The 115343-nt window shown below is 42.2% G+C and carries 106 protein-coding genes, 1 tRNA gene and 7 pseudogenes; 44 read left to right on the forward strand and 70 right to left on the reverse strand.

From position 1 onward, the window contains the following. Positions 1-479: 479 nt before the first annotated feature. From LC653_RS00010 to LC653_RS00040, 7 genes are all read right to left on the reverse strand, one after another. Positions 480-2621, reverse strand: a complete 2142-nt coding sequence (locus tag LC653_RS00010; protein ID WP_229492023.1) for a single-stranded-DNA-specific exonuclease RecJ — start codon at positions 2619-2621, stop codon at positions 480-482. 110 nt (positions 2622-2731) lie between these two features. After that, positions 2732-3157 (reverse strand): hypothetical protein, encoded by a 426-nt coding sequence (locus LC653_RS00015; RefSeq protein WP_229492024.1) that lies wholly within the window; start codon positions 3155-3157, stop codon positions 2732-2734. A 387-nt stretch (positions 3158-3544) separates the two neighbouring features. Then, on the reverse strand, positions 3545-4372 hold the full coding sequence (gene pstB, locus LC653_RS00020) for a phosphate ABC transporter ATP-binding protein PstB (RefSeq protein WP_229492025.1): 828 nt from the start codon (positions 4370-4372) through the stop codon (positions 3545-3547). A 52-nt stretch (positions 4373-4424) separates the two neighbouring features. Further along, the gene (pstA, locus tag LC653_RS00025) at positions 4425-5324 is read right to left on the reverse strand and encodes a phosphate ABC transporter permease PstA (RefSeq protein ID WP_229492026.1); all 900 of its coding nucleotides are present in this window, start codon (positions 5322-5324) and stop codon (positions 4425-4427) included. 5 nt (positions 5325-5329) lie between these two features. Next, positions 5330-6271, reverse strand: coding sequence for a phosphate ABC transporter permease subunit PstC (gene pstC, locus LC653_RS00030; RefSeq protein WP_229492027.1), 942 nt, complete (start codon positions 6269-6271; stop codon positions 5330-5332). Between the two features lie 49 nt (positions 6272-6320). Then, positions 6321-7322: a PstS family phosphate ABC transporter substrate-binding protein gene (locus tag LC653_RS00035; protein ID WP_229492028.1), complete on the reverse strand. Its 1002-nt coding sequence runs from the start codon at positions 7320-7322 to the stop codon at positions 6321-6323. 84 nt (positions 7323-7406) lie between these two features. Then, entirely contained in the window at positions 7407-8564 is a 1158-nt protein-coding gene (locus tag LC653_RS00040; protein WP_229492029.1) for a sulfate ABC transporter substrate-binding protein, read from the reverse strand. Between the two features lie 924 nt (positions 8565-9488). Between LC653_RS00040 and LC653_RS00045 the strand changes: the two genes are divergently transcribed. The 5 genes from LC653_RS00045 (at position 9489) to LC653_RS00065 (ending at position 12752) form a co-directional block, all read left to right on the forward strand. Then, positions 9489-9704 carry a hypothetical protein gene (locus LC653_RS00045; RefSeq protein WP_229492030.1) on the forward strand — a complete coding sequence of 72 codons (216 nt, stop codon included), beginning with the start codon at positions 9489-9491 and terminating at the stop codon, positions 9702-9704. Between the two features lie 7 nt (positions 9705-9711). Continuing rightward, positions 9712-10137, forward strand: coding sequence for a type II toxin-antitoxin system VapC family toxin (locus LC653_RS00050; RefSeq protein WP_229492031.1), 426 nt, complete (start codon positions 9712-9714; stop codon positions 10135-10137). Positions 10138-10652: 515 nt separating this feature from the next. Then, positions 10653-10829 carry an RRXRR domain-containing protein gene (locus LC653_RS00055; RefSeq protein WP_229492315.1) on the forward strand — a complete coding sequence of 59 codons (177 nt, stop codon included), beginning with the start codon at positions 10653-10655 and terminating at the stop codon, positions 10827-10829. Continuing rightward, entirely contained in the window at positions 10820-11281 is a 462-nt protein-coding gene (locus LC653_RS00060; protein ID WP_229492032.1) for a hypothetical protein, read from the forward strand. The genes LC653_RS00055 and LC653_RS00060 overlap by 10 nt, the downstream gene beginning before the upstream one ends. Further along, positions 11184-12752, forward strand: coding sequence for a metallophosphoesterase family protein (locus LC653_RS00065; protein ID WP_229492033.1), 1569 nt, complete (start codon positions 11184-11186; stop codon positions 12750-12752). The genes LC653_RS00060 and LC653_RS00065 overlap by 98 nt, the downstream gene beginning before the upstream one ends. 601 nt (positions 12753-13353) lie before the next feature. Here the strand turns inward: LC653_RS00065 and LC653_RS00070 are convergent. Then, a pseudogene (locus LC653_RS00070) lies at positions 13354-13524 on the reverse strand (ABC transporter substrate-binding protein); the annotation flags it as partial. Between the two features lie 106 nt (positions 13525-13630). On the opposite strand from LC653_RS00070, the gene LC653_RS00075 reads away from it, so the two are divergent. Together LC653_RS00075 and LC653_RS00080 are read left to right on the forward strand one after the other, a co-directional pair. Continuing rightward, positions 13631-14389 (forward strand): YebC/PmpR family DNA-binding transcriptional regulator, encoded by a 759-nt coding sequence (locus tag LC653_RS00075; RefSeq protein WP_229492034.1) that lies wholly within the window; start codon positions 13631-13633, stop codon positions 14387-14389. A 135-nt stretch (positions 14390-14524) separates the two neighbouring features. After that, entirely contained in the window at positions 14525-15778 is a 1254-nt protein-coding gene (locus LC653_RS00080) for an FAD-dependent hydroxylase (protein ID WP_229492035.1), read from the forward strand. 167 nt (positions 15779-15945) lie between these two features. On the opposite strand, the gene LC653_RS00085 is transcribed toward LC653_RS00080, so the two are convergent. Together LC653_RS00085 and LC653_RS00090 are read right to left on the reverse strand one after the other, a co-directional pair. Beyond that, on the reverse strand, positions 15946-16590 hold the full coding sequence (locus LC653_RS00085; protein ID WP_229492036.1) for a Uma2 family endonuclease: 645 nt from the start codon (positions 16588-16590) through the stop codon (positions 15946-15948). A 320-nt stretch (positions 16591-16910) separates the two neighbouring features. Further along, on the reverse strand, positions 16911-17390 hold the full coding sequence (locus LC653_RS00090; protein WP_229492037.1) for a hypothetical protein: 480 nt from the start codon (positions 17388-17390) through the stop codon (positions 16911-16913). Positions 17391-17520: 130 nt separating this feature from the next. Between LC653_RS00090 and LC653_RS00095 the strand changes: the two genes are divergently transcribed. Then, a complete protein-coding gene (locus tag LC653_RS00095) occupies positions 17521-17898 on the forward strand; it encodes a DUF433 domain-containing protein (RefSeq protein ID WP_229492038.1) in 378 nt (125 codons plus the stop codon). A gap of 257 nt (positions 17899-18155) precedes the next feature. Continuing rightward, positions 18156-20351, forward strand: coding sequence for a lytic transglycosylase domain-containing protein (locus tag LC653_RS00100; RefSeq protein WP_229492039.1), 2196 nt, complete (start codon positions 18156-18158; stop codon positions 20349-20351). A 596-nt stretch (positions 20352-20947) separates the two neighbouring features. Here LC653_RS00100 and LC653_RS00105 read toward each other — a convergent pair. Next, a complete protein-coding gene (locus LC653_RS00105; protein WP_229492040.1) occupies positions 20948-21352 on the reverse strand; it encodes a hypothetical protein in 405 nt (134 codons plus the stop codon). Positions 21353-21562: 210 nt separating this feature from the next. Beyond that, positions 21563-21781 carry a hypothetical protein gene (locus LC653_RS00110; RefSeq protein WP_229492041.1) on the reverse strand — a complete coding sequence of 73 codons (219 nt, stop codon included), beginning with the start codon at positions 21779-21781 and terminating at the stop codon, positions 21563-21565. A gap of 541 nt (positions 21782-22322) precedes the next feature. On the opposite strand from LC653_RS00110, the gene LC653_RS00115 reads away from it, so the two are divergent. Next, complete coding sequence (locus LC653_RS00115; protein WP_229492042.1) at positions 22323-22607, forward strand: DUF427 domain-containing protein; 285 nt, start codon at positions 22323-22325, stop codon at positions 22605-22607. Positions 22608-22891: 284 nt separating this feature from the next. On the opposite strand, the gene LC653_RS00120 is transcribed toward LC653_RS00115, so the two are convergent. Continuing rightward, positions 22892-23971 (reverse strand): PEP-CTERM sorting domain-containing protein, encoded by a 1080-nt coding sequence (locus LC653_RS00120; RefSeq protein WP_229492043.1) that lies wholly within the window; start codon positions 23969-23971, stop codon positions 22892-22894. A gap of 172 nt (positions 23972-24143) precedes the next feature. Continuing rightward, the gene (locus tag LC653_RS00125) at positions 24144-26135 is read right to left on the reverse strand and encodes a zinc metalloprotease HtpX (RefSeq protein ID WP_229492044.1); all 1992 of its coding nucleotides are present in this window, start codon (positions 26133-26135) and stop codon (positions 24144-24146) included. 411 nt (positions 26136-26546) lie between these two features. Here LC653_RS00125 and LC653_RS00130 point away from each other — a divergent pair, with 411 nt between their 5' ends. Next, complete coding sequence (locus tag LC653_RS00130) at positions 26547-27854, forward strand: glutamate-5-semialdehyde dehydrogenase (RefSeq protein WP_229492045.1); 1308 nt, start codon at positions 26547-26549, stop codon at positions 27852-27854. A gap of 63 nt (positions 27855-27917) precedes the next feature. Here the strand turns inward: LC653_RS00130 and LC653_RS00135 are convergent, their stop codons facing one another. Continuing rightward, on the reverse strand, positions 27918-28427 hold the full coding sequence (locus LC653_RS00135) for a GNAT family N-acetyltransferase (RefSeq protein ID WP_229492046.1): 510 nt from the start codon (positions 28425-28427) through the stop codon (positions 27918-27920). A gap of 95 nt (positions 28428-28522) precedes the next feature. Here LC653_RS00135 and LC653_RS00140 point away from each other — a divergent pair, with 95 nt between their 5' ends. Then, complete coding sequence (locus tag LC653_RS00140; RefSeq protein ID WP_229492047.1) at positions 28523-28816, forward strand: hypothetical protein; 294 nt, start codon at positions 28523-28525, stop codon at positions 28814-28816. After that, the gene (locus LC653_RS00145) at positions 28813-29763 is read left to right on the forward strand and encodes an L-lactate dehydrogenase (protein WP_229492048.1); all 951 of its coding nucleotides are present in this window, start codon (positions 28813-28815) and stop codon (positions 29761-29763) included. The genes LC653_RS00140 and LC653_RS00145 overlap by 4 nt, the downstream gene beginning before the upstream one ends. A gap of 43 nt (positions 29764-29806) precedes the next feature. Here LC653_RS00145 and LC653_RS47160 read toward each other — a convergent pair. Continuing rightward, positions 29807-29920, reverse strand: a pseudogene (locus LC653_RS47160) (chorismate-binding protein); the annotation flags it as partial. 265 nt (positions 29921-30185) lie between these two features. After that, positions 30186-31598 carry an isochorismate synthase gene (locus LC653_RS00155; protein ID WP_229492049.1) on the reverse strand — a complete coding sequence of 471 codons (1413 nt, stop codon included), beginning with the start codon at positions 31596-31598 and terminating at the stop codon, positions 30186-30188. 307 nt (positions 31599-31905) lie between these two features. Here LC653_RS00155 and menA point away from each other — a divergent pair, with 307 nt between their 5' ends. Genes menA through LC653_RS00175 form a run of 4 tightly spaced genes read left to right on the forward strand, consistent with a single transcriptional unit; the run spans position 31906 to position 35465 of the window. Next, entirely contained in the window at positions 31906-32802 is an 897-nt protein-coding gene (menA, locus tag LC653_RS00160; RefSeq protein ID WP_229492050.1) for a 2-carboxy-1,4-naphthoquinone phytyltransferase, read from the forward strand. A gap of 31 nt (positions 32803-32833) precedes the next feature. Then, on the forward strand, positions 32834-32995 hold the full coding sequence (locus tag LC653_RS00165) for a hypothetical protein (RefSeq protein WP_229492051.1): 162 nt from the start codon (positions 32834-32836) through the stop codon (positions 32993-32995). After that, on the forward strand, positions 32995-34023 hold the full coding sequence (locus LC653_RS00170; protein WP_229492052.1) for an o-succinylbenzoate synthase: 1029 nt from the start codon (positions 32995-32997) through the stop codon (positions 34021-34023). The genes LC653_RS00165 and LC653_RS00170 overlap by 1 nt, the downstream gene beginning before the upstream one ends. Continuing rightward, positions 34008-35465, forward strand: coding sequence for a 2-succinylbenzoate--CoA ligase (locus LC653_RS00175; protein WP_229492053.1), 1458 nt, complete (start codon positions 34008-34010; stop codon positions 35463-35465). The genes LC653_RS00170 and LC653_RS00175 overlap by 16 nt, the downstream gene beginning before the upstream one ends. A 92-nt stretch (positions 35466-35557) precedes the next feature. Here LC653_RS00175 and LC653_RS00180 read toward each other — a convergent pair whose 3' ends face one another. Continuing rightward, on the reverse strand, positions 35558-36034 hold the full coding sequence (locus LC653_RS00180) for an acyl-CoA thioesterase (RefSeq protein ID WP_229492054.1): 477 nt from the start codon (positions 36032-36034) through the stop codon (positions 35558-35560). Positions 36035-36528: 494 nt separating this feature from the next. On the opposite strand from LC653_RS00180, the gene LC653_RS00185 reads away from it, so the two are divergent. After that, on the forward strand, positions 36529-37329 hold the full coding sequence (locus LC653_RS00185) for an EndoU domain-containing protein (protein WP_229492055.1): 801 nt from the start codon (positions 36529-36531) through the stop codon (positions 37327-37329). Positions 37330-37369: 40 nt separating this feature from the next. Beyond that, a complete protein-coding gene (locus LC653_RS00190) occupies positions 37370-37897 on the forward strand; it encodes a GNAT family N-acetyltransferase (protein WP_229492056.1) in 528 nt (175 codons plus the stop codon). A gap of 98 nt (positions 37898-37995) precedes the next feature. On the opposite strand, the gene LC653_RS00195 is transcribed toward LC653_RS00190, so the two are convergent. Together LC653_RS00195 and LC653_RS00200 are read right to left on the reverse strand one after the other, a co-directional pair. Beyond that, positions 37996-38673 (reverse strand): Crp/Fnr family transcriptional regulator, encoded by a 678-nt coding sequence (locus LC653_RS00195; protein WP_229492057.1) that lies wholly within the window; start codon positions 38671-38673, stop codon positions 37996-37998. A 120-nt stretch (positions 38674-38793) separates the two neighbouring features. After that, positions 38794-40191, reverse strand: coding sequence for an amidase (locus LC653_RS00200; RefSeq protein WP_229492058.1), 1398 nt, complete (start codon positions 40189-40191; stop codon positions 38794-38796). 330 nt (positions 40192-40521) lie between these two features. Here LC653_RS00200 and LC653_RS00205 point away from each other — a divergent pair, with 330 nt between their 5' ends. Then, positions 40522-42003: a hypothetical protein gene (locus tag LC653_RS00205; protein ID WP_229492059.1), complete on the forward strand. Its 1482-nt coding sequence runs from the start codon at positions 40522-40524 to the stop codon at positions 42001-42003. A gap of 495 nt (positions 42004-42498) precedes the next feature. Here LC653_RS00205 and map read toward each other — a convergent pair whose 3' ends face one another. From map to LC653_RS00230, 5 genes are all read right to left on the reverse strand, one after another. Continuing rightward, positions 42499-43326: a type I methionyl aminopeptidase gene (gene map / locus LC653_RS00210; protein ID WP_229492060.1), complete on the reverse strand. Its 828-nt coding sequence runs from the start codon at positions 43324-43326 to the stop codon at positions 42499-42501. Positions 43327-43606: 280 nt separating this feature from the next. Then, entirely contained in the window at positions 43607-44131 is a 525-nt protein-coding gene (locus tag LC653_RS00215) for a plastocyanin/azurin family copper-binding protein (RefSeq protein ID WP_229492061.1), read from the reverse strand. Positions 44132-44536: 405 nt separating this feature from the next. Continuing rightward, positions 44537-47467 (reverse strand): M16 family metallopeptidase, encoded by a 2931-nt coding sequence (locus LC653_RS00220; RefSeq protein WP_229492062.1) that lies wholly within the window; start codon positions 47465-47467, stop codon positions 44537-44539. A gap of 142 nt (positions 47468-47609) precedes the next feature. Continuing rightward, a complete protein-coding gene (locus LC653_RS00225; protein WP_229484992.1) occupies positions 47610-48053 on the reverse strand; it encodes a VOC family protein in 444 nt (147 codons plus the stop codon). A 78-nt stretch (positions 48054-48131) separates the two neighbouring features. Continuing rightward, a complete protein-coding gene (locus tag LC653_RS00230; protein WP_443689706.1) occupies positions 48132-48641 on the reverse strand; it encodes a TIGR02652 family protein in 510 nt (169 codons plus the stop codon). Between the two features lie 242 nt (positions 48642-48883). Between LC653_RS00230 and LC653_RS00235 the strand changes: the two genes are divergently transcribed. From LC653_RS00235 to LC653_RS46710, 8 genes and pseudogenes are all read left to right on the forward strand, one after another. Then, positions 48884-49411, forward strand: a complete 528-nt coding sequence (locus LC653_RS00235) for a gamma carbonic anhydrase family protein (RefSeq protein ID WP_229492064.1) — start codon at positions 48884-48886, stop codon at positions 49409-49411. Between the two features lie 222 nt (positions 49412-49633). Further along, entirely contained in the window at positions 49634-49759 is a 126-nt protein-coding gene (locus LC653_RS00240; RefSeq protein WP_229492065.1) for a photosystem II protein Y, read from the forward strand. A 415-nt stretch (positions 49760-50174) separates the two neighbouring features. Continuing rightward, a complete protein-coding gene (locus tag LC653_RS00245) occupies positions 50175-51482 on the forward strand; it encodes a bifunctional folylpolyglutamate synthase/dihydrofolate synthase (RefSeq protein ID WP_229492066.1) in 1308 nt (435 codons plus the stop codon). Between the two features lie 223 nt (positions 51483-51705). Further along, a pseudogene (locus LC653_RS47825) lies at positions 51706-52849 on the forward strand (transposase). 830 nt (positions 52850-53679) lie between these two features. Beyond that, positions 53680-54087: a hypothetical protein gene (locus tag LC653_RS00250; RefSeq protein WP_229492067.1), complete on the forward strand. Its 408-nt coding sequence runs from the start codon at positions 53680-53682 to the stop codon at positions 54085-54087. Beyond that, positions 54078-55073, forward strand: a complete 996-nt coding sequence (locus LC653_RS00255) for an iron-containing redox enzyme family protein (protein ID WP_229492068.1) — start codon at positions 54078-54080, stop codon at positions 55071-55073. Before LC653_RS00250 ends, LC653_RS00255 begins: the two co-directional genes overlap by 10 nt. Positions 55074-55461: 388 nt before the next feature. Continuing rightward, on the forward strand, positions 55462-56349 hold the full coding sequence (locus tag LC653_RS00260; RefSeq protein WP_229492069.1) for a DMT family transporter: 888 nt from the start codon (positions 55462-55464) through the stop codon (positions 56347-56349). A gap of 193 nt (positions 56350-56542) precedes the next feature. Further along, positions 56543-57385 carry a helix-turn-helix domain-containing protein gene (locus tag LC653_RS46710; RefSeq protein ID WP_308188978.1) on the forward strand — a complete coding sequence of 281 codons (843 nt, stop codon included), beginning with the start codon at positions 56543-56545 and terminating at the stop codon, positions 57383-57385. A gap of 244 nt (positions 57386-57629) precedes the next feature. Here LC653_RS46710 and LC653_RS00275 read toward each other — a convergent pair. Beyond that, a tRNA-Thr gene (locus tag LC653_RS00275) sits at positions 57630-57701 on the reverse strand. 33 nt (positions 57702-57734) lie between these two features. Between LC653_RS00275 and LC653_RS00280 the strand changes: the two genes are divergently transcribed. Further along, positions 57735-58028: a DUF3493 domain-containing protein gene (locus LC653_RS00280; RefSeq protein WP_229492070.1), complete on the forward strand. Its 294-nt coding sequence runs from the start codon at positions 57735-57737 to the stop codon at positions 58026-58028. 458 nt (positions 58029-58486) lie between these two features. Here the strand turns inward: LC653_RS00280 and LC653_RS00285 are convergent, their stop codons facing one another. Further along, positions 58487-60181, reverse strand: coding sequence for a DUF1565 domain-containing protein (locus LC653_RS00285; RefSeq protein ID WP_229492071.1), 1695 nt, complete (start codon positions 60179-60181; stop codon positions 58487-58489). 886 nt (positions 60182-61067) lie between these two features. Here LC653_RS00285 and LC653_RS00290 point away from each other — a divergent pair. Further along, positions 61068-61604: an alpha/beta hydrolase gene (locus LC653_RS00290; RefSeq protein ID WP_229492316.1), complete on the forward strand. Its 537-nt coding sequence runs from the start codon at positions 61068-61070 to the stop codon at positions 61602-61604. On the opposite strand, the gene LC653_RS00295 is transcribed toward LC653_RS00290, so the two are convergent. The 7 genes from LC653_RS00295 to LC653_RS00325 all read right to left on the reverse strand — a co-directional run bounded on the left by LC653_RS00295 (position 61601) and on the right by LC653_RS00325 (position 70363). Next, positions 61601-61798 (reverse strand): hypothetical protein, encoded by a 198-nt coding sequence (locus tag LC653_RS00295; RefSeq protein ID WP_229492072.1) that lies wholly within the window; start codon positions 61796-61798, stop codon positions 61601-61603. The genes LC653_RS00290 and LC653_RS00295 overlap by 4 nt on opposite strands. Positions 61799-61959: 161 nt before the next feature. Further along, positions 61960-62580, reverse strand: a complete 621-nt coding sequence (locus LC653_RS00300) for a low-complexity tail membrane protein (protein WP_229492073.1) — start codon at positions 62578-62580, stop codon at positions 61960-61962. Positions 62581-62684: 104 nt separating this feature from the next. After that, a complete protein-coding gene (gene infB / locus LC653_RS00305) occupies positions 62685-65843 on the reverse strand; it encodes a translation initiation factor IF-2 (protein ID WP_229492074.1) in 3159 nt (1052 codons plus the stop codon). A gap of 482 nt (positions 65844-66325) precedes the next feature. Beyond that, positions 66326-66595, reverse strand: a complete 270-nt coding sequence (locus tag LC653_RS00310) for a YlxR family protein (protein WP_229482756.1) — start codon at positions 66593-66595, stop codon at positions 66326-66328. Between the two features lie 148 nt (positions 66596-66743). Beyond that, positions 66744-68018, reverse strand: a complete 1275-nt coding sequence (nusA, locus tag LC653_RS00315) for a transcription termination factor NusA (RefSeq protein WP_229492075.1) — start codon at positions 68016-68018, stop codon at positions 66744-66746. A gap of 182 nt (positions 68019-68200) precedes the next feature. Beyond that, positions 68201-68662 carry a ribosome maturation factor RimP gene (gene rimP, locus LC653_RS00320; RefSeq protein ID WP_229492076.1) on the reverse strand — a complete coding sequence of 154 codons (462 nt, stop codon included), beginning with the start codon at positions 68660-68662 and terminating at the stop codon, positions 68201-68203. Between the two features lie 282 nt (positions 68663-68944). After that, positions 68945-70363: a hypothetical protein gene (locus LC653_RS00325; protein ID WP_229492077.1), complete on the reverse strand. Its 1419-nt coding sequence runs from the start codon at positions 70361-70363 to the stop codon at positions 68945-68947. A gap of 629 nt (positions 70364-70992) precedes the next feature. Here LC653_RS00325 and LC653_RS00330 point away from each other — a divergent pair. Next, complete coding sequence (locus tag LC653_RS00330; protein ID WP_229492078.1) at positions 70993-71694, forward strand: peptidoglycan-binding domain-containing protein; 702 nt, start codon at positions 70993-70995, stop codon at positions 71692-71694. Positions 71695-71725: 31 nt separating this feature from the next. Here LC653_RS00330 and LC653_RS00335 read toward each other — a convergent pair whose 3' ends face one another. After that, positions 71726-72619, reverse strand: a complete 894-nt coding sequence (locus LC653_RS00335) for an SDH family Clp fold serine proteinase (RefSeq protein WP_229492317.1) — start codon at positions 72617-72619, stop codon at positions 71726-71728. Between the two features lie 177 nt (positions 72620-72796). Next, positions 72797-74686 (reverse strand): serine/threonine-protein kinase, encoded by a 1890-nt coding sequence (locus tag LC653_RS00340; protein WP_229492079.1) that lies wholly within the window; start codon positions 74684-74686, stop codon positions 72797-72799. Between the two features lie 288 nt (positions 74687-74974). Between LC653_RS00340 and LC653_RS00345 the strand changes: the two genes are divergently transcribed. Beyond that, entirely contained in the window at positions 74975-75883 is a 909-nt protein-coding gene (locus LC653_RS00345) for a c-type heme family protein (RefSeq protein WP_229492080.1), read from the forward strand. A gap of 92 nt (positions 75884-75975) precedes the next feature. Here the strand turns inward: LC653_RS00345 and LC653_RS00350 are convergent, their stop codons facing one another. After that, entirely contained in the window at positions 75976-77226 is a 1251-nt protein-coding gene (locus LC653_RS00350) for a serine/threonine-protein kinase (protein ID WP_229492081.1), read from the reverse strand. A gap of 609 nt (positions 77227-77835) precedes the next feature. Beyond that, positions 77836-78690, reverse strand: coding sequence for a Uma2 family endonuclease (locus LC653_RS00355; RefSeq protein WP_229492082.1), 855 nt, complete (start codon positions 78688-78690; stop codon positions 77836-77838). Positions 78691-79130: 440 nt separating this feature from the next. On the opposite strand from LC653_RS00355, the gene LC653_RS00360 reads away from it, so the two are divergent. Further along, positions 79131-79598: a hypothetical protein gene (locus tag LC653_RS00360; protein ID WP_229492083.1), complete on the forward strand. Its 468-nt coding sequence runs from the start codon at positions 79131-79133 to the stop codon at positions 79596-79598. A gap of 341 nt (positions 79599-79939) precedes the next feature. On the opposite strand, the gene LC653_RS00365 is transcribed toward LC653_RS00360, so the two are convergent. The 9 genes and pseudogenes from LC653_RS00365 to LC653_RS00400 form a co-directional block, all read right to left on the reverse strand. Then, on the reverse strand, positions 79940-80077 hold the full coding sequence (locus tag LC653_RS00365) for a hypothetical protein (RefSeq protein ID WP_229492084.1): 138 nt from the start codon (positions 80075-80077) through the stop codon (positions 79940-79942). 106 nt (positions 80078-80183) lie between these two features. Then, positions 80184-80567: an HNH endonuclease gene (locus LC653_RS00370; RefSeq protein ID WP_308188997.1), complete on the reverse strand. Its 384-nt coding sequence runs from the start codon at positions 80565-80567 to the stop codon at positions 80184-80186. A 265-nt stretch (positions 80568-80832) separates the two neighbouring features. Next, a complete protein-coding gene (locus LC653_RS00375; protein ID WP_229492330.1) occupies positions 80833-81000 on the reverse strand; it encodes a hypothetical protein in 168 nt (55 codons plus the stop codon). Next, the gene (locus LC653_RS47830) at positions 80987-81076 is read right to left on the reverse strand and encodes a RelB antitoxin-like protein (protein ID WP_443689648.1); all 90 of its coding nucleotides are present in this window, start codon (positions 81074-81076) and stop codon (positions 80987-80989) included. Before LC653_RS47830 ends, LC653_RS00375 begins: the two co-directional genes overlap by 14 nt. A gap of 54 nt (positions 81077-81130) precedes the next feature. Next, on the reverse strand, positions 81131-81370 hold the full coding sequence (locus tag LC653_RS00380) for a DUF2283 domain-containing protein (protein WP_229492085.1): 240 nt from the start codon (positions 81368-81370) through the stop codon (positions 81131-81133). A 13-nt stretch (positions 81371-81383) separates the two neighbouring features. Further along, positions 81384-81635, reverse strand: coding sequence for a DUF4258 domain-containing protein (locus tag LC653_RS00385; protein WP_229492086.1), 252 nt, complete (start codon positions 81633-81635; stop codon positions 81384-81386). A 172-nt stretch (positions 81636-81807) separates the two neighbouring features. Then, positions 81808-82533, reverse strand: a pseudogene (locus LC653_RS00390) (serine/threonine protein kinase); the annotation flags it as partial. Positions 82534-82892: 359 nt separating this feature from the next. After that, positions 82893-83138 carry a hypothetical protein gene (locus tag LC653_RS00395; protein ID WP_229492087.1) on the reverse strand — a complete coding sequence of 82 codons (246 nt, stop codon included), beginning with the start codon at positions 83136-83138 and terminating at the stop codon, positions 82893-82895. Continuing rightward, a complete protein-coding gene (locus tag LC653_RS00400; protein WP_099102209.1) occupies positions 83122-83397 on the reverse strand; it encodes a BrnT family toxin in 276 nt (91 codons plus the stop codon). The genes LC653_RS00395 and LC653_RS00400 overlap by 17 nt, the downstream gene beginning before the upstream one ends. Before the next feature lie 52 nt (positions 83398-83449). On the opposite strand from LC653_RS00400, the gene LC653_RS00405 reads away from it, so the two are divergent. Beyond that, complete coding sequence (locus LC653_RS00405; RefSeq protein ID WP_308188980.1) at positions 83450-83776, forward strand: hypothetical protein; 327 nt, start codon at positions 83450-83452, stop codon at positions 83774-83776. Positions 83777-83809: 33 nt separating this feature from the next. Here the strand turns inward: LC653_RS00405 and LC653_RS00410 are convergent, their stop codons facing one another. The 3 genes and pseudogenes from LC653_RS00410 to radA form a co-directional block, all read right to left on the reverse strand. Further along, positions 83810-84085, reverse strand: a complete 276-nt coding sequence (locus tag LC653_RS00410) for a hypothetical protein (RefSeq protein ID WP_229492088.1) — start codon at positions 84083-84085, stop codon at positions 83810-83812. A gap of 272 nt (positions 84086-84357) precedes the next feature. Next, positions 84358-85103 (reverse strand): annotated as a pseudogene (locus LC653_RS00415) (Uma2 family endonuclease). Positions 85104-85240: 137 nt separating this feature from the next. Continuing rightward, a complete protein-coding gene (gene radA, locus LC653_RS00420) occupies positions 85241-86767 on the reverse strand; it encodes a DNA repair protein RadA (RefSeq protein ID WP_229492089.1) in 1527 nt (508 codons plus the stop codon). Between the two features lie 170 nt (positions 86768-86937). Here radA and rpaB point away from each other — a divergent pair, with 170 nt between their 5' ends. Beyond that, the gene (gene rpaB / locus LC653_RS00425) at positions 86938-87666 is read left to right on the forward strand and encodes a response regulator transcription factor RpaB (protein ID WP_100898636.1); all 729 of its coding nucleotides are present in this window, start codon (positions 86938-86940) and stop codon (positions 87664-87666) included. Between the two features lie 202 nt (positions 87667-87868). After that, the gene (locus LC653_RS00430; protein WP_229492090.1) at positions 87869-88501 is read left to right on the forward strand and encodes a cofactor assembly of complex C subunit B; all 633 of its coding nucleotides are present in this window, start codon (positions 87869-87871) and stop codon (positions 88499-88501) included. 100 nt (positions 88502-88601) lie between these two features. Here the strand turns inward: LC653_RS00430 and LC653_RS00435 are convergent, their stop codons facing one another. Then, positions 88602-89516 carry a M48 family metallopeptidase gene (locus LC653_RS00435; RefSeq protein WP_229492091.1) on the reverse strand — a complete coding sequence of 305 codons (915 nt, stop codon included), beginning with the start codon at positions 89514-89516 and terminating at the stop codon, positions 88602-88604. 375 nt (positions 89517-89891) lie between these two features. On the opposite strand from LC653_RS00435, the gene LC653_RS00440 reads away from it, so the two are divergent. Both LC653_RS00440 and LC653_RS00445 read left to right on the forward strand, forming a co-directional pair. After that, the gene (locus tag LC653_RS00440) at positions 89892-90410 is read left to right on the forward strand and encodes a DUF456 domain-containing protein (protein ID WP_229492092.1); all 519 of its coding nucleotides are present in this window, start codon (positions 89892-89894) and stop codon (positions 90408-90410) included. A 747-nt stretch (positions 90411-91157) separates the two neighbouring features. Further along, positions 91158-91817 (forward strand): PEP-CTERM sorting domain-containing protein, encoded by a 660-nt coding sequence (locus tag LC653_RS00445; RefSeq protein ID WP_229492093.1) that lies wholly within the window; start codon positions 91158-91160, stop codon positions 91815-91817. Positions 91818-91976: 159 nt separating this feature from the next. On the opposite strand, the gene nblB is transcribed toward LC653_RS00445, so the two are convergent. From nblB to LC653_RS00485, 8 genes are all read right to left on the reverse strand, one after another. After that, positions 91977-92642, reverse strand: a complete 666-nt coding sequence (gene nblB / locus LC653_RS00450) for a phycobilisome degradation protein NblB (protein ID WP_229492094.1) — start codon at positions 92640-92642, stop codon at positions 91977-91979. Between the two features lie 93 nt (positions 92643-92735). Next, complete coding sequence (locus tag LC653_RS00455) at positions 92736-93200, reverse strand: CBS domain-containing protein (protein ID WP_229492095.1); 465 nt, start codon at positions 93198-93200, stop codon at positions 92736-92738. Between the two features lie 184 nt (positions 93201-93384). Continuing rightward, on the reverse strand, positions 93385-93807 hold the full coding sequence (mutT, locus tag LC653_RS00460) for an 8-oxo-dGTP diphosphatase MutT (protein WP_229492096.1): 423 nt from the start codon (positions 93805-93807) through the stop codon (positions 93385-93387). Positions 93808-94317: 510 nt separating this feature from the next. Beyond that, positions 94318-94662 (reverse strand): DUF760 domain-containing protein, encoded by a 345-nt coding sequence (locus tag LC653_RS00465; protein ID WP_229492097.1) that lies wholly within the window; start codon positions 94660-94662, stop codon positions 94318-94320. A gap of 235 nt (positions 94663-94897) precedes the next feature. Beyond that, complete coding sequence (locus LC653_RS00470) at positions 94898-95854, reverse strand: RNA polymerase sigma factor, RpoD/SigA family (RefSeq protein ID WP_109009939.1); 957 nt, start codon at positions 95852-95854, stop codon at positions 94898-94900. 570 nt (positions 95855-96424) lie between these two features. Further along, positions 96425-99760, reverse strand: coding sequence for a carbamoyl-phosphate synthase large subunit (gene carB / locus LC653_RS00475; protein ID WP_229492098.1), 3336 nt, complete (start codon positions 99758-99760; stop codon positions 96425-96427). 583 nt (positions 99761-100343) lie between these two features. Continuing rightward, positions 100344-100898, reverse strand: a complete 555-nt coding sequence (dpsA, locus tag LC653_RS00480; RefSeq protein WP_100898647.1) for a DNA starvation/stress protection protein DpsA — start codon at positions 100896-100898, stop codon at positions 100344-100346. A 61-nt stretch (positions 100899-100959) separates the two neighbouring features. After that, positions 100960-101277: a hypothetical protein gene (locus LC653_RS00485; protein ID WP_229492099.1), complete on the reverse strand. Its 318-nt coding sequence runs from the start codon at positions 101275-101277 to the stop codon at positions 100960-100962. A gap of 106 nt (positions 101278-101383) precedes the next feature. Here LC653_RS00485 and LC653_RS00490 point away from each other — a divergent pair, with 106 nt between their 5' ends. Together LC653_RS00490 and LC653_RS00495 are read left to right on the forward strand one after the other, a co-directional pair. Beyond that, positions 101384-101641: an Asr1405/Asl0597 family protein gene (locus tag LC653_RS00490; RefSeq protein WP_229484698.1), complete on the forward strand. Its 258-nt coding sequence runs from the start codon at positions 101384-101386 to the stop codon at positions 101639-101641. 60 nt (positions 101642-101701) lie between these two features. Further along, positions 101702-102358 carry a (2Fe-2S) ferredoxin domain-containing protein gene (locus LC653_RS00495; RefSeq protein ID WP_229492100.1) on the forward strand — a complete coding sequence of 219 codons (657 nt, stop codon included), beginning with the start codon at positions 101702-101704 and terminating at the stop codon, positions 102356-102358. Between the two features lie 86 nt (positions 102359-102444). Here the strand turns inward: LC653_RS00495 and LC653_RS46075 are convergent, their stop codons facing one another. From LC653_RS46075 to LC653_RS00505, 3 genes are all read right to left on the reverse strand, one after another. Then, positions 102445-102576 carry a hypothetical protein gene (locus tag LC653_RS46075; protein ID WP_267922892.1) on the reverse strand — a complete coding sequence of 44 codons (132 nt, stop codon included), beginning with the start codon at positions 102574-102576 and terminating at the stop codon, positions 102445-102447. Next, positions 102576-102773 carry a hypothetical protein gene (locus LC653_RS00500; protein ID WP_229492101.1) on the reverse strand — a complete coding sequence of 66 codons (198 nt, stop codon included), beginning with the start codon at positions 102771-102773 and terminating at the stop codon, positions 102576-102578. The genes LC653_RS46075 and LC653_RS00500 overlap by 1 nt, the downstream gene beginning before the upstream one ends. Before the next feature lie 518 nt (positions 102774-103291). Continuing rightward, complete coding sequence (locus LC653_RS00505; protein WP_229492102.1) at positions 103292-103456, reverse strand: hypothetical protein; 165 nt, start codon at positions 103454-103456, stop codon at positions 103292-103294. Between the two features lie 27 nt (positions 103457-103483). Here LC653_RS00505 and LC653_RS00510 point away from each other — a divergent pair, with 27 nt between their 5' ends. Beyond that, entirely contained in the window at positions 103484-104122 is a 639-nt protein-coding gene (locus LC653_RS00510) for a DUF2959 domain-containing protein (RefSeq protein ID WP_229492103.1), read from the forward strand. 297 nt (positions 104123-104419) lie between these two features. Here the strand turns inward: LC653_RS00510 and LC653_RS00515 are convergent, their stop codons facing one another. From LC653_RS00515 to LC653_RS00545, 7 genes and pseudogenes are all read right to left on the reverse strand, one after another. Then, positions 104420-107209, reverse strand: coding sequence for an ATP-binding protein (locus LC653_RS00515; RefSeq protein ID WP_229492104.1), 2790 nt, complete (start codon positions 107207-107209; stop codon positions 104420-104422). Between the two features lie 714 nt (positions 107210-107923). Further along, positions 107924-108397: a hypothetical protein gene (locus tag LC653_RS00520; protein WP_229492105.1), complete on the reverse strand. Its 474-nt coding sequence runs from the start codon at positions 108395-108397 to the stop codon at positions 107924-107926. A gap of 102 nt (positions 108398-108499) precedes the next feature. Further along, positions 108500-109294 carry a phosphonate ABC transporter, permease protein PhnE gene (gene phnE / locus LC653_RS00525; protein WP_229492106.1) on the reverse strand — a complete coding sequence of 265 codons (795 nt, stop codon included), beginning with the start codon at positions 109292-109294 and terminating at the stop codon, positions 108500-108502. A 59-nt stretch (positions 109295-109353) separates the two neighbouring features. Next, positions 109354-110088, reverse strand: coding sequence for a phosphonate ABC transporter ATP-binding protein (locus LC653_RS00530; protein ID WP_229492107.1), 735 nt, complete (start codon positions 110086-110088; stop codon positions 109354-109356). Between the two features lie 226 nt (positions 110089-110314). Further along, positions 110315-111289 carry a phosphate/phosphite/phosphonate ABC transporter substrate-binding protein gene (locus LC653_RS00535; protein WP_229492108.1) on the reverse strand — a complete coding sequence of 325 codons (975 nt, stop codon included), beginning with the start codon at positions 111287-111289 and terminating at the stop codon, positions 110315-110317. Between the two features lie 149 nt (positions 111290-111438). Further along, positions 111439-111960 (reverse strand): annotated as a pseudogene (locus LC653_RS00540) (RidA family protein); the annotation flags it as partial. Positions 111961-112044: 84 nt separating this feature from the next. Beyond that, a pseudogene (locus LC653_RS00545) lies at positions 112045-112179 on the reverse strand (NUDIX hydrolase); the annotation flags it as partial. A gap of 85 nt (positions 112180-112264) precedes the next feature. Between LC653_RS00545 and LC653_RS00550 the strand changes: the two are divergent. Further along, positions 112265-112489 carry a hypothetical protein gene (locus LC653_RS00550; RefSeq protein WP_229492110.1) on the forward strand — a complete coding sequence of 75 codons (225 nt, stop codon included), beginning with the start codon at positions 112265-112267 and terminating at the stop codon, positions 112487-112489. Further along, positions 112486-112713: a DUF2281 domain-containing protein gene (locus LC653_RS00555; RefSeq protein WP_229492111.1), complete on the forward strand. Its 228-nt coding sequence runs from the start codon at positions 112486-112488 to the stop codon at positions 112711-112713. The genes LC653_RS00550 and LC653_RS00555 overlap by 4 nt, the downstream gene beginning before the upstream one ends. A gap of 359 nt (positions 112714-113072) precedes the next feature. Here LC653_RS00555 and LC653_RS00560 read toward each other — a convergent pair whose 3' ends face one another. Further along, complete coding sequence (locus LC653_RS00560; RefSeq protein WP_229492112.1) at positions 113073-113504, reverse strand: NUDIX domain-containing protein; 432 nt, start codon at positions 113502-113504, stop codon at positions 113073-113075. A gap of 224 nt (positions 113505-113728) precedes the next feature. Here LC653_RS00560 and malQ point away from each other — a divergent pair, with 224 nt between their 5' ends. After that, positions 113729-115237: a 4-alpha-glucanotransferase gene (malQ, locus tag LC653_RS00565; protein ID WP_229492113.1), complete on the forward strand. Its 1509-nt coding sequence runs from the start codon at positions 113729-113731 to the stop codon at positions 115235-115237. Positions 115238-115343 lie beyond the last annotated feature (106 nt).

Below are 115343 nucleotides of genomic sequence, written 5' to 3' on the forward strand. Positions count from 1 at the left end.
AGATTGAGCGATGCTGGTCTTGGCTCAAAAGTCGCATTCGCAAGCAACTTGACCAATATGAGTGTCTACGGGATGCAATGGAGTATATCTTACATCTAGCGTCCTAACCGATGTGGCGGTTGCTATAAATGTAAATGTAGAGGGCTTAAACGAGAGCATCTCAAATGTGTAAAAACATATTTTGTCATTGCGAGCGTAATGAAATGAAGCGTTCGCGGAGCGTCTTGTAGAGAAGCAATCGCAACATCTAGACTTTGTGATTGCTACCCTTCGGGAACGCCAAGGGCGAACATTCCGCTTTGCTTCATTCGCAATGACAATCTATCATCTTGGTAAATTTGCTTGCATTGGGATGCTCCCTCTTAAACCCTTTAATTTACGATAAGTTAATTAAGAACTCCAAACTCCTAACTCCTGTACAGATGCGATTAATCGCGTCTCTAATTTTTGTACAGACGCGATTAATCGCGTCTCTACTCCTAACTCTTAACTAATAACGCCTGAAGGGCAGCTTGGATAATACTGTCATACTGTGGCTGAGAGATATCAACTTCTTTGGCGTTCTGACGATTAGTGCCTAGTAAACCGATTATATGTCCTGGCTGCATCGCTAAGACTTTGCCTTCAGAGTTTTTAATTCTTAATTCTGCTTCAATACCGTTTTTATAGAAACCACAAGTATACTGTCGCTGGTTGTATTCAAAAGTGGTGCTCGACGGGGTAGGTGGCGAAGCAAAAAATTGTTGAAGCTGAATTGGCAGTCTGACTCCTATTAATTCTAGCTCGATAGTGGTGTTACCGTTAAAGTAATTTTCTCGCAGTTTGTAAGCGACATCTACTCGCGGCGGTAAGCGGAAATAGTCGCCCCAACGCCAAGCGATCGCTTTAATTTTATACTCCTGATTATCAATAGTTTGAGCGATTGTCAGTTTAATATGACCTTTCCCGACGATTTTTTGCTCAACCACTTGAACATTAGGTGTCCAGAAAACCGGATCGGGGTTGTCCATACCGCAGGGGTGCAGAGCATTAAGCTGTTGATAAAGCTGCTGATTAATGTGATTGAGGTTGACTTCGGCATCAATTTTGAGCAGAGGCTTGAGATGCTGTGGTTCAAGACACTGGTTAGCAAACTCAATCAAACGCGATCGCAACATCTGTAAATTCTCTGCTGCTAAAGAGAACCCCCCGGCTGCTTTGTGTCCGCCAAATTTGCCTAGTAAATCGTGACAATATTCCAAAGCTTCAAACACATGAAACTCTGGAATTGAGCGTGCAGAACCGCGTATATGTCCCTCATCCTCATAAGTACCGATGAACACGGGAACGCCGTAGCGTTCTACCAAGCGGGAGGCGACAATCCCAATAACGCCATGATGCCAATTGGGTTGAACAACAATTAATACACGGTCTTGCTGTAGAGATGCAACAAATTCTGTTTCTACATAAGCGATCGCTTCTTGTTCAATTTGCTCACACATTAGCTGGCGAGAGGCGTTGATTTGTTCGCACTGCATTGCTCTTTCCAGCGCCACCCCCATATCATCTGTAGTCAGCAATTCAATCACAGTTTGAGGATTACCAATCCGACCAATAGCATTAATTCGTGGCCCCAGGCGAAAACCGATATCTTCAGGCTTGAGGGATTTGGGGGTGGGGGATGAGGGGGATGAGGGAGATGAGGGGGATGAGGGGGATGAGGGAGCAGTAAGTCTTTCCCCTGTGCCCCTGTGCCCCTGTGCCCCTGTGCCATCTCCCCTCGCTTGTACCCCAGCTACCTGGATTAATGCCTGGATTCCAGCCAAGTTGGATTTGGGTAAATGCTGTAAACCGCGTTTCACCCAGCGGCGATTCACACCAGTTAACGGAGCTAAATCTGCGATCGTTCCCAGCGTAAATAGTGCTAGCATCGGCTGGATCAAGCCCTTAGTCTCCCCTAGCTGTTGTGCTAGAGAGACTGCCAAAATGTAGGCAACACCAACACCAGCAACACCTCGATAAGGTGAAGATTCAGCTATTAGTTTGGGGTTGAGGATAGCGTTAGCTGGTGGTAATTTTTGGGGGATGTCGTGATGGTCGGTAATAATCACTGCAAGACCAAGTTCTCTAGCTCTAGCAACAGGTTCAAACGCAGAGATGCCATTATCTACAGTCAGAATTAGCCCCACACCTTCGCTGTGGAATTCTTCAACTATGCGTTTATTGATACCGTAACCTTCATGCATTCGACTAGGAATAGCATAATCTACTTGTGCGCCTAAAGTGCGGAGACTACGTAAAAGTAGAGCAGTGCTGGTCATCCCATCAGCATCGTAGTCACCACAAATAGCAATTTTTGTTTGAGAAGCGATCGCATTTTGCAACAACTCCAAACTAATCGCCAAATCTGGGAAATCTTCTAACGGCGAAGGTAAGACTAAAGACTCTGGATTTAAAAATGCTTGTACCTGTTCTGGTGTTTCCATACCCCGATTAATCAACAACTGGCTAACAATGGGTGAAATGTTTGTCAAAGCTGCCAGATTTTGGGCAAATTCTGGTTTTTGTGGATAAATTTGCCAGCGCTGATCGGGTAAACGCTTGCGAGGCTTTGATAGTTCAGATACAGGTCGGTCTAGCACAATATAAAGTTAGAAGTTAGGAGTAGAGACGCGATTAATCGCGTCTGTACAGGAGTTAGGAGTTTTTAATTAAAAAGTTATTTATTAACTCCTAACTCCTAACATTTCTGTTAAAACACGTTAATCCTACCATCATCCATAATATATAACGAGCGATCGCCAGGAGAGCGCCAAGTCGGATGGAGTTCCAGCCGCAATGTGCCAAAGTTAGGTTTGGAAACAATTGCTTGTAGCGACAAACCCTTTTCGCTCCAAAATATCAAAGATGTATTTGGCTCTGTACCCTCTATTTGTTCTAGATTTAATTTCTGTCCTGGACTCAAGGATATTGCATCAGTCCCAGAGGGTTTTTGGATTTTAATCAGGTTGGGTGTGCTATTTATAACTTCAACCCGGATGTGTTGCCCAGGTGTAAACTGAATTGGATGCGACCCACACTTAGAGGCACAAGTTCTAGCTAAAGTAGCACTGGGATTATTGATTGATGCAACTAGAACGGTAGCTGCAACTAAAGCAAATGACAGTGGTTTAAACATAATACACAGTATAAGTACTAAACTGAAATATTACTTCAATTTAGTACTATTAAGCCTCAGCATATTTTCCAGAATTAACGTAAGTTCGACGGCTTATATAGCAATACAGTTCAGTTAAGCCCCAAATCCAATGCAAGAGACGTTGCAATTGCTAGTCTCTACATACCTAAAATCAATGCCAAAAATCCTTAACCCAAGCGTATTGGCTTATATAGTAATCAAAAGACCTCTCCCTGGTTTTACTACGCAAAACCATCCCTCTCCGAGTCGGAGAGGGACAGGCTTGAACTTTAGTTCAAGGCAGGGAGAGGTTTATGGAACTCACGTCAGAATTAGCACTGTAACGCATTCCCCACCGTCATTACGAATTACGAATTACGAATTATTTTAACCAAACCGTCCACTAATATAATCCTCAGCTTCTTTGGTTTGAGGAGAACTGAACATTTGGGCTGTAGGATTAAACTCAACTAATTTTCCGCGACGTTTACCATGCTCGTCAATTTCTGTATTGAAGAAAGCCGTGAAATCTGCAACTCTAGAAGCTTGCTGCATATTGTGTGTCACCATGATGATGGTGTATTGCTGCTTCAGTTCTAAGCAGAGTTCTTCTACTTGGCGGCTAGAAATTGGGTCAAGAGCAGAACATGGTTCATCCATTAATAATACATCTGGCTTCATGGCGATCGCTCTTGCTATGCAAAGTCGTTGCTGTTGTCCGCCAGATAATGCAGTACCCTTCTCTTTAAGTTTATCCTTGACTTCATCCCAGATAGCAGCGCGTCTGAGGGAATCTTCCACCAATTCATCAACGTTACCTTTATAACCGTTAGCACGCGGCCCAAAGGAAATATTTTCGTATATTGACTTGGGGAAAGGATTCGGTCTTTGAAAAACCATGCCGACTTGGCGGCGTAATTTTACAGAGTTTATCTTAGGATCGTAAATATTGCGATCGCGGTAATTAAGTCTACCCTCAACCTTAGCGCCAGGGATTAAATCATTCATCCGGTTGAAGCAACGCAGTAAGGTACTTTTCCCACATCCTGAAGGGCCAATAAAAGCAATAATTTGTTTATCAGGAATCTTTAGATAGACATCTAAAAGTGCCAAAAATCCCCCATAAAATACCTTCACACCTTCAACATTGAAGACGCTATTCTCCTGGTCTATTGTGGCACCATCTAACTTACTTCTGCTGTTGCTATAACTCATGAAAGCGTATCTCCTAATATCTGTGAAAGTATCCAATTAGATATTTAATTACCTAACGTATTGAGAAGCGTTGGCGGATATAAATTGCTACACCATTTAAAATTAAAATCAAGAGTAACAACGCAATAATTGTCGCTGCTGCTGCATTAGCAAAACCTGGTTCAGGACGAGTAATGTAACTGTAAATTTGAATGGGTAATGCCATAAATCTCTGGAACAAACCAGGGTTAAAGGTAAGAAAACCCACAGCACCGACAACAATTAGAGATGCTGCATCACCGATTGCACGGGATACAGAGATAATTACCCCTGTCAAAATACCGGGAATAGCATAAGGTAAAACGTGACTGCTGATAGTTCGCCATTTGGTGACACCTAAGCCATAGGAAGCATTTCTCAAGGAATCTGGGACGGCGCGAATTGCTTCTCTAGCTGTCACAATAATTACTGGCAAAGACAACAAAGATAAAGTCAATGCACCAGAAATCAAAGCGGGGCCAAACCCAAGCAAATAATTGAAAACTCCTAAACCCAGTAATCCGTAGACAATAGAAGGTACACCCGCCAGATTACTGATATTAATCTCAATAATCGCTGTCCACCAAGCTTTCGGTGCATACTCTTCTAAATATAAAGCTGCTCCCACACCAATAGGTACAGTAACTAAAATTACAAGAGTTCCCAAAAGAACACTGCTGATAATTGCAGGACGGATGCCACCTTGGTCAGGAAAACGAGAAGGAGTTTCTGTGAGAAAACCGGGTGTTAAAAATCTGCCTAATCCGTCTTTAAAAATATCAAAAAGTAGCAATGCTAGGATAAATAAACCAATCAGTAATCCTAACAAAAAAAGTACTTCAAATACTTTTCCTAATGTCTCCCTACTTTCAACATTCTCGGTAAATTCTGCCGCAGAATCTAGAGAATCATCTTGTTGGTAACTTGTAACCATACTTATTAATCGTATTTTTCTTTAAAGCGATTTGCAACCCAGTAACTAACAATATTTAAAGCTAGGGTAATTATAAACAAAACAGCACCTACAGCATATAATGTCTTGAAATTGAGACTACCACGCGGACTATCTCCACCAGAAATTTGTGCCATGTAAGCTGTCATTGTTTCTATTGATTCCGCAAAATTAACAGTCAGTTTTGGCTGTAATCCGGCGGCGATTAGGACGGTCATTGTTTCACCCACAGCGCGAGAAATACCTAATATAATTGAGGCGATGATTCCAGAAAGCGCGGCTGGTAGAACTACTTTAAAAATAGTTTCCAGTTTAGTAATCCCTATAGCGTAAGCTCCTTCTCGCAAAGAGCGTGGAACTGCTTTAATAGCATCTAAGCTGATAGAACCAACAGTAGGAGTAATCATTACCCCCATCATTAACCCTGCACTCAAAGCATTGAATATTTCCAGAGGGATAATATTCCGCAACAGTGGTGTGACGAATAATAGTGCAAAGTAACCATACACGACTGTTGGTATTCCCGCTAAAAGTTCCACTGCTGGACGTAAAACTGCTGCTACTTTTGGTTGAGCATACTCACTTAAATAAATAGCAGAAGATAAACCCAAAGGAATAGCAACTGCCATTGCAATAGCTGTAGTCAAAAAAGTGCCATTAATCAAGGGCCAAACGCCAAAATGTCTCTCTGCAAATAGAGGCGTCCACTTAGTATCAAGGAAGAATTCGGCAAAAGAAACTTCTTGGAAAAAACCGAATGTCTCCTGAAAGATAATTAGGACAATACCAAAGGTAGTCAAAACCGAAACTAAAGCACAAGCAAATAAAATTATCGCAACAATCTTTTCAGAGATATCTTCAGATGCATTTTTATCCAGTGACTGTCTGGATAATAGATAAGGATCGTCTTGAGAATTGAGATTTTGCATAAACAGTTAAGTTTTAACTCCACTCAGACTACAATAACTGCGGCTTTATTTAAATAAAGTTTGTGATTGGTTCACCGGGTTTTGCTTTTTTGAATTTTGTCCCAGTTTCACCAGTAGCAAATTTTTGTTTGACTTTGACGTAAGCTTCATCTGGTAATGCCACATAACCAACACTATCTACCCACTTCCAAGAATTTTCTAAATAAAAATCTACAAATTCTTTGACTGCTGGCTTGCTATCTAAGGATTTTTTACTGACATAGATGAATAGAGGACGAGACAAAGGTGTGTAGATATTTTTGATGACATTATCTACAGGAACTGGCTTTTCGCACTTTCCGGTAGGACTTTCTACAGCAACCAAATTGAGTTTTTCTTGGTTTTGAATGTAGTAAGATATCCCGACATAACCCAAAGCTGATACATCACCTGACACACCTTGTACCAGAAGATTTTGATTATGACTGGGAGTGTAATCTGTACGGCCATTCTTGGCTTTACCAGTAACAGCTTGAGTCATATAATCAAATGTTCCAGTATCAGAAGCTGGAGCATAAAGCTTCAGCTTCTCGTTAGGGAATTTGGGATTAACTTGATTCCAAGTCAAGATTTTACCATCTGATTTTGCACTCCAAATTTTGTCTAGCTCCTTAATAGTTAGACATTTGGCGAAGTTATTTTGACGGTTAGCAATCACAGCGATGCCATCTAAAGCTATAGGCAACTCGACAAATTCAATATTCTTACTTTTACATTTTTTGATTTCTTCATCTCTAATGGTACGAGAAGCACCAGCTATATCAATATCGCCATTACAAAATTTACTGAAACCACCACCCGTACCACTTGAGGCAACACTAACTTTAGCTTCAGGTTTGCCTCTGCCGTATTCTTCTGCAACTGCTAAAGAAACAGGAAAACCTACAGCAGCACCATCAATACTTACCTGACTTTTCAATTCTTGTCCGCCGTTACAAGCGGTAATACTGCTGGCAATAAACATTAAAGATGTTAGGAAAAAGCGATCCTTAAATCTGCTATGAAAGCTCATAAATTATCAATTGAGATAAAGTAACTCAGAATTTATTATGCTTGGCTATCTGTAAGTAGATAATGCTGCATGAAAAAAGAGATATTATGCTTTGCTTGCAGCTTGAACTTTATCAAAAATTGCCCCATCTCCAAAAAACTTGTTCTGAATAATATCCCAACCACCTAAATCTTGAGATGTGAATAAAGTTTTAATTGGCGGATGTTGTGATGCTACTTCCTGGGTAACGGTGGGATTAACAGGACGATATTGTAACTTTGCAAATTCCCGTTGAGCTTCTGTTGAGTAAAGAAAATCAACAAATGCTTGTGCAATTTCTCTAGTACCGTGCTTATCAACGTTTTTATCGACTACTGCTACAGGATTATCAATGGAAATATTCACTTGGGGTACAACATAAGGCAACTTCGTACCAGTTCTCTCTGCCAAAATTACCTCGTTTTCGTAATTAATTAAAACATCTCCCTCACCTTTTTGGAAAAATAAATCGCTAGCCTCACGGGCATCTTTCGTTAAAATAGAGGTATTTTTATAAACTTTGGTGACATAATCTAGCGCTGTCGCCTCATCACCGCCTGTTAGAGTTACCGAACCCCAAAAAGCCAAGAATTCCCAAATAGCAATACCAGAAGTTTTTGGGTTAGCCGCAATCACTTTCACGCCATCTTTTGCCAAGTCTGCCCAAGTATTGATACCTTTGGGGTTGCCTTGGCGGGTGACGATCGCAGCAACCGATCTACTAACAATACCACTTCTGGGAGCTTTGATTTCCCAACCTGATTTAATCAAACCCGCTTGCTGAATTTTGTTGACATCTAGGGGAAGTGCTAAATGTACTATGTCTGCTTCTTGCGAACCGGCAATGATAGCAGCAGTTTGAGTGCCAGAACCTCCATAACTTTGCTCAAATGTGACGTTCTGGTTATGTTCTTGCTTCCATTTTTCGACAAATTTGGGGATTATCTGGTCATGAGCTGCTTTGGTGACAGAGAAAGAAACGAGTTTTAGCTTAACATCATTTTTGCTAGCTGAACTGCTTCCAGAGCAGGAGGCAACTGCTATACTCAAAAAAGCACCTATGAGAAACAGACTCACAAAGCTTTGCACAGTGTGTCTATTGAACCAACTTCTAATTGTGTGTTGATACGAGAGTTGTATAGTTTGTAAAGCTTTCATGGCATAAGCCTGCATCGCCTCACTTAGAAATTTACTTAATTGTGTCAGTTGTTGCGACTTACTCATCAGAATCACCCCTAAATTTACGGTATTTCTAGGCAGATACCGTAATTAAAAGAATTATAGGATATATAGAACAATAGTTCTCATCTAGCTTTAATTATTTTTACTAAGTGAGGAGTTTCTGATCAAAGTAGTAAAATTATGATCTATAGGATCTAAGCTCTGCCCACCTCCAAAAAGCTGATTTATTTACAGCCTACATACGTTATTTCTGTATAAAACAGGAGTCAGAATACAGAATTCAGAATTCAGAATACTCTACCCATAAAGGGATAGAGTTTTAATTAGGAATAATATTTTAATTTTTTTTGCCCACAAGGGGCAAGGTTTTAAACCAATATTCATTACCCAGTCGTCCAGAATTCAATTCTGAATTCTGACTCCTGAGTTCTGAATTCTTCTTATAAATATATTGAATTCGGGTGGTCGTTTATTAAATTCGGGTGGTCATTTATTGAATTCGGGTGGTCGTTTATTAAATTCGGGTGGTCGTTTATTGATTTCGGGTGGTCGTTTATTGAATTCGGGTGGTCATTTATTGAATTCGGGTGGTCGTTTATTGAATTGGAGGTATCGTTCATTGAATTCAAGCAGTGGTTAGGGTGGAGTAAAACCCAGATTCTTGAACAACTTCAGACTTGTGTGTACACCGTAGTTACTAAGGAGAGGGGTGTCCGATATGACAGGGTGAGGGTTTTCTTTTGTTTTGGGTAATTCGATGACTTGTGTGTAGACGGTAGCTGAGTCGGAGAGGGAGAGGTTCATCGAACTCACTTAACATTAGTTCAGTCGGTGGCTTAGGCAATTTTGAAAAATCGATAGAATTTGTAAGATCAGTATAAGTATCTTCACTAGTTATTGCGTCGCTTACTCTACTCGTATTGCTACAACCAGCTTAGGATAGACTAAAAGCATTTTTTGCAAACAATGGTAGAAAAAATCACAGCTGTCTTTAATGGCAAAGTGTTCTATCCGGCTGAACCGATCGCACTGCCAATCAATACCCGCGTGCGAATCAGTATTGAAATTTTACCGCCAAGTGAACATGAAACAATATCATTTCTGCAAACGGCGCGATCGCTCAACTTAGATGGGCCACCTGATTGGTCTACCAATATAGATAAATATTTATACAGTAAGTAAACTTTCCATGCATTCTGAAGTCTTTCTTGATACATCATTTGCCATTGCCTTATCTGCACCGAGCGATCGCTTGCATGAGCGAGCCTTACATCTGGCTAAAATGTTACAAGCGGCAGAAACTCGTTTGGTGACAACACAGGCGGTGATGTTGGAAATTGGCAATGCCTTATTCCAACAACCTTATCGTCAAGCGGCAATCATATTATTAAATTCTCTAGTAGCAGACTCCAAAGTAGAAATTGTCCCCCTCTCCCAGGAACTTTACGAACGTGCTTTCGAGCTATATCGGGAACAAACAGAGAAAGAATGGGGATTTGGGGATTGCGTATCTTTTATAGTGATGCAATATAGCGGCATCACTGAAGCGCTGACTGCTGATGAGCATTTTCAACAAGCAGGCTTTCGAGCATTACTGCGAGAAAATTTGCCTTAAAGATTTGGCATGGGGGATGGGGCATCCCTTCGGCTTCGCTCAGGGCAAGTGGGCATTGGGCATTGGGCATTGGTTATTAATTCTTCTCCCTCACTCCCTCACTCCCTCACTCCCTCATCTCAAGAACTGCTCCCCACTCCCGTTCGGCTACGCCCTTCGACTACGCTCAGGACAAGCTCACGGCAAGCCCACTCCCCACTCCTTATTATTTCGTTACAATCAGCATATGCGTTAGGAATTCAAGAGTTATCAGCCGTCACAAACCCTGCTCTTAAGAGACAGGGCTTGCAATCTGAAAGACTGACCACCTTTTCAATGCAAGACTAAAAAAGTGTCTAGCTTACAGGTAAGAAGCCTAAACTGAATTGCCTGGGCGTGGTAGCCCACAAAACGTTAAGAATGCTTCCCAAGTTTTTAACCTCTTAGGCAAAAAGTAGCGATGGGATATACATACCTAGCAATAGGATTTATCGTAAATGTTTGTACCAGTAGTTGATCAAAACAACCGTCCCCTGATGCCAACAACGCCTAGCAGAGCTAAACGTTGGATTAAATCAGGCAAAGCCACAGGATTTTTTAAAAAAGGAGTATTTTGTGTTCGACTAAATCAGGAGCCAAGTAATAAAAACACTCAACCAATAGCAGTTGGAATTGACCCAGGCAGCAAAAGAGAGGGATTTACGTGCCATTAGAATTTCATCGTCGCCAGCTTCACAGATTACAGCACTCTGTAGGGCATATTCGTTCTAGATATGGTGGGACAATTAGCGCTGGTTTTAAGCGCGGTTCAGTAATCAAGTATCCAAAATTTGGATTTTGTTATGTCGGGGGCTTCAAGGAATCTCCAACTAAAAAAGATCCAGGCAGAAAAACAATCAGCTTACATTGCCTAAATACTGGTAAACGATTAACACAGAACGCATTACCAACTGAGTGCAAATTCAAAGGATATTCTTCCTGGAGAGCCACAGCAGTTAAAACTGCCGTTCGGCTTTCCTCCACGCATCTATTGTCAAGTGGTTTCCAGCCGTTTCGGGGATTTCCTTATGAAATTGATTTCCGATCCACCGATTCCTGTAAAAATTCAAAAGATGAAGGAACGGGTGCGGTGGATGCATCCAAGTTTTGTGCAACGGGGAATTGATCAAACCAGCATAGTTATTGACGATCGCAGAGAAGATAGTCCAGAATTTTCCTTTATGGTTATCGGTGATTCTGGCACTCAATCCCATTATCGGCAACACCCCCAACGAAAAGTTGCTGAACTAATGCTGACTCACCGCGATGATTGCAGTTTTGTGTTGCACACAGGCGATGTAATTTATGTGGTGGGTTCCCAAGAGTATTACTCGACAAACTTTATTGAACCTTACCGGGAATTTCTTGTAGGTGGCGACAACCCGAAAGACATTCCCTATGATCACATGGTGTTTAATCTGCCATTCTTACCAGTACCAGGTAATCATGATTACTACGATGTGCCATTGATGTACCGTTTATTTACTGGAACAACATCTTCATTACGTCGCCTGTTGCGCTACAAAGATATTGAGATTGGCTGGCATGGATCATATCAAGGTAATGCCTATGCACGGGCATTTATGGACTATACAGGGGCCATGTCTTCGCCAGAATTAGAACGTCATTTAGATCAACACTATACTGCTAAGACCGACACAGGGCGCTGTTTGCGTTACGAACCTGGACAGTTTACCCGCTTACCCAATCGTTATTACACTTTCCGTTACGGCGGGATTGATTTTTTCGCACTGGATTCTAATACCTTTAATACACCATCACCCTTACCTGCAACTCAAGAGGGAGAAATTTACCGCCGGGGATTGCAAAAGCGTCGCCAGGAAATAGATCGAGAAGAATTGCAGATTTTGGGAATATATGATCGCCTCAACCCCGATAAACCCAGTGAAGCGGAACAACTTGATGATCTTAGCGCCAAATTAGATCAAATTAATGAGATCAAAATCGATATTGAAAAACAATTGGCATCTCATAAAATGCCTGCGATCGACTTTGAACAACTCGAATGGTTGCGTAGCAGACTAATCGAATCTTGGAACACCTCCGAAGTGCGCGGACGTGTAATCTTTTTCCACCATCCACCCTACGTTACAGAAGCTACCAAGTGGGATCAGGCACAAACCTTGGCGGTTCGTCACCGCTTGCGCTGGGTGTTTGAACAAGTGGCAGAAACTCTTGGTTTTCTAATTAAAGAACGTCCCATAGTCGATTTGATTTTAAATGGTCACGCTCACTGTTTAGAGCATCTTTGCACAACTGATACCGGATTTGCTGACTCCCACATTAACTGCATTATTTCTGGTGGTAGTGGTCATCGTCCCCGTTATCAACGGGAAGAGGGGACTGAATTGATGGAGACTTTTACGGAAATTGCAGGTAAACCCACTCGGAAAGTTGCCGATTCAACGCTTTTTGTGGGTCGTCATGATTACAATTTCCAGAACCGCCTACCTTACTCATGTGTGCGGATTGATGTTCTAGATGGTAGCCCACCCAAGTTTATCATTAGACCACTGATTACTGAACGGGTTGAAGATGAGTGGTATAACCGCGAACTTGAACCTTTTGTGATTTAAACAAAATGTCACATTCACCCACATCCCGCCCAGAACTAAAGTTCAGCGGCTCATAGCTGAAGTCCACTAAGCGTGGACTGAACTAATCATTTAGTCCACGCTTAGTGGACTTCAGCTATCAGACTCGGAATTCATTCCGAGGCAGGATAGAAACGTAGTGCGAGATTTATTAATAAGGGACTTCCAAATAAAAAAATATCCCAAAACTGACGCAAAAATCTTCTCTATTTCTCCCCTCTCTGTGTTCTCTGCGTCTGGAGTGGTTCGTTCATTTGGATAATTTATTTCTTGGAAGTCCCTAAACGAGATTTATTAATAAAGATATGGCCGGGGCAAGGCTTGTGTGTACACCGTAGCCTTACTAAGGAGAGGGATGTCCGCCAGGACAGGGTGAGAGGATGAATGAACAAGTCCTCTTCACGGTAGCGAAATGTTCTAGATCCCCCTAAATCCCCCTTTTTAAGGGGGACTTTGATTCCGGTTTCCCCCTTTTTAATGGGGGTTAGGGGGGATCAATAAGTGCAAAGATACAGCAAATCACTTTTCAAACAACCTCTGAGGTTCAACTGAAATTATAAGTAATCATGCGATCGCGCTTTAATCACTTGAAAATCAAATCCAAACGTTGCTGGGTTGCTTTGAGTGATTCTGCTGGCGAACTTTTTCCCAACAATACAGATTCAATTACTCGACCGAAATTGTCAGAAATCCAATTGTAACCAGGAAATATCGGACGCGATCGCCCATATTTAGCTTGTAAAAATACCTTTACCAAATTTTAGAGACACTCTGATCTAGCCTTGCACAATTATCTAAAGCTATGGTTATTGCAAGCGTTTATATCCTAATCTTAAATAGAGTTTTGATAATTTCAGATTATGGCAGGACATAGTAAATGGGCAAATATTAAGCGCCAAAAAGCGGTAGTAGATGCAAAAAGGGGAAAAACCTTCACTCAGTTGTCTAGGGCGATTATCGTTGCGGCTAGAAGTGGCGTACCAGATCCGGCGCTGAATTTTCAACTTCGCACGGCAATTGACAAGGCAAAGGCGGCGAGTATTCCCAATGATAATATTGAACGAGCGATCGCTAAAGGTGCAGGCACTTCTGGCGGCGATAATGCTACTTTTGAAGCGATTCGCTACGAAGGTTATGGCCCTGGTGGTGTAGCGATTTTAATTGAAGCCCTCACAGATAATCGCAATCGCACTGCTGCTGACTTGCGTGTAGCTTTCAGTAAAAATGGTGGCAATCTTGGCGAAACAGGTTGCGTTAGCTGGATGTTTGACCAAAAAGGCGTTTGTGTAGTGCAGGGTGTGGTTGACGAAGAACAACTTTTAGAAGCATCCCTTGAAGGCGGTGCCCAATCTTATGAGATGACTGAAGATCAGATGGCTGAGGTATTGACTGACATAGGCAATTTAGAAACCCTTAGCCAGATACTCAAGGATCAAGGCTTTAAGGTAACTGATGCCGAATTGCGCTGGATTCCCAGTAATAGTGTAGAAGTTACTGATCCAGATCAGGCGCGATCGCTTTTCAAGTTAATTGATACTCTAGAAGGCTTGGATGATGTGCAAAATGTCACAGCTAACTTTGAAATATCAGAAGAATTAATGGCTCTCAGCATTTCTTAATCATTTACAAAAATAATTGTATTATTTAACCCCGTTGAAATCCCTACCAATCAACGGTTTTTTTTTAATTAACTTGCCCAAGGGGGCGCGATCGCGTCAAAATAAAAGTTAAAGACGCTGTAACCTAACTTAACAATGGCCCTAACGCAGCTTGAGCAAATTTCCCCTCAACCTACACCGCCAGACTTGCGGGGATATGAACATGATTTGGTAATTGTCGGTGGTGGGATTATTGGCTTAACTCTAGCCTCTGCTTTAAAAGATTCTGGCTTGAGTGTCTTGCTGATTGAAGCGAAAGTGGCATCAGCAGCCGTAGCTAAAGGGCAAGCATACGCAGTTCATCAGCTTTCGTCGCTAATTTACCAAGGAATTGGAGTTTGGGACAAAATGTTGCCTCAAATAGCCAAATATTGCCGAGTTCGTCTTTCTGATGCCGATTATCCCAATGTGGTGGAATTTACCACAGATGATATAGATACAGCATTGGGTTATGTGGCGGAACACCAAGCGCTATTGCAGCCTTTGCAAGAGTTTGTCCAAGATTGTGCAAATGTGACTTATCTGTGTCCAGCTGAAGTGGTAAATACGCAATACCAGAAAGATATAGTAGCGATAGATATTAAAGTTGCCGATCAGTTATACTCAGTTCGCAGCAAATTACTGATAGCAGCAGATGGGGCGCGATCGCCAATTCGTCAAGCTGCTGGTATCAAAACCTCTGGCTGGAAATATTGGCAGTCTTGCATCGTAGCATTTGTCAAACCAGAAAAACCCCACAATAACACCGCTTACGAAAGATTTTGGTCTAGCGGGCCCTTTGCGATTTTACCTTTACCGGGAAACCGTTGCCGCATTGTATGGACAGCCCCTCACGAAGAAGCAAAAGCTTTATGTGCCTTAGATGATGAGCAATTTTTGGCAGAACTTACCCGTCGCTATGGCGATCAGATGGGGAAATTGGAATTACTAGGCGATCGCTTTGTATTCCAGGTACAACTCATGCAAAGCGATCGCTATGTTCTCCCCCGACTGGCATTAATTGGTGATGCGGCGCACAATTGCCATCCTGTGGGTGGACAAGGTTTAAATTTGGGGATTCGGGATGCAGCAGCTTTGGCGCAAGTAATCCAAACAGCGCACCAAGCGGGTAAAGATATTGGCGACATTCAAATTCTTAAAGGTTATGAACGCTGGCGCAAGCTAGAGAACCTGACAATTTTAGGTTTCACCGATTTGTTAGATCGGATGTTTTCTAATAACTTCTTACCTGTGGTAGTGGTGCGTCGCCTGGGTTTATGGTTTTTGCAGCGAGTCCCTGTATTAAAAGTGTTTATGCTGAAGTTGATGATTGGCTTGAAGGGACGGACTCCAGAATTGGCAAAACGATAAGGCTTAAATCAGTTATCAGTTATCAGTTATCAGTTATCAGGCATACTGTGGGGGATAAATGTTGCGCCACCAACGCCTGCTCCTTTTGGTGGGGGACAAAAACTTGCGAGATAAATAGATCACTCTCTACTGTTCACTGTTCACTGTTCACTGTTCACTGTTAAAAGCTACACCACAGCAGCTTGAAAAATCTGGTTTGGGGTGAGATTCAATTCGGGAAAAGTTTGGGAAATAATGCGTTCCCCGGAGGGGTTGCCGCAGGCATCGCTATCTCGAAACTTACTTATCTGATATTCCCCATCAACTAAGTTACACACGGTGATTGTCGGTTGTTTGGGATTGCCGATAAAATTACGTCCACCCAAGGCAGCATAATCGACAATCCAGTATTCCGGGATACCCATCTCTTCATACTCAGCATACTTCAAGTAATAATCGTCTCGCCAGTTGGTTGATACAACCTCAATTGCCAAAGGTATTGATGCACCCAAACTAACAGTAGATTCTTTTTTCCATAATTTTTCGTTTGCCAGATTTGCACGGTTTAGCACCAACACATCTGGTAAGTAACCCGAATCTTTTTCAGGAGGTCTAACTATAACTTGGTTGGGCATGAAGTAGGGCAATCCTAGACGTTCGATTTCAACAGCAATTTTGATACCTAGAAATCCTTTAACTTCTTCGTGTTCCCCTACTGGTTGCGCCATTTCAACAATTTCTCCTTTATGTAGTTCGTAGCGAACTCGTTGAATTTCGGGTAGCCAATCGACAAATTCCTCAAAGGTTACTAGCTTGGGTATGGCTTGAGTCATGGCTTTTGAGAGTTATTGCTTTGGAAATATTATCTCTAATTTAGGCGACTGCGGACAGCTTTTTCACCACGGTTAAAAACGCGCTTATAGCGGTTCTCGTTTACGTGAGGTACACCCGTAGGGGCACGGCACTGCCCATTGGTGTCAACTTAAGCTAAAAGTAGCTTAACTGTTAGCTTCCTCACCCGCCTCGAACTAAAGTTCAAGGCTGATAGCTAAAGTCTACTGAAGTAGACTAAAGATTTTTGGCTATATTTAGTCATCAACAGAAGACTTCCGCTAAAAGCCAAGGAAGTTCAGTTCCTTGCGGGACATAGCTTTTACGTTAAGTTGACACCTATGGGCACTGCCGTGCCCCTACACCTCGTGATGTGATGTTGTACCGCATCTGAATGGGAACCGCTATATATTGAAAGCGCCGCATTTGCTATATCAGCGACTCCATTTGCTATATCGGCGACTCCATTTGTTATATCGGCGATCGCATTTGTTACTTCGGCGACTCCATTTGTTATTTCGGCGATCGCATTTGTTACTTCGGCGACTCCATTTGTTATTTCGGCGATCGCATTTGTTATTTCGGCGATCGCATTTGTTATTTCGGCGTTCGCATTTGTTACTTCGGCGTTCGCATTTGTTATTTCGGCGTTCGCATTTGTTACTTCGGCGTTCGCATTTGTTACTTCGGCGTTCACATTTGTTATTTCGGCGTTCACATTTGTTATTTCGGCGTTCGCATTTGTTACTTCGGCGATCGCATTTGTTACTTCGGCGTTCGCATAGTAGTATTTTGGAAGCAATGCCTACGGCTGGCTACGCCTACGCATAGTAGTATTTTGTCAGCGATCGCTTCACTCAGATGTAGTAAGCAAATGCCCACCCGACTTTTTGCTAGGATAGTATGCAATCAATTTTCAAGGATCTGAGGGTATGACTCTAGGATCAACTGAACAAACAGCTATCATCCGTACAGAGCGGGGATTGACGATCGCAGGCACTCGCATTACCATTTATGACGTAATGGATCATCTCGTAGCGGGACGACCACCAGAATTAGTCTTGAATTGGCTTCCATTGACAAAAAAGCAACTGGAGTCGGCTCTATCTTACATTGAGACGAATCGTACTGAGGTTGAAGCTGAGTATCAAGAAGTTTTGAAAACAGCAGAAGAAATCCGGCAGTATTGGCAAGAACGGAACCGAGATCGCCTTAGTCAGATTGCCGCGATACCGCCTAAGCCCGGTCAAGAGGCTCTATGGAAAAAACTCCAAGTGCAGAAAGCTAAACATGCAGTGGAGTCAAAATAATTCGTAATTTATAATGACGCTCGATGACTCGCTACCGCTTCGCTAACGTAATTCGTAATTATTACCCCACGACTGAAGTCGCTTGCTCTGAAATAAGGAATAAATTTATTTGTCTCCATAAAATGTTAGTTAGTTGCTCTGTACCTTTTAGTATTTTTCTACATAAAATTAAAAATCTAAAATTAAAAATTGGTAATACTGATGGCTAGGAGTGTTAAAGTTTCAAGAAATTCACCGGAACTTTTCAGCGGGTATTCATGCTGAAGAAACTACAGAAAAAGCAAATTTCGATAATTGCGGGTGCGGCACTGTTTGCCTTTTTAGCTGGGGCAATGGTATCAGCACCTGAGATTGGCAAGTCTCTGGGGCAATGGCTCAAACTGAGTCAGAATAAAGCAGAGCAAACATCAGAGGATAGCATTGCTCAATCAGCCGTCTTTCCACTGATATCACAATCTCTGCCAGAACGGGCGGCAAAACTAGCAGAGATTGCAGGACAGTCGCGATCGCCAGACCGAAATCGCGCTCGTTATCTTTTGGCGAGTGATTACATTGAAAGAACCCAAGCGCAAAAAGCGCTGGCTTTACTCCAAGGGCTAGAGAAAGACTATCCTATCCTCGCGCCCTATATTTTACTGAAACAGGCGCAGGCACAGGCTATGCTGGGCGAAGACGGCAAAGCCTCGGATCTCAGGCAAAGTGTGTTGAAACTGTATCCCAAAGAAGCGGCCACAGTGAAAGCACTATATCTGATTGCCCAACCGAAGCAACAGGAAATAGCGATCGCTCAATTTCCTTCCAACCCTCTGACTTGGGAAATCATTCGTAAACGCTTGCAAGAAAATCCCAATCAGCCACAATTACAATTGATTTTGGCTAAATATGCCTATGACCAACCTGGCATAGTCGGCGTTTTGGATCAGCTAGTAAAACAGCCTACCCTGAAACCCGAAGACTGGGAACTCATTGGTACAAGCTATTGGGAAAATAATCAATTTCTCAAAGCCGCGAATGCTTATGCCAAAGCACCCAAAACATCGCGTAACCTCTACCGCACTGCACGGGGGTTACAGATAGGGGGCAAAGATAAAGAAAAAGCGATCGCCACCTATAAACAATTAGTGCAGCAATTTCCCAATACCGAGGAAACTGGAACTGCACTACTACGGTTAGCAGAAACTGCAAAAACACCTAAAGACGGCTTACCTTATCTTGAGCAGGTAATTAGTAAATTTCCCAAACAAGCTGGTACTGCACTAGTACAAAAAGCTAAAACTCTCCGAGCTACTAATAATCAAAAGTCAGCTAGTGAGGCGTGGCAATTACTCATAGCCAAATACGGCGATTCTGACGAGGCGGCAGAGTATCGTTGGAAAATTGCCCAAGATAAAGCCAAAGTTAAAGATTATGTCGGTGCTTGGCAATGGGCAGAACCAATTGTCAACAACAACCCCAATAGTATTTTGGCTCCGAGAGCAGGCTTTTGGGTAGGGAAATGGGCAGCTTCACTAGGCAAACAGCAGGAATCTCAAACTGCTTATGAGTATGTAGTTAGCCAGTTTCCTTACTCATACTATGCATGGAGAGCCGCAACGATGCTGGGGCTAAATGTTGGCAACTTTAACAACGTGCGCGTCATGAACCCCGAAGTAATCACACCCCAGCGTCCAGTACCACCTGCTGGTTCTGAGACTTTCAAAGAATTGTATCTGCTGGGTCAAAACCGCGATGCCTGGTTACAATGGCAGACAGAATTTCAGAATAAAATTCAGCCAACTGTAGCAGAGCAATTTACTGAAGGGTTGATGCGACTGGCAAAGGGAGAAAATCTCATAGGAATTGATAAAATTTCTAAATTGGAAGATCGGGAAATACCAGCAGAAGTTGCCCAATATGAGACTCTGAGCAAACAAATCACCTACTGGCAAGCGCGTTATCCATTTCCCTATCTCCGGGAGATTGAAAAGTGGTCTATTGAGCGTAAACTTAATCCTCTGCTAGTAACTGCTCTGATGCGTCAAGAGTCACGGTTTGAGCCAAAAATCAAATCCATCGCTGATGCTACTGGTTTAATGCAGGTGTTGCCGAGTACAGCTAAATGGATCGCCCCGCAAATCAAGGTGGATTTCAAAACAATAAATCTAGAAAATCCCAACGATAACATTATGCTGGGTACATGGTATTTGGGTCATACCCACAATCAATATAACAATAACTCGTTGCTGGCGATCGCCAGTTACAATGCTGGCCCCGGTAATGTCTCCAAATGGCTGCAAACTCAAACTACACAAGACCCAGATGAGTTTGTTGAACAAATTCCCTTTGATGAAACCAAAAATTATGTGCGTCAAGTATTTGGCAACTATTGGAATTATTTGAGACTTTACAACCCTGAGATTTCTGGCATCGTAGCAAAGTACTCAACTACACACCCAAAATTGCCGACGCAGTGATTTTGCCGAATCGGATGAGCAAGTAGCGAGCACAGGAGCAGGGAAAGCACATATCCCAATACAGTTCAGTTAAGCATTTCTTTCTTCTCTCGGTGTCGCGCCAGTTGCTTCAAGTCGGGGAACCGCAAGGGCGCACTGGCTTCTCTGCGCCTAATAAGGTTCGTTAAAAAATTGAATTTAACAAAGGATTTTAGCCTTAACCCAAGCGTATTGCTTTTTAAAGGGGTTGGGGGATCTCTTATGCGTAAGTCCTAATACCGTTTCTTTGTGAAGCTGCATATATTTACCCCCCGGCTACGCCGTCCCCCCAAAGCATCGGGAGGACTACAGGGGGGTCTTATTATGTGCATCTTCATGCAGAATTGGTATAACATGATTAAGTGAGGCGATACTATAGGACTAGTATTTGATTTTTGAAATGCACGTAGTGGACTGTCTACTCAAAATAGTGCATTAGACGTAGGTTGGGTGGAGCGGAGCGCAACCCAACATATATCAGGATGTTGGGTTACGCAAAGCCTCCACCCAACCTACACATTTTTATTTTTTGGGCTTAACTCAACCGTATTGCGTTACGAACTTTTGCCAATCTGTATTTAGTTATCTAAATCATTGGTATTACTGAATGATCTCAACTGCAACTCGACCACATTGAGATAACTTGGATCATTTAAAGCTTCTGCTGTTAACTTGTTAGCCTTGACAGCAGCCTGAACTACATCTTTTGCAGTCAGGTTTCCTATTTGGTATTCAGATATCAAAGCGCTCCCACTAGGAATACCCTGCTCTTTCAAATAACCTTGATAAGCTAAAAAAGCAGTATTGAAAGGTTGGAGATAGCTGACATTTGGGGAATTAGTACGTAAAGTATTAGAGTTGACATCTGTGTTGATTTGTCCGCCACTATTGTTAGTATTAACTGTTTGAGCGCCAACAATTTCAGGTAGAAAAGCAATACAAGCAACGATAAGTGCAGAATTGATCAAATTTGTAAGTTTCATAAGTTTCTCCTCTGTCGAAGTAGGTTAATTAGTGTTATCTAGTAATAAAATCCTATTTTTGAACAATCTCACCCTCTGGGTATTAAGCCACGATATCGGTTCATTTTTTCCTCATAAATTCGTCAGTCAAGATGATTTACTAAAAGCTGCAAAAACTGTAATTGCTAAAATGATTTAATTTACAACTCGAAAGCACAGAGGTAACTTAGATCATTCAAAATTACTAAGACCCATCATCTGATAGGCAATAAAAGCAGTATCAAAAGGTTTGAGGTAATTTACATTCGTGGAATAACTAGATTCAGAGTTGACGGCTGTGTTTATTGATGCGCCACTGTTTTTACTATTGGCTGTATGAAGTTTAGTGATTTTAGGTAGATTAATCCAAGTAAAAATCTGTGCATAACTTATCAATTTTGAAAGTTTCATCGAGTTATTCTCAACTAAAATAAAGTACAATTATTCAGTTTAATTTAGTAATAGAGTCCTAAAAATGTTGAATTAATCTGAATAGTTTTATTTTTAAATTACCCAAACGGCTGAGTCAAATTACTCCAAATATCAAAATTTGGAAATTCGGAGACAGGTTAGTAAATAAAAACTTATAAAATGCAAAAACAATTAACATGCAATATCTTGCTTGCTAACATTTTTAGAAGGTGCGATCGCTCACATATAGGTAATTATGATGTTCTCTTATATATATTTTTTTCCTTACGCTATAAACTCAAATTCAACTGTGTTTTAGCTGATTAACTTTGCATACCAATATGCTAGAAAATCCTTCTGATAAAAACAAATACATTTAATTGTTAATTCGATAAATAAAAGTGATTATAATTAATATTGGCATCGCAAAGTTTTCTATCAACCTTACTTAGCATTCATTTGAGCAGTTAGGCGTTAAGGAGGATAAAATAAGCTGATCGTGTCAAAATGTTAAGTGTATAGTTTATTTGCAAACTCACTTATGCCGAAAGCAATTTGGAATGGCGCAGTTTTAGCCGAGAGTGATAATACCGTAGTTGTAGAAGGCAACCATTATTTCCCTGTTGACACCATTAACAAGCAGTACTTCACAGAAAGTAACACTCACAGCAGTTGTGCTTGGAAAGGTGTCGCCAGCTACTACAGTATCGACGTTGATGGACAAATCAATAAAGATGCTGCTTGGTACTATCCCAGCGCCAAGGAGAAAGCTAAGAATATTGAAGGCCATGTCGCCTTCTGGAAGGGTGTCAAAGTTGAGGCTTAATAAAGCTTCCTGGAAGTATTTTAGTTTCAGGGACATTAAATGTCCGACTAATTGCCCATAAAATAATTAGCCCGCGCAGGAGAAATCTGAGCGGGCTTCGTATTTAACTATTTGCAGATTTATTTTAATACGTGATTATACCTCAATACGCTTGGGTTAAGGGTAAAACTCTTTATCAAGGTCAAATTTTTTAACGTAGACGCTGCATCGGCTTGCCGCAGGCTACCGCAAAGGCGCAGAGGGAACAGAGAGAAGAAAAAAATGCTTAACCCAAGCGTATTGAATTATACCTTCGCCTTGCGAAATGCTGTTTGCTTTCTCTTCGCTAGCCAAGCCAGACTACCAGCAAGTATACTACCAGCGATCACACTTGGTTCGGGTACTCTTCTCAGTAAAATAACGTCACTGACTGTAACAGTTAAAGTGCCTCCTGCTCCTGAATTAATGTTACCACCAGCGATCGCACTTGGTTCGAGTACTCTTGTCCCGATAATGCCACTGGCTGTAATAGTTACGGTGCCTCCTCCTCCTGAATTATTGCTACCACCAGCGATATCGCTTGGTTCGTTGGGTATTGCGATTATAAAACCATTAAGGGCGTCGATACTTATGTTGCCTCCTACTCCTGAATTATTAGTACCACCAGCGATCGTGCTTGGTTGGAGTAGTGATCTCAATATAAGAATTGGACTTTGGACAAATATGTTACCTCCTGAACCATTGCTGATTTGCCCAGAATTGATGTTGGCGCTATCGAGAATCGTTAGGCTACCAGTAGAGATAGTTAAATCGCCGGCGTTACCGATGTTACTTAGATCCCTAACCTCACTACCATTGGTCAGCGTCAGCTCATTAGCATTGATATTCACACTATTGTTACCCTTAATAGTGCTATTAATAAGCCTCAGTTCACCAGTAGGGTTATCTATTTTCAGATTGTCGCCGCTGATGGTGCTATTGATAAACGTTAGGTTACTAGAATTGTAAGCGTTGATATTACCAGCGATCGCTAGCCCAGAAAATGTAACATCGGCGGCGTTAATGTCAAATACGGGGAAGTGATTATTGCTACTGATGGTAAGTAAGTTAGTACCTGGGCCATTAATAGTTAGATTTTTAGCGATCGCAAGTGCCCCACTTGTTAGGCTAATTGTACTGGGATGACTTCCCAATAAGAACTCTACTACGTCATTGTTATTTGCAATGTTGATGGTGTCTCGCAACGAGCCAACGCCACTATCATTGAGATTGTTAACCACAAAGGTAGCAGCTTGTGCTGATTCCACTTGCATTATTACCCAACCCAGAGCAACGGCTGTGGAAATAGCTTGAGCCACAGCCTTTTTTGTATTGTTTTTTGTCACTTAAAACTCCTCGGATTAATTTGTCAAAACTCGGAAAATCGGGGATATTTAGTCTTAGAGGTTGTTTGAAAAGTATTTGGCTGTGATTTAAGGAGGCAGTTACTAACTACCTCCCGACAAATTAAAGCTTGGATGGACTGAGAAATGCTTTGACAGCAGGCTAAAAACTCAGCTAGCTGCTCAACAACATAATCAAGACCACTCCCAGGATAATCGATCCACCACCAAGGATGAATGACCAAAAGCGATGGTAACTGTTGACAATGGTGCCATTTTCACTTTGGAGTTGAATCAGATCCATCCAAGGTGCAACACCCCGACGGAACCAACCCACAGCCCCCACTTGTTCACCAATCAAGCTTTTGACTCGCTTCATCCCAAACAGGAAATTGCCGATGGGGCCAAAGCGTGAGGCGTAATGCAGATAAAGCATTCCGCTACGATCCTGAATTTTTAAATCGGAACCAAACTTATAACCAGCGTCGCCACGACCAATTAGTTGACCTTCAAGTTTTGCCGGTTGTCCGCGCAACGGACTGGCGTAGGGGTCTGACATCAGGGTGAGAATATCAGTTTCTGCTGCTTGCTTGTAGTCGGGGAACATCACCAAGGCTTTAACAATAATCCCCATCCCTAAACCAATTAGTGGCGCACCAAATGCTAAACCTGTGTTTGGAGAACTTGACCACAGAATCACACCAATTACCAAGCCAACGAAGAAACCTATAGTTTCAGCGCCGTACAGCACAACATCTAAAAAGAAGTTACCGTAAAGCCTACTCTTACTCAGAGTTTTGCCTTCTCCAATAACTCGCCCCATATCGAACTCAGTCGCTAAACCCAACTGTTCAGCATAGGTGCTTAATGCACGAACTCGCTTACCTGTCAATGGGTGAGTGGAATTTAATTCCATCCACCAGCCCCAAGGGTTAAACATATCCCACAAAAAGACGCGACCAACTTTTTGAGTATCGGATGTAATGCGGTAGGCGGTTCCTGTGCAAGCGGCGGCTTTATGGTCATAAATACTCAAGGCGCGAGTTCCTTCAATTAAACGGCTGGGTTCTTGTGTCCGTGAACCTTCTTCTAATATCCCGTAGGCAATCTTCACCAAAGCGCGGGATAATCCATTAGGATTACCTGTACTTTCGGCTGCAAAGTGGTCAGCAAAGTATTCTCGTGTGCGGGAGAGGTACAGCAATAGATAAGTACCAATGATATAAAACACGTAGGCAACTAGACCAGCAGTTTGCATAGCATCTTTAATTTTGCTATCGCCACCACGCCCAAATCTTCTAGCTGTGCTGTAAATCAAGTAACAAATTTGCACTAAGGTAGAAGCTACTGTCATCACTGCAAAGTCCCAGTGGACGATGTGCCCCAATTCATGGGCGTAGACGGTAGCAATTTCATCGTCATCCAGATAAGTAAAAAGTCCCTGACTAACCACTAAACGGGCGCTGTTAGGTAATGAGCCATAAGTAAAAGCCGTGGGGTTTTGGTCGTTAATGATGCCTAAACGGGGCGCTTTCAGCTTTTTCTGTTCACAGATTTGGCGAATAACCTTAGCTGTCTCTGGACTGAGGGTTTCAACTTCGGCTAACTCTACCCAGCGAGTTTGGTAAAGCCAGCTTTGGGTTAAGTCCATGAGAAATGGAGACAGGAAAAAGGCGGCAATATTAAAAACTAGGGTAATACCAATAGCGATCGCTAGCCCTTGGAGGGGATCGTCGCTACCCAAAATAAATACTAAACTCAAACCTAAAGCGAAGACCATGCCAAATAGCAAGGTCATAGTGATACCAGAAGCTAACGCCAAACTACCACCCACACCCCCCATTGCTAATTTCATCCCTGTAGTAGCGGCGCGACCAGCTTTTTGGCTGGCGTTAGATTGGGTTGCTGGCGTTTGGCGGAAGGATTGACTAGCTTGTTCTGCCCAACTGCGAGCCTGTGGGTTTTCACTCATCATTAACTTTTGACACAAAATCTTGGCTTTTTCGATTTCGCCTGTGGCTTGATAGGCTTTAATCAGCCACATCTGTGCTGAAAGATAATCTGAGGAATCACGTTCAACGCAATCGCGGCAGAATTGTTCTAGTAATTCAACTGCTTCTTGATAACGTTTTTCTTTTAAGGCTTCTAATCCCGATTGCAATGACATAGGATCTCCTTAGCATAGGAGTGGTATTTGATCCATCAATACTCAATAGATCCAGCGTTCGTCATCACAATTTCGTAAAAATTCAAATATCAGCAGTATAAATTATTTACTTAAGGAAAAGACTAGAGAAACATACATTACGATGTCTCTCTAGCCTCCGGTACGCATAAATCATTTTTAAGATTTTCAAACAAGCTCTGTAACAATACTTATAATATTTTTGGTGCTGTAAGTTTAGTACCTTTAATTTGTCTGCGTTCGATAATCACAGAATAAATGTTTTAAACCAAGTTTTGCTTCACCCGATCAGATTAATTATTGATTACCCAAATGGTTCACCCGATTGGGGGAAGACGATAAGCAATGGTGAACTCAGATTGATAAGATAAAGAAAAGGTAAAGATTTGTACTATGACTATTCTTAACATTGCTTCTCCCCTAATTGCGATCGCAGGGCAAACCCGCCAAGCTGCAAGTAAACTAGCGATTCTCTCTACTGAGGCAAAAAATCAAGCGATCAAAGCGATCGCTCAAGCTTTAGAATCAGCTAAAGATGAAATTTTACAAGCAAATGTTGCTGATTGTGAAGCTGCTACTGCTGAAGGAATTCCCAAACCGCTTTATAAACGCTTACAGTTGGATGAACATAAATTAAGAGATGCGATCGCTGGGGTACGAGATGTTGGTAAGCTAGCTGATCCTATCGGTAAAGTACAGATTCACCGCGAACTTGACAGTGGTTTAATTCTGAAGCGAATTACTTGTCCTTTAGGTGTTTTGGGAATTATTTTTGAAGCACGTCCAGAAGCGGCGATTCAAATTGTTTCCTTAGCAATCAAATCGGGAAATGGTGTGATTCTCAAATGTGGAAAGGAAGCGGTGCGTTCTTGTGAAGCGATAGTTAAGGCAATTAAACAAGGATTATCTCAAACTGCTGTTAACCCTGATGCGGTGCAGTTGTTGACAACTAGAGAAGAAACTCTAGAACTTTTGAAGTTAGATAAATATGTAGATTTAATTATTCCTAGAGGTTCTAATTCTTTTGTCCGCTTTGTGCAAGAAAATACACGGATTCCTGTATTAGGTCACGCCGATGGTATTTGTCATCTTTATATAGATAAAGCGGCTGATATTTCTAAAGCAGTTCCGATTACAGTAGATGCAAAAGCGCAATATCCGGCTGTTTGTAATGCCATTGAAACTTTGCTAGTTCACGCCTCTATTGCTAGAGAATTTTTACCAAAAGTTGCCGATGCTTTGCAAGAACGCCATGTGGAATTAAGAGGTGATAAACGCACATTGGAACTTTTGCCTAATATCGTACCTGCAACAGAAATAGATTGGGAAACAGAATACAGCGATTTTATTTTGTCTATTAAGATTGTAGATTCTTTAGAAGGTGCGATCGCACATATTAACGAATATGGTTCTCGTCATACTGACGCGATTATTACTGAAGATTCAACATCAGTGGAAACCTTCTTTGGATTGGTAAATTCAGCCAATATATTCCACAATTGTTCTACCAGATTTGCTGATGGTTTCCGGTATGGCTTCGGTGCAGAAGTAGGGATTAGTACACAACAAATGCCTCCTCGCGGCCCCGTTGGTTTAGAAGGATTAGTGACATATAAATATCAAATGACTGGCGATGGTCATATTGTAGCTACTTACACTGGGGCTAATGCAAAGGCTTTTACTCATCAGGATTTAGTGTAAAACATCATCAAAAGTATATGCTCTAGTAACGCTAGAAATACACCGATTTATCCGGTGTATTTTTTATGTTAATAGTTTATCTGAATTGTCAAAAGTTTTAATTGGGCCATGCCATCGATGATCATTTAAGAAAACCTCGTTAAAAGCTCCATTAGTGTATTGACTAATTACCTTACTCCAAAAAACTTGTGCGCCTAAGTTCAAAGCAGTCTGCCGTACCTCCCAACTGCCAGGAAACTGGTTGAAAATGTGAGTGGCTACCTGTTCCCCAATGCCCTGACTTCGATACTTCTTGAGGATAAAGAACTCAGCAATAGACATAGCATTGTTATCTTGATAAAGATAGGTGTGCTGATTAATAAGTACAAACCCTGCCAGTTTCTCGTCAACTTTAACCAGAAATGGATGTCGCTCAGGTTCTGTCCAATAGTAATCAAGATATCGATAACCAAACAAGCCGCAGGTATCTACATCTTTAGCTTCTATCTCACTCAGGTCATACTGGTATAGTTCCATTAAATTACACAGCACTGACTTCTGTTGTTGAGTAGCTTTTACCACTTCGATTTTCATAAAGCATCTACGATACTGAAACTAAAACATAATGAGCGCCAACGATTTGAACAATATCTCACATCCTAATTGGGAAGCATTGGAATCGATGTCAGATGACGACATTGATTATTCTGAATATTCCATTATTAAACGATGAGTTTTTCGAGAAGGCAATGTTGAGATTGCCAGCAACTCAAGCACAGAACTTAATTCAGATTGATCCAGATATGATAGCTTGGTTTCAATTCCAGAGTGTCGAACACAAAACACTCATCAATTCTGTCATGCGTCAACACATCAAATCTTTGAGACGAAGCGATCGCTTCAAGAATCTTGACTCGAAAGGGTTAGTTCTGGAGTTAACATTAACCTATCGGGCCAGTTACAAAAAAATAGATTTGGCATGAGTAGCAAAACATCCAAGGTCGGTGTCATTGGTGCGGGGAATGTGGGTGCAGACGTAGCAAATGCTTTAGTGCTACTCGGTAAATGTGTAAAAGTCGTCCTTTTTGACCGAACCTTATCAAAAGCTGAGGGGCAAGCATGGGATATTGAAGACACTATTCCTCTACTTAAAGAGATAGAAATTATAGCGTCAGATCGGTATGAAGATTTAGCTGATTCTGATGTGATTGTCGTGACTGTTGGGGTGCAGCAAAAAGAAGGACAAAGCCGATTAGATATATTGAGCGATAATGCAGAGATCATGCGTTCAACAATAAAAGAATTGGATCGAGTTGCACCAAATTCAATCGTACTTATTGTTAGCAATCCAGTGGATGTATTAACACGGATTGCAATCGCCAATTCCACAAGAGCAGAAAACCTAATTTTTGGTTCGGGAACCGTTCTTGATACTGCTAGACTGAGATATCAACTTGGCAAGCAACTGAACGTTAATAAACAAGACGTTCATGTTTATGTAATTGGAGAGCATGGAGACAGTGAATTTATCGTTTGGTCTAGTGCATTTATTGGGGTAATTGCGTTAACTGAATTTCCTATCCCACAAGGAGCAACGCTGGAGCAAATTCAGGAAGAGTACGCAGAGTTAACCCGTAGGCGAGGCTATAACATTTCTGAACGTAAAGGAAATACTAGCTATGGCATCTCAACAGTAGTTTGTCAGTTAGTTGATACCATCTTGCGAGATGAAAAGCAGATATTTCCAGTATCGGTAAGAGCAGATTCTAAGTATGGAGTTGGTAGTGAAGTTGTTCTTGGACTTCCATGTATTATTAGCTCCCAAGGTATTGAGCGCCAACTGGTATTACCAAGAAATGCTCATGAACAACGCTTATTAGAAGAGTCAGCCACCAAACTGAATCTTGCCTACAATTCTTTGGATAATTAAAATCAACTCAAATAGTCTGTTTAAAAACGTCCTTTTTTGAATGTTAAACTAATGCTTTCAACAAAGCCTGAAGCTTAAGTTGCACCTCTGCAAACTCCTTGTCAGGATCAGATCCAGCGACGATACCAGCACCAGCATACAATCTCGCGCGATCGCCAGATTTAAAATTTATGTAACAGCAAAATCAGATAATCGTAGGTTGGGTGGAACGTAGTGAAACCCAACAAACCCGCGAAAATGTTGGGTTTCGTTCCTCCACCCAACCTACGCAGTTTATGGTTTTTGGCGCTAACTGAACTGTATTGGCACCCCATCTTAAGATAAATGGATCATTGGTAATATGCTAACTCTCTTTTTCAAGGGCGTTTCTAACAGAATTGTGGTAAATATCTTTAGCTGGCATACAAGATTAGTAATTAACTTTAAACTAACGCTTTCAATAACGCCTGAAGTTTAAGTTGCACCTCTGCAAACTCCTTGTTAGGATCAGAGCCAGCCACGATACCAGCACCAGCATACAATCTCGCGCGATCGCCATCAATTAATGCTGAACGAATTCCCACAATAAACTCGCAGTTCCCCTGAGAATCTATCCAACCCAGAGGTGCAGCATACAAACCTCTTTCAAAGTTTTCATAACGTCGAATTTCGGCACAGGCTACATCTCGTGCTGCACCAGCAACGGCTGGTGTAGGATGCAATTGCGCGACAATCTTTAATGGATGTATGTTAGCGGGAACTGTAGCACTGATTGGTGTCCATAAATGCTGGATATTCGATAATTGTCGCAGCCGTGGTGCTAATATTTGGGGTAACAAACCTAGCTGGCATAGGCGTTGGGTAATGAAATCAAGCACCAGTGAATGTTCGTGCTTTTCTTTTTCACTATTAAGCAAGCGATTGGCATTAGCTGCATCTTCTGCAGGGGTTTTACCTCGTGGTGCAGAACCAGCTAAAGCATCAGTGATTAACTGTTGATTATTAATACTAATTAATCTTTCTGGACTTGCACCAATAAAATTTTGTCCTTTGCCATTACTTGTAGAAAAAATATAACAATTAGGATGTATTTGCCTAAGATTATTTAAGGATTTAACTAAGTCAAATTGGTTGCTTGATTTTACATCTAATATATCTGCTAGGACAATCTTGCTTAAATGACTAGACCTAATTTTTTCCAAAACAGATACTACTGAACGTTTAAACCCAGTAGCATTCGTGACAGATTTCTTGTATAACTTGGCTGGAAAAAAATCAATATTAGCAGAGTAATATTCTAAAGATTGGATAAATTCAATTTTATTTTGCACATTTTCCAATAATCTTTGAATATTTACACTTTCATTGATAATTATATTTGTTACTAATATGCAACGCTGATTTTTAACAGCTACTTGCCAACGGGGAAGAAAGATGGTAGCAGATGGAAACGGATAATCTACTTGGGCATTTTTATCAAAAAAGCTGAAATAACAAAAAAAGTGAGGCCCAGAAAAACCTTGGTTAACGTTACCAAAGTTAATTATATTTTTTAGACAAGATTTGATAAAATGTTCAGCTTGAGTAAAACGAGCTACACCATCAATTTGTAACTTTGCCACGGCATCAATTGCCGCGATCGCTTCTCCTTTACTTTTGTCCTCAAAGTAAAAATTTATTTCATTTGCTTGTGTAAGTTTATCTAATACAAGTAAAGGGTCAACTAAATCGATCTCTTGAGAGATACTGACAATTTGCCTGCAATTATTTTTGACGCACTTTTCTTGCACTGCTACCAAAAATTGATATAAATCTTTGTGTACAAAGAGGTTGCTACGACATGGTGAAACTGTCATGGATCTATAGTAAATTTTTTTTAAGTTAACTTCCTAAAGTGTAATTAATCGTGGTCGTATTTCTACAGGTAACATATTAAGTTGTCATTTCACCAGCGTAGGATTTGCGTTGTTTATGGTGTTCCCAGACCCTGACAAGCCAGTTCCAGCCCAAGCCTGGAACGTGAGAGTGGAGTGTTAACAACACAAGCTTAACGAGCCACAGTCAAAGTGGCAGTTGTTTTTAGCTCATGAATATCTAGCGTCTCTTTAAATTATAAAATCTCAAGTGTGAGTAATATTCCGGCAATTTAATTAATCACGACTGATGACAACCAAGCAGATTTTATATCCCAATACTAAGTTATGGATGGCAGCGATTAAACCGCCAATGTATAGCGTTGCCATTATGCCCATTTGGGTAGGAACAGCAGTAGCATTTGCTGAAACTAAAAATTTTAATGGTACAGTATTTTCTACTTTTGTAGCTGCGGCAATTTTAATTCTCGCCTGGGAAAATATCAGTAATGATGTCTTTGATTCCGAAACAGGTATTGATCAAAATAAGCACCATTCTCTGGTTAACTTAACAGACAATAAGTCATTAATATTTTGGATAGGAAATTTGTGTTTAGGTTTGGGGTTGCTGGGCATATTAGCGATCGCTCTTTGGCAACAAGACCTAACTGTTATCGGCATCATTTTACTATGCTGTGGTTTAGGCTATATGTACCAAGGGCCTCCCTTTCGCTTAGGATATCAGGGTTTAGGCGAGATTCTTTGCTTTTTTGCCTTTGGCCCCTTAGCAGTAGAGGCAGCATACTACAGCCAAACCCAAACTTGGTCAATGACAAGTTTAGCAGTCTCAGTCATTGTCGGGATTGTCACAACCTTAATTTTGTTTTGCTCACACTTTCACCAAGTTAAGGATGACATAGCAGCAGGCAAGCGATCGCCTATCGTCCGTCTGGGAACTCAAAAAGGGGCCCAACTCCTAGTTTGGTTTACTGGTAGCATTTATCCCCTCACCTTGCTATTTGTGCTATTGGGAATTTCTCCAGCTTGGACGTTATTGAGTTGGGTGAGTTTACCGTTTGCTGTCAAATTATGCCGCCATGTCCAAGAAAATCACAACCAGCCAGACAAAGTTAGTAACTGTAAATTCATCGCCGTAGCGGTGCATTTCTGGGCTTGCTTGCTGCTTGGACTGGGATTTATGCTTTAGTTGGGCATGGGGCACTTATACTGAGCGACTTGTGCCGAGCATCTCGACTTACTTCGACTACGCTACTTCGGCTGCGCTCAGTACAAGTCAATACAAGTCGCTCGATGGAACCGAAGCCGAGGTAAGCCGTTGGCGCAGCCTCTCCAAGAGTTGTATTGGGCATTGGGCATTAGAGCAAAGGGAAAATGACTAATGACTAATGGCTACAGATTTGAATTTCGTCCTTATCAGCGAAGATTTTTGCGAACACTGACTACCAATCATGGTAATTGGGATATCCGTAAGGGGATTATCCTCCGGCTTACCGATGAATCAGGTAAAATCGGCTGGGGAGAAATTGCACCCATTAGCTGGTTCGGTTCCGAAACCCTAGAACAAGCTTTAGATTTTTGTCGCCAACTCCCAAGAGAAATCACAGACGAGATAATTTTCTCCATCCCAGATGAGTTACCTGCTTGTCAATTTGGCTTTGAGTCAGGGTGGGAGATGGGGAGTGGGGGAGATGAGGGAGATAATTTTATAACTCCTAACTCCTGTATAGACGCGATTAATCGCGTCTCTACTCCCAACTCACTTTTCTACAGTGCCTTATTACCAGCCGGGGAAGCGGCTTTAAATCAATGGGAAACGTTGTGGGAGCAGGGATATCACACGTTTAAGTGGAAAATTGGTGTGTATGCGATTGCTGATGAACTAGAAATTTTGAAGTCACTGATAGACACCTTACCAGACTTTACCAAACTGCGATTAGATGCCAACGGTGGACTCACCTATGAGGAAGCTAACTTATGGCTACGGACTTGCGACAATCTCAAGGCGAATGCAGAACTAGCTGTAGAAATTGAATTTATCGAACAACCCTTACCCGTTGAGCAATTTCAGCAGATGTTGGAATTGAGTACGAGTTATGAAATTACGATCGCAATAGATGAATCTGTCGCTACACTTAGGCAACTCGCCGCCTGTTATCAACAAGGTTGGCGAGGGATTTTTGTGATTAAGCCTGGGATAGTCGGATCGCCATCTCGTCTGAGAAAGTTTTGCCACCAGCATAAAATTGATACTGTATTTTCATCAGTATTTGAAACTGCGATCGGTAGACTTGCAGCACTCCGGCTAGCAGCAGAATTATCCCGAAACAATAGGGCAGTTGGTTTTGGCATTGACCATTTTTTTGAACAAGAAGAAACGTGGCTTCAAAGTCTATGGAACAACCTTTAAACTGTCTTAATAACCTAACTCAGGATGATTGGCTTATTGGTTACAACAGCCGTCAATTTAATCAAATAGCTCAAGAATTATATTTAGAACTAACACAATTATCAGCGTGTAGAATACCACCAAAAATCATCTTAGCTGAACGCGAACCAGTACGATTTTTAGCAAGTTTCATTGCCGCTTGTGCAGCTAATTGTCCAGTTTTTCTTTGTAACCCCGACTGGGGAACACAAGAATGGCAGCAAGTCTTTGATTTAGTACAGCCAGATATTATTTGGGGAATAGGGAATAGGCTTGCCGTGAGCGTAGCCGAAGGGGAGTGGGGAGTAGGGAATCGGAATTGCGAAGAAATTACTATCATATCTCCCTCATCCCCCTCATCTCCCCACTCCCCACTCCCCACTCCCCACTCCCCACTCATCCTGATTCCCACAGGTGGTTCATCGGGGCAGATTAAATTTGCTATCCATACTTGGGAAACTCTCATCGCATCTGTACAAGGATTTACAGAATACTTTCAACTAAAGCGAGTCAATTCTTTTTGTGTATTACCGCTATATCACGTTAGCGGTTTAATGCAATTTATGCGCTCTTTCACCACCGGGGGTAAACTGGCTATTCTGCCATTTAAAGCAGTAGAAACAGGTCAAATATTCAATATTAAACAATCAGAATTTTTAATATCTTTAGTTCCAACGCAGTTACAAAGACTCCTGCAAAATCCCGAATTAACTCAATGGCTAACCCAATTTAATACTGTACTTCTGGGAGGTGCGCCAGCATGGAACGAACTACTAGAAAAAGCCAGATTTCATCGCATCCGGTTAGCACCTACTTATGGCATGACAGAAACCGCCTCTCAAATTGCTACCCTCAAACCAGATGATTTCCTCAGTGGTAAAATTAGTAGTGGTCAAATTCTTCCCCATGCAAAAGTAACTATTCGCAATCAGCAAGGCGATATTTTAAATTCCAGTCAAATCGGAAATATAACCATTCAGGCTCAATCTTTAGCCCTTGGGTACTATCCAATAACCAGAGAAAATCAAGCTGATTTCCAAGTAGATGATTTAGGTTTTTTAGACGAGCAAGGTCATTTAAATATTGTCGGACGTAACAGCGACAAAATTATTACAGGTGGAGAAAATATTTACCCAGCAGAAATTGAATCAGCTATACAAGCAACTCAATTGGTTGCCGATATTTGTGTCATCGGCATCCCAGATAAACACTGGGGACAAGCCTTAACAGCGATTTACATTCCCAAAAAATCAAATACCTCTGCCTTAAAAATCCAAACCCTACTCAAAGACAAACTCAGCAAATTTAAAATTCCAAAATATTGGATTCCCCAACAAAATCTACCTCGCAACTCCCAAGGTAAAATTAACCGCCAACAATTACAGCAAATAGCCAGAGAATTCCTCCAAAATCCCATCACATAATCTCTCTAGACTTTCTTCTCTCTGCGCCGCGCCAGTTGCTTCAACGGGGGGAACCCCCCTTCGGGTGACGCTCCTACGTCGCTACCGCTACGCTAACACCAGTCGCCTACGGCGGGAAACCCGCCTACAGCGCTGGATTCACCGCAACGCACTGGCTTCTCAGCGTCTCTGCGGTTCGTTTCTAACCACTGAATAATCTCATCAGGTAATTCCTGCTTACTTCTACTACTTGCATCAATACAAACATGCCTAGTAATAGCCTTAGCGACTACCACCTCAGCCACTGTAATTTCGTAAGTAATTTCAAACTTATCACCACCTATTTTTTGGGGAATTAAACTAATTAGTAACTTGTCCCCCCCAAACATAGGGCGCAAAAAATCGACACTAGCATGAACAATGGGGAAAGCTACAGATGGATTAGTAAAAAAATCTTTGAGATTAATACTTGATGCTTCTAGAGATTCTTCATAAGCTTCGTGGCAAATACCCAAAACATTAGCAAAATAAACTACCCCAGCAGCATCAGTATCTTGAAAACGAACTGTGCGGTTATAAGTAAAAGGCATTTTTGACAATTAATTAAATATTAAAAAAACAGCAGGTTTATCGCCTGCTCTACAAAGTAATTATATTGCAACTAAGTATTCTAGCAGAAGCGATCGCTATGATTTAGCACATCTTCATACATAATTGATATTACGCGCCACCTTTAATTAGTTTAAGACAAGGTAATCAATAATTTAAAATTTCAAGTAAACAGACTTTTAAAAAAATTCATTAACCCAGTACATTAAATAATTCGTAATTCGTAATTCGTAATTCGTAATGGGCTTCGCCCCGCTGCGCTTTCGTAAATTTTGTTTTGTAATGGGGATTTAACCCCAACACAAAACAAAATTTTTATTGAACCGGGGGACTTAAACCCACGGAACTAGTTAAAAAAAAACGATTTTTTTTTAATGTATGCTATCCCTTAAATTAAACTTGATGTAATATTGCCGTCTAAGTAATTAATCTAAAAATTATGCAGCCAAATCCTCTAACCAATAGATCAAACCAGATGGTAAATGTGTTTGCTTTTCTGCTACTGGTTTCCTCATTTTGCTGGCAAAATTCAGTGAAGGCGCAGTCTCAGTCAAATACGCAACTTCTGCCGTTTTTTGATAATGTAGATAACCCAGTTCCTGTTCGTTTCCCCGCAGGGCAACAGGCAGATATCACACCACCTCCACCGTTCCTAAATCCTTTTGACAAGGCTGTACTAAAACTCTGCGGCCCTATTGGTACAAGAGTTAGTTCTAATAATTTTAAACAATTGTTATCTTATTATCCAGATGTGTTACAGAAACTTCAGCAAGCTAGCGGGGGTGAACTGCGTCCTGGACGTAATAATAAAGCACAATTTCTCGATGATTTAAGCAATATTTGGTTCCAACGTCGAGGGTTTGAGCATATATTTTGTGGTGAAATATATAACGCCAATGATATTGGTGGCTTACATTTTAACGGCAGATATTTACAACTACAAAATGAAGTAATAGGCGGACGGTTGCCAAATAATCAGGGACGAGAGGAAGTTGTTCCTGGAGTCATTTATACAATGGGTGTAGTAATTAAGCAGAAAAATAGGACAGTAACAGATGTCATCAAAGGGTATAGCTACCTCAGCAATGCCGAAGAAATGCTTTTAGATGCCACCAGAATATTTAAACTCCAAGGTAATAATGAAGGAGCGTGTATTTATAATGTACGTGACCGAGAAACGGGTCAATCCTTTCCTACAGTTTTTGTTAGAGAAGAAAAAGCAATCATTACCTATTATCCTGATGCTACTCCTCAAGGTGCAAAATGTAAAATTTAAAATTTCTAGATTGTCTGCAATAAGCGTATAGAGAAAAGACATGATCTTAGAAACACACCGCTTGCTAATGCGTGACTTTGTAGAGTCAGACTGGCAGGCGGTTTTTACCTATCAATCTGATCCTTTGTACTTGCGTTACAGCTATTGGACGCATCGCACACAAAAGGATGTTTGTGAGTTTGTCCAGATGTTTATTGGTCAGCAAAAAGAGCAACCAAGAACAAAGTTTCAGTTAGCTATTATCCTCAAAGCAGAAAATCAGCTTATTGGTAATTGTGGTATCCGTATAAACGACCCGGAAATGCGGGAAGCAAATATCGGCTATGAATTAAACACTCAGTATTGGGGACAAGGTTATGCAACAGAAGCAGCACAAGCCATTTTAAAGTTCGGCTTTGAAGAACTGAGAATGCATCGTATCTGGTCTTGGTGTGTTGCACAGAATGTTGCTTCTGTAAGGGTATTAGAAAAAATTGGTATGCGTCGTGAGGGTCATCTGCGGGAAAAAGAATTAATCAAAGGCAGATGGTACGACAATTTTCTTTACGCTATCCTTGACCACGAGTGAAGAAAACCTGACATTTCTGCTCACACTTTCTGAGAAAGTCGCAGATAGTAATTAGTTATCTATGGAGTCTTAAAAAATGCGATGCCTGCGGCGGTAAACTACGCATCCAATTTATCTGCATCAAGTATTGTAATCGTCCCTCCCCGACTATAGGCAATTGCTGACTTGAGACTTTTAATTAACCGCACACATTCTTCGTAAGTAATGCCGCTACTGCGAGCCATGCGATAATAAGATAATTTGACTTTTAAACACTCGCCTTCTGAAGTTGATTCCGTTCCAGATTCAGCAGCAAAATATTGAATTAATCTGGCAAGTCGAACAATAGCTCTTTCAGAAACTAAGCCGTGGACTGTTTCATGTAATTGCTGAATCCGACTGTTAAAAACCATCAGCATTCGTAATGCAATTTCAGGATTTTGCCCAATAGCTTTTAATAAAGCATCTCGCTCTACAGTGAGTATTTCACAATCAGATTCAGCAGTCACAGTTGCCGGAGAAATTCCATTTCCCAACAAAGCAGGAGCCGCAAAAATTTCCCCAGCAGCTAGGGCGCGGAGAATCGTTTCCTTCCCCGTCATTGCTGTTTTTGTAACTTGAATTGATCCACTGACAACAGCATAGAGTTTTGCTGGTAAGACATCGCCCTCATGCAGAATAATCTCTCCTTTGCGATACCGTTGCACCTGAGTGTAAGGTTGCAAACTTATTTTTTCTGCTGTTTCTAAACCTGCAAACACAATTATTTGTGAAAGTTGTTCTAGGGATGCCTGCATGATTAGCTCTATATAGTAATCCTATCTGAGTTGTGGAAATTACTTTTTAATCGAACCACAGAGGCGCAGAGAACACAGAGAGAAGAATCAACAGAAATTTTCACAAATGATTTAGGATTGCTATATTGCAAAGGCTGGACGATGATGAATCCAAGGGTTAGCCGCTTCTAATTGTGCTGCTAGGCTGATCAGTGTGGCTTCAGCCGCAGGTTTACCAATTAGCTGCACACTCATAGGCAAACCATTACTATCAAAGCCTACAGGAATTGCGATCGCAGGTTGTCCAGTTGCATTTGCAGGCGGACAAGGGGCAACCCACTCAATAATATTTTGGAATGTCTCTTCTGGACTCAGAGATGCCCATTCACCAACGCGGATAGGTGAGTGTAAATAAACTGGCAATACCAGCACATCCACGGTATCGAAAAACGCCACAATTTGCCGTGCCACTATTTGCATTTGAGAAACTGCTTGCAGGTATTGGGCAACAGAACCTGTGCGTGCAAATAACCAGCGATTCACTGGCTGCAAGGCTTCAACAGGAAGTCCTGATGCAGCTACCCCAGCTTGCCAAACAATTTGAAATGGTTCAACTAAGCCACTAAAATCTGGAGATTTCTGTTCAACGTGATGGCCGAGTTGTTCTAATAACTCGACTGTTTGGCGGACACCTTCCTGACAGTTAGCGTCAGCTTCTCCCAAAGGAGAAATGCTAGTGTCAAAGGCAATTCGCAAAGCACCAAGTTTTGTCCCAGTAGCGACGAGAAATGATGGTTTGGGATCTGGCAACCAGTAAGGATCGCCTGTTGTATAGCCAGAGATGGTATCCAAAAGGGCAGCAGCATCAGCCACAGTCCGGGCGATCGGGCCGTTGACGGCAATTCCAGCGAGGCGTTCGCCTACGGGTGCTTTACTCACTCTGCCCCTGGATGGTTTTAGCCCAACTAAACCGCAACAAGCCGCAGGCCCCCGAATTGAACCACCGCCATCAGAACCTTGAGCGATCGCACACAATCCCCCTGCTACCGCCGCCCCCGCCCCACCACTGGAACCGCCAGGGGTGTATTCTAGATTCCACGGATTTCTGGCTGGGGGAAAACCCGTAGGTTCGCTGTAAGGAAATGAACCTAATTCTGAAGTGGCTGTTTTACCGAGAATAGTAAAACCGGCTTGCTTAATCCTCGTTACAACCCCATCATCATAATTAGGGATATTGTTCAGTAATGCTGGATTTCCATAAGTACACGTAACACCTGCTACAGCATTGAGGTCTTTAATAGAAATCGGTACACCAAAAAATGGCGGTAGTTCTGAGGTAGTTGTCAATAATTCTGTTTTGGCTTTAGCATCTGCGATGGCTAATTCTGCCGTCACCGTAAAATAGCTTCCTAATTGGGGATTCAACTGCCCAATCCGTTCTAAATATATTTCCACTAACTCTAGGGGTGATACTTCCCGGCGACGAATTAATTGCGCCAACTCTAGTGCTGGGGTAAATGCTAAATCAACTTCATTCATAGGTTAGTGAATGGGTAATTTTGGCTTTCTCTGGGATTTTAAAACTTAAATTGTTACTTTAGCAGGATTTCCGGGAACTATACATTTTATAGCTGCTGAGATTTGCCACCCAAGGAAGAGGCAGTTCTTGAAGGGGGCATGGTGAAGAGGACTTGGGGACAAGGAGAATTAGGCACAAGGGGAAAGACTTGTTGCAAGTTCTCACCCCTTGTCCCCTTGTCTCCCCTGCCTCCCCCTATTCCCTACTCCCTTCTCCCTTCTCCCTTTCCTCTTTTTCAAGCCATTTTAATTGTTTCGCATAAACTTTCGACAAATCCCTAAGGGGTATTTATGGCTAACCTAGAAATACTTGTTAGTGAATTGCCAACACTGATTCAGAGCCTAAAACTGACTATTGGCGATTCTAATCAAATCATGGAACAAATTATCCTGATCAATAATGCTCAGGAACAACTACGGAATATTAACAAATTAATTGCTCAGGAATTGAAATTTGAGAATATCAAAAGTTCTGCGATCGCTACACTTCCTCGAATAGGTACTGTTGCTACTTTATTTATACCTAGTATTGGATTAGTAGATCCTGCGATCGTAGAAAAATTTGGCAACTCAAAAACTAAAATTTCATTAACTGAACTACAATCCAAAATTGATGTCTGGATTGAGTGGGGTTATTTTTTGCAGGCAATAGCTGCTGATATTCTCAGTGATGTTCAGTTGGTCAATCAACTAAATTCTGATATTAATCATCTCAGCCTCCGCGCAAAATTTCAGGGAATTGTTGAAAACTTAAAGATTAACTTAGACTGTGGTAACTATAATATGTTACAAAGTCAAATTCAAAAGATTAGCAATTCTCAAAATGAGTTGTTACATTTACAGCAAAAATTAAATTATATTTTTAATACTATTAAAACTAGCCGTAGTTTATTAAATATTTTATTAGGTGTGTCTGCTTTCTATGGGAAATCTGGCTTCGCTTTAGAGTGGTTAGATGATGACCACGAATTAATTATATCGAGTCAGGGAAAATTTCAAGAATTGACAGATATTCTCAATGATTGTGATTATTTCCAAGAACAAATTGCTGCTTTAATTATCCAGGGTGATACTTTCAGGGATCAGGCAGAACAAGCCCTAAAAAAGATTGAACAGGAAAGTAATAAAGAACCAATTATTAGCCAGCATGTAGAAATAGTACCAAAGTTTTCGACACAAAAAATAGTACCTTCGGCTTTGCTCATAGCCTCAAGTTTATTAATCTTGGGTTTTGGTGGTTGGAAAATTAGAGAGCAAAGTCCACAATTGCAGCAGATGAGTCTAAGTTTAACTCAAGAAGAGAGTGCGATCGCGAATTTTAAATTTGCTCAAAAACTTGGTATGAAGGCTGCTTCTTTAGTTCAAAAACCACCGCATCCTCTAAAAGTCTGGCAACAAGCAGAAAACAAATGGCATCAGGCAATAAACTTGTTAGATAGTATTCCTAATGAAACATCAGTTTCTGACCGAGCCAAGAAAAAATTGGTTTATTATCAAATTAACTATAAATCTATCAGTCAAAGAGTCTTAGTTGAAAAAAAAGCCTTAGCAAACTTAGAATCAGCCCAAAAGCTAGCAATGGAAGCTAATTTATTTGTCCAAAATCCACCTCATCCGCTACTAGTTTGGCAGCAAGCACAAGATAAATGGCAGCAAGCAATCAATTTATTAGAAGCGATCCCAGAAAATACTTCTGTCTCTATACAAGCTAAAGAAACACTTCCTATTTATAAAAATAACTATGCGGCTATCAGGCAAATAATCCAAAACTAAAAAACGATTATAGTATTTCTGATTTCTCTGATACCAATTCACGAAAATCCTGATACATGTAAATAAATTTCTCGTAGGGGCATGGCATTGCCCATAGGTGTCAACTTAACGTGAAACCCTTGCAATGACGTTATATCAAGTCCACTCAATTACTAATTAAGCCGTCGTCACCCCACCCCGCTTTTGTCTAACGACAAAATCTCCCCTCACCGGGAACGGGGAGGGGAGATTTTGGGGAGCCAGTGCGGTCTTGGGGTCTCCCCAAGTGGAGCCGGATAGCGTGTGGGGTAAAATGACTGTGGAATGAGCTTTCTGACTTAAGTTGACACCAATGGGCAAAGACAAGCCCCTACCAGCGTACTTGTATCATTATTAAAGTCAAATGGTATCAGAAGCCACAAATCTGAGCCTTTCGATTGTCGTAAAAAATCAAGAGGCAAATCGCCCTCTTTTGACGCTTCACCTCTCTTAAAAACAGATAATTACAACTAACAATTACAGCTTAGAACGGTCAGTCAAAATCTCATAACCAGTCTCTGTCACCAACACTGTATGCTCAAACTGAGCCGACAAAGAATTATCCACCGTGACTGCTGTCCAACGGTCAGATAATGTTCGGGTGTGTCTAGAACCCGCATTTAAAATTGGCTCAATTGCTAGCGTCATCCCCGCACGGAGTTTAACATTTGGCATCTCGCGGGTACGGTAATTGAATACTGAAGGTTCTTCGTGTAAGTTACGCCCGACACCGTGTCCAGTGAATTCTTCGACTATACTAAAGCCGTTAGATTTCACATGGTCTTCAATTGCTCCAGCTAAGTCAAGCAGGTATACACCAGCCTTAACTTGCTCAATGCCTTTATATAAAGCTTCTTCTGCTACGCGAATTAATTTAGCAGCTTCTTGCGTCACTTCACCAACAGCAATTGAAATGCACGAATCACCATGAAAGCCTTGGTAATAAGCGCCCGTATCTACTTTTAATACATCCCCCACGCGAATCACTTTCTTAGGACTAGGAATGCCATGCACTGCTTCATTGTTAATGCTGGAGCAAATAGAACCTGGAAAACCGTGATATCCTTTAAAACTAGGTGTTGCACCCATTTCGCGGATACGTTTTTCTGCATAAGCATCCAAATCAGCCGTGGTCATTCCTGGCTTTACTAGCTCAGAAATTTCTTTTAGGACAGTTGCCACAATTATCGCTGATTGCCGCATGATTTCAATTTCACGCGGCGATTTAATTTCAATTCCTCGGCGTTGCTTTTTCGATGTTCCAGGCTGAGTTGCTTGAGGAAGTAAGTTACTGAAAATGTTCATGGGAAATTAATAATTACTGGTGGCTCTGACGCTGAAGTATCAATGCTTTCTCTAGATTAGTTGAGAAATAATATCTATAATTTAAGTTATTTTAATCCCTGATAGGGATTCTTCCAGTTTAGCCGCTAACGTATATATAATAACACGTTCAGCTACTCTTCAGATGTTGAGCTTTAATCAAAATTGCTATAACTTATTTTTCGCTGCACACTATGGGACTGAGATAAATTTCCTTTAATTGAAACATTAGATCGCAGTCAAATACTGAGTCGGATAATTTTTAATTCTTGATGGCAATTTCTCCAGTCATACCTGCTTCCGTATGTCCTGGTATTGGACAACGTAAGCCATAAGTGCCAGATTTCAGGGGTACAAATACCCATTCTGCCTCAGCACCCGGCTTAAGTTCCAGTTCGTGAATGGCTCCTTTGATTTCTACTTTGCCTGCTTGGACTTTTTGTGTCCAGATGCCATCGGCAAAATCTTTAGCAGTAAAATAGTGCTTTAGTTGGCTGGGATTGGTAAGCCGTAGTTGATAGCGTTTGCCAGCCTCGAATCCCAAATGATTTGGCTCAAACTTGAGTTCGTTGGCTGAATTACCCAAGCTAACTGTAATTTCTGTAGCTGGTTGCTTAAGCAAATCCCCAGACAAATTTGCCGCCATTGCTGGAGTAGCAGCGATGAAATTTAAGCTTAGGAACAACGTTAATATCACGTAGTTACGCCGTAAAATTTGCAGCCAAGCAGTAATGGGGAAAGTAAGAGATGCAATTACAATTTGATATAAATGGTTGTAAATTTTCATCACTAGTTCTTAAAAGGCAATGCTATTAATAGGTAGCAGAAAAACCACATTACCCATTCTTTATATTATCCATGCCTAATGCCCATCTCTACTACTGGTCAAATTTAAATTGATGGGTAAGGAAGTTTGTAGTAAGGACTTTAGTCCTTGTTTTTTAAGCACGCTTTGTGCTTACTACAAACCCTCAATAGCTTGGCCTGACTTTTCACGGTATCTGAAAAACCTCACTTCTATTTCTCTCTTCCTTTAAGGAGGAGCCACTGCGTTGGGCGGCAAAGCCCGACTTGAAGCACGTGGCGTCAGAGACTTTGAATTTTCCCCCTTCCCGTTTCGGGAAGGGGGTTAGGGGGTTAGGTTTTCGTGGATTCCACATAACGTGAAAAATCAGATAGCTTGGACATTGCACTACCTAATGCTTTTCTCTGCTAACACAGATGGCCCAGCAGTAACGACTACGATTTGATCTGGGTGGAGTAACTCACGAGCCGCTTGATTAACTTGGGTAAGGCTGACTTTCTGGATTTTGTCAGTGAAGAAGTGCAATTCTTCTTTATCTAGTTCATACACCTCATTCATCAAAATTCTATCTGTTAATTCCTCTGGGTTTGCCAGGGAAACATTGTAGTTACTGATGAGGGTGCGTTTAGCTGTTTCTACTTCCAGTGCGGTAACACCTTGTTGATGGATTTGCTGTAGTATTTGGCGGGTACTAGCGATCGCTTTACTGCTATCTTCAGGACTAGTTTGCATTTCTATCAAAAATGTGCCTGCATTCTTCCCAGCTTGGAAGGAGCTATAAATTCCATAGCTCAAACCTTGGCGATCGCGCACTTCTGCACCCAGTTTACTAGATAAGGTATCACCTCCCAAAATCTGGTTCAATACTAAGGCTGCGTGAAACCGAGGATCATAACGGTTAATGCCTGTGTAACCCATATATGTAACGGCTTGGGCTTTACCTGGTAATACTGGGTTGACAGTGACTATTTTCTGCGGCATTGATACCGGAGGATATTTTAATGTGGGTGCTTGACCGCTAACTTCCCAGTTACCAAACTCATTTTTAATCAGCGATCGCACAATGTCTAGATCAAAATCTCCTACCAGCGCCAACACTGTCGTGTCTGGACGATAATGTTTAGCTTTGAAATCAATCACATCCTGGCGCTGAATCTGCTGTAAACTCTCCTCTGTGGGAAAAGTATGTAAAGGATGTTTTTTCGGATAAATTGACTGAACAAATATTCTTCTGGCTACTTCTGATGGCTCATCTAATTCCTGTTGTAAGTCAGTTAAAGTTTGTTGGCGATGCAATTCCAACTCTTTGACTGGAAAGGTACTATTTTTTACAACATCTGCCAATATCTCAAGGAGTATCGGCAAATCAAGAGCTAAACTATCACCCTCGATATGCACACCTTCGCGGTAGGCTTCAAAGTCGAGACTCGCCCCTCGTTCTGCCAAGACTTTGGCAATAGTTAAGTCATCCTTGCTATTAGTGCCATTTAGCAAATTGTCTGCCACAAAAGCAGCTAGTCCAGCTTTATTCTCTGGATCAAATTCCGTCCCAGCTTGAATGTGACCGCTCAAGGTAACGGTGGGAGTACTATGATCGGGTAACAGTAATAACCGCAATCCGTTGGTAAATTTAAATTCCTGTGGTAATACTTGGGCGATGTCTTCTCTACGTTCGCATAGCGTGTCGCAGACAGAGGCTGACGCTGGAGGACTCGCTACCGCTTCTCTACGAGACGCTGCGCGAACGCTAATGCCAACGACGCCAAGCAAGGCATCTGTAGCTAAATCCACAGGCGGTAAGTATTTCATCACTTCAGAAGGAAGCACAGGTGCGCCAGGAGAGAAGTTTTCTGTAGTTTGGGCTGAGTCTGGTTTATCACCAACTTCTGTTATCAGCTTCTGGGTTGGTTCAAAAAAGCCTACTGTCCTGGCTCCTTTTGTCAAATATTTATTAATCACAGCGACAATATCCGTCGGCTTCACCAGACGAACAGCTGCCAAATAGCGGTCTGTGTAGCGATAATCACCAACTGTTGTCTCATCAGTGCCCAAGCGCATTGCTTGAGAGGTGATATCACGGTTACTCAAAATTACATCTGCTGTTAATTGGGTTTTGGCTCGTTCAACTTCTTCAGAGGTCACGCCTTTTTCTGCTACATTAGCGATCGCGCTACTCAACGCTGAGTCAATTTTTTTCAAATCTTGTTTAGAACCAGCCGTCACCAACACCTCATACCAGCCAGATTCTCGCAAACTGGTAACAGACGCTGTTAATTCACTAGCTAAACCTGATTCCACCAATGCCTGATAAAGTCTAGAATTCCGTCCCTCAGTCAAAATGTAATCCATCACATCTAGCGCCGGCACATCTGGTTGATTTGCATCCGGTAGCGGATACACAACTTGTAACAGCCGCCCTGCCCCCGGTTCTCGCAATACTATCGGGGATGAGGGGGATGAGGGAGAAATAACTCCTGCCCCCTGCCCCCTGCCCCCTGCCCCCTGCCTCTTGGGTAGTTTGCCAAACACCTCTTTAATTGTTTCTAGGGTATTTGCAGTTTGAAAATCTCCAACAACCACTAAGACGGCATTATCGGGACTGTAAAAATTGCGGTAATATTTCTGTACCTGCTCAACTTCAAATTTCTCGACATCAGCTTTAGTGCCACCTACAGGCAACCCATAAGCATGATTGGGAAACACCGCCTGCATGACGGCGCGGTTGAGGCGATATTCTGGGCTATTTTCGTAACCCTGCAACTCAGAAATTACTACCCGCTTCTCACTCGCTAGTTGCTCTGGCTCAATCTGGGAATTTTGCATTCTGTCAGCTTCCAGCACTAAGAGCGCTTTCAGCTTGTTTCGTTCCACAGTACCGTAATATGCAGTTTGGTCATAGCTGGTGAAAGCATTGGAATCACTACCCAAAGCACTAAACAAACGGCCAAATTGAATTGGACGGTTTAGAGTACCTTTAAACATCATGTGTTCCAACTGGTGGGCAATCCCATTCACGCCCGGTTCTTCGTTGCGTGAGCCAACCTTGTACCACACCTGCACCGTCACTACTGGCGCAGTATGCACTTCCTTTGTCAGGACAGTTAGACCATTCTCCAGCACTGTCTTACGGACATTTTGTGTCAGTGTTGAGGGCATTATTCTTTTTGCTAGCAAGGTTGATTGGTATTTTTCTTTGTTAGATATGGCTGCATGTTGGCTATGAGCAGGTTTATTGCTTAACAAAAAAACTGCTACTAGCCATAAGCTTAAAAATAATAATGGCAAGGGATATTTATAAAATCTGGAAAATCCATACATGTATTTAGCAGATATATCTGTAAATTAAATTACATAGTTATTTTGGGAAGTGACGTTAGTTTAATCTGTCCAAAAAATCTGTTACCTCAGTAACAATACAGAAAAACAATATATTAGCAAGAAAGGTAATAAAAAAGCTAAATTATGGGAGTTTTGCTAAAACCCGAATGAATTCGAGAGGTAAGCCATCGGTATCGGCGATGAAAGCCACTTCGTAAATGCGATCGCCTATTTGCTGTTGTGTCGGTTCTAAAAGTACTTTCAACGGTTGTAATTCTTCAGTTTGACTCTCAGCAGCTAGTGATACACGCTCTTGTAAATTTGTCAACCAGCTAGGTAAATCTGATGTAATCTCAGTCAAATCGAACGAGAGATGATAATACCCCACATAATGCTCGTCAGCAAAGGCATCTGGGGCTGGTTTTGGTTCGGGAATTTGTATTAGTTCAATTCTGCCGCCCAATCCTTCCATCCAACAAGCTAGGGTGTAGCCTGTAGTAAAGCGTTCCGAAATTGTAAACCCTAAATGTTCGTAGAAGGCGATCGCTCGATGAATATTCGCAGTCCGAATAGAAGCGTGGTGCATATTAGTCCTTAGTCCTTAGTCCTTAGTCACTTGTCCTTTGTTATTCACTAATGACAAATGACTAATGACAAATGACCATTACTCAAACAACCTGAAATAAGGGTAGCGTACAGGGACACCAGGCTCTTTTTCCAAGTCAAAATTAATTACTTCCCAACAGGGATCATCTGAGGTATCAGGGCTAAACTCCACAGGTAGGCCATACAAACGTGCAGCAGTAGCTTCTGGTTGTCCAGAACGCCAAGGTGTACTGCGTTCTAGGTAGCCGCTCATCAATTCCTGATAGCGTCGAGCAATAATTACTCTTGTTGCTCGAAAGCCTTGGGTATAGAGCTTGTCTAATGCTTCGTGAATCTCAAACCGAATACCATCGGGATGAGTATGCTGTCTATACCATTCATTATTCCACCTCCGCCAATGACGCCCCGATTGCAAATGGATTAACTCTCCATTTTTAGGATTAGCTTCAAACGCGCCATGACGCGAACACAAATAGGTATCTGTTAATGTCAGCGCCGGAATAGTCTGGCGACAATGGGGACACTGTATTTCAGGCCCAAACATAGGGTACTGCAAGCCTGGATTCATCATGAAGTGCGTACAAACATAATTTTGTCTTCACCAGCACTAGTGTATTGGATTATACACTTTGGCTCTACCACTTTGGGTTACTTGCTCACTGCTGCACAGACACGGAGTTGTGGCAGGAACATTCTTCACTAGTGTTTTCCTCACTGTAGAGGCTTGACGCTGTGATATCCTAGTTGTGCAACCAGCCTCAAAGGTTGGAGTTTCTCCAGTGTTCCTGGGTACCATATTCATATTCTATCGTGTCTACCGCTTCTTACTGGACATCTGTCGATTTTTCTCAAGCTGCCTTTATCGCAGCCAATGCTGTTGTTATGGGTTCGGTAAATATAGCAGCAGGGGTGAGCATTTGGTATGGAGCAGTGGTTAGGGGAGATGTAGAACGGATTGAAATTGGCGAATGCACAAATATTCAGGATGGTGCAATTTTACATGGCGATCCTGGTTTTCCGACAATTTTAGAAGATCATGTGACCGTAGGGCATCGCGCTGTGGTACATTCTGCTTATATTGAGCGTGGAAGTTTGATTGGCATTGGCGCAGTGATTTTAGACGGGGTAAGAGTGGGCGCTGGTAGCATTATCGGTGCTGGTGCTGTGGTAACCAAGGATGTACCGCCTTTGTCCCTAGTTGTCGGTATTCCTGGGAAAGTATTACGGCAAATAACAGAGGCTGAAGCCGCAGAACTGATTGAACACGCCCAACGTTACCAAAAGTTAGCTTTAGTTCATGCTGGTAAGGGTACTGATATCGGGTTTAGCAAGGCTTAGGGAGTGGGGAGTGGGGAGTGGGGAGTGGGGGATGAGGGAGCAGGGGGAGCAGAGGGAGAAGAATTATTAATTATTGTCCAATGCCCAATGCCCAATGCCCAATACCCAATAATTTAATCATTCTTTACATATCTAGTTGGAAAAGTTGCCCACTTCAGCTAAAAATAAAAATGAGAGCAGTTGACAAAACTTTAATTTCTACTTAAAAGAGGGGTTCTAGATATGGATATCGATTTCCGTATAGCGATCGTTTTAGCACCAGTTGTGATTGCTGCTAGCTGGGCAGCGTTTAATATTGGCGCTGCGGCTTTAAGACAAATCCAAGGCTTTTTGGATAGAGAAGCTTAAATCGGGAGCATCCCAAATGTGTAAGTTATATCAAAACCACGTTATGAATTGTCATTGCGAGCGCAACGTAGTGGAGTGAAGCAATCCCATATCTTGCGATTGCTTGTCTGCGACACGCTGCGCGAACACTACGCTACCGCTTCATTCGCTTTTGACTTACACCTTCGTGCAAAATTGGGATGCTCCCCTTAAATTCGGCTCAATGTTATCAATCTGCAATCGGCTGTTTCTCTTCACAGAGGCAGTCGGTTTTATTCATAATGATTAATTGAGCATTGGGCATGGGGCATTGAAAAGAGGCAAAGGCGCGGGGTGCTGCTCTTGCTGAGGGGAAAACCTTCTCCCTTGCTCCCTGCTCCCTGCCCCCTGCTCCCCACTCCCCACTCCCCACTCCCCACTCCCCACTCCCCCTTCCTTGGATATCGACTCTGTAATACAACCCCTGCAACGCTTTGGTGTCCATCTGGGACTTGATCGCATCCTCAACCTTTTAGCAAATCTTGGTAATCCTCATCACCAAGTCCCGGTAATTCATGTTGCTGGCACTAATGGTAAAGGTTCAGTCTGTGCGTATCTTTCCTCAGTACTTACTGAGGCTGGTTATCGTACAGGACGTTATACTTCCCCCCATTTAGTCGATTGGACGGAACGTATTTGTCTGAATGAACAGCCAATTTCTTCTGAGGAATTGAGTCAATTATTCCAACAAGTCCAAGCGGTTATTCGCCCTGAAGACGAATCGGCAACCCAGTTTGAAGTAATTACGGCGGCGGCTTGGCTGTATTTTGCACAAGCTAAAGTCGATGTAGCAGTGATAGAAGTCGGACTAGGAGGGCGCTTAGATGCTACCAATGTCTGCTTGGAACCTTTGGTTACGATCATAACTTCCATTAGCCGGGAACACTGGCAGCAACTTGGCCCTACCGTTGCTGATATTGCTAGAGAAAAAGCAGGTATTCTTAAATCTGGATGTGCCGTTGTGGTTGGAGCATTACCACCAGAGGCAGAGAAAGTTGTGCGATCGCGTGCTTTAGAATTACAATGCCCGATTTTTACGCCTCAAGCCGCCCGTCAAATCGCTACAGGATGGGCAGAGTATGAAAGAATTCAAAATTCAAAATTCAAAATTCAAAATTTAAAATTAATTAAATACCCTTTGCCGTTAGCGGGACAAATTCAATTAGCAAATTCAGCTTTGGCAATAGCAGCTTTAGAAATTCTCCAACAACAGGGTTGGCAGATTTCTGAAGAAGCCATAACTAACGGTATGGCAAAAACTAAATGGCCGGGGCGGATGCAATGGACTACCTGGAACAACCATAAATTATTACTTGATGGCGCTCATAATACCGCCGCCGCCCAAGTTCTTCGCCAGTATGTCGATAGCTTAGACGAAGTTAACCCCAAGCCTGTCAATTGGGTTATGGGAATGTTTTCCGATAAGGATCATGCTGATATTTTTACCGCCCTACTGCGGCCAGGCGATCGCCTTTTTCTAGTACCAATACCAATAGAATCTTGGCCAGGTAGAACTTCTGCTGATTTAGACTACTTAGCAAACCTAGCTGATAGCCTCTGTCCCCAATTAAGCGATCGCCAAATACATCCAGATTTATTCACAGCATTACTTGCCGCAACCTCAACCGCTACCACAGACGATTTAATAATTGTGTGTGGTTCACTTTATTTAGTAGGCGATTTTTTTTCTGCGATCGCTCTATGATTGATACCTGTGAATCTGATTATTGCCTAAAAAACTGTATTTTTTAATACGCTTTGTGAAAAACTCGTTGAGAGCTATTACATAAGTAAAATTAATCAATTAGCCAAAAAGGTAAGGGTTGCTTTCGCACCAGAACATAGTTCTAGTGATGTATCCTGTAATTTTTGTAAAGTATTGGGGTGAAGAAGCAAATTTTTGATTTAGAGGATTATTTAGTTTGGTTATGAATGTAACGGAGCCAGTTCTAACTGATAGTAAAACCTTAAACGAAACAACTACTGTTTAACAGAACATATTCCAATTCAGACTCAAGGTCAGTGTGAACAACAGAATATTTTTGAAATTTTAATTCGGGCAGCCACACAAAGGGATAGCATTGAAAACACTACCAAAGTCCTAAAAAATGTTCCGACAAGCAACGATATTCGTTACCATTTAGAGAAATATACAGACATAAATTCTCTAGAATCCGACTTAAATGCTGCACTTCAAAGCCGCTTACCAGACGGAATTCGACAAGGTAAACAAAAAATTGCTATCGATTTTAACTTAATTCCAAATTAATGGTGAACCATCAGCATTAGAATCACCATTTATTTATAGAAGTCAAGCTAAAAGTGGTACTTGTTCTTTTTACGCCTACGCGACTCTCTATGTAATTAAGAAAAATAAACGAGTCACTTTAGCTATCAAAGCTGTTCAACAACAAAATACCTTAGTTGCAATTATTACCTATCTTTTAGCACTAATTGAGCCTTTGAATCTGAGAATTGAGCGATTGTATTTAGATCGAGAATTTTTTTGTGTGCCAGTAATCAGATGGTTGCAATCTCTCGATATCCCCTTTGAAATGCCAGCTATTATTCGAGGTAAATCGGGAGGTACTAGACAATTAATTAGAGGTCGGCGTAGTTACAAAACTACTTACACTTTAAACAGCGATAAATATGGTTCAGTAACTTTTCAAGTATGGATAGTTTGTACATATAAAAATGGTAAAAGACTTTTCGCTTGGTCGGGAATTTTTTGTTTATGCTGTCTATAAAGTTAAGTTAACTTTGCAGCTTATACATGATGACTATCGCCTCCGTTTTGGGATTGAAAGCAGCTATCGAATGAAAAACCAGTGCCGGATAAAAACTACTATTAAAAATCCCACTCCGCCGGCTTCTCTTTGTAGCTTTAGCTTTTTTAGTTATTAATATATGGATTTATCTAGTGTGGCATTATCTGAGCCGATTAAAAAGAAGCACGCTTTCAGGTTTTTTCTTATCTATTTACTCTTAAACAGAAGAAGAGAGTTTTTACGTCAAGCAGTAGACCACAACTATGGCGTAGCCTGCGAAGTTTGTTTACCATCTGGCTGATTTTGGTTGATTTTCGGGGCTTATTTATAAGTGAATCTTATTATTCATGCCTCACAATCACCTTTTGTACATTTCTCAAAAAACGGTATCATACACTACTATTTTTTAGCGATCGCAGAAGTTTTCGGTCTACTGATTTTCATCTGTGTAGCTTGTCAACTCAGTGCTGCTGAGTCATTTTGTCATGGATTAGTCTAAACTCCAGTAAAGCAAAAGGTTAAATCAAAGACTTAGAAGATAATGATAATCAAAAAGAGGGGGAGGAGGCGAGCATAGCTCGCCTCCTCCCCCTCTCCCTACTTCCGATTATCTTTCTTGTTGAAACGTTTTTGAGTATTTTAACTGATTGACAAAAAGCACTTCATTTTAATCTCTCACGGAAGTCCTAAAGTAATAGGATAAATAGCTGGGCGGAAATAAACCAAAAATGAGTTTCGGCAAAAAGCAAGATTCAGGTCTAAGCATTTTACGTTTAATTATGCCCGTCTACTCTTTAGTTTTTTGCAAAAAGATTCTGGTTTGTCCTCAATGTTTACCCTATAGTTGGCAAGGGACTGCAATTAATCGCTCCTAAATACTTCCAAGTCATAAGTAAATCCGTAAGCTTAGAGGATGTTTTAAAAGGGTCTTTTGCTTTCATGGTGAGCACTGCAAAGCATCTCAGTACATGACTGAAACCTTGATTTTTCGTCAGAATTAACCTAAATCTGAACGGCAAAAGTATACCTTCCAGGACTTTTAAAACATCCTCTTAGCACAAAGAACGTTGAGTAATTATTCCAAGAATGTAATGACATTGCACTAAACTATTATGGTAGTGGAGTTAGTCGATGTATAAATATAAATTTCCCAATATCAAGGATGAGGCTATTCCGACCATCACTTTGGATTTGGAACAAGAAGAAGTTAATAAAGAAGTTTATAAAGGAAATGAGCAAGAGTACTCAGTGCTGCGTCCTCGATTAGTGTGTAAGGTCACTGCCCTTAGGGATCATATTGTTCTTTCTCGAGATGGTCTAGATTTTTGTGTCGAGGTTAACGGTCTGTCAGTGGAAACGTTGCACAGCCTTCTCCTGAAGATGGACGGAACACGCAGCATTAGTGAATTGCAGCAGCTTGTCTCTCCTGTTGATGCTGTATGTATTATTTCACGGCTGTATGGAACTACTACTCGTCCACGACTAGCTTACTGCGACGAGTTTCGGCAATTTAATCAACAGAGGTATCTATGTCATTGACAAAGGATTTCTTCAAACAGCCGGGTTTCAGAAATAATGTCCTTGTTACGTTCCACGACTCTGGAGCCGAAATTCATTATCGTGACCAAGGGTGTTCTATCGACATTGCTCCTGAATTCAGAAGGGAAACCGCTCAATTGCTACAGCTTCTACAGATGGGCGGAATACCACAAGAGCAATTGGGTTGGAACTGTCCAGGAATCCAAGAGCAAATCCCAAAACTACTCATCGAGTTCGACGGCCTTGGACTGCTGACCGAAACACAGTCTACAGTAACTTTTGGTAGCGTGAGTGGACGCCAGTTTTACAGAGATTTGTACCGATTCGTTGAGCGAATGAAGGGGAGAGTTGCCAATTCTGCCTACTATCAAGGGATGGTTGATGGAACTGTGACCAGAAACCAGTTAATTGGGTATGTTTTGGAATACTATCACATTGTTCATCTCTGCCCTAGTATGCTGGCTCCCTCTTTAGCCAATCATGAATCACGCACTACTCGAGAGTTCCTACAGCAATTCTTTGTTTCTGAGTTGCACCACGACCGCATTATTGAGGAGTCATTGAAGAGTGTAGGATTTGAACGTGACCAACTGGAGCGGATGCAGCCGCTACCAATGACCTTTGCACTATGTTCCACACTTGGGGTTTTTGCGAAGCAGCATCCTCTAAGTTTTAAGGCTGCGCTCTTCCTTTTCGAGCAGCCTTATAAGAAGTTCAACGAGGCATTTGAGAAGCTGTGTAAAGCATTAGATATTCCTTCTGAATTCTATGAACCAATCCTGCTACATGCCTGCATAAATGAGGAAGGGGAGCATGAGCAAATCTCAAAGGTTCTGCTAGGAGAGGTTCCCTGTGTTTCACTTGAAGAACAATTGGTAGTGAAGAAGCACATTGGAATTCTTGTAGAGTCAATGGTACTACAGGAACAGCAGATTCTTGATTACTACGGCAATCAACAAAACATTATCCCTCGTTGTTTTACATAAGAAGCATACTATAGAGTGTTAGAACTTTCAAAAGCAACAACATCCATATCTGGCTGTAGAATCGATCCAAGCTGTGTGAAAGAAAAAACCCTACCCAGGTTTGATAAGCATGTTGATAAATCGATGGTCTTGCTCGAAAAGGTTATTGAAATACTTAACCTGTTCAGTTGACGGGGTAACAATATGCAAGAAACTGGCTCTGAGCAAGATCAGAGCCTTTCATAGTAAAAAAGAACGATCTGCTTAAAGAAAATGCTTCCTCAATCCTATTAAGTTCTTAAGGGTCAGGAAGATTTCCTTCTGCTTTTAGTACACCGATGGTGTTGGAATAAGTCACATTGCAACACTAATATAAACAGATTTAATATGGCATATTTAGTAAATGAAAATGAAGAGGCAATCTCTTAAAGGATTCACTTTTATATTGCTAGCATCGATTCTTTGGGGGATTGCTGGTGCTTTAGCTAAAGTAATTTTTAATTTGTCTGTTTCTCCATTAGAGTTAACAGTAGTTCGTTCCATAGTAGCCGCTGTAATTTTATTTTTACTAATACTTGCTTTCAAAAAACCTCTAAGAGTTACAAAGCAAGCTATACAATTTCTTGTTATCCAAGGAATTATTCTTTCCGCTATTCATTTAACGTTTTATTATTCTATAAGTAAAACCAATGTAGCTATTGCAGTTATGCTGCAATGTACAGCACCTATATTCGTAATTGTTTTCGATATTTTTGCTAATAATTACAGAATGAACTTTACAATAGGCGTTTTATTAATTATAAGTGTGTTTAGTTGTTCCATGCTTGTAGGGGTATACAACATTGATTTTCTAAAAACCAATTTCGCAGGTATTTGTGTTGGGATTTTATGTGGAATTAGTTTTGCTTTCTATAATATTTGGGGAAAACGCGGTCATTCCCTAAATATTAATACATGGACAATGACCTTTTATTCTTTTTTATTTTCATCCATCATTTGGCTATTTTTATTTTATCCAATTAATTTATTTTCCGATAAATATACATTGAAAATTTGGGCTTATTTCATTTTTATTGGCATCTTTGCAACTATTTTACCGAATTGGTTATATTTGGAGGGTCTTAGATATATAAATGCATTTCCTGCTACTATTATTGGAATGCTTGAACCTGTTTCAGCAGGCATTGTAGCGTTCATGTTGCTTAAAGAAACTCTTGAGCCTTTACAACTGATAGGAATGGCTGGCATCTGTGGTGTAATCCTTTATTTAAAAAAACATAATGAGCTACTTGAGTAGCCAGAGCAAACGCATCTAAATTCAGTAGACCGAAAAGTTTTGCGATCGCTCTGTAATGAATGCCTATTCCAGTAAAATTTTGCTTAATATCTGTAATTTTAAATACTAGTGTCGAGAAGCTCTCTTGGACTCAGAATATACAGCACTTGCGTCTATTATGAGGTACACTAGATTAAAATATAAATACTTTTAAATGAAGTCATACTCTGTCGATCTTCGAGAAAAAATAGTTGCAGCACATCTTCAGAAAAACATCTCAATCAGGAAAGTAACTAACATATTTTCCGTGTCAAAGAGTTTAGTCCAAAAGCTTGTAAAACAACAAAAATTTGAAGGAAATTTACAATCCAAGCCGCGAGGAAAACCACAATTTAGTCATCTAACAAATGCTGACATAGAGTTGAGAGAATTAGTTGAATCACATCCCGATGCAACATTGATAGAGTTGTGTGAATTATTTGCAGACAAGACTGGCAATTGGGTAGGTCAAAGTGCAATGTGTCGTGCGTTACAGAAATTAGGATTAAATCGTAAAAAAAAACAAAGCGGAGTACCCAAGCAGGGACTATTGAGTCCTGAATTTAAGATTAGATTATTGGGAAAAGGTCAAACATATAGAGCCAGAAAATTTAGTATTTTTGGACGAAACTGGTGTTCTACTTGGGTTAACGAGGACTCATGCCCGTTCACAAATGGGAACAAGAGCTTATTCTATAAGTTGAAACACTTATGTGGACAACTTGTAGAAATAGGTCGATTTTTCCCCAGTTCTAAGACGTGTTCATGTTGCGGTTATGTTCTTGATGAGTTGACGCTCGATATCCGTGAATGGGATTGTCCATCGTGCAATGCTCATCATGACCGTGATGGTAATGCAGCATTGAACATCAGCAAAGAAGGAATTCGGATATTATCTATGGGCGGAGGGAACCCCGTTCTTGCCGAGCAGAGGCGGATTAAGACTATCTATCTGAAAGAAAAAGGGGTATCTGTCAATGAAGCCGGAAGCCTACACCGTACCGTCAGGTCGGTGTAGGTAGTTCACTTCAAGATATACTGACATACATAAGTTTCCAGTTTATGCTTCACTTCTAATATCCCTACGTTCTAGTCTCTGTGAATAAATGACATTAATCTGTCACTAGCATTTGATCGACATTAATTTGTCACGACGACAATTAAATAGTCACAACGACATTAATCTATTCACCGATGACAGATAATTTGTCAGTGTACAAAAATTTATGTCAAACTTTAGTGTTGAGTAATACTTTCATCAAAGCCGATGATGGGATTTGAACCCACGACCTGCTGATTACGAATCAGCTGCTCTACCACTGAGCCACATCGGCGTACACAATCTAAGAGTATAACATGATTTAATCATGGTAGATCAAAATCGCAAAAATCGCCTTAACCCTGAACAATACGCCAGCCTCAAAGCAGAAATAGCCGCTCCTTATCGCGGCTTACGACAATTTTTCTACATCGCTTTCGGTGCTTCTGGCTTACTCGGTGCATTCGTCTTTTTCTTCCAAGTGCTTGCCGGACGCAATGTTGAGAGTGCAATGCCAAGTTTAGCTCTCCAAGTAGGAATTGTTGCCTTAATGGTCTTCCTCTGGCGCTGGGAGCAGCGTCGGCAACGACGCCCCCAATCGGGTAAAAATCCTAATCCCTGAAGGGAGAAATTTTAGTTGTTAATTTTTTATTGCTTTCCTTTTATATATCTTTATATTCTTCAAATTTATTAATGCTTTGATGAAGATGAAAATATCAAAAGAGAAAAAATAAAAAAATTATTAGGAAATCTCAAAAAGCAAAAATTTCTGAGAAACTAGAAATCGTTGAAACGGGGTCAGCCAATATAAAGACCCTGACCATAAAACCAATCACATTCAAATGGAGTCAGCTATATTTAAAGACCCCAAATTTTATATTTAAAAACCCCTAAAATTAATAAAACTCACAATATTGGAAACGCCAGACTGATAATTTTTTAGTCTGGCGCTTCCAATTTGCTAACTAGTACAGTACGGCGGAAATAAACCACCCCTTTCAAATATCTAGAATCCTTGCGAATTACGAATTACGAATTACGAATTACGAATTACGAATTACGCATAGCGGTACTAGGCATTTACTGAACTGTTACCAAATAGGATGAAGGAATTGGTTGGGCACGTCCAGCATTGACGAGTGCTTGGTAAACAAAGGCAGCAACTTCGGCTCTAGTCGCTTCCCGATTAGGATTTAGTTGCTTCGCTGTGGGATAGTTGACCACTAGTTGCCGTGCAGTTGCCGCAGCAACAGGAGCGATCGCATACTTAGGAATCTGGGCAGCATCGGTGTAAAAGGAAAGGACACTCTGATCATTCGCAGTTAAGCCCAAACCATTAGCTAAAGCTACTAACGCCTGCACTCTGGGAATTTGCTGCTGTGGCTTAAAAGTGCCATCGGGATAACCAGAAACAAATTCACTTTGGTAAGCAGATTGAATTGCAGCGTAAGCCCAGAAATTGCTTGCTACATCCTTAAATTTAATTGCTGTGCGTTTAGTTGGTGGTGTTAGGGCTTTAGTGATAATAGTGGCGAACTGAGCACGGGTTACAGGATCATTGGGTTTAAAGCTGCCATCAGGAAAGCCAGCAATAATATTTTGAGAAGCTAAAGCTTCGATGTAAGCTTTTGCCCAGTAATTTGCTGGCACATCCTTAAAGGCGACAGGACCTCCAGGCGGTGCGTCAACAGTTGCAGCAACGAAATTTACTGAGCCGAAAATCTTTTTCTGATCGATATCGTTGCCAACAGCGAGAATTTGACTGGTTTTTGTGGCGTTGTTCACATCATAACGAGTGTTATTGCGAATAAGATTTCCACCAGGATTTTCGTTGGTACCAAGGTCGGGTAGAGCATTGACAGTCGCTACTACACCATCCCGCTTATTGTTCTGAATGACATTCTTACGCAATACGGGCTTTGCTGATTCGGAGATATAAAGACCGTCTTGGTTTTGGATAATTTGATTTTCCACAATTTGGGGTGTGGAAGTGCCACCGATCGCTAGACCAAAACCAGTATCCTGAAATAAGTTATTCCGAATTTCTCCTTGAGCAGCTCTAACAACTGAAATCCCATTCCCTTTGTTTTGCACAAAGAGGTTACTTTCAATTTTGGGATTGCCTGTACCCGTTACAAAAACACCCTCTCTGACACTGTTAGTAAAAGTACTGTTTTTGATAATCGGATTAGTTGACTCCACCCACACAGCCGTACCCCGGCTATTTGGGTTGGTGACGGTGACACCAGCGATCGTGGTATCTTGGTCGGCAAGGATGGTAATGTCCTGTCTGGCAAAGGTGCGACTAGTGTAGAAACCTCCACCTGTAATCAATATCCCTTGACCTTTAGTAGCTTCATCACCCCGCAGTGTCACCCCTGGTTTCAGCAAGAGCGGGAAGGTTTCGCCACTTTCCTGGTTATAGTTCCCAGGTGCTAATTGAATAACTGCACCTGCTTGGGCTTGACTTAGAGCAAAACTTATGCTTTTGTAGGGTGCAGCCGAGGTTGCACCAGCACCAGCACTATCTGCACCAGTTGCTGGGTTAACGTAAATCACTGCGGCAGTTGCAGGAGCTTGCGCTGTGAGAGTTGGGGCGATACCTTCTGGATGAGTAGCACCAGCATTAACCTCGTCAGGTAGTAGTATTGACCCACTAGAGACAACAAGCATTGCCGTTAGTCCGGCTCCCACGCGTAAAGTATATCTGAGATGACTGCTAGAAAGAAGGCGAAAAATCTCCGCTAGAGAAATGTGAAAACCCCGGTATTTCATTTTTTCCGTCTGTGATGTGCTGAATTACGGTGTGTCGAACAAGGTTAAAGGTAGCAAGCAGCCATTGTAGCTGCTGTAAAACCCATGCAAAACTATACTGGATGATTAGCACTGATTCAGCTAAATTCCTTAGATAGATCACAGAACTTATACATTAGTTATATTATTTTATTTATAAAATTCTACTAGTACTCTGTCAAGAAAACTTTGAAAGGTAAAAGAACGAACCACAGAGGCACAGAGAACACAGAGTCAGAGAAAAAAAGATGTTTGTTTAAAAAGTTTCTCACGCAGTAAACTTGCCTTGGCAGACTACTAGTACACTCTAGCGGAAGTTTATCTACCTTTAACAAAGAGATTTTGCCCTAAGTCTTGTTAATTGATATGGTAACTGGATTTTCGCGCCCACTCTACTGGGGGCTTTCGGGATGAGGCAGATGTATTGGGGAGCATCCCAAATGTGTAAGTTATATCAAACTCAGGTAGGACTTACGCAAAAGTACACGCGCTCAGGGGCAATTCATGAATTGCCCCTACGTGAAATAAGGGTTTCGGCTATTGTTTGCGTAAGTCCTGTCAGGTTATAAATTGTCATTGCGAGCGCAACGTAGTGGAGCGAAGCAATCGCAAGATATGGGATTGCTTGTCTGCGACACGCTGCGCGAACACTACGCTGTCGCTTCGTTCGCTTTTGACTTACATGTTCTTGCTTGCATTGGGATGCTCCCGATGTACTGTTTATCAACAAGTCTCTCCCAGCCTTGTCTAAGCGCTCATCCTGCCTAGTGAATTATTTATTTTTTTGTATTCCCTAAAGCCAGATGCCGCAACTCATTGTGCTGGAATATCATTACAGCAAAAGCAAACCTATTGGGAATCGGGAGAAATGCGTTTTAAATTTTTGGGGCTGCGTCGCGCTTTAGTTTTAGTAGGTAGTACCTGCCTTCTACTTTTGTCCCCGCCTGTCTTTGCTGCGGAACGAGTGGTGCTAAACTATGGTATCTTCCGTGAATCACTTTCAGTGGAGGAGCTATCTACCTTTGCCCAAACAGGTGAACTTTCACGTTCACTACGAGTTAATTTTGCTTTGGCGCGACAAGATCCCAAAGCCATCCGTCAGTATTTGACAGAGCCGGTGAAGGTAAACCTTGTATTTTTAGATAGAGTGCTGAATAGCCGGATTGGTAATATTATTTTGGATCAAATTAGTCAAGTTATTTATACACCGTCTCGGAGAGCAGATCGGCAGGCTTTGCGAGCCGCTTTAGTACTTTCTGCGAGTCAAGACGGGCAGGTGTCGCTAATCGAAATTATTAAGAATTATCCCACAAATGAAGTGGAAGTTGATGGAAAACGCTTGCAGGGTGCATACCGTCAACTCCGCCGCTTGCAAACAAGCCTACAAGATTTATTTGGTGTTTAGTAAGCTAAAGTTTCTAAAGTTTCCCTTAAATACCGTTGTACCTGCTGTTCCAAGCGAATCCCGTGTAATTGAGCATCGCGTTCTAGTTGCCAGCGTTGAAAACCGGAACTAGTGGAGATCGCACATTTGAGGCTATACCAAATTTCAGTATCAGCAGAAAATTGGCGATCGCTAGAAGCTGGAATTTGAGTCATAGTTTCTCATTCCTTTATTTTAACTTCAACGGTAATTGGGCATTGGGCATTGGGCATGGGGCATTGGTTATTAATTCTTTTCCTTGACTCCCTCATCTCCCTCATCTCCCTCATCTCCCCTTTCTAGCCCTTTAAAGTGAAATAATATACTTTACGGGCTGCTACGAATCTGTATTAATCCTAAACAAAGATTCCAACAACCGGGGCACGATTTGATTAACCCGTACTCCTAAAATTGTAAAATCCTGCTTAATCTTTTCTAAAGATAATGGCTCTATGCCAGCGAATTCTGTGTCATTAGTCACTAAAACTCGCATTACACTCACAGGTATTTGTAAAAATAGATTGCTGCCCAAAAATGCTAAACCCGCAAACAATAATGCAACGCTGCGCCATTGTGGGAGAAATTTAGCTGAATTTGCTACTAATGGGGCAATTTGGTAAAGCTGCCACAGCACCCAAACCGACAATACTGCTGCTACTAATGCCAGGATACGATTTAACTTTGTATTAATTAAACAGAGAATTTTTCGCTGCCGCTCGGTCAGATTTTCTGGCTTTAGGGCTATTCCTAAAAGAGCAAATATATAAAAAGGGCGACGCAACTGCATCCATAGCAAAGGGAGAATACCAATGGCAGCAACTAAAAATAGCTCCATCCACATTGGTAAAAACGGCTCGCCTACAGACAGGAAAAATAAGCAGAGGACTAAAAAAACAGGCAACGTCGCTAATCCAGCGACGTGAATCCACAAAATAGGTTCAGAGCGAAATGAATGCATATATAAAAAGTTATGAGTTAAGGGTTAGGAGTTAGGAATTAGCAGTCTTTAACTCCTAACTCCTAATTTATCACTCCTAACTTCTAACCATTTTACCCTCAACACTACCTTGTTAAGGTGAGAGTGCGGCGCTTCGTAACCATTTGATAGGCTTCGATGATGTCACCTTCAACCCAATCATTGAATTTATCCATGCCGACACCGCATTCATAACCGGCGTTGACCTCACGGGTATCTTCTTTCATCCGTTTTAGGGAGTCAAGGACGCCTTCAAAGATCACCTTACCGCCACGTCGCACCCTGACTTTACAGTTGCGAACTAGCTTGCCGGATTGAACGTAGCAACCGGCAACCGCACCGCGACCGACTGGGAAGACGGCACGGACTTCGGTTTGACCCAAGGGTTCTTCCACCAACTCTGGTTCCAAAAGACCTTCCAAGGCATCTTGGATATCTTCTAGGAGTTTGTAGATTACGTTGTATTCACGAACATCTACACCCGCTTCATCGGCGGCTTGTCTAGCACCACTGGCGAAGGTGGTGTTGAAGCCAATAATTACAGCGTTACTGGCAGCTGCTAAGTCGATATCTGTCTCGGTGATTTCCCCAGCAGTAGCCAAGAGCATCCGAATTTGGACTTCGTTTTGCGGGATTTGCTTGAGCGCTCCCACAATGGCTTCTACGGAACCTTGTACGTCTCCCTTCAAGATCAAGTTGAGTTCTTTCAACTCGCCTTCTTGGGCTTGAGCCGACAGGGTTGTAAGGGTAACACGACCCTGTAACAAACGGGATAGGCGTTGTCTGTCTGCGCGATCGCTAGCAAGTGCTCTGGCTTCTTTCTCGTTCTCGAAGACCTCGAACTCGTCACCTGCTGCTGGCACATCACTTAAACCTAGTACCTCGACAGCAAAGGAAGGAGAAGCAATATCTACTCTCTTGCCTCTGTCATCCACCATCGCCCGGACTTTACCAAAGGCCGAACCAGCTACCAAGATATCTCCCACATGCAGGGTGCCATTCTGAATTAGCAGGGTAGCAACTGCTCCCTTGGCTTTATCCAGATGTGCTTCAATTACAGTTCCTTTGGCGGTACGATCTGGGTTGGCAGATAGTTCTCCAACCTCTGCTACTAAGAGAATCATCTCTAAGAGCGTATCCAGGTTTTCACCTCTGATGGCGCTCACGGGAACCATGATCGTCTCACCACCCCAGTCTTCTGAGGTCAAACCATACTGGGTGAGTTCTTGTTTAACCCGCTCTGGCTGTGCCCCTTCTTTGTCAATTTTGTTGATTGCAACAACAATTGGCACTCCCGCAGCTTGGGCGTGGCTAATGGCTTCAATGGTTTGAGGACGCACACCATCATCAGCAGCCACTACCAACACGGCAATGTCTGTTACCCGCGCTCCTCTGGCCCGCATTGCTGTAAAGGCTTCGTGACCGGGGGTATCCAGGAAGACTATCTGCTGCGGTTGACCCTCATGTTCCACATCCACATGGTATGCACCAATATGTTGAGTGATCCCGCCAGCTTCGCCAGCAGCCACTTTTGTTTTGCGGATTGAGTCGAGCAGGGTTGTTTTACCGTGGTCTACGTGACCCATAATTGTTACGACAGGCGGACGGCGGTGGAGATATTCTAGGTCTTCTGCGCCAACCATTTCCGTAACTTTCCGAGCTTCTGCTTCTCGCTCGGCGGTTTCGACTTCTATTTCTAGTTCTTTTCCTACTAGGGTAATTGTGGGAATATCCAGATTTTGGGTGATACTCACCGCCATGCCTTTAAGGAACAGGATTTTCACAATCTCTGTATCGGGAACGGCTAAAACATCAGACAGTTCTTGCACAGTCAACGGGCCTGTGATCACGACCTTTTCGGGACGGTCACGCTTTGTATCGGCTTCTTGTTGGCGACGGTTATTCTGATGGTCACGGCCAGAACCAGATTTAGAACCAGGCTTTCTACTTCCTCTAGCAGTTGGGGCGCTAGCAAGGCTTGCACCTGGCATCTGCACAGGTCGAGTAGCTTTGGGTTTGGGAGGACGGGCAATGGAAAGGCTGACTTGGACGGTGGCTGGTGAGTCTAGATCGTCATCATCTAGCAAATCTTCTTCAAACTCATCATCCAATATCGGCTTGATCCGCTTGCCTTTAACGCCAGCTTTAGCCTTCTCTTTAACTTCGTCAATTATTTCCTCTTCTACCCACTTTTTGCCGCCTTTGGTGGGGCGAGGTGGACTTGGGCGTTTCAAATCGAGGAGATCGGGTGCTACGACTGGCTCATCACCCAATCCTTGAGATTTGCCAGCTATTCCTGACATCTGCCTGGGTGGAGTAGCGATCGGCATTGCGGCTGCTACAGCTTCGCCAGGGCGGGCTGGCCTGGGTCGTTGCCCCTCTCCTAGTTGTGACGGTGCAGATGGTCTACTGCCCCTCTGCTCTGGTCTAGTGGGTGCAGGGGTAGGACGACTTGTTCTTTGTGGTGCAGATTGCACAGACTGGTCAGTTGGCAGTTTAGCAACTCTTGGCTTAATTTGTTCGCGATCGCCTTCGACGGGTCGTTGCCGTTGGTCGCGTTTGAGGATCGGTTTGTCTGCCTGAGATACTGGCTCATCTGCCACCTGGGCTTCTTCTGCCGCAGGTCTTGCCGGAGGGGCAACTAATTGCGGTTTGATCGGTTTTTCCGCTTTCGGTCTGGGTGGAACTATTTTTTCTGGTTTTTGGGATGCTATTTTTTCCGATGCCTGATTGGGATTTGGCGTTTGTTCCAAGTCTGTGACAGGAGGTTGCTCTTGAGTCTCAGATTGAGTCCGGGGCACAGGTCGAGTTGGTGCTGCCGGCTTCATGGGTGAGACTGGTGTAGCGAAAGGCCGTGGTGGAGAGGGAGGATTAGCTTCAGACAAGGCAGCTTGGGTATTGGTAGCAACTGACGCCTCTGGGGCGTTGGGGGTAGTATTTCTCAATATTTTGGGTTTGCGTATTTCCAAAATTTGCTGTTTGTGGGGTGCAGCAGGTCGGGCAGATCCGCCGTTTGGTGGTGAGTTTGGTTTATGGGTGGTTGTACGTAGTTCCTTTTTGGCAAAGACATTCGTTGCTGCGAGTTTTTCCGCAGCTGTGCGGATGCTTTCTGCCTCGGATTCTGAAATCGTGCTGCTATGACTTTTGACCGCAATATCGAGCTGGTCGCAAATTGCTAATAGCTCTTTGTTATCCAAATTCAATTCCTTTGATAATTCATAGATTCTAACTTTGCCGTTGTTCATCCACTCTTCCCCTTTAATTTACAGTTTTAGCGGATGGTTGCCTGGGAGTGCGACATCTCCATCCTTGGATTACTGTTTTTAGACTGCCGTTCAGTTTTTGCCGGTGCCTCCAATCAGGAAAGAGAGATGTTTCGGTTTAATAATGGCATCCCCACCAGGAATGATGGTTGAGGGACACCCATAAAAATTTTTTAAATAAAAGATTTTTATAGGAACCCCTGACGCCGAACTGCGCCTGAGCGCTACCAGGTTGCCATTTTGTAGTTTCTTGTTTTGGTGATTCTGAGTCTTCCACAACACAATCGATTACATCTTGTTCTGGGAATCTTGCCTCGCCCCTCTTAATTATTGGAGAGCCGAATGCCTTTTACACCCATTTACTATTTTGGCACTAACCTTAACGACCAACAGAGGGTGTCATGAAAGCGCGATTTCGGCTTTCGCACCATTCCTCTGGTGATGACGTCACAAAGTTGTTCCAATTAAATTTGGTTTTGGGTATTGCTCTGGGCTAGACGTTGCAACAAGCTTTGGTACAGTGTTTCTGGCACTGATGCATGTAGCGATCGCCCTAGTCGATTTTTTTTTTGAGCTGCTTGTAGGCAACTCGTTTGCGGACAAATATAGGCAGAACGCCCCATGCCCTGATCTAATTGTACCTTTCCCGATGGAAAGACGCGGACAATCCGCCAAAACTCATCTTTTGACCCTACTTTCCGGCAACTAATACAGCGCCGATAATTTGGTTTCATCGCTTCTGGGTGATCTCAGTCCAGCATTCTGGATGTAAAAAGAAGTTTATTATTACTATTTTTTACTCATACCAAGTAGCTTTTGAGAAAATAATCCAAGAGACTGAGACTACAATCTCCAGTATCAAAACTTTACAAATTTAATCAATTATTCATCATCATTGTCAAAAGTATCCTCCTCTTCTAATCCGTCCTGATTTTCATCCTCGAATTCTTCCTCATATTCAAGATCGTCTTCCTCTGATTGATATTTTGTTCTTACAGCCAGAAATTTGGCATCCTCTCCTGCATAGTCATACTTAGCTTTGTCTTTGATGTCTATTTTCCAACCAGTCAGACGGGCTGCCAAACGGACATTTTGTCCTTCTTTGCCTATGGCTAAACTCAATTGGTCTTCAGCTACTAGTACGTGAGTTTGCCGGGATTCTGGGTCCATTAGGCGTACTTCATCTACCCGTGCTGGACTTAAGGCATTGGCAATATATGTTGCTGGGTCTGGCGACCAACGAATTACATCTATTTTTTCACCACGTAATTCGTTGACTACCACTTGAATTCGCGATCCCCTGGCTCCGATACAAGCGCCTACTGGGTCTACATCGCGATCAAGGGTATCTACTGCTATCTTAGTCCGGGGGCCTACATAACGGGAAGGGGGGTTTGCCTCCCTAGCTACGGCAACAATCCGTACCACTTCATCTTCGATTTCTGGAACTTCGTTGGCGAAAAGATAAACCACCAAACCAGCATCAGCGCGAGACACAAGCAACTGTGGCCCTCGTTGCTGACCTTGGGAGACTTTTTTGAGATATACCTTGAAGGTGGCATTTGCCCGATAATTATCGTTGGGCAGCTGTTCCCGCTTCGGTAATTCGGCTTCTACTTCTGGCTGACCAAAGCCACTGCTAACTGCAAGAACCACTGATTGCCGCTCAAACCGTAGGACTCTTGCTTGCAGGACAGTTCCTTCTAAATCTTGGAACTCTTCTTGCACCATTTGGCGCTGTTGATCCCGTAATTTTTGCGCCAGTACCTGCTTGGTTTGCATCGCCGCCATCCGACCAAACTCTCCTTGGTCGGGGGTCACATCCAGCACCACAGAGTCCCCTAACTGCGCTTCGGGAGCTACTTGTTGAACTTCATCTAGGGAAATCTGATGGTCTGTGTTATTAACTGCTTCGACAATGGTTTTGGTGGAAAGAACGCGAAATCCTTCTCCTTCAATATCGAGTTCTACTTCAAAATTTTCAAAATAATCTTCGTCAAACTGTTTGCGTTCTAAATTTTGGGCGCGACGATAACGTTCGTAGCCTTTGAGTAGTGCTTCTCTAATAGCTGATTGAACTGCAAGACGGGGTAAATTCCGCTCTCGACTTATACTTTCAATTAATTCTTTTAATCCAGGTAAAGTAACCATTGACATAAGCAATCTCCTTTAAAAATTAGGGACTGGGGAGTGGGGAGTGGGGACTGAAAACTACGCATTAGAGCCAGAGATTAGAGAATAGTTTTACACTAGCCTCTAATCTCTAGCCCTTAGTCCCTAACCTTTAGCCTTGAGCCAAGGTGTTCTAATCTCTAACTCAACCACCCTTAGCCCTTTGTTTATCGGCGCTCGTCTAGCTGCACCTTAGTAATTAGGGAGCGGGGAATTTCGACTACACGACCTTTTTGGTTTAAGTAAAGTGCTGTCTCATCCCGGCGAATCAACTGACCAGTCCACTCTTGTTGTCCGTCGTAGGGTGGCGAAGTGGAGATGATGACAGGAAATCCTTTAAAGGAAATAAACTCCCTGTCTGTTACCAGTTGCCGCGAAATCCCAGGACTAGACACTTCCAAGACGTATGCATCTGGAACGATTTGGGCAGCATCTAAGGAGGCTTCTAAAGCACGGCTCATCCTCTCACAATCATTTAACCCGGTGTCTTGCTCAGGATTGCGAATGTCTACCCGCAACACTGGTGGACTTTGGTTAGTGTGAAAAACCACGCCAACCACTTCCAATCCCAGTTCTTCTGCCACTGGTGTCGCCAAATCAATAATTTGTGTAACTAAAGGATGAGCCATGAGAAAATTCAATAAAAAAAGTGGGCACTGACCCACTTCCTGCGATAGGTATATCTTCCAAGAAGTATTGTGACGAACCAATTATGATTCGCCTAATTCGAGTTTAGCGCATTTCTTTTATAGTCGTGCATTGGGGATTGGGCATTGGGAAAGAGGAGGCAGGTGGTCGCCGAGCGCAGTCGAGGTGAGGCAGAAGTTCTAAAATGTTTGAATTTTGAATTTTGTTAGCGCAGCGTTAGCGAGTCCGCGAGCGTCATTTTGAATTGATTTCCCCCTGCTTCCTCATCTTTTCACTACTGCTGGAACTGATACTTGTGTTCGTAACTGTCTGGTTTGCTCGATAATTTGGTCTATGTCTTCTTGGGACAAACGCTGGACGTAGTTGAGTTTGATTTCCTCTAAGAAGTCAAAAAGTAAACTCTGAATTTCTGAGAGTACGTGTTTTTCATTTATTTGAGATCCTAAGACTTTGCTAAAGGTTTCTACTAGTTGACTGGTGAGTTTTGCGCCAACAGGATCTTCAACAGCACTAACTAACGTTTTGTAAAGATTAGTTGTGATTTGAGTTGCCAGTTGTTCGCTTAACTGGGTTTGAGCCTGTCCCACACCAGGGAGGTTCTGGAGGTTGCGGTAGACGGGGACTTGATGGAAGACGGTTTCGATGTTGTGGCGCAAAATGGCAACGATCGCAGGTTGGATTTCGGGTAACACTTGGTAGACTATTGTTTTTACTAAAAGACCTGCGATCGCTTCCACTTCATTTACATTATTAATATCTATGTAGGGACGTAAATTTTCTTGTTGTGAAAGCCAGCGCGTTAACTCACCCTTCTGAATTGAACCCTGAACCTGATTAATTACTCTCACCACTACAATTTCTGTGAGTTCTTCGGCAAAATTAGCGACAATCCCCTGATTAATTTGTTTTCGCACTGGATGCAGATTCAATAACCGCACTTGATCGAGGCGAATTAATACAGGTAAGATTCGTAGCCACCGCCAAAATGGCAGTAGTAAAAATAGGTCGTACCAACGCCACAATAGTGCTTCCAACCAGCTAAAACCAGGATGTTGGCGTCTGATCAAGAAAGTGCGTCCCAGCAATTCTACGCCAAATAAAATCACAAAGGGTAAGTCAATAATCCAGAAATTATCAACAAATTCGCCATTTTCACCAATTTGGCGGAAGTAGTTAGAGGCAATTAAAGGGCGGATGCTCTCATTAAAAAAATTAATTTCTTTAACCCAGCCATTTTGTGATAGATAAGGCTGACTCCAAAAAGTGGCAAAGGACTGTTTTGCAGATTCATTACCGATGTGCGATCGCATCCGCTTTTTGATTTTTTCCAGAGTCCCACTTTTATTCACTCCCGCAAACGGGTTACTGTCAATCATCTCGCTGCTAAGACGACTTATTTGTATTAGCCTGTTATTTACCTGAGAAGACTCTAACCCTGTTTGCCTGACTTGTTCTTCTAATGCGTCTACTGTTTCTAAATAACTTTTTGTGTCTCGATGGGGTTCAATACCTTTTATTGGGTCATAAATCTGAATAATTTGGGGAAGTTTTCGCAAGTAGAAATCTCGCCAAGGTACGTAACTTAAATTAAACAAAACTAAACCTAAATTTACGGTGGCAGTAATTGCCATAATTCTTTCAAACCAAAGATTCTGCTGCTTAGAAGATTTTATATTTTTCATGCTTTGTCATATATTATACATTTCCTGAATGTTTGGAATATAGCCGTTCTCGAATAGAAGCAATACACTTTGACCTCTCTCCAAACCTCTCTCCTAAAAGGAGAGAGGCTTTGAATCTTACTCCCCAACGCTAGTAGGGAAGGGGTTGGGGGTTAGGTCTGTATTGCACTTAAGTGAGAAGCGCTATATAAGCTTTTTCATTTATCGAAACAGAATTCAGGAGCCAGGTGGTCGCCGAAGGGCGTAGTCGAGGTGAGCCAGAATGGGCTAAACCTTAGCTATCCGCTAACAGGATAAATTTTGAACGAAGGTCAAAAGCCGCTCCGTTCGGGCAACATCTTAGATTGCCCTGGCTCTAGCTTGACACAGGTGACAGATGTATGCACTACACTAATTCAGTGTTCAAGGGGTGGATTCGATTCAAATGAGGCTGTATCTCTGCTAATACAAGATACTCCTTTTGATGGATGACGCAAATTAGTTTTTGTATAGAAAGTTAAATTTGACAAAAATAAATCACAAATTATTCAAAAAACATTAAAAAAGCGCAAAAAAAGTTATTAAACAAACTTAAAATGCAGCTGTTAACATTTATAATCCTGCTGATTTAACTCAAAGGAGTTTTAAGTATGTGGTGTGGGTTTGGAAAATCAAGCGCGAACTTTGCTGTTACTTGCCTGATAACTGCTAGTGTCGTAATTGCAGACACAGGTTTCGCAGCTTCTCAACGTAGCTATACCCCCCAGCAATTCCGTGCTGTGTTGCGAGGGTTAGGCTATAACGTCAAGGTAACAAATGGTGCTTTGACGGATGAGGAAACTAAAAAGGCAATTCGTGAATTTCAAACGGGTTATAAGCTAAAACCAGTTGATGGGATAGCAGGGCCAAAAACCCAAGGTTTTGCTGCTAGCATCATTCAAATTCTGCACACAAATTTGAATGCAGTGGTAAAGCCAAATCCTCCCCTTTCGCGCGATCATTTTTATGATTCCCGCACGGAAGCAGTGGTGAAGGAGTATCAGAAGAAATATCAGTTGCAAGAAACTGGAATTGCTAATTTAGCACTCCGCCAAAGGCTGAATGAAGAAGCAAAGACAGTCTTCAGTCAGCCAACAGCTACACCGACTCCTACACCAAGAGGTAGAACGAGAGCTACACCAACAGCTACACCAACGGCTACACCAACGGCTACACCAACGGCTACACCAACGGCTACACCAACGGCTACACCAACGGCTACGCCGACAGCTACGCCGACAGCTACACCAACAGCTACACCGACAGCTACCCCGACAGCTACCCCGACAGCTACACCAACAGCTACACCCTAGTCGTCACAAAAAACTCCTATCCCAAAACCTCTCAAGTCATTTGATTTGGTTCTTCTAAGGGTCTGCCCTTAGGTATAGGTAGAATTGGACGACGGTCATTGTAAGGCATAGGAATGTACTGGACGCTGGGTCGGCCTCCTTGTGGCTGTGGGTACAAATCCATGAGATCATAAATAGAATGGGGCAGTCCGACTGTTACGGGCAGCCCCATTTCTGTTGCCTCTTCTATAGTGATGGGATAGTCGTGGGTGACGCGGCCGGTTGTCAAGGCTTCGATAATCGATTCGATATTTTCTGGCAGAACTTTTTGTTTGGGTATACTGTCTTTTAGCAGAGTCCGTACAAACCTCTGTACCTGCCCAATTGCTTTGCGTGAAAGGTCGGCCATAATTAGAGTTTGGTCATCAATCTCACTAATGGGTTTATCTTCGACTACTTTTAGAATACTTGCTGCTGGGTAGTTACCCAATTGAGGATCAACTGGCCCTAAGACAGCGTTAGCATCCATAATAATTTCATCAGAAGCGATCGCAAGCATTGTACCGCCACTCATGGCATAGTGGGGGACAAAGACTGTAACTTTTGCCTGGTGGCGAATTAATGCTCTGGCGATTTGTTCTGTAGCTAAAACCAAACCACCAGGAGTGTGCAAAATTAAGTCAATCGGCACATCTGGGGGTGTAAGGCGAATTGCTCGCAATATTTGTTCTGAGTCTTCGATAGTAATGTAGCGAGATAGGGGAATTCCCAAAAAGCTAAGGGACTCTTGGCGGTGAATCAGCAAAATTACCCGACTATTGCGTTCTTGCTGGAATTGTTGTAAAGCACGCAAGCGGCGATATTCTATTTGACGTTTTTGCCAAAGGGGTTGCAAAGAAGTCAGAAGCAGGAAAATCCAGAATAAATCACCAATACCAAAGCCCATAAATATTAATTCTTGTTCAAAAATAACGGTTGCCGTCATTATTGTGACAATTTTTGAGCGATCGCATTTCTATCTGTAGGTTTAAAACTATCGAACCACACTCAGCACAGAGAGATGTTAATTCAAAATTACGAATTACGAATTACGAATTACGAATTACGAATTACGAATTATCTATTATCCCCGTCGCCAAATCTTGATAGCGTCGTCATCGCCACCGCTAACTAGGGTTTGACCATCGGGACTGAAGGCGACGCATCTAACGTAATTGGAATGCCCTATAAGTGTGCTGATTTCTCTGCCACTGTGTACGTGCCACAGTTTAATAGTATTGTCCCAACTGCCACTAGCGAGAAATTGCCCATCATGGCTAAAGGCAACTGACCAAACTGAATCAGAATGACCAATGAGAGTACAAATTTCTTTGCCTGTATTTACATGCCACAGTTTAATTGTGTTGTCACCACTGCCACTGGCGATAATTTCCCCATCCTTGCTAAAGGCAATACCGTTGACGAAGAAGGAATGGCCTAATAATGTGCAAATGTTTCTGCCTGTGTATACTTGCCATAATTTGATGGTGTAATCAGCACTGCCACTAGCCACAAGCTGCCTATCCTTGCTATTCGTTGCAGGCGTTCTTGGAGAGTAAGCAACTGATGAAACTGAGTCAGAATGGCCTATGAGAGTTTGGGCTTCTATGCCTGTGTGTACTTGCCACAGTTTAATTGTGTTGTCAGCACTACCACTAGCCAGAAATTTGCTATCTGGACTAAAGGCAACGGAATTCACCCAATTAGTATGACCAGTAAGAGTACAAATTTCTTTTCCTGTGTTTACATCCCACAATTTGATGGTGTTATCCCAACTACCGCTAGCTAAGATTTCCCGGTTCTGGTTTGCAACTCCCGCAGATTTGCCAGACTCCCCTTGATAAGAAAGGTTTGGAGAGATTGGGCTAAAGGCGACGGAATGAACCATACTGGAATGACCAGAAGACCAACGACCCAGTTGACGCACTAGCTTGCCAGTACCCAGTTGCCAAAGTTTAATAGTATGGTCATTACTGCCGCTAGCAATCAATTGCCCGTCTGAGCTAATGGCGATCGCATGAACCATACTAGAATGACCTTTGAGGGTCTGTACACATTGCCACTTCTGTTGAGCTAATACAACAGGTGGAGGTGGTTTAAGTTTAGGCGTTATCACCAAGGTAGATGATATTGGTGCTATCTTATCGCCAGTATCAGGCCCCAATAAATCCAACCACTCCTGTACAGACTGGGGACGATAGGTTGACTCCAAATCCATGCCGCACATAATAGCCTGATTTACCCTGTCGCTGATCTTAGGATTAAAATATTGTGGTGGTTCTAAATTAATATTGTGACGTCTATCATCTGCACTCGTCGGTATAACTGCGGTAAGTAAATTATACAAAGTAGCAGCTAAGGCGTAGATATCAATATATTCTCCTCGTGGCGCTTCTGATTCATACTGTTCAGGTGGGGCAAAACCAGGAGTACGATATACTGTATGCCTTTGGATCATATTGGGAATAAATTCTCTAGCGATGCCAAAGTCTATCAGCACTGCTTCTGATTTATCAATGCGGATCATAATATTACGTGGTTTGAGATCCCGATGCAGCAGCCCTTTAGAGTGAATTAGCGTCAAAGCGTCCCCAATTTGCCTGATGTACAGTAGCGCTTCTGCTTCTGATAGCACCCCCATCCGTCTCAGGCGCTGTCCTAAGTCTTCGCCTTCGATGTACTCCATCACCATGCAGGGCAAATTTCCCTCATCAAAGATGGTTTCTATCTGTACTATATGAGGATGGTGACACACAGCCAGTCGAACTGCTTCATCACGGAAGTCTTGCCGTAACTTGTTTCGGTGGAGTATCCAGGCAGGGTGATTCAGGATTTCTTCTTTGAGGGTTTTAATCACTCGCAGTTGATTCCGTTGATTTCTGGCAAGATAAGTAATGCCAATTCCGCCTTCGCCTAGTTGGCTTTCAATAATGTAGCGTCCACCGAATAAAGACTTTCCTGCATTCCACACCATTAGTAATATTTGACAATTCCTGGTATTTATTTTGGCACGGTATTCAGTTCAGCCAACACGAATTTTTGGAAATTCAATTTTCATTAGTGTTGTAGCTTTTTGAATAAGTTACTTAGAGAACATTTTCATTAACCTCAATAATTACTAATATAGAGTTGGGTATACCCTAATAGTTTTAGCTAAACTATACCTTTACACCAAAATTTTATTTGATTGTTCATGCTAAAGCAAACGATGGCTTTAGCGATATTTGGTCATAATAATTTGACTTGTAGGTAATGTGAAATTATGCTAAAGAATCTGAACCTGAAACAAAAGTTTACAATTTTACTACTGGTAATTCTGACATTCGGTTTGACCTTGAGTGGATTTGCTCTTTCTTCTCTGCTTAGAGAGAATGCTAAACAAGATATTAGCTCAACAGGTCTTATGCTCATGCAAACCATGAGTTCTGTTCGTAAATACACCAATACTCAAGTTAATCCAGAGTTAGCTGATAAATTGGAAACTGAGTTTTTGCCGCAAAGTGTACCTGCATACTCAGCACGGGAGGTATTTGATATTTTACGTAAAACACCAGACTACCGTGACTTCTTTTATAAAGAAGCAACTCTCAATCCTACAAATCTTCGGGATAAGGCTGACGCTTTTGAGACGGAAATTGTAGATAAGTTCAGAAATAAATCAGACCTTAAAGAATTGAGTGGATTTCGCTCAATTCCTGGTGGCGATATCTTTTACATTGCTCGTCCGCTACCAATTTCTGAACAAAGCTGTTTGGTCTGTCATAGTGTACCCGAAGCTGCACCTCCAAGTATGATTAATCTTTATGGTACATCTAATGGATTTGGGTGGAAGCTGAATGAAATTGTCGGCGCTCAGATTATTACAGTACCAGCAAATAACGTCATCAACAAAGCCCATCAGTCTTCCTTACTAATTATTCTAATTGTATCAACTATTTTTATAGCTACTATCCTGTTAGTAAACTATTTCTTGAATCGACAAGTTGTTATGCCTCTCAAACGCATGACTCGCATCGCCGAAGAAGTTAGTACTGGACATATGGATGTTGAATTCGAGCAGATGTCTAATGATGAAATCGGTAATTTAGCTAAAGCCTTTAAACGGATGCAGTTAAGTTTAGAAATGGCAATGAAAAGAATCAAACGCACTCAGGGAGGTATTGGGGACTAAAATAATTCGTAATTCGTAATTCGTAATTCGTAATTCAGTTGTGCAACGTAGATTTAGACTCAACCACAAAACTGGCTGCGCTTATTTGCTCTTTACGAGAATAAGCTTTTTTTGAATTCAAAAGCTGCTTGAAAGTCAGGAATTTCCCTGGCTATGAGTTCAACAAATTGGTCAGGTGAAATGTAAGGATTTTCATCTAATATTTCTTCCATAACTAGATTTGCCATTGGCCCGATGTGGTAAGCTAACTCTTGCTGACAATGTTTGAGAAATGCTCGTTGGAGCGAAGGTTGCTGTTCTTTAATTCGCCCATTTTGCGGAATAGCCGGTGAAGTAGGTGAACTAAAAATTGTTTCTCCAGGTTGGTTGTATGACGGCGATATTGCCGACATAGCCTGAAATTCAGGATTAAATACGGTGGGGGGCAAATCATCAAGCATGATTGCAGGAGACATTACCACTTCTGGTTCTCCAATCCGCTCTAAATCTATAAGAACTTCCCTAGCTGTTTGGTATCGCTTGTTAGGTCTATCTGCCAACATTTGATCGAGTAGTTGAGCGAACCCATCAGTAACATAGGTATAATAACGCCAGTTCCATTCTAAGGAATATTGATCCATTAGTAAGGATGGATCTCTACCTGTAAGTAGTACAATAGCTGTTACCCCCAAAGCATAGAGGTCACTAGAGGGGGAACATAAACCCAAGCTAATCTGTTCGCGGGGAGCATACCCCACTTTGCCGACAAGGGACATTTTGCCAACAAAGGTCACCTGGCTGTTAGAACTTCTCCCTTCATTCATGTCAGCAATTTGCTTGCCTACACCGAAATCAATCAGCACTGGCAGATCCTTGCCATCAGGTAACATGATGTTATCAGGCGAAATATCTCTATGGATAATGTTGTGCTGGTGAACATATTCCAAAACAGGTAGCAGATTTTTTAGCCACTCTATAACTTCTTCTTGGGAAAAGTTTCTTCCTTGACGTTGAAGTTCTCCCAGCAGCCTAGAATATGTTTTACCGTCAACATACTCTTGTACTAGGAATAACCGACCATCTCCTTCAAAGCAAGCTAAAAACTTGGGAATTTGAGGATGTTGCAATTGATGAAGAATTTTTGCCTCTCTTTTAAATAAGTTGCGATATTGTTCCAGCCCACTCTCCCCTGTGCCAATGGGCGCAAACTCCTTGAGAACACAAGCTTCATTAAACCGACGAGTGTCAAATGCCAAGTAAGTTCGCCCCAATCCTCCCTGTCCTAGAAGTTTTTGGATAATATAGCGGTTATCGATTAGAGTTCCAGCAGCTATTTCTGGTCTTGTCATAGGGGACTGTGACATCTCATCGCACTCCTTGCGATTTTATGATTGATAGATTTTCTCATTTGCTGAAAGTCAGAAACTCTAGCTGATATTGGCTTATAACATCCCTAAAATTGAGATTAGCATCAGTGTCAAGACAAGGAAATACACTCTTCTACAATCTTTCTACGGTCTTGTGTGACCAAATAGACAATTTTTACCTGAGTAGTTCGATCATACTACTCATACTTACGTATTTTAGCAGCCGGAACATAATCAGTGTCTGCGGTAATCTCTGCGACTGCTCTGGACATCGCTTTTTAGATTCGCACCCTCACCACATCTTACCCCTAGTAACTCTATTGGCACTGAGCTTTCGTACACTAAGTTAAGGATATAGCGTGATATCATAGTTTCTCAGAAAAACTGAGGTTTGCTATAGACTTGCCGAAGAAATTATTATATGTATTTCAAGTGATGAATATGCGTTAGCGCAGCTCGTCGTAGACATCGCTCTCAAAAATTAATCTTTCTGAGAGCTAATATTGTTAAAAGATAGCTGCTTCGGCATCGGCTATCAAAGTTTTCAGTACAGGTGATTCCTCAAAATCAGAAAATTCTGCTGCGTATTAGAAAAGACTCCTGAAACTACAATAATTCATCTAGTTCATCAGGATTCACGCCTAACTGACGCAAACGTTCTGCTAATTGTTCTGCTTTTCGTTTGGCTTGAGCAGCTTCTTGTCTAGCTTCTGTAGCTTCTTGTTTCGCTTCTGTAGCTTCTTGTTCTGCAATAATAGCTCGTTCAGTTGCAGCAGCAGCTTCCTCTGTGGGTGCAGGAATTAATTCTCCCGCCAAAGTGAACCACCTTAACCATAACTTTTCAATATCTCGAAATGAACCTTGCCATAAGCCTAAACTTAAATCTATCTCTGGCATTAGTAGGTATCCATTAGTCAAGTTCATCGGTTCATAGTGACCGCCAACTAAGTGAAAAGCCCGAAGTTCATTAGTGTAGCGACTAAAAACAACATAGTAGGGAATCCGCAAAATTCGTTCATAAACTTCCCATTTGCTAGGAGGTTTATCTGCTGCACTTTCTCTTCTTGTACCTAAATCTTCGTCTTCCGTACCTGGAGATAATAACTCAACAACCACAAAGGGATTTGCTGGCTCTTGCCAAGTTACATAACTTAACCGTAAGTCCTGCCCTTTGTATAACTTTCCTACACCTACCACACCAAACCAATCTGGACGTTTATACCACAAAGGATGCTGTAAATCATAGTAGAGATTAAGATCAGCAGCACTGTAAACTAATTCTGAATTCCAGTTAATCGGCTGAAAAGTTAAGTATAAGAGTAAGGGTTGTAAAAAGTGGAAATCGTCTGGCAAGCCTGGTTCCTCTGGGTTGTCACTTGGTAAATCATACATCGTTGGTAGCGTTTCCCAAGGAGGAAGCGGCGGATCAGATTGAGGGATGTAATGGGGAGAAGAAGTCATAATAAAAATTGGGTTTGATATTTTTCGGCTATTACTTTTATGGCTCTACCGTACTGATTATGCTAAATTCACAGCTTCCAAAAGGGAATAGGGAATAGGTAACAGAAGCGAATAGATGTGTACTGAGTTTTTTCACGCAATCAAATAAGATTCCTATAGAAGTAATAATGTTATTCCACAACTAGCTGCGAAGTGCTAGCGCACCGCTCTGCTAACGCCAAATTTTGAGATTACCTCTGCTACTATTATCTCTAAATGTTCGGCTTCCTTGGGTCAAATGCCACTGGACTCTAATCGTGAAACTTGCTCAAGGTTGGTAATTAGCGAGATATCACTTATTTAAAGGTATAAAAAATTTTCTTAATTGCTTATAAATAACTATTACTTTCTAAATTACTTGGGGAATACTGAAATTTAGTACCATTAAGGGCGTATGAAAAATGGCAGATAATAAAGCCAGTGCAAAACTTTCCTCCGCAGACAGGGAAGCCGTGATGCAAGCTATTACTACTATCCGTGAAAAGTTACCGTTCTTGATTGATTTGACAACCGAGGAGCGTAAAGCTTTACCCAAGCTGGGGGATAAGAGTCGGGCGTTTGTGAGTAAGGCATTGGAAATCGGCACACAAAACCCTGACTTTTTACCTCGTTCTTTTGACTTGAATGATATGCGCCAAGATATCGAATTATTTGAAGCCCTGTATCCCATTTTGCTGTCGTTGACGCAACTGCAAGAACTGGTGGATGATACTTCTGTGGCTGTTGGTAGCGAAGCTTATGCGGCGGGTTTGATGATATATAACTATGCTAAAGCCAGTGGTAAAGGCTCTGGTTTAGAGTCAATGGTTGATGATTTAGGACGCAGATTTGCCCGGAAAGCTAAAAAAGTGCAACCACAAAGTTCATAAGTCGAGAAATTAACTCAACGCTTCTACCTAAAAACCTAAAATTTATAGCTCTGAGCTTGGGTATTTCAGTTTCAAGTGAAAAACTCCCAGTTCAGAGCTTAAATTTTGCTGTTGTCAGCGAGAACGTTCTTGTTTCAAATGAGAATATTTTCGTTTGAAGTGAGAATGTTTTGGTTTTAAACGAGAACTTTCCGGCTTCAAGTGAGAATGTTCTGGTTGAAAACGAGAAATTTCCGGTTTGAAGTGAGAATGTTTTCGTTTGAAGTTAAAAAGTTTGTGTTTAGAACTAAACAGTTGTAGATTAAAGAGCAATACGGTTTAGATAAGGAGAATCGTAGCGACTAAGTAAGTCGGGGATCTTCATGAGGAGGATGTAAGCTAGCTTTAACCCAAAAACCCCGCGCACTCTGAATGGAGTCATCTTCTGGATAGCGTTCGTCGTTAAGAGGCTGTTTGAAAAGTCCTTTTGTTAGTAGCAAAAAGTTTTAGATCCCCCTAAATCCCCCTTTTCAAGGGGGACTTTGATTCTAATTCCCCCCTTTTTAAGGGGGGCTAGGGGGGATCAACGAGTACTTAAAATCACAGCTAACCACTTTTCAAACAACCTCTAAGATCGAGTCGCTTGCAGGTTACTCTACCAATGGGGGTAACTCCGATAATTGTCCTACCATTTGCTGACCACAGAAAATGCTCTGACCAAATTTGTTGACGAGGATTAAATAGAGGTACTACTGCTTTAGTCTCTAAGTCATATCCCGCAACAAAGTTGTAGCGACGTTCATTACAACGACGACAAGCCAAGGCTAAATTATTAAGTTCATCAGAACCACCAATAGATTTTGGTATCAAATGGTCTACTGTAAATCTTGTTGTGGAAATGCGTTCTGGAGAATGGCAATACTCACACAGATAATTGGCGCGTTTCCGAACAATAGACCTCTTGCATAAGTGGAATAGACCCCCCTTAATCCCCCCTTATAAAGCAATACGCTTGGGTTAAGGATAATCGTAGGTTGGGTGGAACTTAAGTGTTACCCAACAAACCCGCGTCGTAGGTTGGGTTTCGTTCCTCCACCCAACCTACGCAGTTTATGGTTTTTGGCGCTAACTGAACTGTATTGCCTTATAAAGGGGGGAAACTTGAAATCTTGCTCCCTCCCCAATACATCGGGGAGGGTTGGGGAGGGGTGATTCAAGGATTTTTGCAAGAAGTCTAATTTCTTTAGTAGCATCATCAATCATTGTGTTGAGCTACCAGCATGGCATTGATATGGGTGAAAATTCTATCTAGTTCTCCAATTTCTTCAAGTGCGATAATTTCTTCTGGAGTTAGTAAATCAGCTTTTTTTCGTTCTAACAGTTCTTCCATCCGTGCTTGCAGTTCATCATTAAATTTGTTCAAAGTCAGCTATAGAAATTTGTACAGCAATAGGTTGCTGATTTTCATTCATGACGTAATTTTTAGTAATTTCTGGCATTTTTATGACATCTGATTGATTGCGAGTTCCACTTACTATTTTGATTTATTCACACTATAGTAATAGTTTAATTTCGGTCGATTCTCCTAACGCTTCATTGACTACGATTAACTTACCCTGTTCATCAGCACCTAATTGGTGGTTAGCATTGAGCAATTCAATTCCATAAATTGTGCCATCAGGAGCAATATCTACATTCATTTCGTCACTGACTTGAATTGTTTCTACTTGTGCAGTTTTTTCTTGGAGATAGATATAAGCTATGTTGGATCTTGGATCGTAAGTAAGTTTCATTGAAATTCTCCCTTTAAAAGTATTTGACGATAACTGTAATAACTAACCAATATTCTTCTTCTTGAACAGCTATTACTTCAACTTTTTTAGTAGTATAAAACTTTCCATTCCATTCAGCATTGGAGGGAAAGTTACATCTAAATCCAGTTCTACCAAATTGAGCAGGAAAAGTAACACCATGTTCGACTGTGGCAATAACTTCTGCTTCTGTTGCCCCACGTTCATTTAATCGTGCTTGTGCATGGGGATGCAACCTGACGTTCATATATGCTTTAATCTTAACTCCTACAAATTCTACATTTTAATCGACTTGCGTTATTAAACCGAAAATAAATTTCTAGGCAGTTTATGTTAATAGCGAAATACCTTGTCAAGTATTAATACTATTTAACGCTGTTATTGCCAGACTAGCTGTGTCGCCAAATTTTAATATTTCTGATGCTGGAATTAAGCTCTTTTGGCGATCGCAGCGTAAAATTTTGTAATCTAGCTGGTGCTGGCATTGGCAACTGTCCAGTCAGCAAAGCATACAACGTTGCAGCTAAGGCGTAAACATCTATATATTCCCCTCATTCAGTATCGGGGACATACTGCTCTGGTGGGGCATAACCGGGAGTGAGATTCTGAGTATGCTGCTGGACTCCACCAGGAATAAATTGTCTGGCAATACCAAAGTCAATTAAGACTGCTTCTGGTTTACACGCACGCATCATAATATTACTCGGCTTCAAATCCCGATGCAGCAAGCCTTTCTCATGAACCAATATCAAAGCATCGCCAATTTGCCTAATATATTGCAGTGCTTCGGCTTCTGGTAACACCCCTTTGTTGTTGGTGATTCGCTTCCCCAAATCTTCACCTTCGATGTACTCCATTGCCATGCAGGGAAAATTACCTTCATCAAAGACATTTTCTATCTGCACAATATGAGGATGGTGACACAAAGCCAGTCGCAAAGCCTCATCCCGGAAGTCTTGCCGTAACTTGTTGCAGTGCGGTATCCATTTAGGGTCATTAAAAAACTTGTCCAGAAGAGTTTTGATTACACGCAACTCATCGCTTTGGTTCCTGGCGAGATAGGTTATGCCTATGCCACCTTCACCCAATTTTCTCTCGATTATGTAGCGATCGCCAAATAACTCCTGCCCTGGATTCCACGCCATTGGTCAAAACCGTAGTTTTACTGATATTTTATTTTTGCACATCATAAATCTCAGTTTTTGGCAAAGGATATTTGAGGCAATTTTGATGCAGCCTACAATAAGCAGTGTATTCAATCGTAATCAACCTATGGCGATCGCATTTTTAGACTAAATGGGGCGACGCCGAATAGCCCGTCGTAGACATCGCTTTTGCTCGACAATATGATAGGGGAGCGTGATTAGCAAAAGCGAGAATAATTCATCTGGGGTATGTCAAACCTAAATTTACTTTAACGTTCCCAATCATCCGCCGCAGATAACCTTTCGGCGGTCGGATGCATTGGGGTTATGCGAGGTTTTTACGCAGTTGAGGCTAATATCTATGCCTCTTTTGATACAGCTACAGACTGTACACCTGTTTGGGATGATGTTTGTTGAATCAATCTTATCAATAGGCGCAGCCCTTCATTAACTGCCCCAGAATCTGGAAAAATTGCTGCTACATCGGGATCTAACTGGACAGTTAGGGTGGATCGTTTGCGCCCTTGACCCCGCGCTATAACTGGGAGTTGAGTAAAGTCGTATTCAGGACGTAAGTCATCATCCATTTCAAAGGTCTGACTCATAAGCTTTGCGTTCCTTACGGGTAGCTGGACGGGCACTAATTAAGCGCGTGGTGCCTGCACGGTCAGTATAAGCGACAACTAGTAATCGCCCTTTGGCTGATTCTCCCATAATAATGAAACGTTGCTCTTGAAGGGAGTGTTCTGGATCGGCAAAGGTTAAAAAGAGCGGATCGTCAAATACAGAAGTAGCTTCATCAAAAGAAACATTATGTTTGGCAAGGTTGCTTCTGGCTTTTTCTTCGTCCCAATCAAATACCATGTTCCTAATTTGCAACGACTTCTTTTCCCAAGCTAAACTTTATGCAATGCCGATGCAGCCTACAATAAGCAGTGTATTCAATCGTAATAAACTTATGGCGATCGCAGTTGTTAAACCCTCATTCTGGCTAGAGAATGGTGTTCTCATCGAAAAGGTCAATCATCTGAATTTATTTAAATTTACAGATGAATTACACGCTCGGATGCAAGAACTTGTAGATGGAAAAAATGCAGACTCTCTCACGCCAGAAGAAACGGCGGAATTGGAAGCGATCGGGGAATTAATCGTAATTGTTACTTACATGAATGGGATGATTGCTAATGAGGCACAAAAATCCCAAGAAACTGAGAGTTGGGAACAGAAAATAGATAAAAACTAAGAGACGTTGCATTGCAACGTCTCTACATATAGGTTATTGCATCAGAATTTGCCGGATTAAAATACTCATTACCTCATCTGAATTGCCTGTGAGTATCAGTGGACTCCATTCCCCGACGCTGGCGTACCCAATTACTTGCAAGTAGTGGATTGTACTGGTAACGGCTTTGGGTGAACCAATCAGTACATGCTTAACTGGTTTTCTTTGAGGAAATGGCTTTTGAGTTGGTTGATTGACGCTGGGTGTATCTAAATTTTCACTCAAGAACTGTTCTAACTTTGACTGGGCGGAATCTTCTGGTTGTGCCATGATGATAGTTAACTCCTGATAAGGGGGCCAGATAAGGGCGATCGCATTCATCTTTGCGGGATTGGGCGATCGCCTTTATCATGTTTGTATATTAATGTATAAAATTATACTTGTCAACTATAAAATCAAAAATTTTTATCAATAATTCCCAAATTTTAATGTCAATAAATTAGGCCAAATTCGAGTTATTTAAAATTTCATTGCTATAAAAAAATGCTAGATTTAGCAAATTTTTAACTAAACCTAGCAATCCTAAATTATTTACAAGAAATTTAATCTTCAGGTTCAATTCCCACAGCCCGCAATTGTGCCGCTAGTCGTTCGGCGCGTTGGCGTTCTTGTTCGGCGCGTTGGTGTTCCTGTTCGGTACGTTGGCGTTCCTGTTCGGCTAATTCTGTACCCCAAGGCAAAAGGTTTCCTTGTTCATCCCACTACCGTAACCACTTTCCTGCGCGATTTTCACGAGTACCTTGCCACACCCCAAGGTAAAGATTCATTTCCACTATCCAGTAGCGTTGATTTTCATCAGGCTCTTGCAGTACTGTTCTGTGTACTGCAAGCGATACATCTCGAAACTGCCGCTATCTGGCTCAAAGATAATGTAGTTTGGCACTTTTAAGATGCGCTCGTAGAAAAACCATTTTCCTGGGGGATATGTCGCTTTGATAGAATATTCTGTCTCCTGTGTATCGGAAATAAATTCCATCACAATTACGGGAATTTCACCTTGTAGTTGAGGGGTGTAACTGCGTGTTACTTCTTCTCTACTAACATTAATTTTGGCAATAAAAACCCAATCAGGGGCTTTAATGACCATTTTGTTGTTTAGGGTGGCACAAATGCCGTAATTAGTTGTTGTTAGGGTGTTAGCTAAAATTTTTCCGGCTAATTGTAGGCTTTCTGTAAGTGCAGCAGCTAAGGCTGGTTGGTTGATGTTGTCTACTGGGTCATCTGGCAGTTTATAATCATCGGGTAGTTTTTCCCAAGTGATTTGGTAGTCTTGGGTGAAGGCTGTCATGGTGGATTGTCCTTTGGTGTGTAAAAGTGACCGGGGACTGGGGATTGGGGATTAGGGACTGAGTTTTTACTCGTAAAAATTATGGAATTTGCTTTGAACCCTGCGAAAATTTGGAACAATTTCCCAGTACCCAGCAGTTACTCTTCTTCATCGGGTTCTAAATCGTCTGCTGTCAATTCCTGATGGGGGATGGCGGCGATAATCGCATCTATTACTTTAGATACTGGTAATATCTCAATATTTAAGTCGGGAAATTTTGTCCCTTTTGGCACGATCGCTCGTTTAAATCCCAACTTAGCAGCTTCTTTCAACCGCAGTTCCATTTGGGAAACCGATCGCACTTGTCCGCCTAACCCAACTTCACCGATTAATACTGTACCGGGATCGACTATGCGATCGCGGAAACTCGCTACAATTGCGATCGCAATTCCCAAATCTACCGCAGGTTCTTCCACATTCAACCCACCCGCAGAAGCAACGTAGGAATCCAATTTCGACATGGGAATTCCCACCCGTTTTTCTAAGACGGCAAGAATTTGCACCAAGCGGTTGTAATCTACGCCAGTACCAGCACGACGGGGTGAGGGATAGCTGGTGGGACTCACCAAAGCTTGCAATTCTACAACTATCGGGCGAGTCCCTTCGCAAGCAACGACAATGGCAGTACCGGGGGCCGGATCGTCACGGTTGCCTAAAAATAGCTCTGAGGGGTTGGCAACTTCCCGCAGTCCATCTGTCACCATTTCAAAGATGCCGATTTCGTGAGTTGCACCGAAGCGGTTTTTCACTGTCCGTAATAGCCGATGAGAGGCAAAGCGATCGCCTTCAAAATACAACACCGTATCTACTAAATGTTCTAAAACTTTCGGCCCTGCGATCGCTCCTTCTTTGGTAACGTGTCCCACAATCAGCATAGTGACATCTTCGTGCTTCGCCACCTTCATCAATGCTGCTGTACATTCCCGTACCTGAGCTACTGAACCTGGTGCAGAAGTCAGCGCTGGAAAAAACACCGTTTGGATACTATCAATCACCGCCACGTTTGGCTTGAGAGAGTCTATTTCCCGTAAAATTTCTTCTAAATCTGTTTCTGGCAGTACATATAAATCTGCACCTATACTGTCAGGGTCTATTGGAAGTGTCGCATCTAGCACCACAGTGGTATTCTCATCATTAACCACATTTAGGCTTTTTGATACTCCCAAACGAGAAGCGCGTAATTTTACCTGCTGTCCCGATTCTTCACCAGTTACGTAAAGAATGCGATATTTCTGTGCTAATTGATTAGATACTTGCAACAATAAAGTCGATTTCCCAATACCCGGATCGCCGCCAATCAGCACCATAGAGCCAGGGACAACCCCGCCCCCAAGCACTCGATCCAATTCTCCATAACCAGACTCCCATCGGGCAATTTGGCGATCGGTAATTTGGTTAAATGTTAAAGAGGCTCGCGCTTTAGCTGGTTTAGCGTGAGATTTGCCATTAGTTTGAGTTGATTGCCAACCACTCACTCCCCCCCGGCTGGGTACATCTACTGAGGATTGAATAGAAATTTGTTCTTCTAGAGAGTTGTAAGTGCCACAAGCTGGACATTTACCAAACCATTGGGGCGATTCTGCTCCACATTCATTACACACAAAAAAGGTTTTTGGCTTTGGCATTCTTAAATCTTATTAAATAATCTTAATATTTACTTAATTCTTGAAAAAAACTAAAAACCAATAATAGTAGTATTTAGAGCTTTTTCCAAATCAATTGATGGAATGATATCTTAATATTATGGTATTAAAAATTAATCATGTAAATTTTTAGTGAAGGAGCGTTGAGAAACTTGGAAAGCCATAAAGAAAAAATCTTGGTGGTAGATGACGAAGCCAGCATTCGCCGGATTTTGGAAACGCGCCTTTCAATGATTGGCTACGATGTAGTGACGGCTGGCGACGGGGAAGAAGCATTAGATATTTTTCGCAAAACTGATCCTGACCTGGTAGTTTTGGATGTAATGATGCCAAAGCTAGACGGCTATGGTGTATGTCAAGAATTACGAAAAGAATCAGATGTCCCCATTATTATGCTAACAGCCTTGGGGGATGTGGCCGATCGCATCACCGGTCTAGAATTGGGTGCTGATGACTACGTAGTTAAACCATTTTCCCCCAAAGAGCTAGAAGCTAGAATTCGCTCAGTGTTGCGGCGAGTAGACAAAAACGGTGCTTCTGGCATTCCCAGTTCTGGGGTAATCCATGTCGCTAACATTAAAATCGATACCAATAAGCGACAAGTCTACAAAGGCGATGAGCGGATTCGATTGACGGGTATGGAGTTCAGCTTACTAGAGTTGTTAGTCAGTCGCTCTGGAGAAGCTTTTTCTCGTTCAGAAATTCTGCAGGAAGTTTGGGGTTACACACCAGAGCGCCATGTTGATACCCGCGTAGTGGATGTCCATATATCCCGTTTACGGGCAAAGTTAGAAGATGATCCTAGCAACCCAGAATTGATTCTTACAGCACGAGGTACTGGTTATCTTTTCCAGCGAATTATTGAACCAGGGGAGGAGTGAGGAGATGAGGCAGGGGGCAGGGGGCAGGGGGCAGGGGGCAGGAGGCAGGGGGCAGGGGGCAGGAGGCAGGGGAAGCAGGGGAGGATGAGGGAGATGAGGGAGACTAGGCAAATAATCAATGCCCTATTCCCTATTCCCTATTCCCTATTCCCTATTCCCTATTCCCAATGACTAATGACTAATGACTAATGACTAATGACTAATGACTAATAAAGTTTTGCAGCGTCTACCCATTGTCGTGGGTGGGCTAGGCGCTGTACTTTTGCTGATTAACCGTTTATTAACACCGGAATTAACCCAGTCTCAATCGCGTGGTGATGTGGTGGGCGTGATTTTGAGTGCGGTGTTAATTTTGACGGGTTTAATTTGGCAGCAAGTTCAGCCGCGATCGCCTGATACTGTAGAACTAATTGGTGAAGTTGGTTTTGTACTAGCAGCAGATTTACCTGAAGCCGTGAAAACAGAGCTAGCCTGGGCATCTCATTTATTGTTGACTAATACAGTAACGCGATCGCTGGTGGTTTATTATCAAGGTAAAGTTTTGTTGCGTCGCGGGATTCTAGGTACTAAATCTGAAGTTGTACTAGGAGTAATCTTAAAACAGGTACTCGAAAAACAAAAGCCGATTTATCTAGTTGCGCTAAAAGTATATCCAGGTAGATTTGAATTTGATTATTTACCAGAAAATACTCAAGGTGTAATTTGTCAACCTATTGGTAACCAAGGCGCTCTAATTTTGGGCGCGAATGCTCCTCGCAGTTACACCAAACAAGATGAAAACTGGATTGCCGGAATTGCTGATAAATTAGCCGTTACTCTTAGCTCGACTTTATAGTGGTTCCCAGATGCATGAAGTACACATCAAAACCTCACTATATTAGGAAACGCTATATAGTTAATTACGAATTACGAATTACGAATTACGAATTATTAAGTCACCAAGAAGTCAAAAAATTCCACCCTTCTTTTTCTTCGGGTGTATTTACTTCTTTTTCTGCTGCTTCTTCCGGTGTCTTTAAATTTTTCAGTTGAATTATATTTTCATATTCTCCTGAATCAACCCATTTCAATAACTCGCCAGCCCGCATAACTACCCACGAAAGCCCAAGTTCTGTATAGCTTAATATTTTGGTGACCTTATCAACAGTGTCAAAGTTATTGGATGCAAACTCACGGGCTTGGACAACGAAATCTTCAATTACAGCAGTAGTCAAATACTCATCTGGCAAACCTGCGAGTTTCATCAGTGTAGTAGTTGCTACGTCGATATCCTGACAAGCAAGCATTGCAGCCCGATCGGCAGTGAACCTAGCCATCATTCGCCAATTATACAAACCCAGTTCCATTCCGCTAGCTACCAAGCCACCAACCCCCAGTGTGGTACTGTTCAACAAATTTTTCAAACTTGGCATAACAATTGCCATTTGGTGATAAACCATGTGCTGACTCTTGATGCGAGCGACTTCGTGTCCGAAAACGTAAAGCAACTCATCTGCGCCAAGCCACTCCATTGCATCTAAATTTATACCGATAAGGGGTTTTTCTACGCCAACAATGTAGGTTTGAATATGACCTGTACCTCGAAACAGATACAGTTCAGGAAGTGGAGCAACATCAAGAATTTGGCAGGTTTCTACAAATGCTTCATGCAATTGGGGAAAATTACGGGATGAAATTCTGATTTCACTACCAAGGCTTTGTAGTCTGAGTAAGCGATCGATGCCGTATTCATTAATTTTTTTGAGTAGCAGCGAGACACCGGGCATATTTTGCAAAGAAGCCAAGGCTTTGCGATCAAAAGGGTGTTCGTAGGCTGCTGAACTCAGTCCAGTTAAAATTTTTCTCGTCATGGGTTTTGAGCTTTATCTTGGAGTGTTTGGGAAGTTTAGTTACTCAGTACGAACGGCTTGTACCTTCATTACGCCTGTGGTTAAGGGTTTGGGATTCATGAATTGCCCCAGAGCGCGTCTACTTTTGCGTAAGTCCTAAATATAGATCGCATCTGGAGAGCAAATTAATTAGTCCCCACAACCGACAATTACCAAGACGAGCCAAGAGCGATCTAGAGGGAGATTTTACCAGATTGAACCAGTAAATCATATTTAGTTCAGGTTGAAAGTCTTAAGTATTTATCACCATCTTACCCAGATACAATATGCAGTAGGGGCGTACAGCTTGCTGTGCGCCCCTACTACTGGGAAATTTAGAAAATTACAATTCTATCTATGCAAATTATTTATTGGCTATTACTTGCTGTAATGCTTGTGGGTATCATTGGTGCTGTAGTTCCTGCCATTCCTGGTAGCAGCTTAATTTTAATTGCAATTATCGTCTGGGGAATCGTTAGTAGTTCCTTTGCAGCTATCAAGATTCCCCTAATTGTGACAGTTATAGTTTTGCTGCTCAGTGTTGGAGTGGATTTTTTAGCTAGTTATGTGGGAGCAAAACAAGCTGGAGCTAGCAAGTGGGGGCAAATTGGCGCAATTGTCGGTTTGGTGGTGGGATTTTTGGGATTATTGCCAACGTTGCCTTTTGGTGGCCCACTATTAGGAATTTTACTAGGCCCGCTTTTGGGAGCAATTATCGGTGAGTATCTTTACCGACGTGAATTCGGGTTAGCGGTTAAGGCGGGTATAGGAATTGTAGTCGGCTCTTTGGTTGGAAATTTGATTCAAGGGTTGTTAGCGATCGCAGCCGTTGTAGTTTTCGTTGTGACAACTTGGCCACAAGTATTTGGCTCTTAGCATTTCAAAGGTCTGACACATTTGATAAGAGTAATAAATAGCTAGCAGTTAGCTACTTATTACAAACATTCAATTTGATAACAAAGACTATCCATAGTAAACAAATACAGTGGTTCCTCCCATTTATTCTACGAGAGGAACCGTTTCACTAAATATTTGTAACTAAAGAGATTATAGATAGACTGTATACTCCATTTATTTAAAATATGCTTGAGTAATTATAAGTATATTAGGACTTACGCACAGGTAACGGAAAATCGAACCACAGAGATACAGAGAAGCCAGTGCGCCCTTGCGGTTAAGAGACTTGTTCGCGCAGCGTCTCCCCTTGGGAGAAGCAACTGGCGCGACACGGAGAAATAAGAGTTTGAGAGGTATTTTGCGTAAGTCCTGTATATATATGGTTGAGTAATTATAGGTATATAAAATTACTATTTTGTTGATACTATGTAAACAGCCTTTCTTAAAGTCAGAGGTATTGCTAACAATCTAAACCTTACGGAGGCTGAAATCTACGAAGCGCACATATATAAGAAATTAAAATTTCATGAAGCATAGTAATGCCTTAAAGATGTGATGAAGACCACTCAGTAAATATTGCAGGCTCTAAGTCTATGTGATTTTATGGAGATCAGAAATACATCACGCAAATTTTGCTTTCACTGACAGTATTTTTCATAAATTACTGAGATTAAAAGTAAAGCAATTGCTCTGATTTAAGGTTATTACTAGGAGCCTAAAACGATAATGATTAATTTTAAATCTAGATTACTAAATGTAACTCTAGCCGTTACTGCTGCCATCCCCTTAGCTACTGCTGGGATGTTTACCTCTGCTGGTTCTGCACAAGCTGCTGCACTCAAAGGTGGTTTTAATTACGGTGGTGCTGGGTTTCCTGAAACTACGGTTACAGTGTCAAAAACATCCTTACAATTTGATTCTAGCCCTGCTTTAGCCTCATTAGGATTACGAAGTGGAGATTTTACAGCATTCAACGCAGCTAGCATATTTAACGTTACTACTAACCCTTTGGCAGCTGGTTCTCTTTTTCTTGACTTAGGTGTATTTGCAACCCCTGGTACTCTCACAGATGGAGCAAATACATTTAGTTTGACATCTTTCGATACACCGACATTCTCTATACAGAATGCAGGAACAAATGTAAGAGTGAATTACCTTGGATTCTTTGATGATGGATCTGGTAACAAAACGAATGCAGAAGGATACATCACTTTTGTTACTCAAGATACTGATGCAGAAGGAACTTACAATAGTGGTAAAACGTTTAATGCAACCTTTGAAGGTCTTGCGGTAAGTACAGTTCCCGAACCAGCCGTATTATTAGGCTTGGGTGCAGTAGGTGCAGTAATGGCTATGTCTCGCCGCCGCAAAAGTTTCGTTCAATAGACCTAATTCTGAATATAAAAAAGTTACTTTTAGCAACTAAAAGTAACTCTAATTTATCAATTCGATTTGGTTGGAATGCAAAATTTTTCCAACCAAGTCGAATTTTTTCTTTTGTCACACAAATCTATTTATTGGTGAATTTTTTAATCTGAGATAGACTTAAACTGACTGCAAAGATTGTTTCGCTTCATTGGCGATCGCATCTACTTCATCATCAGCCAGAGTTTCTAATATAGATTTGGCTTCTGCACTACCCAAACGATCCAAGGCTTGTACAACTCTGTAACGAATTTGCCAATCTGGATTGGTAGCATAGGGAGCCAACAAAGGAACTGCTTGTAAATCTCCCAAGTCACCCAAAGAACTAATAGCAGCAGTTTGGACTAATTCGTTTTCTGATGAAAGCGCCTCTTTGAGTAGTTCAAAGGCTCGTGGATCGCCTAACTCTCCTAATGTGGCGATAATACTGAATTGTATTAACCATTCATCGGTTGTATGGTAAAGGTGCTGCAAGTCTTCAAAAGCTTCACGTAACTTCAAAGCGCCCAAACAGTCTGCTGCTGCTGCTTGTACATCTACTTCGGAGTCATGAAGCAAGCGATCGCGCAAGATATCTAAGGATAACTGTAAATCTTGTGTTCCGAGTGTATCCATTTGACTCACTGCCGAGTAACGCACACGGGAATTGCTATCGCCAATAGCACTTTGAATTAATTCAAAGCCGATCGCAGGTTCCAGTTGGCGGATTTGATTTACTGCGCGTAAGCGATCGCCTAAATTCTCAGAACTGAGCAATTCCTTAACAGACTCCGGAGTAATACTCATTTAGTTATCCTTGATTTTCATAGGTGTAAAAAACAGTCATTAGTCAACAGTCAAAAAACTCTGGACAAATGACAAATGACAAATGACAAATGACTAATCTTGACTTGCTGCCATTGCCCGAATAATATCACCACGAGTGAGGATACCAATTACTTGATCCGTGTCGTCAAGTACTGGCAATCGGTGAACGCTGCGATCGTGCATGATTGTAGCGGCTTCCCTTAAAGTTTTATCAGGGGAAATAGCGATCGGGTTTTTACTCATTACCTCCCCAACGGTTTGCCCTAAAGCCTTGTGCAAGTCACGTTCATAAGTAGCAGGATTTTTTAAATAGATAACGCTATCAAGAAACATGATGTACGCAGGTGGAGTAACACCAGTTTCTTGCCACATCAAATCGGTTTCTGATATAATACCCACCAATTTACCGACATCATCCACAACAGGTAGTCCGCTGATGTGCCGTTCTGCGAGAATTTGGATAGCTTCATTCAGTTGAGTTTCCACGCGGACGACAATTGGATCGCGGCTCATCACATCGGCAACGGTTTTAGGCATTTATTTATTGACACCTTTAATCAAAGTCCCTCCGCTTATTGTAGAAAATTGCGGGACTCAAGCTGATGCAATTAATAGATTGTTACGGTATTGGGCATTGAAAAGAGGAGGCAGAAGGTAGAAGTTCTTTAATTTTGAATTTTGAATTGATTTTTTCTTCATCCTTCCCTGTTTCCCCTACTCCCTACTCCCTACTCCCCATCCCTTTTAAAGCAGCAATAATTTGAATATTTGCTTTAGGAAAAGTAAACTCCTCCAGTTCTTCCAACGTTACCCAGCGAATTTCATCGGATTCCAAAGGTTGGGGAACACCTGTAACATGGCGGCAGTGATGTACTGTGAGGGTAACGCGCAAGTCTGTATAGGTATGGTCAATAGTAATCAGATGCTCTCCTACTTCAATTACTATTCCCAGTTCTTCGGAAATTTCTCGTTGAATACACTCGCTGATAGTTTCACCAGGCTCAATTTTACCACCAGGAAATTCCCACAAACCACCCATTGCTCCTTCTGGACGACGGCGATCAATTAAAATTTGCTCTTGGTTGTTCCAAATTACTGCAACACCAATGATTTTATGGGGTGGGAGAGAGTTGGTTTTACTCATAGTTTATGGGGAGATGGGCAGAGTTGAAGGAGGCAGGTGGTCGCCGAGCGCAGTCGAGGTGAGCCAGGAGCCAGGAGGAGCAATTCACTTATAGGATTCGACCCCTTGATTCAAAGTCCCCTCTTGACTCATAATAAAACTCGGCAGATTAGTGTGAACTCTGCCGAGTTTGAATTTATTGCGAATAAGATTTATCGCCGTTAGTTTACCCACGCGTGTGTATTAATCATTTAGAGATACGCCTCTAGTTGAACTGATTACCAAACTAAATAAGTTCATAGAGAACCACATTCCAAACCTCTGCACTCCTAGTAGGCGGTTCGGCAAAGCGCCTATGCGTTTAAATTTCAATCTTAATTTGTCACTGTTTTGGATATTTTAAAAATATTTAACTGATGTATGATTGGGAATTAGGGGCAAAGATTTCGCAGAGGCTTATTTTAAATTTGTATCGCCATGACTGTGACTAGCTATAAACCCAACAACAATATTGAATTTACCATTACATTTCTAGTCAATTTCGCTGCTATTGGTTTCAGATCCTTGTAGGGCGATTTCAAAATCCATTCTCTGTTCAGCGTTACGCAAGAAATAACCACTAATCATAGCAGAAGCAAGAAGCCGACCTAGACTTTCTCGACTGGTAGTTACAGTAACGCCAAAGTTTTCTGAAGGTAGATTACCCAATAGTCCTGTAATATTCCGTTCCATTACCTGAAAAACTTCGGCAGACGTGGGTTTAGATAGTTGGGTAACTGTTTCCGGACTCAAGGATTTAACATACTGCCATAGTAAATCGCTAGTTTCTGATTCGCTATTGAAAAATTCTGAGACACGATTGGATGGGTTATTCATTATTTTAGCTCCTTAACTACCACTGCTAGCTGCGGTGCTTGTGATTTGAATATTAAATGTCTGTTTTGGATTAGACTTAGCTAGCTATTTCGTCTTCCTGTCAACTAATGTAACAAGCTAGCTTCAGAGTGGAAGTAGGCGTAACCGTACCAAAGTCAGCGTATTTTCTCACCCATTGGTCATTCGTCCTTTGTAAATAACTCATAACAAAGGACTGATGATTAATGACTAATGACTAACTTGCCAAATATTCACCCATGTTGGCTTTAGATTTGCGAAGTTTGGTTAAAGCTTCCCGCTCAATTTGCCGGACTCGTTCTCGGCTGATGTTCAGGATTTCACCAATTCTAGCCAGCGTCAGGGCTTGCCCATCAGTTAAGCCAAAGCGCAACGTGATCACTTCCTTCTGTTGTGGCGTGAGGTCACCCATCAGGCGATCTAAGTCATAAGATAGGGAAGATTGCATGACAAACTCTTCTGGAGATGCTCCTGGATCTTCCAGCATTTCTCCAAGTTCGGTGTCGTAATTATCACCCAGCCGCAAATCCAAGGAAAGGGGCAAACGTGCCTTTTCTAGATACTCTCGCACTTGTTTGGGGGTCAATTCTAATTCTTCAGCTAGCTCACCAGCTGTCGGAGCGCGTCCCAACTTTTGAGACAATTGGCGCTGTGCCTTTTTAATCTTATTTAATTTTTCAGTGATATGGATAGGCAGCCGAATGGTGCGGGCTTTTTCGGCTATAGCACGAGTAATAGCTTGCCGAATCCACCAATAGGCATAGGTAGAAAATCTATACCCTTTGGTAGGGTCAAACTTTTCTACGCCCCGTTGCATACCAATACTACCTTCTTGGATCAAGTCCAGTAAATCAACGTTGCGCTTTATGTACTTTTTGGCAACGGAGACTACCAGCCGCAAATTGGCTTCTACCATCTTACGCTTGGCAATCTCACCATCAGCGATCGCTTCGTTCAACTCTGCTGGTTCTAGCTTTGTCGCTTTGGCCCACTCTTCTAAAGTCGGTTGACGACCTAACTGGGTGGCAAGAGATTCTCTTGATTCGTGCAAAGTGCAGGAACGTTGCACCTGTTTACCATAGAAAATCTCTTCCTCGTGTGTTAAGAGTGGCACACGGCCAATCTCACGCAGGTAAGTCCGCACGAGGTCTGTGGCTGTCTGAGCGGTCTTCATGGCGCTACTCTTTGGTAATGATGGGTTTGGCGGTAGGGTCATTAAGGGATAGATGCTTTTTTAGGGTGCTACCCAGTCAGACTGGGAACCTATGTTATGGTTTGCAACTTACGCATCCGAGAAACTCGGCTGCTCATAATAATCAAATTTAGGCTTCTTAACTGCTAAAAGTTACAGCTATTTCCTACTTTGCACAAGTATCTACAGTTAGATAAAAGATCGCTTTTTAAACATTTTTCTATTGGAGCCATATTAACAATTGTAACATTTATGAGAATATTTTGGCTATATGGCGACATTAAATTTCCTGGTTGTTCCAGTTGATGCAACGTCGCCCTTTCTCTCCAGGCTGACTAGAAGTAAATTTAAGAAATTCTCAGGTTCAAATAATTTTCCTCATATTTGTTAAAGTATCTCTAATGAGAACTATAGTCATTCTCTTATAACAATTACTTAATTTTTGCTGGGAGTGGGGAATGGGGACTGGGGAATTGGACAACAATTAATAGTTCTTCTCCCCCTACCTCCCCACTTTGCACAGACGCGATTAATCGCGTCTCTACCCAATACCTACTCCCTCGCAATCGGGCAATACTCTTGAATGGTTTTTACGTCCAAAGTCGTATTCTGTAAGGAACGAATGGCGGCGACGGTAGCTTTCGCGCCAGCGATGGTAGTAATGATGGGAATTTTGTAAGCTAAGGCTGTGCGACGGATTAACCTAGCATCAGTATGGGCTTCTTCCCCTGAAGGTGTGTTGATAATAAGTTGGATTTTCTGGTTTTTGATTGCATCTAGGACGTGGGGACGGCCTTCATGGAGTTTAAGTACTAATTCAATATTTAAACCTTGTTCGAGAAGAACTCGCCGTGTACCAAGGGTAGCCATCACTGTAAAGCCCAAATCGATAAACTCTTTCACCACACCACCGGCAGACGCTTTATCGCGATCGCTCATTGATACAAATACAGTTCCACTTAGTGGTAAACGCTCCCCAGCACCCATTTCCGCTTTGGCAAAGGCACGGCCAAAGTCGCTGTCAATCCCCATCACCTCACCAGTGGATCTCATTTCTGGGCCCAATATTGTATCAGTTCCTGGGAATTTATTAAAGGGTAATACTGCTTCTTTTACAGCAATATGTTTCGGAATGACTTCCTCGGTGAAATGTAGCTCCTCTAAGGTTTTACCCGACATAATTAAGGATGCTAATTTCGCTAACTGTACCCCCGTCGCTTTAGAAACAAATGGAACTGTACGCGAAGCGCGGGGGTTGGCTTCCAAAATGTAAACTTGGGGAGAATAACTGCTTGCACCGACAACGGCAAATTGAATATTCATCAACCCCACGACTGACAGCGCTTGCGCTAGCTGCACTGTCCAAGTGCGAATTTGATTGAGAACTGCTGGTGACAGGGAAATGGAAGGTAATGAACAAGCGGAATCTCCTGAGTGAATCCCTGCTTGCTCAATGTGTTCCATGATGCCACCAATCACCACGCGTCCGGTATGATCGGCGATCGCATCTACATCGACTTCGATCGCATTTTCCAAAAACTTATCAATCAAAATCGGATGTTCTGGTTCCACTAGTACTGCAAAGGTCATGTAGCGTTCCAACTCAGCATCAGAATAGACGATTTCCATCGCCCGTCCCCCTAACACATAGCTGGGACGCACCACCACCGGATAGCCAATGCGTTTGGCGACAATCAGCGCATCTTCGTAACTCCGAGCAATACCATTAGGCGGTTGGGCAATATTCAACTGTTGAAGAATCTTTTCAAACCGCTCCCGGTTTTCTGCCATGTCGATGGAATCTGGCGATGTACCCCAAATTTTAGTGAGGAGTGGGGAGTGGGTAGAGACGCGATTAATCGCGTCTGTACAAATTGGGGAGGAATCATCCGCTACTTCTGACTCCTGACTCTTGCGATTCAAAAACTCTTGCAAAGGTAATGCTAATTTCAGTGGTGTTTGTCCGCCAAACTGGATTATTACCCCGACTGGATTTTCAGTTTCAATGATGTTAATAACATCTTCTTTTGTTAACGGCTCAAAGTAAAGGCGATCGCTGGTATCGTAGTCTGTCGAAACTGTCTCTGGGTTAGAGTTGACCATAATCGTCTCATACCCCGCTTTTTTCAAAGCGTATGCAGCGTGACAACAACAATAATCAAACTCAATTCCCTGCCCAATGCGGTTGGGGCCACCACCCAAAATCAATACTTTTGGCTTGGTTGCGGGCATTACCTCTGTTTCTTCTTCGTAGGTAGAATAGTAGTAGGGGGTAAACGCTTCAAACTCAGCAGCGCAGGTATCTACGGTTTTATAAACTGGGATAATCCCTAGTGACTTGCGGTAAGCGCGAACTTCATCTTCGGTGGTTTTAGTGGCATAAGCAATCTGGCGATCGCTATATCCGTCCCGCTTCACTTCATAAAGTTGCTCTTTTGTCAATTGCTGTAAAGGTGTCCGCTTGAGGAATTTCTCGACATCTAGCAGTTGCTGAAATTTATCTAGGAACCAAGGGTCAATACCAGTCAGTTCGTAGATTTCCTCAGCACTAATTCCTAGTTGTAAGGCATGGCGCACGGAAAAAATGCGATCGGGGTTAGGTGTTCGCAGTTGGGCGCGGATTTGTTCACCACTGGGTAATTTTTCGGCTTTGTCGCAACCCCAACCAGCGCGTCCGGTTTCGAGCGATCGCAGCGCCTTTTGGAAGGATTCGTTGAATGTGCGCCCAATTGCCATTGCTTCCCCGACTGATTTCATTTGGGTTGTCAGCACTGGGTCTGAACCGGGGAACTTTTCAAAGGCGAAGCGAGGAATTTTTGTTACCACATAGTCAATTGTCGGCTCAAAGGAAGCGGGAGTTTTCTTGGTGATGTCATTTTTAATTTCATCCAAGGTGTAGCCCACAGCCAATTTTGCTGCCATTTTGGCGATGGGAAAACCCGTGGCTTTGGAAGATAAAGCCGAACTGCGGGAAACGCGGGGGTTCATCTCAATTACAACCACATCCCCATTAACCGGATTAACAGCAAACTGGATATTAGAACCGCCAGTTTCCACCCCTATCTCGCGGATGATTTTAATTGCCATATCCCGCAGCCTTTGATATTCTTTATCAGTGAGGGTTTGCGCGGGAGCGACGGTAATGGAGTCCCCGGTGTGGATGCCCATAGGGTCAAGGTTTTCGATGGAGCAGATAATCACCACGTTATCTGCCAAGTCACGCATCACTTCGAGTTCATATTCTTTCCAGCCGAGTAAAGACTGGTCAATGAGAATTTGCGAAACGGGGCTGGCATCTATACCTACCTGTGCCATTTCTTCAAATTCTTCTTGGTTGTAAGCAATACCGCCGCCACTTCCACCCATTGTGAAAGCTGGACGAATAATTAGGGGATAAGTACCAATTTTGCGGGCGACAGCTTTGGCTTCTTCTAAAGATTCGGCTGTGCCACTGGGACATACAGCTACTCCGATCCTTGCCATTGCCTCACCAAAAAGTTTTCGATCTTCGGCTTTCTCAATGGCTGGTAGTTTAGCGCCGATTAACTCAACGCCGTACTTTTCCAACACCCCATTTTTGGCTAAAGCAACGGCGATGTTGAGGGCGGTTTGTCCTCCCATCGTTGGCAGGAGAGCATCAGGGCGTTCTTTCTCAATGACTTTTTCGACCAATTCCGGTGTCAACGGCTCAATGTAAGTGCGATCGGCCGTTTCCGGGTCGGTCATAATTGTTGCAGGGTTGGAGTTGACCAAAACCACTTCATAGCCTTCTTCTCGCAGCGCTTTGCAGGCTTGAGTGCCAGAGTAGTCAAACTCACAGGCTTGTCCAATCACAATTGGGCCAGAGCCTAACAGTAGAATCTTCCGGAGGTCATCACGGCGGGGCATAGTCGTTGCCTTGAAATACGAGAATACAAATCCTGATTATTTTAAGGGTCTTTATCCCCTCTCGTGCTTTTTATTATTAAGTTTTCTAAGTTTGATGACAAAGGGGGCGGGTAGAGACGCGATTAATCGCGTCTGTGGGGAGTAGGGGAGGCAGGGGGGAGAATAAAAATTACCTCTTTCCCCTCAGCAAGAGCAGCTCCCTGCCCCTGTCCCTCTTTTCAATGCCCCATGCCCAATGATTATTTTGTATTTCTAATTTTATTTAATTACGATGCTAAAATTTTTAAAGTTTTTGCGAATCTTTATTATTTAAGTTGGTGAGATTTGGCAACAGATGGTTATTTATTCTGGCATATACCTATCTAATTATTAAATATAAATAAATTTCTTAGCTAAAAATATTTATTAACTATCTAATTGCTAAATATTTGCAACGTTAAATATTATGAAAATATGTTTACTTAGATTAAAAATGGCAGAGAGATACGAATACCATCCTCTGCCATTTTTTATAATATTTTAAGAGTTAGTGCTGCTAACTTTTTCTTTCAGTCTAGGTAGACAAATCTAGATTATGAGAGTTTTAGCTTTGAGCAGCTTGGACAAACCCTAAAGTTAAGCTGTCTTTAGCGAGGAAGTGAGACAAATGATATGCACGTTCCTCAGTTTTCAACAAAATCTTTTCGTACAGATAGCGTGTACCCCGATCGCCTAAACTCTCTGCTTGAGCAGCTTGACGACGAATCACGCCAATGATTGCTTGTTCGGCAGCTAGGTCATTTTCCACCATTTGGCGAGAGGAATATACACCTTCAGATTCTTGTTCAAAACAGGTTAATTCTGCTAACTTGCTGAAGGTCGCTACTGGCACGCCACCCAGTCCATCCAAACGTTCTCCAATTTCATGAACGTGGTCTTGTACTTGGTTGTAGCTTTCGTTAAAAAACTCATGCAGAGAGTAAAATTCTGAGCCTTCAACTACAAAATGATGCTTTTGGTACTGCAAGTATAGTGCCTGGAAACTAGCTAATACAACGTTGAATCCTTCTGTCACTGGAGCAGTTACGCTGTGATCCAACAACACAGGGTTGTCATATACATTACCAAAATTCCGTAACAAAGTTTGCGTTTCAGACATTGTGTTCCTCTCTTTTTCACAGTTATAGATTTTAACTGCTTATTGCTTACATATTAACATTTTAATAAGAACAGCAAGCCAATTCGCCATCACAAGATTTTGTATTTTTGCTTACTAAAAATCTCAAGTTTATTGTCGGCTGGATGATGGCACGCTCATCAAATTGCATAATTTTCTCATTCTCATTGACATCCCAGCTTAAATGTGCATATTTATCAATAAAAGCAGGGGGCAGGGGGCAAAAGAGAGAATAAAAAATAAAAATTACCTCTTTCCCCTCTGCTCCAAGCTTTGTACCCCTCTGCCTGTTCCCCCTCTGAATATGGGATGGCTGCAAAAATTTGACTTTTTTTCCAAAATTACTGAGAATTGTTTGCACTTAAGGTATGCTGGTTTTAAGAGGTTAAACTCCTCAGACTTTCAAAAAGCAGAGAGTTAAATGGCGGTAGTTACTGCAAGTTTGTTGCACTTTGAGGGCAATTCTCTTGAAATCGTTTAGTTCAGAAATAGAAAGCAACCACCTTGTAGAGGTGAATTGGGCAGATCGCTGGCAAGTCTATCAACGCCTAAAGGAGTTAGACATTCCCTGTAGTTGTACGGCTAACCAGCCATTGAAAGTTGAAATTGGCTCTCCTATGACAGCTGTTCAACTTTGGAGTGTGATACGGCGATTAACAGCCTCCCGTCAAGACCAAATTTGGACTCTTGAGTGTTGCTGGAAAAATCGCTACCAACAGTTCTAATCTTTAGCTGCTGAGAATATCTCGCTTGATAGGTTGTATTAATTAAAAGGAGGTTAAAAAATGGGTGCATCTCACAGTATGGAAGTATCGCAGTTTTGCCTTGAGGGCAGATTTATAGATTTTGTTATTAAAGATGGCTATAAGCTTAAAGGCTTAATGCTGGGGACTCATGAGGGTGAGTCTTATATTAAACTCGCTAAACATTTACGGGCTGCTTTTGACTTGCGCTTACCACCAGGGACTTGGCTGCAAGTTGTTGGTTATAAAGAATACGATATAAAAAAAGACAAAGTTACACTGAAAGCTGAACGTGTGATGGCGGCGCGTTCTGAAATGGCGACAGTTCAAACCATCGCTGCACCACAAGAACCCCCATCTATTGATAATGCCAAGGTAAAACCAGCTAAAACTAAAGCCACGATTTTGGTGTGTCAAAAATCTGATTGCATGAAACGCGGTGGTAAAGCAGTTTGTCAGGCGTTGGAGGCGGCTTTAAGCGATCGCGGTTTAGAAGACCAAGTTACAATCAAGGGCACTGGTTGTATGAAGAATTGTAAAGCTGGGCCTAACCTAGTTATGCCAGATAAAACGCGCCATAGCCGAATTCAAGCTACACATGTCCCAGCGTTGATGGATAAGCATTTTGGTGACAAGAGTTTAGAAACGCAGCCTGAAAATTTAAGGGAAGCGGCGATATTTAATGCTAAGTTTTGCTGAAAAAAATAGCGAAATCTTGACATTTTAATGATAAAGCTTCATAATATCTTCATCAAGTGTGTTCCATTAATACTCGGCATTGGGCTTTAGTCCAGTATTTGTAAGAGTTTCAAATTAAGCGATCGCCTACGATTTGTCATAAGAAAGGCAAAGTAGTAGTAGCGATCGCTTAATATTTGTATGCAATTGGGTTTAGCGATCGCAACTATTGGTAGCACTATCTGTCCTCATGCACCAAGTCATCTATAAATGACTCACGTTCATCTTCTGACATACTGTCCCAATTTAAACCACGTTCAGCACACAAGCTCCGTAATTGGTTTTGGGCATACTCCATAGGAGAATCCCGCTCTTGCTCACTTTCCTTTGCTAGAGCTAATAATACTAATCGTCTACTCTCTGGCGGTAGTTGCAAAACTTAATTCAATTACTTGTTCATCGCTCAATGTCAGTTTTGGCATCGTTAATTACCGGAAAACTGGATTAGTTTTTCTAAACTCTTATTTCAGCGTATCAAGAGATTTGACTAGCGATGCCTACGGCGGGCTACGCCTACGCCTACACAATGTCATGAAACGGGCATAATGTAAAGGCAATTTGAAAATTTAACTTCGTAACTCACGCAACATCCTTGTTGATTTCGTTTTTAATTTCATCCCAAGACACAGTACCATTAATGCGTATATCTTCCCTAGCTTCTTTAATGGCTTTTAAGTCTTCTTCGTCGTTTAGATCATCGATTCTTTTTAAGAGTGCGTAAATTTCATCTAAGAGGTTGTTTGAAAAGTGGTTGACTGTGATTTTAATCGAATTATTACCCCCCTTAGTCCCCCCTTATAAAGGGGGGAAACAATAAAATCCGGTTCCCTCCCCAATATATCGGGGAGGGTTAGGGTGGGGTAAAAAAATATTTGATACATCAATCATGACTTTTCAAACATCCTCTAAAGTACTGTCATAAGCTTGATATAACAGTACGTTGATATCTTTAATTAATTGTTCTCTTTCGTCTGTTGATTTCATTTTTGATCGTTCAAGCGTGGTTTTACTTTTTGTGCTACCTTCTCTAGTTTCGCCTAAAAGCACATTTACTTTCACTATCATTTACTAAAATATTTTGGAATTATGGTTCAAACAATACAGGCTAAAGAAATTACCCTGCTTGAGTTAGAGAACAGCTTTGGACTGCAATTGGTTGAGGATGACCAATTTTTTAGAGAGTGGCAAGATAACTTACCAGAAATAACCAACACGGAAAAACAACAACTCGACCGAGTTAAGGCCAGTTATGCCAATTTACTCAAGTATCCTCCTCTGTTAGAAAACACCGTCAAGATGGTGGTGCTGTCTCCCTTGCTAGATTTAGCAGACTTTTATTTATCGCCGTTTCATGTCAAATCTGAAAAGTCTGTAGAAGTTACTGCTGATGATGAAGGCGTAACGGTCAAAGGACAGATTGATGTTTTAATTTTATTTGAACAGCTAGTAGTAATAGTCATAGAGTCCAAACAAGCAGCTTTTTCTGTAGAAGTTGGTAAAGCACAGCTGCTAGCTTATATGCTGGCAATATCTAACACGGATAAACCAATATACGGATTAATTACCAATGGCGGTAGCTTTATTTTCGTGAAGTTGGTTAAACAAGATACACCAAAGTATGCCTTGTCTCGCTTATTCTACATCTTCAATCCTGGGAATGAGTTGTATACAGTTTTGCGTGTATTGAAGCGTCTGGGTAAATTGGCGACAAAAACTAATTCGTAATTCGTAATTCGTAATTCGTAATTATTGGTGGAACAATAGGGCTATTTCGTTCTAGACATAAACCGCCCAGAACTAAAGTTCCGGGCTAATAGCTCAAGTCCACTAAAGTGGACTAAAAGCCTTTATTAGTCGTCTAAAGACGACTTTTACTATTAGCCTCAGAATTTATTCTGAGGTGGGCTAGATGAGAATGAAATAGCCCTGGGTGGAACAACATACCAAAACCTGCGATTTGGTGGTCTGAAATTAGTTTGGGTCTAGATCCTCAAGTAATTCAATTACGAATTACGAATTATTTTAAACAACGTCAGTTAGAGAAGACTGCAACAACTGTCGCATAGATGTAGCCTGCACATGGTTAGGGAACACGGTTAAAAAATCATTTAGGTCTTGGATAGCTGCATGGATACGCTCTAAGGAAGCACCTTGAGATAAAACATAGCGATATAACTGCTCTGCTGGTTGAGTATATTGAGCAGCTAAATAGTAAAGGGCTAAGTTAAAGGCATTATTCCAGTTTTTGGGATCTTTTTCGTAATGCTGTTTAGCAAGCTTGATGGCAAGTGCTAAGTCAGCCTGTGCTTTATCTGGTTGGTTAAGGGCTTGGTAGGCTAAAGCGCGATCGTACAAATAGCAATCATCGTTAGATTTTAAATTGATAGCATGGCTGAAATCTGCAAGAGCTTCGTTGTACCCCTGAAGTACTAGGTAAATAGAACCCCGCTTAAACAATGACCAGTCGTCTTTGGGGTCAAGTTCAATAGCACGGTTTAAGTCTTGCAATGCTTCACTATAGCGCTGCATTTGGCGGTAAGTATCACCGCGACGTGCCAGTACCCATTGGTAATTTGGGTTAAGTACAATAGCGCGGTCTAAATCTTGCGGTGTTTCATGGTAGCGCTGCATTCGTCGGTAAATAAGACCCCTAAATCCCGTGGCTGGTATCAATTGGAAATTGGTGTCAAGTTCAATGGCACGGTTAAAGTCTTGCAGTGCCTCATTATAACGTTGCATATAGCGGTAAGTATCACCTCTACTGGCGATCGCCCATTGATAATTCGGGTCAAGTTTAATGGCGCGGTTTAAGTCTTGGAGTGATTCAAGATAACGCTGCATATAGCAGTAAGTGACACCTCGATGTGCCAGTGTCCATTGGTCATTGGGGTCAAGTTCAATAGCCCGGTTACAGTCTTGCAATGCTTCATCATAACGGTACATCCGACGGTAAGTAATACCCCGATTGGCGATCGCCCATTGATAATTCGGGTCAAGCTCAATAACACGGCTAAAGTCTAGTAGTGCTTCGGGGTAGCGCTGCATTTGGCAGTAAGTCATCCCTCGAACTGTTAAATACTCAACTTCTTCAGGCGCTAACTTGATAGCCTCGGTTAAATCTTCCAGAGCTTTTGAGTATTGATTAGATTGGGAGTAAATATAACTACGCCAATCTAAAGCTACTGCACGCCACTTGGCCTCAAGATTAGCATCGCTCAAAAAAGTTGTAAGCATTTGGGCCGGAACTTCATAGCGTTTTTCTTCATAAGCTTTTAACCCACTAGCTAATTGCTCACCCCAACGCTGAACTTCAGCAGAATCCGCATCTTTACCAGCCTGAAGCATCGTTTCTGCATATTGTTGGGCAAATTTGCGTTTATTTTTGAGTGCAGCAAGAAATTCATTGAGAGATACAGATAAATTCCTTTGCGGTGACTGACATAAGTTGTGGTACAACACATTTAAAGTGTGACTTTGCCAGCTAGGATCGCGCTGTTTATTCTCTTCGTCCAATTGCAGATCGTTCCGCAGGCTGTCATAATATTCTGCTAACTTACCATGTATGTCAGCCCAACCTTGCGGCGATGAAAGGCGCTTGTGGCGTAACATTTGGGTTTTAACAACATCATGATAAGCCCAACCGTCGGTACGTTCATTGACAAAGGATGTTTCTTTTAGCCAAGTAAATAACTCATCAGCTTCTTCTTCTCCTCTCAACTTAGCTATAACATCTCGATTCAAACACCGAGGAATGGCAGCTTCGAGAGCAACTTGTCGCCGCTTGGGGTGATCAACCCATTTTAAAAAGCGTTCTACAGCACTGCTGCTAGGCTCAATTACTTGGTTAGGGTCATTGGGATGAGCATCTGCTAGCATTCCCACTAGCAGGGGTAAATTTCCAGAAAGGCGTAAAATCACTTCAATAATGCGATTGTCTGTAATGCCTTTGCGAGTTAGATATTGTTGGGCTTCTTCTTCTGTAAAGGGTTCTAGAGGGAAACGAACAATTAACCCCTCGTAAGGTGTCCAATGATTTTTATCTAATTCATGCCGACCGGCGATCGCTATCAATATATTGAGAGATACTTCACCGTGGCGACCCTCCAAAATTTCTCGTAGCCAGTTATCTAGGAATTCCCCAGTGCGTTCATAAGTATCAAAGAACAAAACAACAGGAATTTTCTCAGCAATTTTAAAAATATCTTGCAAAAATAGCGGGGTCAGGATTTCTACAGGTTCTTGAACTAAGCGCACTTCGTCTTTATTTGTTATTTTCTTTGCAACATAAGATGCCCATTCTCCGGCTTGGGTAGCCAAAGCATCCTCATCTACAAAGTCAAAGACAGCACCGCCAACGGGAACTTGACGCGCCAGACGCACACCAGTTTTAACTACAGTTTTGCCTACAAAAGCTGAAAAGCCTTGAGGAGCTTCTGGATCAGTTTCTAATTCTTGGCGTTTTTGACGGTAAACTTTGTAGCGTTCTGTAAACTGCGTTAGTTTGTGACCTTGCCGTTCCAACTCTTCAGCTAAACGACCCATGACTTCTGGTATAGTTTTTTCAGCTTCATCGATGTAAGCCGAGATAATTTTTGCTTCGTCAGCAATTTTGCGAAACTGTCGTAGCAGGGTACTTTTACCAACTCCGCCTTGACCCCAAACGTTATACAGAAAACGACGGCGATCGTCTTCTGGGGGTAATGTTAGATTTTGGCGGAATTGGTTTACCTGGTCTTCACGACCCACAAAACCTGATTGCTGGCGCTGCTTAAGAATATCTTGTAGACTCTTGGGCTTGTTTTGCGGGTTCATGACCAGATTCAATTTTGAGATGCTTAATGTTTACAGGATAACTACTAAATATACAAGGTGTATTTCGGAATTTATCAAACTTTTTCTAGGTAAGTAGTCAGACAGAATTAATTACACAATGTCATTGCGAATGGAGCGTTCGCGGAGCGTCTCGCAAAGAAGCGTAATGAAGCAATCGCAAGGATTGGGATTGCTTCACTTCGTACCCTTCTCTACGAGAGGCTGCGCCAACGGGAACGCCAGGGGCGAACGCAATGACTGTAAATATTTTTGTTCAGCTACTTAATTTTTATGCGTAACCTTGATTTAATTTCAATGTTGACCTTCTGAGGCTCAATGTTGACCTTCTGAGGCTCGACGTTGACCTTCTGAGGCTCGACGTTGACCTTCTGAGGCTCAATGTTGACCTTCTGAGGCTCGATGTTGACCTTCTGAGGCTCAATGTTGACCTTCTGAGGCTCAATGTTGACCTTCTGAGGCTCAATGTTGACCTTCTGAGGCTCGATGTTGACCTTCTGAGGCTCGATGTTGACCTTCTGAGGCTCAAAAATGCCCTAGCGACTAGAAGTCGCGGCTACACAGACAAAACCCGCCTTCGCGGGTTTCAAAAATCTTTGAATTGTAAGACGCGAAAAGGGCATAACAATGTTATGCCCCTACAAATGACCTGTATTTTAGCAAGTTGACAACTCGTATAATTGCCTATTTCAAGGTTTAGCTAACTGGGACTTCAGATTGCTTTTTCTTAGAACGGCGGTTAAACCTGCGTCCCATCTCATCAATTACTGCATCCAAACCTGCGACATCACCGCTAGCTTTGGCATAGCTATAAACAGCTAATGCTGCTGCATACGCTTCACTAGCAGCAGCTATACAGGTATCATCCACCAATTCTTGCAGTTGCGTTAGAGACAATAGCACCGGATATAAGTCCTCATATATTTCCAAGTCCCGGCGCATCTCTTCTAAATCAAAGTAACGAGGCAAAAAGTTAGGGTTTTGTGTGGCCACTTCTAAGGCTTTGCTAACAAAAGCCCGACTTTTATCTCCCATCTTCAGCATCGTTCGCCGGTCTTCAGGGGTTAAATCTACCAAAAACGGTAACTTTTCTCTAATTGTAGCGATCGCTTGCATGACTGCTTCTTTGTCTGCTGGGGCTAGGCTGGCACTGATGCGATTTTCTGGCATTTTTAATACTCCTTTAGGGTACTTTATTTCAGTATTCCCAAAGTTGTAGAGGCAATTGCATTAGTTTTCAAGACAGGCTAACGCCAAGACACCAAGAATTTGTTACATCGAATCGAGCCGATGACGTAATTGGCTACTAAAAGCATCAATTACTGTGACGACTACCAAAAGCACTAACATCATGGTTGTTGCTTTGGTGTACTCGAACCCGTCGATGTAACTTTTTAATTGAAAGCCAATACCACCTGCACCAACTACACCCAAGACAGAAGCAGCACGGATGTTGTACTCAAACATCCAAAAGGTGTAACCTAATCCCAGTGGTAGCACTTGAGGGAGAATGCCGTATTGAGCAATCTGTAGCTTGGAAGCTCCGATAACTTGCAAGGATTCAAGAGAACGCGGATCAACCGCTTCAATTGCCTGTTGATAAAATTTGGCAAGGTAGCCGATGGTATAGATTCCCAAAGCTAAAGTTCCTGCTGGTGCGCCTAAGCCAGTGGCGGCAACAAAAATTAGCCCCAGAATAATTGAGGGGACAGAACGTACAGTATTTTGCAGCAAATTAGCTAGCGATCGCAACCACCCAGGCGCAATGTTGCTGGCGCTAGCTATAGCAATCGGTACAGAAAGAATTGCTCCAATGGTAGTTCCCCATAAAGACATCTGTACAGTTTCAATTAGTGCCTTAACTGCAATATCTAAAACTTTCCAATCGGGAGGAAATAACCGGGTAATAAAATCGGTGATATATGGCCAGCTAGAACGTAGCAGTTCAAAATCGAGTTTGAGTCCTCGCAAAGCCCAACCATAAACTACTACGACAATTAATAAGATGAGTAGAGAACTCAGCCAAGGGTAGAAACGTAAGCGTTTTAACTTAAAAAAGGAACTCATAGTGTATTAAAATAATTCGTAATTCGTAATTCGTAATTCGTAATTAAATCAAATCCCACTCAAGCGGAAACTTTCGCAAATTTAGCTTGTAAGTTGTCACAAAGTCCTTGGTAAACGACGCGTCCAGCATCTAAGACGATCGCTTGTTGGGCGTATTTTTCTGCGATTCCCAAATCGTGCAAAACTGCGACAATAGTCATGCCTTGCTGAGTGTGCAATTGGGATAGAGTTTCCATGACTTGTTGAGATGCTATAACATCTAACCCAGTGATGGGTTCATCGACTAAGAGAATTTGCGGTGATTGAATTAAAGTCCGGGCGATCGCTACTCGTTGTTGCTGTCCGCCACTTAATTGACTGGTTTTTTGAAAAGCTAACTCTCCAAGTCCTAATTGTTCTAATAAATTTAGTGCCAACATGCGATCGCGTTTGGAAAATCCAAGCAGTGTTTGCCAAGTTGTTCTTTTACCAAGGCATCCGCACAAGACATTTTCCAGTGCTGATAACTGCCTAATTAATCCGCCACCTTGAAATAACATGCCAACATCGCGCCGAATTTTTGGCAGTGTTCGGGGATTCATCTCAACATTATTGACGAGCAATTCTCCTCTCACTGATGGCACTAATCCAACTAGCGATCGTAGTAATGTAGACTTACCAGCACCGTTTAGCCCCAGCAAAACGACAAATTCACCCCGTTTAATCTGGCAATTAATCCCGTTGAGGATAGGACGATTGAGAGATGCAGCATAAGCTGTCTCTAGGTTATGACACTCAATAACATAATCATTCATAGAAATTTATTTATCTGCTAAGAGGATGTTTTAAAAGTTCTTTGGTCGTTAGTAAAACGTTTTAGATCCCCCTAAATCCCCCTTGAAAAGGGGGACTTTGATTCCGCTTCCCCCCTTGAAAAGGGGGGTTAGGGGGGATCTAGAAGTGCCTAAACTTACAGCCGACCACTTTTAAAACATCTGCTAACAGTTATTCAAGATGTTCACTGAATAACTGTTAACTGAATTATGGTTCAATGCCAGCAATTTGCAGAGCGTCACGGATAGTTGCTAGGTGACGATCGTGGTTAATTCGCACTAATTCTGTGGAATTATACAAGTCGGTTAGCAATTTATTATTTTGCGACTGATTTAATTTCAGTAAGGCGTTGATGATTTTTTCCCGTGTTGGAGTGGGAACATCATCATCAATGGCAATACCGTGGGCAGGTACACCAGTAATTTTGTGCAAAACCCGTAACTTACTCTTCTCTTGGGCGGTGATATAAGGTGGATTGAGAGCATATTCTGACACAACAGCCACATCAGCTTGACCGCGCACAACAGCTTGCAAGGCTTTGCTGTAATTGCCGCCGTAAGAAATTTGACCAAAGAAACCATCTAAGCGATCGCGGTTGGGTACAAATTTTTGTTTGACCAACTCAGCGACAGGGATAATAAACCCAGAGCCAGAAGTAGGGGAAGTAAAAGCAATTTTCTTGCCCCGCAGTTGTTCTAAAGTGGCTTTAGCTGAATTTTGAGTTTTTAGGGGACTATTCTTGGGGACAACAAATGTTGAGCTATAGGTGTATCTTCCAGAATAAGTGGAACGAACTTCGGCTAGATACAAACTGGCGTTTGCTAATTGTTTCGCTTTCAAAGCCGGACGGCTACTTAAAAAAGCTACATCAGCCCGATTTGCTCTCAAAGCTTCCACAGCAGCTGTATCATCACCAACTTGTGCGACAACTGGAATTCCTAACTCTTTCGATAAAAAAGCTCCTACCGCATTTGCCTTATTTTGCAAGTCTGTAGAATCAGCACGACTGGGAAAAACTATTGTTAAAGTCTTCACCCCTTGGGCAAGTAAGCGTGGTGTCTGTTGATTAGTGGTGGGGTTGGCGATCGTTGCCTGCATAGCCCCTACTGTGCTGGCTACTAAACCTGTAAGTACTGCAAATGCCGCGCCAGCACCCAATAAGCTCTTTTTCGTCACACTCATTTGCAACTCTCCATTAGGAAGTTTTCTCAGTTTTTTTGCTAATTAATTTTAATTAACCTTTAAAAAAGATTTATAGCTTTTAAGAACAAAAGTCAATAATAAAGCCTAGTTTGTTTGTATTGTAGGCTTCTTTTGTGAGTGTATTGGCACTAACCGCTAATTACAGCGATCGCATCAATTTCTACCAACACATCTTTAGGTAAGCGCGATACCTGCACACAAGCCCGCGCTGGGGCTGTATTTTCTGGGAAATATTTAGCATAAACGGCATTCACCGCCGCGAAATCATTCATATCTGCTAAAAATACAGTGGTCTTCACGACATCTTGAAAAGTAGCTCCGGCTGCTGTGAGGATGGCTTCAAGATTAGCTAATACTTGCTCAGTTTGTTTTTTAACATCATCAGTGTAGACGACATCACCAAGGCGGGGATCGATGGCAATTTGTCCAGCGACGAATACAAATTGACCAGAAGCTGCGATCGCTTGATTATAAGGGCCGACTGGTGCGGGTGCATTATCAGTATTAATTACTTTACGGGTCATAGATATTACTTTCTCTAACGATGTTTCTTGTTTACCGATTTCCGCTTCAGAAGCGATCGGTTTGTAGACTTCTCCATCTGGCATTATCGCACCAGTGAGGTCAGCATTTTTAAAGTTGACACCGTAGGTATAATCACAAAAACTTTGTGTCACAGATATTCCTCTCCCCTCTTCTCTCTGCGCTCTCTGCGCCTCTGTGGTTCGTCCCTCTTACCCCAACCTCGGACGTATCCCATAATGCCGATATCGCCAATAATCTCGCAAAATGCGATCGTGGTCAAAACATAAATTACCAGGCACTCGCCAAGACTCAAAAACTGCTACACCCTTAGCATCATCACCAGCCCTGATAAGTAAGTCGGTGGAAAAAAACAGAACTATATTACGAAAAGTAAATACACCTGAAACCCTTACCAATGACAAAGGACAAATGACAAATGACAGCCTTCTCCTGTCGGAGACGCTACGCGAACACCAGTTAGCTTTATTTGCGCCGACTTACTTAATGTTGGGTTTCGTTCCTCAACCCAACCTACATTGGAGTTATTTTTTAGGCTTAACCGAACAGTATTGCGTCAGGTCAGCATCTCGATCGCACTCGTATAATACTGTTACGACAGACTGCAAAACATCATTTATGAATAAACCAGGATGAATATTAAAGAACTACTACTCCAAGAAATTGAATCATCCTCAGATGTTCTACTAGCCCAAACCCTAGATTTTTTGCGTTTTCTCAAAACAAAACCAGTAACCGAGCAAATATCTCTTGACCTATCAACGGAAAAAAATGATCATACTTCCAGTCATAAAACGAAACCAGAAATACAGGAAGCAACACCAATTCTTAGAGGTTGTTTGAAAAGTGGTTGGCTGTGATTTTAGGCACTTGTTGATCCCCCCTAGCCCCCCTTTTTAAGGGGGGAACCGGAATCAAAGTCCCCCAATTTATCGGGGGATTTAGGAGGGTCTAGAACGTTTTGCTACCGATAAGAGGACTTTTCAAACATCCTCTTAGAGGCTCTAAAGCAGAAGACTTGCTAAAATTTGCCGGAACGTGGCAAGGGGATGATTTTGAGGAGTGCTTGCAGCTTGTTTACAAAACCCGTTTCCCAGCTGAATTTTAGTGATGTACCTCTTAGATACCAACCTTTTACAAAAACTGTACGTTGGGGAATTCCAGATATTTCTCTCCCCTCTTCTCTCTGCGCCCTCTGCGCCTCTGCGGTTCGTCCCTCCTATCCCAACCTCGGACGTATTCCATAATGCCGATATCGCCAATAATCCCGCAAAATGCGATCGTGGTCAAAACATAAATTACCAGGCACACGCCAATACTCAAAAACTCCTACACCCTTAGCATCATCTCCAGCCACAGGTTCCCCCGTCGCTGTCGCCAAAAACACAATGCTAATGGTATGCTGACGCGGATCGCGATCAGGGTCAGAATACACCAATAATTGTTCAACTAACTCCACCTGTAAACCCGTTTCTTCCTGGGCTTCTCGCCGCGCCGCCACTTCCACCGCTTCCCCATAATCCACAAAACCACCCGGAATAGCCCAACCTAAGGGTAGATTATGTCTTTCAATTAACACTATTGGCCGATGAGGTCGATCTACTAGTTCAATGATGATATCAACTGTCGGTGTAGGATTTCGGTAAGTCATAGTCATTAGTCATTGGTCATTGGTCATTAGTCATTAGTCACTTGTACTGAGCGTAGCCGAAGTATTAGTCATTGGTTATTCACAAAGGACAAATGACAAATGACAAAGGACAAACAAAATGAGTTTACTTGATTTACCCTGCAAATACTGTTCCGTGATAAATTCGATGCGATCGCATAGCGTGTCCATCAGATAATTGCTCCCTCTCATAATTCAGGTTAAATATGCCTTTTCCTAGATCCAGTGGCATTTTGCTGCATCCTACCTCCTTTCCCAGCCGATTTGGCGTTGGAGATTTAGGCTTAGAAGCCTATCGCTTCATCGATTTTCTTAAAGAGACCCATCAACAATATTGGCAAGTTCTACCCTTGGGCCCCACTGGATACGGCAATTCCCCCTATATGTGCTACTCAGCAATGGCAGGAAATCCCTTGCTGGTTAGCCCAGAAAAACTCCGAGATGAGGGTTTGCTAACTGAAGAAGACTTTGCTAATTTACCAGGATTTCCAGTAGAAAAGGTAGACTTCGACCAGGTTGTGCCGATTAAAATTGGGCTACTCAAAAAAGCCTGTGAAAACTTTAGAACAAATGCTACGGACATCCAAAAAAACGAGTTTGCAGGTTTTTGCGACAGTAAAGCCTATTGGCTAGATAATTACGCCTTATTTATGGCGCTGAAAGATGCCCACGAAAATGCAAGCTGGCATACATGGGAGCCAGAATTTGTCAAGCGCCAACCCGAAGCATTAGCTCAGGTAGAGCATCGGCTTAATGGAGAGATTTTTTATTACAAGTTCGTCCAATTTGAGTTTTTCCGGCAGTGGTCAGACCTGAAAAACTACGCCAACATGCGCGGTATTGACATTATCGGCGATATCCCCATCTACGTAGCTCATGATAGTGCTGACGTGTGGGCGCATCCCGACATCTTTTGCTTAGACGAAGAGACTGGAGTTGCTGCCCAAATGGCGGGAGTCCCACCAGATTACTTCAGCGCCACCGGTCAATTGTGGGGCAACCCGGTTTATAACTGGGAGGAATTGCAAAAACAAGACTTTAAATGGTGGGTACAGCGCTTTGAGGCAATGCTGGATTATGTAGATATAATTCGCATTGACCACTTCCGGGGCTTCGAGGCTTATTGGTCAGTACCCAAAGGCGAAGAAACTGCCATGAATGGCAAATGGGTAGAAGCTCCTGGAGATGCTTTTTTTGAAGCGATTAGGCAGAAGTTGGGTAAGCTACCCGTCTTGGCGGAAGATTTGGGAGTAATTACACCAGAGGTAGAAGCCCTGCGAGATAAGTATGAATTTCCTGGAATGAAGGTTTTACAGTTTGCCTTTGGTTCCGATCCCGGTAATCCATTTTTGCCATTCAATTACCCGCGAAATGCTGTAGTTTATACTGGCACTCACGATAACGACACAACTGTAGGCTGGTTCAATTCAGCCAGCGATAACGAAAAGCATAACTTATGGCTTTATTTAGGTTCTATCAGTCCTGAAGGCATCCACTGGGATTTAATTCGCCTAGCTTTGAGTTCCATAGCCAACCAAGCGATTATTCCCTTGCAAGATGTTTTGGGATTAGGAAACGAAGCGCGGATGAATTTTCCCAGTCTTGCTGAGGGTAACTGGGAGTGGCGCTATCAAGCAGGAGCGCTGAGAGAGGAATTAGGCGATCGCTTGAAAGTTCTTACCAGACTCAATGGACGCGCCCCGGAAGCACAATAAGGCAGGGGGGCAGGGTGCGGGGAGCAGGGGAGAAAGTTTCCCCTTTTCCCCCTGCTCCACCTCGGCTACGCTCGGCGACCACCTGCTCTCCTGCTTCTTCATTCCC

The sequence above is a fragment of the Nostoc mirabile CHAB5784 genome (genome assembly GCF_020829645.1).
Taxonomy (GTDB): Bacteria; Cyanobacteriota; Cyanobacteriia; order Cyanobacteriales; family Nostocaceae; genus Nostoc; species Nostoc mirabile.

What these genes read in the sequence shown, in the direction of transcription:
- LC653_RS00185 (WP_229492055.1), top strand. Translation starts at nt 36,529, where the DNA reads ATGGTAAATGTGTTTGCTTTTCTGCTACTGGTTTCCTCATTTTGCTGG.
- mutT (WP_229492096.1), bottom strand. Translation starts at nt 93,807, where the DNA reads ATGAGTAAAACCAACTCTCTCCCACCCCATAAAATCATTGGTGTTGCA.
- LC653_RS00325 (WP_229492077.1), bottom strand. Translation starts at nt 70,363, where the DNA reads ATGAAAAATATAAAATCTTCTAAGCAGCAGAATCTTTGGTTTGAAAGA.
- LC653_RS00520 (WP_229492105.1), bottom strand. Translation starts at nt 108,397, where the DNA reads ATGCCAGAAAATCGCATCAGTGCCAGCCTAGCCCCAGCAGACAAAGAA.
- LC653_RS00050 (WP_229492031.1), top strand. Translation starts at nt 9,712, where the DNA reads ATGCATTCTGAAGTCTTTCTTGATACATCATTTGCCATTGCCTTATCT.
- LC653_RS00220 (WP_229492062.1), bottom strand. Translation starts at nt 47,467, where the DNA reads ATGTATGGATTTTCCAGATTTTATAAATATCCCTTGCCATTATTATTT.
- LC653_RS00215 (WP_229492061.1), bottom strand. Translation starts at nt 44,131, where the DNA reads ATGAAAATTTACAACCATTTATATCAAATTGTAATTGCATCTCTTACT.
- LC653_RS00550 (WP_229492110.1), top strand. Translation starts at nt 112,265, where the DNA reads ATGACAAATGACAGCCTTCTCCTGTCGGAGACGCTACGCGAACACCAG.
- LC653_RS00080 (WP_229492035.1), top strand. Translation starts at nt 14,525, where the DNA reads ATGGCCCTAACGCAGCTTGAGCAAATTTCCCCTCAACCTACACCGCCA.
- LC653_RS00125 (WP_229492044.1), bottom strand. Translation starts at nt 26,135, where the DNA reads ATGTCATTGCAATCGGGATTAGAAGCCTTAAAAGAAAAACGTTATCAA.
- LC653_RS00340 (WP_229492079.1), bottom strand. Translation starts at nt 74,686, where the DNA reads ATGGTGTGGAATGCAGGAAAGTCTTTATTCGGTGGACGCTACATTATT.
- LC653_RS00170 (WP_229492052.1), top strand. Translation starts at nt 32,995, where the DNA reads ATGACTAATGGCTACAGATTTGAATTTCGTCCTTATCAGCGAAGATTT.
- LC653_RS00110 (WP_229492041.1), bottom strand. Translation starts at nt 21,781, where the DNA reads ATGAAACTTTCAAAATTGATAAGTTATGCACAGATTTTTACTTGGATT.
- LC653_RS00285 (WP_229492071.1), bottom strand. Translation starts at nt 60,181, where the DNA reads ATGAAATACCGGGGTTTTCACATTTCTCTAGCGGAGATTTTTCGCCTT.
- LC653_RS00435 (WP_229492091.1), bottom strand. Translation starts at nt 89,516, where the DNA reads ATGACGAGAAAAATTTTAACTGGACTGAGTTCAGCAGCCTACGAACAC.
- pstB (WP_229492025.1), bottom strand. Translation starts at nt 4,372, where the DNA reads ATGAGTTATAGCAACAGCAGAAGTAAGTTAGATGGTGCCACAATAGAC.
- LC653_RS00205 (WP_229492059.1), top strand. Translation starts at nt 40,522, where the DNA reads ATGGCTAACCTAGAAATACTTGTTAGTGAATTGCCAACACTGATTCAG.
- LC653_RS00470 (WP_109009939.1), bottom strand. Translation starts at nt 95,854, where the DNA reads ATGAAGACCGCTCAGACAGCCACAGACCTCGTGCGGACTTACCTGCGT.
- LC653_RS00360 (WP_229492083.1), top strand. Translation starts at nt 79,131, where the DNA reads ATGGCAGATAATAAAGCCAGTGCAAAACTTTCCTCCGCAGACAGGGAA.
- LC653_RS00405 (WP_308188980.1), top strand. Translation starts at nt 83,450, where the DNA reads ATGCAGCCTACAATAAGCAGTGTATTCAATCGTAATAAACTTATGGCG.
- LC653_RS00260 (WP_229492069.1), top strand. Translation starts at nt 55,462, where the DNA reads ATGAAGAGGCAATCTCTTAAAGGATTCACTTTTATATTGCTAGCATCG.
- LC653_RS00085 (WP_229492036.1), bottom strand. Translation starts at nt 16,590, where the DNA reads ATGACTCAAGCCATACCCAAGCTAGTAACCTTTGAGGAATTTGTCGAT.
- LC653_RS00410 (WP_229492088.1), bottom strand. Translation starts at nt 84,085, where the DNA reads ATGGCACAACCAGAAGATTCCGCCCAGTCAAAGTTAGAACAGTTCTTG.
- LC653_RS00350 (WP_229492081.1), bottom strand. Translation starts at nt 77,226, where the DNA reads ATGTCACAGTCCCCTATGACAAGACCAGAAATAGCTGCTGGAACTCTA.
- LC653_RS00300 (WP_229492073.1), bottom strand. Translation starts at nt 62,580, where the DNA reads ATGCATTCATTTCGCTCTGAACCTATTTTGTGGATTCACGTCGCTGGA.
- LC653_RS00290 (WP_229492316.1), top strand. Translation starts at nt 61,068, where the DNA reads ATGCGTTTTAAATTTTTGGGGCTGCGTCGCGCTTTAGTTTTAGTAGGT.
- LC653_RS00385 (WP_229492086.1), bottom strand. Translation starts at nt 81,635, where the DNA reads ATGAACGTCAGGTTGCATCCCCATGCACAAGCACGATTAAATGAACGT.
- LC653_RS00055 (WP_229492315.1), top strand. Translation starts at nt 10,653, where the DNA reads ATGCCAACAACGCCTAGCAGAGCTAAACGTTGGATTAAATCAGGCAAA.
- LC653_RS00445 (WP_229492093.1), top strand. Translation starts at nt 91,158, where the DNA reads ATGATTAATTTTAAATCTAGATTACTAAATGTAACTCTAGCCGTTACT.
- malQ (WP_229492113.1), top strand. Translation starts at nt 113,729, where the DNA reads ATGCCTTTTCCTAGATCCAGTGGCATTTTGCTGCATCCTACCTCCTTT.
- LC653_RS00310 (WP_229482756.1), bottom strand. Translation starts at nt 66,595, where the DNA reads ATGAAACCAAATTATCGGCGCTGTATTAGTTGCCGGAAAGTAGGGTCA.
- LC653_RS00295 (WP_229492072.1), bottom strand. Translation starts at nt 61,798, where the DNA reads ATGACTCAAATTCCAGCTTCTAGCGATCGCCAATTTTCTGCTGATACT.
- LC653_RS00195 (WP_229492057.1), bottom strand. Translation starts at nt 38,673, where the DNA reads ATGCAGGCATCCCTAGAACAACTTTCACAAATAATTGTGTTTGCAGGT.
- LC653_RS00515 (WP_229492104.1), bottom strand. Translation starts at nt 107,209, where the DNA reads ATGAACCCGCAAAACAAGCCCAAGAGTCTACAAGATATTCTTAAGCAG.
- radA (WP_229492089.1), bottom strand. Translation starts at nt 86,767, where the DNA reads ATGCCAAAGCCAAAAACCTTTTTTGTGTGTAATGAATGTGGAGCAGAA.
- LC653_RS00200 (WP_229492058.1), bottom strand. Translation starts at nt 40,191, where the DNA reads ATGAATGAAGTTGATTTAGCATTTACCCCAGCACTAGAGTTGGCGCAA.
- LC653_RS00190 (WP_229492056.1), top strand. Translation starts at nt 37,370, where the DNA reads ATGATCTTAGAAACACACCGCTTGCTAATGCGTGACTTTGTAGAGTCA.
- LC653_RS00345 (WP_229492080.1), top strand. Translation starts at nt 74,975, where the DNA reads ATGCTAAAGAATCTGAACCTGAAACAAAAGTTTACAATTTTACTACTG.
- LC653_RS00230 (WP_443689706.1), bottom strand. Translation starts at nt 48,641, where the DNA reads ATGAATCCAGGCTTGCAGTACCCTATGTTTGGGCCTGAAATACAGTGT.
- carB (WP_229492098.1), bottom strand. Translation starts at nt 99,760, where the DNA reads ATGCCCCGCCGTGATGACCTCCGGAAGATTCTACTGTTAGGCTCTGGC.
- LC653_RS00095 (WP_229492038.1), top strand. Translation starts at nt 17,521, where the DNA reads ATGACTCTAGGATCAACTGAACAAACAGCTATCATCCGTACAGAGCGG.
- LC653_RS00400 (WP_099102209.1), bottom strand. Translation starts at nt 83,397, where the DNA reads ATGGTATTTGATTGGGACGAAGAAAAAGCCAGAAGCAACCTTGCCAAA.
- LC653_RS00045 (WP_229492030.1), top strand. Translation starts at nt 9,489, where the DNA reads ATGGTAGAAAAAATCACAGCTGTCTTTAATGGCAAAGTGTTCTATCCG.
- LC653_RS00395 (WP_229492087.1), bottom strand. Translation starts at nt 83,138, where the DNA reads ATGAGTCAGACCTTTGAAATGGATGATGACTTACGTCCTGAATACGAC.
- LC653_RS00330 (WP_229492078.1), top strand. Translation starts at nt 70,993, where the DNA reads ATGTGGTGTGGGTTTGGAAAATCAAGCGCGAACTTTGCTGTTACTTGC.
- pstA (WP_229492026.1), bottom strand. Translation starts at nt 5,324, where the DNA reads ATGGTTACAAGTTACCAACAAGATGATTCTCTAGATTCTGCGGCAGAA.
- LC653_RS00130 (WP_229492045.1), top strand. Translation starts at nt 26,547, where the DNA reads ATGACTATTCTTAACATTGCTTCTCCCCTAATTGCGATCGCAGGGCAA.
- LC653_RS00115 (WP_229492042.1), top strand. Translation starts at nt 22,323, where the DNA reads ATGCCGAAAGCAATTTGGAATGGCGCAGTTTTAGCCGAGAGTGATAAT.
- LC653_RS00015 (WP_229492024.1), bottom strand. Translation starts at nt 3,157, where the DNA reads ATGTTTAAACCACTGTCATTTGCTTTAGTTGCAGCTACCGTTCTAGTT.
- LC653_RS00040 (WP_229492029.1), bottom strand. Translation starts at nt 8,564, where the DNA reads ATGAGTAAGTCGCAACAACTGACACAATTAAGTAAATTTCTAAGTGAG.
- dpsA (WP_100898647.1), bottom strand. Translation starts at nt 100,898, where the DNA reads ATGTCTGAAACGCAAACTTTGTTACGGAATTTTGGTAATGTATATGAC.
- LC653_RS00255 (WP_229492068.1), top strand. Translation starts at nt 54,078, where the DNA reads ATGTCATTGACAAAGGATTTCTTCAAACAGCCGGGTTTCAGAAATAAT.
- LC653_RS00530 (WP_229492107.1), bottom strand. Translation starts at nt 110,088, where the DNA reads ATGAATGATTATGTTATTGAGTGTCATAACCTAGAGACAGCTTATGCT.
- LC653_RS00225 (WP_229484992.1), bottom strand. Translation starts at nt 48,053, where the DNA reads ATGCACCACGCTTCTATTCGGACTGCGAATATTCATCGAGCGATCGCC.
- LC653_RS00155 (WP_229492049.1), bottom strand. Translation starts at nt 31,598, where the DNA reads ATGACAGTTTCACCATGTCGTAGCAACCTCTTTGTACACAAAGATTTA.
- phnE (WP_229492106.1), bottom strand. Translation starts at nt 109,294, where the DNA reads ATGAGTTCCTTTTTTAAGTTAAAACGCTTACGTTTCTACCCTTGGCTG.
- LC653_RS47830 (WP_443689648.1), bottom strand. Translation starts at nt 81,076, where the DNA reads ATGCCAGAAATTACTAAAAATTACGTCATGAATGAAAATCAGCAACCT.
- nblB (WP_229492094.1), bottom strand. Translation starts at nt 92,642, where the DNA reads ATGAGTATTACTCCGGAGTCTGTTAAGGAATTGCTCAGTTCTGAGAAT.
- menA (WP_229492050.1), top strand. Translation starts at nt 31,906, where the DNA reads ATGACAACCAAGCAGATTTTATATCCCAATACTAAGTTATGGATGGCA.
- LC653_RS00510 (WP_229492103.1), top strand. Translation starts at nt 103,484, where the DNA reads ATGGTTCAAACAATACAGGCTAAAGAAATTACCCTGCTTGAGTTAGAG.
- LC653_RS00135 (WP_229492046.1), bottom strand. Translation starts at nt 28,427, where the DNA reads ATGAAAATCGAAGTGGTAAAAGCTACTCAACAACAGAAGTCAGTGCTG.
- LC653_RS00380 (WP_229492085.1), bottom strand. Translation starts at nt 81,370, where the DNA reads ATGAAACTTACTTACGATCCAAGATCCAACATAGCTTATATCTATCTC.
- LC653_RS00440 (WP_229492092.1), top strand. Translation starts at nt 89,892, where the DNA reads ATGCAAATTATTTATTGGCTATTACTTGCTGTAATGCTTGTGGGTATC.
- LC653_RS00355 (WP_229492082.1), bottom strand. Translation starts at nt 78,690, where the DNA reads ATGACTTCTTCTCCCCATTACATCCCTCAATCTGATCCGCCGCTTCCT.
- LC653_RS00105 (WP_229492040.1), bottom strand. Translation starts at nt 21,352, where the DNA reads ATGAAACTTACAAATTTGATCAATTCTGCACTTATCGTTGCTTGTATT.
- rimP (WP_229492076.1), bottom strand. Translation starts at nt 68,662, where the DNA reads ATGGCTCATCCTTTAGTTACACAAATTATTGATTTGGCGACACCAGTG.
- LC653_RS00140 (WP_229492047.1), top strand. Translation starts at nt 28,523, where the DNA reads ATGACGACATTGATTATTCTGAATATTCCATTATTAAACGATGAGTTT.
- LC653_RS00145 (WP_229492048.1), top strand. Translation starts at nt 28,813, where the DNA reads ATGAGTAGCAAAACATCCAAGGTCGGTGTCATTGGTGCGGGGAATGTG.
- LC653_RS00100 (WP_229492039.1), top strand. Translation starts at nt 18,156, where the DNA reads ATGCTGAAGAAACTACAGAAAAAGCAAATTTCGATAATTGCGGGTGCG.
- LC653_RS00335 (WP_229492317.1), bottom strand. Translation starts at nt 72,619, where the DNA reads ATGGGCTTTGGTATTGGTGATTTATTCTGGATTTTCCTGCTTCTGACT.
- LC653_RS00035 (WP_229492028.1), bottom strand. Translation starts at nt 7,322, where the DNA reads ATGAGCTTTCATAGCAGATTTAAGGATCGCTTTTTCCTAACATCTTTA.
- LC653_RS46710 (WP_308188978.1), top strand. Translation starts at nt 56,543, where the DNA reads ATGAAGTCATACTCTGTCGATCTTCGAGAAAAAATAGTTGCAGCACAT.
- LC653_RS00560 (WP_229492112.1), bottom strand. Translation starts at nt 113,504, where the DNA reads ATGACTTACCGAAATCCTACACCGACAGTTGATATCATCATTGAACTA.
- LC653_RS00430 (WP_229492090.1), top strand. Translation starts at nt 87,869, where the DNA reads ATGACTAATAAAGTTTTGCAGCGTCTACCCATTGTCGTGGGTGGGCTA.
- LC653_RS00455 (WP_229492095.1), bottom strand. Translation starts at nt 93,200, where the DNA reads ATGCCTAAAACCGTTGCCGATGTGATGAGCCGCGATCCAATTGTCGTC.
- LC653_RS00535 (WP_229492108.1), bottom strand. Translation starts at nt 111,289, where the DNA reads ATGAGTGTGACGAAAAAGAGCTTATTGGGTGCTGGCGCGGCATTTGCA.
- LC653_RS00180 (WP_229492054.1), bottom strand. Translation starts at nt 36,034, where the DNA reads ATGCCTTTTACTTATAACCGCACAGTTCGTTTTCAAGATACTGATGCT.
- LC653_RS00280 (WP_229492070.1), top strand. Translation starts at nt 57,735, where the DNA reads ATGGTAGATCAAAATCGCAAAAATCGCCTTAACCCTGAACAATACGCC.
- map (WP_229492060.1), bottom strand. Translation starts at nt 43,326, where the DNA reads ATGAACATTTTCAGTAACTTACTTCCTCAAGCAACTCAGCCTGGAACA.
- LC653_RS00250 (WP_229492067.1), top strand. Translation starts at nt 53,680, where the DNA reads ATGTATAAATATAAATTTCCCAATATCAAGGATGAGGCTATTCCGACC.
- infB (WP_229492074.1), bottom strand. Translation starts at nt 65,843, where the DNA reads ATGAACAACGGCAAAGTTAGAATCTATGAATTATCAAAGGAATTGAAT.
- LC653_RS00065 (WP_229492033.1), top strand. Translation starts at nt 11,184, where the DNA reads ATGAAATTGATTTCCGATCCACCGATTCCTGTAAAAATTCAAAAGATG.
- LC653_RS00240 (WP_229492065.1), top strand. Translation starts at nt 49,634, where the DNA reads ATGGATATCGATTTCCGTATAGCGATCGTTTTAGCACCAGTTGTGATT.
- LC653_RS00495 (WP_229492100.1), top strand. Translation starts at nt 101,702, where the DNA reads ATGGGTGCATCTCACAGTATGGAAGTATCGCAGTTTTGCCTTGAGGGC.
- nusA (WP_229492075.1), bottom strand. Translation starts at nt 68,018, where the DNA reads ATGTCAATGGTTACTTTACCTGGATTAAAAGAATTAATTGAAAGTATA.
- pstC (WP_229492027.1), bottom strand. Translation starts at nt 6,271, where the DNA reads ATGCAAAATCTCAATTCTCAAGACGATCCTTATCTATTATCCAGACAG.
- LC653_RS00075 (WP_229492034.1), top strand. Translation starts at nt 13,631, where the DNA reads ATGGCAGGACATAGTAAATGGGCAAATATTAAGCGCCAAAAAGCGGTA.
- LC653_RS00465 (WP_229492097.1), bottom strand. Translation starts at nt 94,662, where the DNA reads ATGAATAACCCATCCAATCGTGTCTCAGAATTTTTCAATAGCGAATCA.
- LC653_RS00175 (WP_229492053.1), top strand. Translation starts at nt 34,008, where the DNA reads ATGGAACAACCTTTAAACTGTCTTAATAACCTAACTCAGGATGATTGG.
- LC653_RS00555 (WP_229492111.1), top strand. Translation starts at nt 112,486, where the DNA reads ATGAATATTAAAGAACTACTACTCCAAGAAATTGAATCATCCTCAGAT.